Below are 115,343 nucleotides of genomic sequence, written 5' to 3'. Positions count from 1 at the left end.
AGCGTAGATTCGGGGACGAAAAGTCTTAACGATGCTTCGGTTTCTTTAAAAGCTGAGTACGATATGGTAAGTTTTATGCTCACAGGCGATGCTGAAAAAGCTTCAGAAACTGCTATGGTTAACGGTAAAATAAACTTAGCAAGTACTATATACAAAGCAGGGCATCATGGTTCGAACACTAGCAGCACAGTTCCATTTCTGGATAAAGTGAAACCACAAGTGGCGATTTTGTCATACGGAAAGGATAATCAATATGGTCATCCACACTCAGAAATTGTGAAACGCTTCCAAGACAGGAATATTAAAATGTACTCAACCGAACAATCAGGAGATATAACAGTCACAACAAATGGCGCAAGGTATACAGTATCGGCTAAACCATATTTATCACCTGTAGTAACACCGACACCAGTGCCTAAACCAATACCTAAGCCAGACCCGACGCCAGTGCCAAAGCCGGTACCGAAGCCAGATTTAAGCACAGGATTACATGTTATTCCAGGCGCACCAACAACATTTCAAAACTGTACTGCAATGCGTGCATACTACCCCAAAGGTGTGAGAACTGGTCATCCTGCCTATGCATCTAAACATGATAGAGATAAGGATGGTTGGGCTTGTGAATAATGAGGGAAAAGGAAAATACACCTTAGATGAAATAGCTGATGGTCAGTATGTATTTTTGAAATATCCGGATGAGTTAGAGCAATTAATTATTCCAATGAACGAGATTAATGAAAAGTTTTTTGAGGGTAATATTGTAGAAATAAGTAAAGATGAAATAGGTTATGAAATTGTTGTCTTCCAAGAAGAAACCGCAGATATGTTAAATAAGGTCAACAGTTTACTTGAGAAGTTAAAAAACAAAAACTAATAAAGATGAATTACAAAAAAACTTCGGGATGATGCGTTATTATTCTAACTATTAGCTAACTACTTGCTAGAGTATTTTGCTGGTTTTTTTAGTGATTTAAAGCATATAAACTTACTATAGATGCGTATTTGGTGAAAAATCATCGTCACAAGAAAATATCAAGTGGTATATTAAAGAGTTTGGAGCAACCTCTTAACAAACATGCACAATGTGCTGAATCCTATCTATCCACATCATCTGACGGAGCTGTAGAATATCTTATAATGAACGTGTCAATTAATATCCGTCTCTATGAATTTGTTGTGGTTGTGCGAATATATGTGATTATTATGTTATTTTGGGAGGGTTTTGATGTCAATAAGAATTAGTTTTTTAATATTATAAATGTGTTTTATATCATTTCATTCGGTTTTCGCACATCCGGGAAATACAGATTCTAGCGGAGGTCATACTAGTAAGACGAATTGTGTGAAGTGGGGTCTTAATTAAGGGGAGTGTCACTATCATAATTTACCGCCAGCAACAGATGACTATAATGATGGATATTACAGAGGATATGAATATGCGTTTTCATATGCAGAGCAATGCCAAGAAGAGTATGACTGGTGGTGGGAAGGTCCTCAAAGGTTTGGAGATGGTTATGAGGATGGTATCCAAGACGTTTACCATAATGCAAGCGAGAACGAGTAACTCGTTATAATCGTTGTATGTAGAGTGTTTTCTAAATGATTAATTATCGTTTATTAAGGTTAAATCATAGTCTATGATGATATATATCAAGAAATTGAATAGGATTCATTATGATATCCGTCCAATGCTTAGAATTGACTATATTCTTAGCAAAGGGCGGATATTTATGTTGTTGGAAGATGTATTAAAAGAATTTCTTTTTCACCTTGAAACAAAGAACTATTCAGTGCGAACTACCAAAGGATACAGAAATAATATTAAAGCATTTATGAAATACGCAACAATAGGATATGAAATTGAAGAATTGGATGAAATAAAAAGTATTCACATCAAGGGTTACTTTCTTTATTTAAAATCAAAAGGTAGAAAAGAGACGTATATCAACAGTATATTTAAAGGAATTAGGTCTTTCTTTAATTATTGTGTCGAAGAAGAATATTTAGTATCTAGGAAAAATCCTTGTTTAAATGTCAGATGGATGAAGGAAGCGAGAGTAATAATTAAGACATTCATTGATGAAGAGGTTCAAAAAATGGTCAATTCATTTAAAATGACTGATTATTACGAAGCAAGAAACAAACTAATCATTATGGTTCTTGTTGATACTGGTATTAGAAACTTAGAATTATTTACATTAACCATGGAAAATATACTTGAAACGACAATGATAATTGAAGGTAAGGGCAATAAACAAAGATATTTGTATTTAAGTCCTATGCTAAAGAAATACATGATTAAGTATGAGAGAATCAGAAATCATTACTTCAAAGACAGTTTCATGAAGTACAGTAATTACTTTTTATCTGTCAGAGGAAAGCCATTGACAGTTGAAGCAGTTCAAAGAGTTGTTCGGTTAGCAGGTGGCAGGTCTAAGGTGCGTGAAGACATAAGGTGCAGCCCACATACATTAAGACACTACTTCGCTCAGAAACAACTCCAAAGCGGTTTAGATGTGTATAGTTTATCAAGATTGTTAGGGCACGAAGACATTTCAATTACTAAACGCTACTTACAATCAATTGAAGATTCAAGAATTGTAGATATTGCAGTAAAAACAAGTCCGTTAATGAAATTAAAATTTTAGTATTGTGCGACATAAAACAATCGATGTATCAAATGTAGCGATATGGTGGAATGAATTAAAAGAACAAAACCACATACACAATCCGTTGAATAATTTGGATATATAAAGTAGGGGGGGCAGATTGTGATATCAGCCCCTTCAATGCTACCTAACCTCTATGATATTTGCATACTAATTAGACAAGCTTTTAAACAATGCACTTTGAAGTCATAATGCAAGGTTCTATCTTTTATTGAATGTAGTATTAACTATTTGAAAGATTGTTGCTACAATTGAAATATTACTGTTTATTATAGGAGGAAAAAATGAATATATCGTTGGAGTTTCTTGAAAGTTCAAAAGATAAAATCAGGGCGACATTTGCCGATTACAATGAAGCGCTAAGGTTAGATGTTACATATGATTCAAATAAGCATTTATCAGATAAAGATTTTCAAAATGTTAGATTAATAATAATTAAGCTATCAGATAAGCAAGGTATAGAAGTACCATCAGAAATTGATGGTACAAGAACAGTAAGAGAATTTATTGATGAACTTACATTCGATACTAGATGGGAATATCAGTATGTAGATAACTACTTAATTAGTCTATTTAATAAACACTGCAATTATCTTGAAAAAAATATGTATAAAGTAGAAATTGTGAAGTTGGATTGTGAGCTGCCAAAGGAATTGCATTACTTTAACATTGTTGACGACTTAAACAAATGTGACAAAAAGCTATTAGAACAAGACTACAGAGGTGCTATCACGTCAGCACGCACAGTTGTAGAAGGTGTGATGAAGGAAATACTAACAATTTTAGGTGAAGACGTTTCAGGGGGTAATCCTAAGTTTCCGAAGTTATTTAATGACCTTTCTAAGAAACTGAATATGGATGCAAGTAAAAAGGGATTAGATAATTCATTGAAGGAAATAATAACGGGTTTGAACAAGATTATTAATGGATTGAATGAACTTAGAAACATTAGTGGCGACAGTCATTCTAAACAATTACAACCCTTATTCCATCATGCAGTACTTGCAGTGAATTCAGCTAAAACTGTTACCAGTTTCTTATTTCACACATTTGAATATCAGAAAGAGAAAGGTTTAATAATTGAAAAGGATTTAAGGAAGGTAGGGGTGGCAAATGAATAATTAAGATATTTAACTTCCGACATGAAAAAAAGAAGCTGAGTTAATTAGCTTCTTTTGCTTTTGCATAGATAGTTGAACGGGGAACACCCGTCAATTTTACGATATCATTGACGCTTAATCCTTTTTCTTCCCTTTTAGCAAAGAGATTAAGTGCTTTCTTAACTTGTTTCTCATCTTGACCTTTCCTTCCCATATGCTTCCCTTGTGCTTTAGCACGCTCTCTTCCTTCTGCTGTCCTATCATTGATTAAGTCACGTTCAAATTCAGCGATAGCGCCTAACATGGTAAACATTAATTTCCCTGTCGCAGTAGTAAAGTCAATCTGTTCTTTTATGAAAACCAATCCAATTCCTTTTTCTATTAACTCGTTTGCGATTTTATGCAAATCAAATGTGGAACGGGCAAGTCTATCCAATTTATAAACAACAAGCTTATCCCCTTCACGCAAATAATTGAGTGCATTCTTTAATTCAGGTCTATCCGATTTACTTCCACTTTCTTTCTCCATAAAAACTTTATCACAACCGTATTTATTCAACTCGTCAATTTGTAAGGACAAGTCTTGACCTTTTGTTGAAACACGCGCATAACCAACGACAGACATTACAAAACCTTCTTCCATTTGTCTTAAAGTCTATATACTTCTGTACGTTTAATTCTAGACTAACTTCAAGACATTATCAAGGGGTATTTGCGTTTACTTTTGATGTGCTTTTCCGTTGTCTAGAAGTTGTGATTTCTAGACGTTAAACGTCGTTCAATAAGGATAATAGGTATTAAATACTCAGATGAAGTACTTGGCATCCACCAAAATTAGTCGGGGGGGGCTATTTTACAGTTAATGACGTTTTGCAATTCAATGAGTGTGGCGGAACTGTTCGAGTCACAAACCCTGTTGAAGATATTTTTACGATACGAAGGAAAAAAACTAAATTTAATGCAGAAGTGTGATTTAGCAATTTAAAAGTACCTTTATATATGAAGGTACAAACCATAAAGTGTTCTTGGGACTTGTATATTCATTGATGGTTTTGAAGATGAATAACTATTTAGCGGATAATTAATATTTAACTCATGTGATGCAATGGTAGAGAATTAAAAACTGGGTACAAAGAATATTCAGATAGTACTTTATCGACCATTTGTAATAATTTTACAATTAAAAAAAGGTGATGTATAATGTATAAAAAGTAGAACTTTTCCAATAAAAAATTGTCTATGCTATGAATGGTATAGTGGGCATTCTGAAGTGATAAATGGGAAAAGTATTGGATTGCGGAATGGAGAATAGTGGAAGTGTCTGATAAAGTAATGAAAGAACTTGAAGAGCTTTTCAGAGAAGATATTTATGCAGAATCGTACGGGGAAGAATTTACAGCTAAAATAGAGTATTTAGCAGATGTTATTATTAATCAAAATACTGATTCTGATAAATTTAATGTATTTGCATTGGAATCAGGTTTAGGCAAAAGTAAATATACTAACAAAATTATAGATGAGAGCCTTAATACTTGGGGTGATTCTAGGACTTACCTAGTTGTAAAACGGTTTAAAGAAGATGTAGAAGAAATGGAAACAGCTCTGCTTCACCATAATTCTTCTGAGCAGATAAGTGCCCCTGCTGTCTTAGGTATTACTGGTGACAACTGGTCAAAATGGAGGGAGCAACTTGAAACTTTACAGAAGATTAAAGTAATCATAATTACTCATAAAAGATATATTGATTTATGTTTGAATGATGAGTACCGCGAGGCGTTTACAATTGGTCGTGATGTTTTAATTATTGATGAAAAAATTAACTTTCCGACATATAGTTTTTCAGAAATGTACTATTCAAATGTAAGGTCGATATTACCGTCTAGGAGAATTGAAGTACAGTTTGATAAAGTATGTGAGAAACTTCGAAATGAACTGGAGAAAAGAGAAGTTTCTGGAGACTTAAATAAATGTGTTCGGGTAGAACCCAAAATACACCCAGCTACAATTAAAAACTTTCAAGAACTTATGGAATTGAATATCAAGGACTTTAAGGATATTAGAAAGCGAAATCTCATACAAGAGTTTATGGATGGATTAGAACACTGGTACAATGAAATGTGTATATATAACGGAGGTAACATAATTACATTTAACAGGAAGCATAGATTGTGGGGATTGAAAAACAATATTATATTAGATGCCAGCTCTAGAATTGATGGTGTTTATCAAATATCAGACCATTTTAAAGTTATTGGTGGAAAACGTATTATTGACCATAGCGAGTCTTTGTTTGGCATAGTGCTATTTAATACAAGTAAATCTAATTTAAACAATAATCAAGAACAATTTTTTAGAGAAATTGTCGAAAAAATTAAGGCGAATCATGAAGAAGGTGACAGTACATTAATTATTTGTCATAAGGGGAATTATACTAGGATTGAAAAACAACTGCTTCGTCACGGCATTACCGATATCCACATTGCCAATGAACCATCAAAAAATGATAAAGAGGTAAGTGGTAAAGAAAGAGTTGAACAGTCGTATGCTATCAACTGGTTCGGAAATATTATTGGGAAAAATGCTTACGCTGACTTTTCAAATTGCTGGATAATTGGTACACCTAATATTCCGTTAGGGCAATACCTAATGCATTATATGATGTATGCACGACAACAAAACTTGGCTAATAAGTCGCTAGATATTGAGCGTGGAATTTTTAAAAACAATGAATTTAGAAAGGTTCAAACAGGCTTTGTTGCTTCGGAAATTTATCAAAGTCTAAAAAGGATACAGCGTAATGTTAAACTTAAGGGGAAATTTTTTATTGTTAACAACAACCAAACTATTACTGACTTAGTACTAGGACAAATTAAAGGTACGCAAAATAGAAAAGAAATCCAACTAGATTTTGCGCTAAAGCAGAAACAAGACCGAGGAAGTAATAAGATAGATATGTTTATTGATTACCTGAGAGATGCGGTATCTATAGGTGAATATCGTAAAAAAGTCATTAGCGAAGTTTTAAATTTGACGCATCTATATAGGGTGCTGAAGGCGGACCGTGTAAAGGCTCTAGAGGAACACGGTTATATTAAAGTAAATAGAAATTCAATTGAAAAACTAAAAAATTGGACTAAGTAATCAACTCATCACTAATTAATATTATTATATAGAGTTAGTGATGACTTGTACTATAAAGCTATATTTAATAACACGTTACAGTTGATGTATTCTATTAAAGTGAGGTACTAGTTTTATAAAAAACTATGTTACTTATTGATTACATATAATATTGTAGTCATGCTTATACCATTTAGATTTTTGAAAGCAAAGCTTTCGAAAATATCCGAACAATAAGCGAAGCGATTGTGAGGAAGTAGGCAGCGACTTGTTCGTTGCTTAATTATAAAGTGCCTGCCGCCTACACGCTCCGCTTTGTAGTTGTCTATGAACATAAAGCAAAGCTTTATATTCATTTGTAATGTTTACTAATTGTTAATATTAATTTACTTTATTTGTAAATAGTGTTATTCTGTTTATATTATAATTTTAATCAATGAAGCGCTATAAAAAATGTTGAAGTTGGTGTGTGCATTTAAAGCAGAGAAATCAGATTTATGCATATAGAAAAACAACATACTTATAACCAACCAGAATGTCCTTAATAGGACATTCTGGTTTTTTATTTTATATATGTACTGTACTTTATTAATCATCTGAGTGAGCGAAAATTAATGGATGAATACCATAGAAAAATGACACAAAGAGGGTTAGAAGTGAAGATTATATACATGAGTTCTTAAGGGTTACTAAAGAAGGTGGGAAATACCTTACAAAAAAAGGTTTGATGAAAAGTCTAATTTAACTAGTATGAGTATAATTAAAGAATTGAATTTAAGGCGGAAGGAGTTATTGGAAAATGCAATAAACTTGAAAAGCTATTTGATTATGCTGTAATTGATTACAAAAACATGCATATCAGAACGAAAAGGAAAATTCCACTAAATTCACAAAAGAATATCCATTTTCAATTGTCATCGATAAAAAAAGTTAGACAAGCAGTGGATGCATTAATAATTGCTACAATGGTCAGTACAATGAATAACTTCTAATGGAAAATGAAAATGATAAATTAAGTAGAGAAATAAAAGAGAAGGTGTATACAAGCCACGAAAAAAAGGTGAAAATGATTTTTCTGACTTACTTGGAGAAGATAAATATAAATGATAAGGTTCTTCAATTGTGATAGAAATAACAAGAATGTACAGGCTGTTTGTGACTATTTATTATGTTTTGATGAAAGAGTAATTTATCTCTCCAAAATTGGAGAAGCATTTGGATTATCAAATAGCTTTTAGTAATACGTTAAAGAATCCATCTTTTATAGCATTTCTTAAAGCGAATAAGTTCATTAAGTAAAAGGATGTTAGAGGTAAGTTATATGTAAATGTTTGTTAAATAATAGTACAATAGTCTGCTCTGAATTATTTATAGAGAACTATGTACTATTTTTGCATATTTATTTAAAACATGAGTACTTTATTGACCATTTGGGTATACTAAATAATTTATTATTAAAATACTAGTATATTATTCATCATTTTGGAGAGTCTTTATAGTAAGAGGTGAATAACTATGGATAATATTTACAACCTACAAAGTATCTTTTTATTACCAAAGATACCAGCGATTTATCAGATAAAAAACACCAGTAGCAATAGAGTATATATTGGCTCAACAGTTAACTTACACAGAAGAACTTACCACCATCGTTGGGAATTAAGAAATAATAAGCACTCTAATAAATATTTACAAAACTCCTATAATAAAAACTACGAAGAAGATTTCGTAATACAAATATTAGAAGTAGTTAATGATATTATTGAATTGTTCGAAAGGGAACAATTTTGGTTGGATTATAGTAAATCTTTAAATAATGTTAATTTATATAATATCTGTGAAGTAGCTAGTTCAGTTATGGGAAGGAAAATGTCTCCAACTACTAAGTATAAAATATCAAAAGCAAATAAAGGAAGAGTAGTAACAGCTGAAACAAGGCTAGCTATTAGTAAGGCAAAAAAGGGTAAAAAGCATGGTCCAGTTTCAGATGAAACAAAAATGAAAATCAGCAAAAATAGAAGTGGAATAATGTCATTCAGTAAGTCTAATCACCCTATGGCAAAGTTAAGAGAAGAAGATATAATCAATATTTTTAAAATGGCTAATGCTGGTGAAACGGCAAAAAAAATTAGTATTCTTTTTAATCTCAATATGTATTATGTGTACCAAATTTTGGACAATAAGACGTGGTCTGATATGGGGCTTAAATGGACGAATAAACAGCATCATCGAAAATTAGATTGTGATGACGTTAAAGAAATTAAAATTCTTATAGCAAAAGGAGTGAAAGTAAATGATGTTGCAAAAAAGTATAAGTCTTCAGTCTCAAATATATCAAAAATAAAGAATGGGGTTTACTGGACTAGTTGTTAATCCCTCTCAAAATAGTTATGAGAATCTGAATGGAATAACGATTTTATTGACATGACAAGATAAAGTTAATAATTAAAGTAAAAGCCAGTTATTCAAGAATTATTCCTTCCAGAATTTCTTTAGCGACTTCACTTCTAAAAAGTTTGTCTGTCTCGAACATTCCGACAGCTTTATCACCGATAATGTGTTCAAGCATATCACCTGCCACTTGCTTGCCAATTCTAGTATTTTCTGATGCCCCATAAAGCCATGCACCAAGCAATCGAATGGTACCATCTATATAGTGGGTTCTTATTGTCCCAACATGAAAAATCCCATTCTTAATGAGAGCATCCATAACATTACTAGCTTCGTCGTAAGTCAAATATCGACGTTCAAAGGCACCAATACGTAGATTACTATTCAAACGTATTGCACCAATAAGTTCATGAAAAAGTTCCACTTCACTGTTTTCTTTAGGTTCCAACAGAAAAACCTGACTACTACGTTTTAATCTCACAGTCATAACTATAAACCTCCAATTAATTGCGATATTAGATAATATCTAGAAGTGTATGAATAATGACTTCTAGATATAACTGTCCGTTTAATAAAATTATGCTTAGTAGAGTCAGATATCAACACAGAAAGATGAACAGATAAATTAATGTCGTAGAGGCTCCACGTCAAGTCTAAAAACTATCCTCATTACGAAAAAATAATCATGAAAAAGCGGAATAACTAACGTGGTAAGATGTCCGATTTAATGGGTTTCTTTTTAATGCGATTTTTACAGGAATAAAGATTAACGTAGATTATTCTTTACTTAAGCAGTAACAAATGTATGTTTGTCTTCCCTAATAATAGTGAGGTATGTAGTGGACTTGTGACGTTACTGTAATTTAAGAAAATTGAAACGGAAAAAATTAACTAATATCGAGAAGTAAATTTATTTACTTCTCGATAGGTTAATTGTTTGTCGTTAATATCTAATTATATTTAAGGAAGTTGTTTAATACTAACTCTATTTAATAAACTTTTCATAAGCTGTTTTATTTTTAACAGGTATGGCATCAACATTTAGCAGCCCAAGTAACTTTTTAAATTGTTTAGCACATCTTCCCGCATTTTTTAATCGATAATTTAAGTAGTTATCTTCGCTAATAACTGAAAATAGTTGTTCTACTTCTCTTAATGAAAAGTTTTCTATCATTTGTTCATAAAAGGGAGTAGCTGAATCTGACGTCCCATAAGGACTTCCCACATAACATAGAGCTACTACATATACATATCTATTCAAGATTGGATTAGGAATCATATTGTCAAAAGAGACAGCTAATCTTTCAGCAAAAGGCTTTTCATTATAGAAATTATCAAACCCATGATGTGCTTCCTCTAAGTCTTTAATCGCTGTTAAGACAATTGAAGTAATCTTGTCTTTTGGAAGTATATCGAATGCTCCAACCTTTTCAAAAAATCTTTCCGAATAGCCTCTTTTGTCGGTAGAACCATTCATCAGATATGTGGAATATAGACCTAGGAGGTCTGCTATTGCACTGTCATTGTAGGTACTCCATGTATCTTGGGAGATTGAAAGACAATTGTGTCTAATATTCTCGTCATTTTTTTCATCAACATAATTTGCGAAAAGCATTTTAAGTAATGCGGATTTTTGTAAATCATTAGACTTTAAAATTTTATCTACAAAAGTTTCCTTAGTATGAGAATCTATTTTACCTCCTTTTATAACTGACATAAAGTTAGAAACAGGGAATCCTATATATTGAATGTCATTACCTAAAATATGTTTAGTACACTGATGCATAAAATAATTTAGTTCCGTACCGTCCAATACTGAATTAGAAGGATGTGCATTAGAGTAATTATTCCTTATCTCCCGACAGGTGTTAATAAAAAAATAGGAATCATCATTCAAAAAACCTAATTCAACGCAAATATCAATTAGGTCTTTATCACGTATTTCCGCTAACTTTTTCTCATTAATATCTCTTTCTAAAAATGAAGCAGCCTCTGAATAACCAAAGTTCTTTACTTTTAGACGTAAGGCTAGAATCGAAGTGTTCCACATATCGTTTACAGCTGCGCTAAAGAGACCCATTCGTATAGATACAACCATTCTAGCAAGTAGCTCATGTCTGTATTCAATGTTTACATCCTCTAAAATTTTTCTTAAATTCGACCAAACTATTTGAATTTCCTCTTGATTAGCTAAAACTGTTCTAGGAATTCCTAAAGAATTAGTTAAACTGGTGATAATTGGTTCTGTATCACAAGCGGTGAAATCTGGAAGAGATGCTTCGACTACTTTTAAATATGAAATATAAATCACTCCTTCATTACAGATTATACCACTTATTGCAAAATAAACCTGACCTTTAGTGAGAAATAATTTACTATTCTTGAATTATAGTAACTCATTAAAATTATTAACTTATATTTAACAATCTTTTTGCGCGTAAATTATTGTTAGCACTCGATTAAATTAGAAATTGTCCAATCTAGCTCTTTGTTTAGTTAAATTAAAAAATCTATTTGCGAATACTACTTCACAAAATGAAACAAGTACTTCATAAAGTATATATTTTTTTTGAGAAGTGGTTTTCCTATGAAAACTATGAATAAACGTCCCTATTACACGTTAAGTACTTCAAAACAGCAGCATCTGTTGTAGGAGTAAAATAATATAGAACTCTATTGTGTATATCTTGATTTATCACTTTATTTAGTTTGAAAATAAACTCTATCGATGTCTTTTACCAATTAAACTTTTCTGGTTTTCGACGAGTATACCTTGTCTTTTTTAAAAATCCTGTCCTAATCAATTTATGAAGTTCATTTGTGGGCTTACTTTTAATAATATTCGATATATCTTCTTTTTCAAAAGGTTGACCTTCATTGGAATAACCCATGTCATTTACTTTACTTGCAACCTTTTCCACACTACCTATGTATGCGTATTCCTTGATGATTTGCTCTTCTAATGTTTCTGGTTGGAATGATTCAACTAAATCAACATACTTTTGTAATTGCTCAATATCATTTTTTATTTTAGAAACAATTTGTAAGTTTTTCACTATATCCACCTCCCTGTGTCCAGAGTATTCTATAAGTAATATTGAAAGCCCTCTATATTAAATTTCTTTGGTGAGTTAAGGGAAACTAAGTTTTAGACTTTGCACAGTTCGTATGTAAATGATTAATGAAATCACAGATTGTATTTAAATGATGTTTTTCAACAGATTCCAGTGTGTTAAGATTCAAGCTTGTTCCATTATTACGGATTTACTGATAGTATTGGTTAATAATGGGCATTTTGGAGGAGAATGGTTGTGGACTTGATAAAGCACTTTGTTCAAGAAAATGAAGAGTTTTCTTTTTTTAGAATAAAAGATGAAGAGCTAGATGTATTATTAAGAAAATTACCAAATGAGTTTAGAAGATGTTACGTATCAGATACTGATTTGGACGAATTTGTTGCAATAACAAATCAACAAGCTGGAGAAGTTTTGAAAGATAATTATATACCTGAGAATCGGAGTGTAATGTCTGGAGAGTTTGGTGAGATATTCTCATACTTCTTTTTAAAGGATTATTATTTACCTAATGTAATAAATGGTCCTAAAAAATGGATTTGGAAAGATGATAAAGATGCAGCGGTACATAAAACGGATATAATGCTGTTTAAAAAAGGGGAAACAGCAAGTCCAACTGATGTAGTGGTATCCGCGGAGGTTAAAGCAAAGGCTACCGCAGCAAAGAGCAATCAAGTCGAGAATGCAATAAATGATATGCAAAAGGATTATGTTAGCCGGCTTGCTACATCACTAACGTGGTTACAATCAAAGTATCTTAAAGATAAAAATATCGATGAATATAAAAACTTAAAACGCTTTGTAAACCCTGCTGAATATGGTACTTATTTAAAAGATTTTAAAGCTATAGTTATTATTGACTCTGACCTAGTCGAAACAGAAATGGCTAAACCACGAAATGTTAATAATTTAGACTTTGACCATGAAGTAATGATAATTACATTTAATGGTTTAAAAGATGTGTACGAGCAAACATATGGTGATATTTTAAATGAAGGGGTGGAGAAATATGATTCAGGAAACTCTGAAAAGATGGATAGCGCAATCACAGTCTTGGAGGAGCTTTAATGAATTTGAACTTCCAGTAGAGAACGAAGCAAATTATCCTTTCTTACAGAGAAAAGATGATTTCTATATCTCTCTTTTTAGTAATATGATTAATCTTGTTGAAGAAGGGGACATCTCCGAAAAAACAAATGAGTTATTATCGATTGCAAAAGGATTGGAAATTTACTCTCACAAAGAAACTAGTGGAAGTTTTGTAGGGGTTAATAAAGAAGTTAATATGTTATATGCTAGCGCTCTGTATTATTTAGCAGGATACACCTCTTCAGCATATATATTAGCTAATTTAATAGAGCTAGAGGAATCACATACACAATTTGAATTGTTTTTATCACAGTTTCTAAAAAGGGAATTAAATAGTAATGAGTATTCCTCATTATTGAAAAAATATTTAGATACAGGGAATGTAGAGCATTTTAATATCTTGTTAGATTGCATAATCAGCGATAGAGATAAAGCGCTTGATGCTAGTCCAAGTGACTTCATATCTCTGACCATCATTCAAGCGTTGATTAAAAACTTTGCAGAAAATAACGTATGGAAGGATTTGATTGAAAATGCAAATGTAAGTGTAGACCAGACCGACTTTGTACGGAATGGTTTTATAAAGAAACCAGAGTTATGGAACTTCTTCCCTTCTCAAAGGAGTGCAATAAAAAAGGGTATTCTAACAAATCAAGAAGGAAGTTTTTCGTTACAAATGCCGACAAGTGCAGGGAAAACAGCAATATGTGAATTGGTTATATATAATTATATAAAAGAGAACCCAAATGCTAAAGTGCTGTTCTTGGCACCGTTTAGAGCATTGGCTTCTGAGTTGAAGAATACGTTAAGTAAAAGGTTAAAAGACTTAGGTATCAGTGTGAAATCAATATACGGGGGAAATATTTCAACGGGAAATGAGGAGACTGGCATTGAGGATGTGGATGTGCTTATCTCGACTCCTGAAAAGCTAATGGCATTAGAAGGGATTATACCAAACTTATATAATCAGTTTTCATTAATTATCTGTGATGAAGGACATCTAATTGATGATATAACTAGGGGGTTAGATTATGAGTTACTACTTACAAAATTGAAAGTGATAAAAAATGATTATTATTCTAGAAGATTTATATTTCTATCTGCAATTATTCCAAATATAGAAGAAATAAACACTTGGTTAGGAGGAAGTGAAGATACAGTCGTTACATCAAATTACAAACCTACTCAAGTTGATTATGGATTTCTTAAGGAAACGGCAAAGAATAAAGCTTTTCATTTAGATATTAATCCACATTTGAATCAACCTGAGTCTTACATATTGTATAAATTCCTTGTCCACTCAGATTATAAATATATCAAACAAGAAACAGGGAGAATGAATACATATAGTATGGATACTTTTAAAAGAAAGTCTGTTGCAACAGCACTTAAATCACAAGTTACAGGGACTGTTGCGTTATTTACAACTGCCAAAAATGGTCATAGCGGTGTTCATGGACTTTCTGAAGAAGTAATTAATCAAATAGAAATATTGGATTTACCGAATCCATTAACATATGCGGAAAAAAACACTCTTGATGAGTTGAATGAACATTTCCAACGAAGATTTGGAAGCGAATATCTATTAACAAGATTATGTGAAAAAGGAGTTCTTTTTCATCATGGAGATTTACCACAAGATATTCGAGAATTAATTGAATTTGTAATTAGAGAATCCAAGATTAGAATGATTATTTGTAATAATACACTTGCGGAAGGAGTTAATCTTCCAATAAAAACAATTGTGTTAAGTTCTACACAGAGATACACAAAAGAAAATGGGGAACATTCACAAAGAGATATTTTAGTTAGGGATTTAAAGAATTTAGTAGGTAGAGCAGGAAGAGCTGGTAAAGAAACTAAGGGAACGGTAATGTTTATTAATCCTAATTCCTATAATTTGTTCAATAAAGTTATTAATAATACAACTGAAAAAGCGACAGGTGCTCTTTTTCAATTTGTAGAGACGTTAGCAGCTGAAATTGAAAGTCAAAGTGTGAAAACAGGAAATAGGTTTATTCTAAGTAACAAAACTCTTGAAGAGTTTCCAGAAGAATATTTAAGAATTGTAGACTCTTTAGATTATTCATTGGTTAGCTTATTAACCGAAGAAGTAGTAGCCACTGATTTAGAAACTACAATAGAAAAATTTGTGAAGAGTTCTTTTGCATATCAACAAACGACAAGAGAGCAATCTGATTCTTTAGACACGTTATTCCAATTGAGAGGGAATAGATTAAAAGAACATCTAGAAAGAGGAGAATTTGTTTACTTAAAACGAAATAATCTTAGTGTAAGGGATTATAAATCAATTGTTAGTTTGGTTGATTTAAATGATGCAGTTTGGCAAGAATTAGAGCAGCCACTTGATGAGAAATGGATAACAAAGATAATTGAGATAATTTTTTCGTTTCCTCAAGTAGAGTATGGAATAGAGAAGTTTAATGAAAAGAATAAAGGCATACTTACCAAAGAAAAATTGATAGGTATAATCACTTATTGGATAGATGGTTCTTGGTATGAAGAAATTGCGGAGTATAATGATTTGACAGTAGTAGAGGTTTTAAACATAGAACGTGGAGTTATTGGCTCTTTTATAGAAACCAATTTAGCGAAAGTAGTAAATACAGTTTCTTTACTATTGGAAAACCAAGGGAAACAAATATCCGTAGAAGTGAGAAATTGGGTAAAGTACCTTTCTTATGGAATGAAGAAGCAGGCGCATCTTGACATAGTTAATATTGGTATTACAGATAGAGATGTTGTCATAGAGTTAGAAAAATTAATGCGTGAATCTAGATTTGAATATGATGATAGGTTTGAATTAATGATATATTTAGCTTCAGATAAAGAAGAGATTATTAAAAATCTTTCTTCTAAATTAACTGTAGTATCGTTAAGGGCATTGGAAAATGACTTTATTAATATGAGTTAAGTATTTTAGAGAGTTAATTTATGGACTAACTCATTACTTCAAAAAGCGACAACTGGTTTATAATAGGAAGAATAGAGAAATATCGGGAAGTGGTATAACCTATAAGAAATCATGAATGAACGACTCTACGACACGTTATGCACATCAAAACGCAGCTCCTGTTGGAGCCATGTACTTGACGACTGAAGCAATTATAGTCATTACTATAAATATATGTTTAATGGGAGTCCTTATTTTGAGGATTCTCTTTTCATTATGCAACCATTTGGTATATCGTATTGCTCAGGATTACTAGATATTTTAACACGTCTAATTTCATCATCAAATTCACTCCATTGGTATTCTTTAAACATTAAAAAAGCCATTAAAACATAATTTGCCTTTATATTATTTAATGCATACCAACAAACTTCTCTTTGAATTAAATCTACATCCTCTTTATCAATTTTATCTAAGGGAATAATAATTTCTTTTGCCGCTTTATACCCATCATAATTCACACTGAAAAAAATAGAAGCATTTTCTATTTCTTCCTTATCCTTTGCAAAGCTTTTTACTAGGTGTTCATCACTTTTTGTTAACCATTTAATTGAAGTCTTAATATCTTCATTTTCAAAAAGGTCTCTTGCTTTTTGATAATATTCACTACTTTTCTGCAAGTGAAATTCTTTATCATTCCTAATTGTAGTATCTTCTAAAGGTTCTAAATTTGATGATATTCTGGACTTGAAAATACTGTTTAAAATTTTTATGAACAAATCTATATCCTCCTATTCTGTATCGTACGTTTCTATTCTATATCAATCATTGTCGGTAAAACTTTTATTGAGCACGATATTGGATTTAAAGTGTTCTTTTGTATGGTGATTGGATTATCTATAGGGCGTATTATCTGATATTGAGTTAGGGTATCTTCTTGTTAATACGTTACCTCTAACACTCACACAAATTGAGGTTGCTAACGAAACGATAGTACATAGTAGAAGGTTGAAACTTGAATAACTTAATGCTAAATAGTAGACTAGAACTAATGAAGGCAAAACTTTGTTCTGATATAGTTCATTCCGATAAAGTACGTTCTTTTAACAGCGAAGCGGCATATATACTGTATTTATGTGTGGAAATGATAGAGGTACAGGATTCATTGTGATGCAGGTTCTATTCATATTTCTGCAAATGGTGTACCCGCACTGGCTGTCTGCATTGCTACTAGATATATTCATTCACATGCAGCGATGTTGCACCGTGATGATTTTGACAATACTGTAAAACTAATTGTCGAAGTGATTAAAAAGTTAGACCGTGATACAGTGAATAAAATTATATATGATTGATAAAATACTATCTAATCCAAGTGTTATAAGCGCTTAACTCATATTCAGCGGAAAAGTAGGAGGGATAACCCATGAAAAACATCGGTGTTACTAGAAAAGTGGATTCATTAGGTCGAATTGTTTTGCCTAAAGAATTACGTAGAACCCATAGTTTAGATGTTGGTACGCCTATTGAAATATCTTTAGATGAAAATCAAATCATATTAAAAAAACATGAAGTTGCAAATGAATGTGCTGTGACCGGTGAAATTCTACCTGAAAATAAAGAGTATTTAAAGGGTGTTTATTTAAGTCCAAAAGGTGCTAAAATCCTTTTGGATCAACTTTTGTAAGTGTTAATGAATCTGTAATAATTTAGAAGATTTACTATTAAAAGACCTATGAAACCTTGTTAATCCAATTTTGGGTGAACAAGGTTTTTTTTATTTTTTTATAAGTTTTCTTTGGAAATCTTTGTGAAATTTGGAGAGAGGTTTACTTCTATTAATTAATGTAATAATTTATAATAATTCACTTGACTTAATAATTATGCATGCCTATAATTATTTATAATAATAATTAAAGGGCGGGGATATATTTTGACGAATCAATTATTAGTAGATAATGAAATTTTAAAAGGTTTAAAAGGCCGTGATTTATTAACATTACTTGACTACACGAGTGAAGAAGTTATGTGTTTAATAGATAAAGCAGTAGAACTTAAAAAAGAGACAACTGCTGGAAATAAGCCACCTATTTTGGCAGGTAAAACGCTAGGCATGATTTTCGAGAAAAGTTCAACGCGAACACGAGTGTCATTTGAAGTAGGAATGATTCACCTCGGAGGGCACGGCATTTACTTGAATGCAAAAGATTTACAAATTGGACGTGGCGAGTCAATAGCGGATACCGCAAAAGTACTTTCTGAGTATTTGGACGGTATTATGATTCGTGCGAACTCTCATGAAATGGTGAAGGAGTTAGCAGAAAATGCTTCGATTCCAGTCATTAACGGCTTGACAGATATCTATCACCCTTGCCAAGCGTTAGCTGATTTACAGACGATTATTGAAGAAAAGGGATCGTTGAGCGGATTGAAAGTTGCTTATATTGGTGATGGTAATAACGTCGCACATTCATTGGTCATTGCTTGTGCACATGCGGGGATGCATGTTGCAGTTGCAACGCCTGTTGGTTACGAATGTGATAGTGAAATCATCGCAAAATCTAAAGAATTAGCTGCGAAAAAAGGCGGAAGCGTTGTAGAAACAACAAATCCAGTGGAAGCAGTAACAAATGCAGACGCAATTTATTCAGACGTCTGGACCAGTATGGGGCAAGAAGAAGAAACAGCTATTCGATTAGTTGCTTTTAAAGACTTCCAAATCAATGATGAACTAGTAGCTCATGCTAAAAAAGATTATATGTTCTTGCATTGTTTACCTGCGCATCGTGAAGAAGAAGTAACAGCTTCTGTTATTGATGGACCAAATTCACATGTCTTTGAACAAGCCGGTAATCGTCTTCATGCACAAAAAGCAGTTCTAGCTACTTTGTTATAAAATAATTCAATTGAATATAATAAAATTAAAAGACTAGGTCATAATCCTAGTCTTTTTTTGTTAATCAAACATAACTTAATGTACACAATACTTTACAAAAAGTTAAGTATTATGTACATTAGGAGTTAGGAGGTGTCGTGATGCTTAACAACCGATTGAAAGAACTGCGCGCGCGCCATAATTTCACGCAAATTGAATTAGCTAAACGGGTTGGTGTGACACGACAAACGATTGGTTTTATTGAAAAGGGAGAGTTTTCACCTTCAATCACATTGTCGTTGAAATTATCTAAGGCATTAAAATGTGATATTAACGAATTATTTTGGTTAGAAAGGGAGGAGGAAGAAAAGTGAAAAAAGATATGCGTGTATCTTATCCGTTATGGCAAATGGGATCTATTATTATTTTAATGGTATTAGTGTTAACGATTGGCTATTCATCGACGTTTACGATCTTTGATGAAGGTGGATTTGAATTTCAAGCTAATATTGAAAATAAGTTAGGTATTGTATTTAGTATTACATTGCTGTTATTAGTCGCATATATGTCTTTATTTTCATGGAAAGTCTTTAAACATAATCGACGATTACCGGAAAGTAAAATTAATATGTTGTCAATAAAACCGCAAGAATATATGGAAGATGATGAGTTGTTTGAAGAAATAACGAAACGCGCAACGAAAAAGGTTTATACTTATTATACTTGGGCGTTGCCAGTACTAGCTGGACTATATATTGGGGTACCCGTTGGTAAAACGTGGATGATTGCTGGTATTTTATTAGTTGCTATAGGTCAGTATTGGATTTATTATCGTACAATTAAAAAATATGTGTCAGGGGAATCGTAATGTTTCAATATTTGTTAGTGTTTTTAGGTGCGGCTGTACCTGGGTTAGAGATCATGCTGGCGATACCACTTGGGATAGTGAGTGGATTATCGCCATTAGTGGTTATTATTCTAGGATTTACAGGGAATTTAATAACAGTGTTAGTGGTCATAGTTGGCTATCAAAGAATTAAAAGGTGGATGGATAGTAGAAAGAAAGCTAATGATAAAAAGGAGTCAAAACGAACTGATCGTGGGAAACGAATTTGGGATAAGTATGGAATGCCCGGCGTGGCGTTACTTGGCCCGATATTAATCGGAACGCATATCGCTGCATTTCTGGGGCTTTTACTAGGTGGGAAGAAAAGTAATGTTGTCGTATGGATGGTTTTTAGTATTGCCTTATGGTCGGTTGTATTTGGTGTAGCTACAGCTGCTGGATTTGATTTATTTGTTAAGAATTAATGAATAGAAAAAGCCAACCAAGGAGACGGTTGGCCTTTATTATGTGGGGATTAACTTGCTTTAAACGCTTGTGCAAGTTCGTTCAGCATTTTAGACTTATCTTGTTCACCTGAGCCATTCCATAGTTTTTCGAAAAACACACCAAGGCCTGGAAGTAGATGTTCTTCGCCGCGTTGTATGGCATCATCTACTACATTTCGAATCTCTTCCGCACTATTATCCGTCATGTTTGCCGTAATTGCATCTCTAATTTGAAAGTCCATTTTATCATCCTCCTGCTCCCATAATGCACACAATTATCGCCAACTATACGGTCATTTGGTACACTAAAAAGAAAAAGGCGGTACTTACATAATGAAGCGGATTGAATCGATTCAAAATACACTCGTAAAGAAGTGGAAAAAGCTTGTTTTAACGCGAAAAGAGCGTGACAAATCAAAAGAATTTTTAGTAGAAGGTTTTCATCTTGTTGAGGAAGCACTGAAAAATAATGCAGTCATTACGCTAATTAAACGTGAAGATGTTGAGATTCCTGAAATATGGCAAGTTAAAATAAGTGAAATTGTTGAAGTGAATTTAGAGGTAGCAAAAGAGTTTTCTGAAACAGAGCGCTCTCAAGGCGTATATGCACATTGTCGTCAGCCTGAACATGCGGAAGGACAATATGAAAACTGGGAAAGATTATTGTTTGTCGATGCCGTCCAAGACCCGGGTAATTTAGGGACAATGATTCGAACAGCAGATGCAGCTGGGATTGATGCAGTCATTTTAGGTAAAGGAACTGCGGATTCTTATAATCCTAAAACTGTTCGATCTGCGCAAGGCTCACATTTTAATATACCAGTCATTAACGGAGATCTTACTAAATGGATTGAAAAATCAAAAGTTAAAGACATCCAGATTATTGGAACCGGCCTTACGAATTCAGTTGATTATAAAGAAGTGGAAGTAAGTAAGAAATTTGCCGTACTTGTTGGTAATGAAGGTAGTGGTGTACAACCAGATTTATTAGCCATGACGGACGCAAATGTAATTATCCCGTTGTATGGGAAAGCAGAATCATTGAATGTTGCGGTTGCAGCAGGTATTTTATTGTATGAATATGTACAGAATTGACTTCGTTGTTGAAGGACAATAGAGATTCATGTATACTATTGATTAATTGATGAAAATGCAGTGATTGGGAAGAGAAAGCAATTGATGAGCCACAAGGAAGTTCGTGCCTTGACTGAAAGCGCGGATAGGTTCTGTTTGTTATCGATTCACCCCATGAGCAGCCACCAGGACTAGAGCAATCTATAAAGGTGTGCCGGCACCGGGCCGTTATCCCGATTTGAGAGATTCCATCCTTGATGGAGTAATCAGGGTGGTACCGCGAAAAAACGTCCTCGTCCCTTTTATAGGGGCGGGGTTTTTATGTTGAAAGCTTTGTTATGCATAATTGTTGATTTATGTGAGTAAATTTCACATTTACTAATTTCAAACTCGATATCCGTTGATTGGAGTGGAAAGCGTCCGCCTACAGCGCAAATTAACGATGTTCGGATTTTGTGGTATTTTTTTTAATTATGAAATTGATTTATGTAGATATATTAATTGAAGAAGAATACGACAACTCCTAAGGGATAGTTGGAATCAACAGTATTGTTTAACAAAGCCAATTTGAAAGGGGAATGACTATGGAAGCGCAATTAAATGAATTAAAAGAACAAGTACTTGCGAAAATTAATGAAGCGACAAATTTAAAAGACTTAAATGATGTTCGCATCGCATATTTAGGTAAAAAGGGACCAATCACTGATTTATTAAAAGGTATGGGAAAACTACCTGCAGAGGAACGCCCTAAAATGGGTGCTCTTGTGAATGTTATTCGTGAATCGGTTACTGAAGTGCTAGAAGAACGTATGGCAAAACTTGAAGTTGAAGCGATTAATGCACAACTTGAAAAAGAGTCAATTGATGTAACATTACCAGGAAGGCCTGCGAAAACAGGAAATCATCATCCACTTACACGTGTTGTTGAGGAAATTGAAGATTTCTTTATTAGTATGGGTTATGAAGTTGCAGAAGGACCTGAAGTTGAGAAAGATTACTATAACTTTGAGGCACTTAATTTGCCTAAAGGGCATCCAGCACGTGATATGCAAGACACATTCTACATATCAGAAGAGACACTTCTTCGGACGCATACATCACCTGTACAAGCACGGACGATGGAAGCAAAGGGCGGGGCACCTATTAAAATTATTTGTCCTGGAAAAGTGTATCGTCGTGATAATGATGATGCGACGCATTCACATCAATTTACTCAAATTGAAGGTCTCGTCATTGGCGATGATATTCGTATGAGTGATTTAAAAGGAACATTATCATTATTTGCGAAAGAAATGTTCGGTGATGACCGTGAGATTCGTCTTCGTCCAAGTTTCTTCCCATTTACAGAACCGTCAGTTGAAATGGATATTTCTTGTTTCAAATGTGGTGGAGACGGCTGTAATGTATGTAAGAAAACGGGCTGGATTGAAATTTTAGGTGCCGGTATGGTGCATCCGAATGTACTAGAAATGGCTGGTTATGATCCAGCTGTCGTGACAGGTTTTGCTTTTGGTATGGGACCTGAACGGATTGCAATGTTGAAATACGGAGTGGAAGATATTCGTCATTTCTATACGAATGACGTGCGTTTCAATGCGCAATTCCACCGGACAGAGGCATAAGGAGGAAATTACATGTTAGTATCGACAAAATGGCTAAAAGAGTATGTCAATATAGAGGGTATTCCGACTGAAGAATTGGCGGAGAAGATTACACGTGCGGGAATTGAAGTAGATGGGATTATTAACCGTTCACAAGGAATGACACATGTTGTAGTTGGATATGTAGTTGAATGTGTACAACATCCAGATGCGGATAAATTACGTATTTGTCAAGTAGATGTAGGTGAAGAAACGACGCAAATTATTTGTGGTGCAGCGAATATTGCAAAAGGACAAAAAGTCATTGTTGCACGCCCAGGTGCAGTTCTTCCAGGCGGATTTAAAATTAAAAAAGCAAAACTCCGTGGTGAAGAATCGAACGGCATGATTTGCTCACTACAAGAGCTAGCAATTGAAGGTAGACTCGTGCCGAAAGCATATGCAGAAGGTATTTATGTTCTTCCGGAAGATTCGGTTGTTGGCAGTAATGCGCTAAATATCCTTGGATTAGACGATCAAGTACTTGAATTTGATTTAACGCCGAATCGCTCGGATGCACTAAGTATGTTAGGTGTTGCTTATGAAGTAGGGGCAATTTTATCGGAAGAACTTAAGCTTCCTGAAATTAATTTGAATGAGATTGATGAAAAAGCAGCTGACGTATTAAAACTACGCATTGAAAATAAAGAAGAAAATCCGATGTATGTTGCGAAAGTCGTGAAAAATGTCAAAGTGGCTGAATCACCTTTATGGCTTCAAAACCGTTTAATGGCATCAGGCATTCGTCCACATAATAACGTCGTTGATATTACGAATTTAGTTTTATTAGAATATGGTCAACCGCTTCACGCATTCGATTATGATCGTCTTGGTACGGGAGAAATCGTTGTTCGACTTGCTGAGGAAGGTGAGAAAATCACAACACTTGATGATGCAGAACGTGTGTTAAAAGCTCATCAATTGGTCATCACAAATGGCAAAGAGCCTGTCGCACTTGCTGGTGTTATGGGTGGCTTGAATTCAGAAGTTCATGATGGTACGACTACAGTTGTCATTGAATCTGCTTACTTTGCACCAGCATCAATTCGTCGTTCATCAAAAGAACACGGTCTTCATAGTGATGCAAGCACGCGCTTTGAAAAAGGGGTAGACCCAGAACGTGTACTTCCAGCAGCAGAACGTGCGGCACAGTTGATGGCCGAACTTGCAGGTGGGGATGTGCTTCAAGGTTACGTTGTAATTGACGAACTTGATAAGACACCGGTTCGCATTACGATGTCACCAGATTATATTAATAATCGTCTCGGTATGAAAATATCTTTAGAAGAAATGTTATCGATTTTAGAACGTTTGAAAATTAAAACTGAAGCGATTAACGGTCAACTAGTCATCGATGCACCAACACGTAGACAAGATATTCGCATTAAAGAGGACATCATAGAAGAGATTGCACGTTTATATGGTTATGATCATATTCCTATGACATTACCAGTAACAGCGTCAAATCCAGGTGGCTTGAATCCGTATCAAGAAAAGCGTCGTATCGTTAAAAGATTCTTAGAAGGTGCAGGCCTTTATGAGTCACTTACGTATTCACTAACAACTAAAAAAGATGCAACAACATATGCACTTGAAACAGCACCTGTTACACAACTTTTAATGCCTATTAGTGAAGACCGTAGTATACTTCGTCAAAGTATTATTCCACACCTACTTGAAGCGGCAACTTATAATGTTGCACGTCGAATGAGTTCGGTTGCTCTTTATGAAGTTAGTGCAGTATTCCTTGGCGAAGAAGAAGATGGTTTACCGAAAGAAGTTGCGCATGTTGCGGCAGTTATTACTGGTAAGTGGGTTGATCATGCTTGGCAAGCTGAATCTAAGGTGGTTGATTTCTACGTGCTAAAAGGCATCGTGGAAGGTATGATGAATAGCCTTGGATTAGCAGAGGGGCTTGTATTTGAAAAAGTTGTTCTAGACGGCATGCACCCTGGACGTACTTCAAATATTTATTACAATAATGAACGCATCGGTTTCATCGGACAAATTCATCCGACAGAACAGAAACTGCGTGACTTGAAAGAGACTTATGTGATGGAAATGAATTTGGATCAAATTCTTGCGATTGATGCTGGCGAGTTATTGTATACATCTGTTCCGCGTCATCCATCAATTTCAAGAGACATCGCACTCGTCGTCTCTAGTGATACATCTGCTGGCACATTGGAATCAGTTATTAAGCGTGCGGGCGGTAAGTTACTAACTAGCGTTAAATTATTCGATTTATACGAAGGCGACAATGTGGAAGATGGTAAGAAATCACTCGCGTTTTCATTGACATATCAAGATCCGGAAAGAACCTTGACGGATGAAGAAGTTGTCAAAGCACATGAAAAAGTATTAACAGCACTTACAACAGAAGCGGGCGCATCGCTTCGCGGATAAAATTAGGAAACCCTCCACGAGTATTTGAACTCGAGGAGGGTTTTTGTGTAGGCAGAAGGTATTGAAATGCCGATATGTTGTGAGAAGTGTCTGATATAAAGTAGCGAGTGTCCGATATAATTCTGATAGTGTCTGATATACAACTACAAGTGTCCGATATATTTATAAACGGATGAATTAATTGGGAAAAGCCTAGAAATTAATTACTATTAATGCGTATGACTAACTTGATTAAATTTAAGCAGCACATCCTAATCAAATTTTAAAAAGAATTATGCCAGTCAAATAAATTATTTGACTGGCATAAATATAGATTACGATTGAACTAATGTTGGAAACGTGATGACAAGTTGTTTATTCATATTCACTACTTCAATGATTTCTTCATCAAAAAGATAAGGTGTATCATTTTTGTCTTGTGGTTTAACATTTTCGTAACTATTTTTAACAGCTAATACTGGGAAAGTTACGGGAATAAAGCGGCCATTACTTAACGTCTTCATATTACCCATTAGGAAAACTTCTTTACTGGAAGCGGCGAAACTTAAGTGTCCGACTTCTTTATTTAAACTTCCGGATACCAACTTTACGCTTTGCAGTAAAGAAATAGTGCATAAAATAAAATCATTAATTACTTCAAGTGGTAACTTTTCAAATCCAAGACTGACAAATAAAGCATTAAAACCGTTACGAATTTCTTTGAATGAAAATAAATGTTCTATTTTTTTACGAGTCTTTGCTTTTCCTAAATTAGTAATAATTTGTTTGCATTCATCTAGGTACTCATTAACATAGCCAGAACATTTTTCTCTATGTACAATAAAATCTGCTAATTCTTTTACTACTTTATGATCCTCGATATTGTCTCTAATCAATAGTAAAAATGCAAAGAAATCTTTTTCATCAAATGTTCTTTCGGAAAACTGATTGTAATAGTATTCGACTAACTGAATTTGCTTTTTATCCACAACTTTTCGCCCCTTATTCTTAGATGCATATGCCGAAAATGGCAACTATCATTCTTTAATCATATCACGATTGGTGTTTATTATTATAGAAAAGATACCTCAAAGAAAGAAATCAATGCTGCATCTAATTTGCATGTAATCTAAAAAATATGTTTTTAAGTGTTATAACTCTATCATTCTATCCGGAAATTTAAATGAATAACATTTTTCTGGTCTAAATAGTCATCGTATAAATGCTTTTAAAATTTATCTCGCGTTATCGGGTAGTGAACCCCTACGGATTGAAAATTAAATTTATTAAAATCATTAGTCATGAAACTCAATTCGTGTGACGCCATAGTTTTGCCAATTGGGAGTATCACTTCAATTTTTTTATGCTCATAATAATTCCAAGTAATAAATAGTGATAAGCATATTAAATATACAATGAGATACCATCTAGGTTTATTGCTAGATTGAATGATGAAGTAAAGGACTGAGATGAAAAATGGGATAAGAATTATATTTATATACCATAAATCCCCGGCAAGAATAATTGGCAACATTACCCCAAGAAGTAGTTGTCCACTTTTATCGTCATCGACTAGGAATGTGTGCGTTTCGATATTTAGAAACCCTTTCTTTATTGTCATAACCATCAAATCATTATCTAATTCATAGGTATAACCAGACATATTAAAGTTGGTTAAGATTGTAAAGGTTAGCAAAAGGATAGATAAGATGGTAAATAAGATTGTAGCTTTTCTGTATTTATCTGATTTCTTTATAGGAATACTTTTTAATGTTTTCATTTTATTTTCCTCCTTACTATAATATTATCAAATTATTCAAACTAATCAATTTCCTGAATGGATGATTTTCCAACAGTAACAGTTGAATGAAACGATTAATAGAATATTAAATAGGCTGAAGATGTATTAACATTTTAGGAAAGTTAGGGGAATGTTTATGTCAACAAAGTCAGGTAAGGATTATATTAATAGAATAAATGCTATGAAAACAAATGTGTGGGTAGATGGACATCCTGTAACAGAAAATATATCAGAGCATTCCGCATTTAAAGGGGTTATGAAGAGCCAAGCGGCATTGTATGATATGCAACATCAAGCTGATTTGAAAGACGTCTTGACTTATCAATCCCCAACAACTGGGCAATACGTTGGCATATCGTATTTGCAACCGAAAACAATTGATGATTTAGTGAAAAGGCGCAAAATGATCCAACATTGGGCTAGGTCTTGTAATGGCATGCTGGGAAGAAGTCCAGACTATATGAATACAGTTTTAATGGCGCTTGCATCATCAGCGAATTTATTGCAAGGGAAAGAGAATTGTTTTCCAGAAAACATACAATCATTTTATGAATATGCACGTGAGAACGATTTATCAATGACGCATACATTTATAGAACCTCAAGTAAACCGCTCCCAATTCTATTTTGAAGATGCTTTGGAACCCATTGCTGCTAAAGTGATCGATCGAAATGGAAAAGGAATCACCATTAAGGGGGCTAGATTGCTAGCGACGCGGGGTGGAATTACGGATGAACTGGTCGCTATATCATCGGGAGGTGTATTCGATGAAGCGAATGGTTTTGCTTTTTCAATACCTAGTAACACAGAAGGATTAAAGTTTATATGCAGAGAATCCTTTGTAGGAGACGACTCAACATTTAATTATCCATTAAGTTCACGTTATGAAGAAATGGATTCTATCGTTGTTTTCGATAATGTATTGGTTCCATGGAATCGGGTATTTTATTTTGATAATATAAAAGTGTCAAATAGTTTTATGTCTAAGAGCTCATTTGCCTCATTCGCATTACATCAAGTCGTATCGAGACAAATTGTTAAAACAGAATTCATATTAGGAATTGTTCAGTCCATTATTGAGACAATTAATATCGGTGAATACCAACATGTTCAAGAGAAGGTTTCGGAAATCATTATCGCTTTAGAATCTATGAAAGGTTTGGTATTAAAATCAGAGGTGGAAGCCAAAATGGACGTGACGGGATATATGCGCCCCGACCTAAAGACGCTACAAGTCGCTAATATTCTCTTTTCTCGCGTCTATCCAAGGTTCACTGAAATTATTCAACTGTTAGGAGCAAGCGGTTTAATGTCCATACCAACTGAAAAGGCATTTCAATCGGTCATTAGAAAAGACTTAGATCAATTTTTGCAGTCCAAATGTCAAAGCGCAGAAGACCGCGTTAAAATATTTCGTCTTGCTTGGGATTTAACAATGAGTGCTTTTGGAACACGTGAAACCTTATACGAACGTTTTTTCTTTGGAGATCCAATTAGACTAGCAAGTGAATTATACTGCACTTATGATAAAGAGCCTTATGTGAAGCGTGTGGAGGATTTATTGAGTCGAGATGTGTGATTGGGAGGTAAAGATTGAGAAAAGAGGGTAATGATAAGATTATCATTTTGATCAAAATTAATACTATTACCAATTTGAAATATTTTAAGAGTTCTTTCGTTTAACTTGAAATAGTCTGCCGTCGCATTAATGTGGGCAGACATTTTTCATTTGAACGATATTTAGTATAGGTCAGTAGTAAAGAAACGCGGATATATGACTTGGACTGACGGATATAACCTAAACAGGTCGCCTACGTAAATTTCCGCAAGCGACCAGTTCTTTTATTCAACACTTTTCTTTACAGCAAACCCAATATTTCCTGTTAAAAAAACTTTTTGTTCATCTTTAACAACACTTGGATCTTCTAACGTAAAATCTGCAGCACCACGAATAATATAATAACCTTCAGGAAAATTGCCTTCCATAAGTGACTCGACAAATTCGGTATACTCTTTGTCATCTGTATCATCAAATCCGCCTGCAAAACTATATTTCTTACGGAATGGTTCATCTTTTTTTAAAGTCGTAATGATTAGTGGCCCATTCATTGCATACCCAATTTCAAATCCACGTGTTCTTTCTTCAATTGGAAACTGGAAAGGAGAGGCCGCGTGATAAATGTCGATTGATTCCTGTTCTCCGACGTACGTCAATTCTGCGAAAATTGCAAGGTCGTCAAATTCATTGTAAACATCCTTTTCGGTGTAAAGTCGATAAACGAAATCATTTTCCTCAACGGTCACTTCCTCCGGATAAAAGGATTTATCAACTTTCTCCTGACCAAAGTTTCCACAGGCACTTAATAGAAAAATAGCAGCTATTAATAAAGTTACTTTTCTCATAGTATTCACCTCAATGAATTAGACTCATAGACTTCAATAAAGTTACACAATTATTTCCTCTAAGAAGAGCAACCACTACATGAACTACAACTACTACCAGAATCGGAATCGCCTCCATCTGAAGAATTTGAAGCACCATTTGTTGCCGTTTCATATATATTTATATCGTTATCAATTTCGTTCCACTTCTCTTTTTGATTAGGGCTATCCGAGGAGCCTATAAAACCACCAGTACTATCTGTCGGCATGGTGGCTTTTTCTTTCTTCTTTTCAATACTTGCATTATAACCATATACCGAAAATAACGCTGGACCATACCAATAGCCATCATTACGTTTAACCCGTATTCCATCTGTTTCTATCATTTGTTTACTAGCAAAATTCAGCAAGGCTCTCAAAATATGAACAGATGTAAGCCTTCCGAAAGTCTCAATTATTTCATCCGGATCCTCTAAAATACGTTTAGCCCATAGTTTATGTTTTTTCTTACTTTGCATAAATTTACCCCAAAGGCGTGAGTGTGCCGTTATATCGAAAAAAGATAAATACAATAAGTCAAACCAAGCCCGTTCATTCGGAAGTTGTTTTGGCGTTTCATGAGGATGATGTTCAATCTCTTCGTCAATAAATGCAATACAAAATTCATTGTATAGTACCTTTTCTTCTAAGAAAAAGTGCCAAATCTCGTCTATCTCATCTGAAAACATCGGAAGCTCTTTAGAGATACCAGCTAAAAAGAGATATTTCTTAAGTTCATGCCAACGCCCTCGTAAATCACGAGTTGAATAGTTTGGGTGCATTTGTTTAATGCGCAAATTAACCCTTTTTTCAATTTCTTTTGACCACGAATCATTAAATTGCTTGAAAATTCGTTTTGTCTCTACATCAGACCATGGCGGCGCGACTAATTTCTTTGAATAAGGTGATCTACGATTCCCTTTGTTAAAAATTAAATTTGCCACTGTGCTAATGAGTAAAAGAATGACGATGACTGCAACAAAATATAGAATTGACTCCATCTAAAATCCCCCTTAATTGTCGTGATTTATTAATAGGTCCGACGTCACACAATGCGGGTCCTACTGCCTGTTAATGTGGGATGAAATAAAAAACGCTTAAGATCTCTTCATTCTAGCAATCTTCTTTGCCTTCTCTGCATTTGCAAAATGCCATTTCGTCATTGTTCTTAGTTTTTCTTCACCGTTTTTCAATAATATCTTCGCAGCTGCTTGGTCAACGTGAGGTCCTGCTCCTTTAGGTAAAATGACGCCAGCGGTTTTACTTAATTTATCCATTGCCTCGAGAAATGCAACGCGTGCAATAATGGAAGCAGCGGCAACTGCAACATGAAGTCCTTCTGCTTTCGTCGAAAACAAGACGTTCTCACGGATAATCTCAGGTTCATTTACCAGATAATTATAATACGTATTTCGTTGAGCAAATTGGTCAATTAAGATATGTGTTGGTTTTTCTCCATTCATCTTTCTCAAGACATGTTTAATTGCTTGATTATGAAGCATTGCTTTAATTTTCCCTTGGGAATTACCTTGTGCTTGGATTTCATTATATTTTATATTATCCAATGTCAAAACGCTATAAATTAACGTGGTTTGTAAGTCTGGTGCTATTTTCCTCATTAGATCGTCATTTAGTTGTTTCGAATCTTTTACGCCAAGCTCACGAACTAGTTCTATTTGATCCTCGCGAACGTAACAAGCTGCAACCGTAACAGGTCCGAAGAAATCTCCAGTTCCTGTTTCATCAGATCCAATGATTGAAAGCTTTGCCAGATTTTCAGGAAGTTTATCACCTGAAGTTTTAGGTTTATCCGCCGCTCCTTTTGTTGTTGTGGATTCGGAAGTGCTCCAACGTGCAGCTTCTCGGTCTGCGCCGGCACCTTGGAATAAAACTTTTCCTGATTTATAAGCAGTAATTGCAGTGTCTGTCATTTTTGCAGCAAAGATAACACCTGGTGCATTACGGACAACTTTAGACGTGCTATAATGGTTCATAATGTTTTTCATTTCTGTTTCAGTTACAATAGCGACATGATTACTCAATTTTTAACATCCTTTCGACGTCTAAGTTCACAAAAGAAACAATTTCGTGGTATGATTAAACACATAGTTTCACAGGGGGTGTCAAGTCCTTGGCAGATAAACAAAAAACGCGCATTTCCGTTGAAATATACGGACAAACGTATAAAATGGTAGGTACCGAATCAGTTAGTCATATGCGACAGGTTGCTTCATTTGTAGACGAAAAAATGAGGGAAGTTAGTTCGCACAATCTAAATCTCGATAGTACAAAAATCGCGGTACTTACTGCTGTTAATAGTGTACATGATTATCTTAAATTAAAAGAGCAAAATGAACAATTGGTAGAACAATTGAAAAAGTTGAAGGGTTGACTGACTTACATGTTAGATTTACTAATCGTATTTTTACTTTTAGGCGGGCTCATTACTGGGTTCAGACGAGGACTAATTGTACAACTTATACATATGACGGCGTTTATCATCTCAATAGTCGTGGCGTATACGTATTACAAACAACTAGCAGAAAAATTTGTTTTATGGATTCCATATCCGGGCGTTACAGCAGATTCTAAGTTAAAGATGATCGTCGGAGAACTAGATTTAGATGAAACATTTTACCGTTTACTTGCTTTCGTTTTAATTTTTATAATTGCTAAGTTTGCTTTACAACTAATCGCATCAATGTTTGATTTCTTGAAGTATTTACCTGTTTTGGGATTCATTGCGCGTATTACAGGTGCATTATTTGGCTTTATAGAGTTTTACATAATTATTTTCTTTATTATTTCATTGTTAGTGATGATTCCAATTGATTTTATTCAAGGACTTGTCGACAAATCCATACTTTCCGCAGCGATGTTTGATCATACACCGTTATTATCTGAATCGGTAAAAAAATGGTGGTATATTTATATTAATTAAAGACTTCCCCCTTCTTTAGAGGAGGGAAGTTTTTTAACTGAATTCAGTCCGATCTCACAGATTTTTAATAGTATCTTTCGTGCAAGCTCTAAAAAATATTGATGCAATTATGCCGTGGTGTAATTGATAGCTGTCTAGCATATAACTGGAGGGTTTAATGTGAATAAAAAAACGATTATTCGTACGTTTGAAAAAATTGCATTATATATGGAATTGCTTGGTGAAAATCATTTTAAAGTAGCTGCTTTTAGGAAAGCGGCTAATGTACTTGAACTTGATCCACGTAGTTTAACTGACATGGATGACATATTAAAATTAAAAGGAATCGGTAAAGGAACAGGTGCTGTTATTATTGATTTAATGGAAAAAGGTGAATCTGAACTTCTTCAAGAATTAGAAGACACAGTACCTAAAGGGCTTGTTCCTTTATTAAAAATACCTGGTCTCGGTGGAAAGAAAATTGCTAAGTTGCATGAAACACTTGGTATTGATTCGGTTGAAACACTTCAAACCGCTTGTCAAGAAGGTGCGGTCAGTAAGGTTCCGGGTTTTGGGAAGAAAACTGAACAAAATATACTAGATGCCATTGAAGTATATGCATCAAGAACTGGCAAATTTCCAATTTGGAAAATGGAAAAGGTTGTTGCGCTTGTAGAAGATCAACTGAGGTTAATTAAAGAAATAACAAAGTTTTCTGTTGCTGGAAGTTATCGCCGTACTGAAGAAGAGAGTAGCGACGTCGATTTCATACTTGTTACAACGGAACCAACAGTCGTTCGAGAAAAACTACTTGCAACGCTACCGATTATAGACACGATTGCAGCAGGGGATGCTAAATTATCAATTACGCTAGATTTAGAAGAACCGATTGATGCAGATTTTAGATTCGTCACTGCTGAACAATTTCCGACAGCAATTCATCATTTTACGGGATCTAAAGACCATAATGTGCGTATGCGTCAACTTGCTAAATCAACAGGACAAAAGATTAGTGAGTATGGTGTTGAACAAGAGGATGGTTCTGTCAAAACATTTGAATCTGAAACAGCCTTCTTTAACCACTTTGGCTTACCATTTATCCCACCGACATTGCGTCGTAATGGAACTGAACTCGATCGTGTGGCAGAAATACCTGGGTTAATTACACCTGAAGATATTCGTTCTGATTTGCATATGCATACTACCTGGTCTGATGGTGCCCACTCCATTCGAGAAATGATTGAAGGCGCACGTGAAAAGGGGTATTCGCATATTGTCATTACGGATCATTCCCATTATTTAAAAGTAGCGAATGGATTAACGCCTGAAAGACTTCGAGAACAAATTAAAGAAATTCGTGAGTTAAACCAAGAATATGATGATATAGAAATATTCTGTGGTACGGAAATGGATATTCTTCCGGATGCAACACTTGATTTTGATGATGAACTGCTTGCTGAACTTGATTATGTTATTGCGGCAATCCATTCTAGTTTTAATCAATCACAAGAAGAAATTATGGCACGACTTCATACAGCGATGAAAAATCCTTATGTTAATCAAATCGCACATCCTACTGGCCGAATTATTGGTCAGCGTGAAGGTTATAATCCTGATATTCCACAGCTCATAGAGTGGGCAAAAGAATACGGGAAAATACTAGAACTAAATGCCAATCCTTACCGTTTAGACTTAGCTACTGAACATCTAATTCAGGCTCAAGAGGCGGGTATTAACATTGCGATTAATACGGATGCACATGCTATAGAGCAGTTTGATTTTATGGGAATTGGCGTAAAATATGCTCAAAAGGCTTGGTTAAAAAAAGACATGGTTGTTAACACATGGCCAATTGAAAAATTTATGAACAAAATTGTAACTAGATGAAAGGGAGTGTTAGACATTGGAAACCCGTGTCTTAAAAACACTTGAATTCGATAAAGTTCGAGCGTTAGTAGCAGCACATTGTACCTCATCGGCAGGTCAGGATTTTATGGAGAAACTAACGCCTGTTAGTGATTATGACCAAGTTGTTCGCTTGTTAGAGGAAACGGATGAAGGATTATCCATTTTACGTGTTCGAGGAAATGTGCCAATGGGCGGCATTAAAGACATTAGACCGCATGCAAAACGCGCGCAAATGGATGGCATGCTTAGCGCCTTTGAATTAATGGAGATTGCAAGTACGATTCGCGCAAGCAGGATTTTTAGACAATTTATAGAGTCGATTGAAGCGGATGAAGATATTGTTATACAGCACTTTATTGCTAAAAAAGAAGCTTTACCAATCGTAACTGACTTAGAACACGCCATTAACCAAGCTATTGATGAAAACGGACGCGTGCTGGATAGTGCATCAACTAAACTTCGGACGATTCGACATGGTTTGAAATCACAAGAAAGTCGTGTTCGTGAACGTTTGGAAAGCTATACACGTGGGAAAAATGCCGCGAAAATGTTGTCTGATGCAATCGTGACAATACGTAATGATCGTTTTGTTATTCCTGTGAAATCTGAATACAGATCACATTACGGTGGGGTTATACATGATATGTCTTCATCTGGTCAAACACTATTTATTGAACCAGATGCGGTTGTGCAATTAAATAATGAAATTCGCAATTTGAAAATGCAAGAACAGGAAGAAGTAGAAAGAATCTTAAGTGAGCTTTCAATGCGTGTGCAAGAAGTTGCTCATGAATTATTCATACTCGTTTCAATCTTATCGGAAATCGATGTAATTTTTGCTAAAGCGAAATATGGTACGGTAAATAAGTATACGAAACCAGAAGTGAATAATGAAGGAATCATTCGTCTTTCTCAAGCAACACACCCACTCATTCCTATCGGAGAAGCGGTTGCAAATGATATTGAATTCGGTACCGATATTACGACAATTGTTATCACGGGACCTAATACAGGTGGTAAAACAGTTACATTGAAAACTGTTGGTCTTTGTACATTGATGGCTCAATCGGGTCTTCCAATCCCTGCTTTTGACGGTTCTGAATTGGCCGTTTTTGACTCTGTTTATGCAGATATTGGTGATGAACAGTCGATTGAACAAAGTCTCAGTACATTTTCATCTCGAATGGTGAATATTGTTGATATTTTAAAGAAATTCGATCATCGTTCCCTTGTTTTATTTGACGAACTTGGTTCAGGTACGGATCCTCAAGAAGGGGCTGCACTCGCAATCTCAATTTTGGATGAAGTACATGGCCACGGCGCACGCGTGATGGCAACGACTCATTATCCTGAGTTAAAAGCCTATGGATTTAATCGTCCTGGAATTGTGAATGCAAGTGTAGAATTTGATATTGATACTTTAAGTCCTACATATAGGCTGTTAATAGGCGTACCTGGACGCAGTAATGCATTTGAAATTTCTCAACGACTTGGTTTAGCTGATCATGTTATTGAGCGAGCTAAAACGTTTACAGGAACTGATCGTGGTGAAGTTGAATCTATGATTGCATCGCTTGAGGATAGCCGTGTACAATCTGAAAAAGATGCGGATAAAACACATATTGTATTGCTGGAAACTGAACGCTTGAAAAGTGAGTTAGCAGCAGAACTTGCCAACTTTGAGCAGATGAAGGGAAAGCTTGAGGAAAAAGCCAAGGAGAAAGCCAAAAAAATTATTGAAGATGCAAAACGTGAATCCGAAGCTGTTATATCAGAATTACGCGCACTTCGATTACATGCAGGAGCAAATGTTAAAGAACATGAATTAATTAATGCAAAAAAACGTCTTGAAAATGCTACTCCAGAAGAAAAGAAGCAGGAGTTGGCGAAGGCGAAAAATGGACCGCAACCACTGATGGTTGGTGATGAAGTACAAGTACTACAGTATGGCCAAAGAGGGAATTTGCTCGAAAAGATTTCAGATAACGAATGGATTGTTCAAATCGGTATATTGAAGATGAATATTAAAGAATCTGGGCTTGAATTCGTAAAACCCAAAAAAGAAAAAGAACCACGCGTGACAGCTTCTGTTAGGGGAAGGTCAACACATGTAAAGCTAGAGCTGGATTTACGTGGGGAGCGCTATGAGGACGCAATTCAATTAACGGAGAAGTATATTGATGATGCACTACTTTCCAATTATCACCAAGTTTCAATTATCCATGGGAAAGGTACTGGTGCACTTCGAGAAGGTGTCCAGCAATTTTTAAAAAGGCATTCCCGCGTAAAAGCATTTAGATTCGGTGAAGCGGGTGAAGGTGGATATGGCGTAACGGTTGTCGAGTTAAAATAAGTAAACCTATTTTGAAACCTTTTTGGACTCCTGTCCGTAAATATAGGCTGACCTTAGGTAAAAGGAGTCGTTTCTATGCAAAAATCTGCGTTTTGGAATAATCCGCTTGTTGAAACAGCAGGATATTTTAGCGTTGTCGTTCTTTGTCTAATTGTTTCTATGGTGTTATTTGAACTAGTGACGAAGTATAAAAACTGGGAACAAATAAAAAAAGGAAACGTAGCTGTTGCTATGGCAACTGGTGGGAAAATATTTGGTGTTGCGAATATATTTAGATACTCAATTGAAAGACATAATACTTTGCTAGAAATGATTGGGTGGGGACTATTTGGTTTCACTTTACTTGTCTTCGCGTATATTTTATTTGAGTATATGACACCCAAATTCAATGTAGACAAAGAAATTGAAGCTGATAATCGTTCCGTTGGTTTTATTTCTTTGTCGATTTCCGTTGGTTTGTCGTTTGTAATTGGTGCAAGTATTTCTTAGGAGTCGTGAAAGCATGGAGAAATTATCTAAAATATTACTCGTTATATGTGTATTATTTATTATTGTTGGTATTTACTGGCTAAGCCGCGCATAAAATAAAATCAAAAGATGCCATTCTAGGCATCTTTTTTATATTAGTATTATTTCTAATTGAAAGTAAGCTTATTAAGCACTATAATAAGTGTAGGAATATTCAAGTAATTAAATAGAGTTGAAAGGGGCGATAATATGACTGCGAAACCTTGGCTAGCGTACTATCCGAAGGAGATTCCAAAGACTTTAGATTATGAAAGGATACCTTTACAAGAATACCTAACAAGAGCAGCAAATAAGTATCCAGACAAAATAGCAATGCATTTTCTAGGGAAAAATGTTTCGTATCAAGAATTTTATGACTTATCTTTAAAATTTGCGAACTATTTACGTTCAATTGGTATCGAAAAGGGTGACCGAGTGGCTATTATGCTGCCAAACTGTCCGCAAAATGCAATTTCCTACTTTGGAATTCTACTATGTGGCGCAATCGTAGTACAAACGAATCCGCTTTATACAGAGCGAGAGTTAAAGTACCAAATGAACGATTCGGGGTCAAAAGCAATCATAACACTAGATTTATTGTATCCTAGAGTTACAAATATTATAAAAGAAACAGCGCTCGAAAATATCATCGTTACGGGAATTAAAGATTACTTACCCTTCCCGAAAAACTTAATCTATCCTTTTGTTCAAAAGAAAGAACATGGTATTTCGATAAAAGTTGAACATCGTGGTATTAATCATCTATTTATTGAAATAATGAAAACTGCTAAACCAAATCCCATTAGATATGACTTCGATTTTGATGAAGATATTGCGCTTCTTCAATATACGGGTGGTACAACAGGTCCACCAAAAGGCGTTATGTTAACTCATAAAAACTTGATTTCTAATGCAACGGCTTGTGACGCATGGCTTTATGAATGTAAAGAAGGGGAAGAAACTGTTCTAGCTATACTGCCATTTTTCCATGTATACGGTATGACGACAGTATTAATTTTGTCGGTTATGCTTTCAAATAAAATGGTTATATTGCCTAAGTTTGATGTGGAAACAGCACTTAAAACGATAGACAAACAAAAACCCACTTTATTTCCAGGTGCGCCAACGATTTATATCGGTTTACTCAACCATCCAAATGTTGCGAAATATGATTTGTCTTCAATCCGTGCTTGCATTAGTGGTTCTGCCGCATTACCTGTCGAAGTTCAAGATAAATTTGAAAAGATGTCAGGTGGAAGACTTGTTGAAGGATATGGACTTACAGAAACTTCACCAGTAACGCATGCAAACTTACTTTGGGAAGATAAAGCAGATCGTATTAAAGGTTCGATAGGTCTACCATGGCCAGATACAGATTCCTGTATTTTAGGACCCGAAACAATGGAACCGTTGAAACCGGGAGAAATCGGAGAAATCGCTATTAAAGGGCCGCAAGTTATGAAAGGCTATTGGAATAAGCCACAGGATACTGCAGAAACATTTAGAGATGGTTGGTTATTAACGGGTGATTTAGGTTATATGGACGAAAAGGGTTATTTCTATGTTGTTGACCGTAAAAAGGATATGATTATAGCTGGTGGATTTAATATTTATCCAAGAGAGATTGAAGAAGTGCTTTATGAACACGAAGCCGTCTTAGAATGTGTTGTCGCTGGTGTCCCGGATCCATATAGGGGTGAAACTGTCAAAGCCTATGTAGTGCTTAAAGATGGTATTTTAGTAACTGAAGAAGAACTAGATAAGTTTTGTCGAAAAGATCTAGCAGCATTTAAAGTTCCGAAACAGTATGAATTCCGAAAAGAACTTCCAAAAACAGCAGTTGGTAAAATATTACGTCGAACTCTTATAGAAGAAGAAAAAGTGAAAGCTAAGAAAAGTTTATTGAGTTCGTAACAAAACACTTGACTAATTGGTAGTTTAATCTTAATATAAGAATATGAATGAGTATTCATTCATATTCTTGTTTAGTGGTGGTGAGAAGGAAATTGAAACGTGATAGACCTAAATATAAACAAATTATTGACGCTGCAGTTATTGTTATTGCAGAAAATGGTTTCCATTCAGCTCAAGTTTCTAAAATTGCAAAAGAAGCCGGTGTAGCAGATGGTACTATCTATCTTTATTTTAAAAATAAAGAAGATATATTGATCTCTGTATTTAGAGAAAAAATGGGTATCTTTGTCAGCAATCTTGAGGGAATTATTAAAAAAGATGTTAGTGCACAAGAAATGTTATATAAAATGATTGATAATCACTTCCGGGTCCTCCATGATGACCGTCATCTGGCGATAGTTACTCAATTGGAACTTAGACAATCAGGCAAAGAATTACGACTACGTATTAATGAAGTGCTAAAAGAGTATCTCGAACTATTGGATTTTATCCTGAAAAAAGGGATTGAAAACGGTGAGTTAGATAGCGAGCTTGATATAAGACTTGGACGTCAAATGGTATTTGGTACAATTGATGAGACCATAACGTCATGGGTGATGAATGATCAAAAGTATGATTTAATGAAGTTAGCACCAAAAGTACATAGGCTCATAATAAATGGAATGAGCACTCAAGAAAGGAGTTTTTGACATGGATTTTATTAAAGTGGAAATTGAAGGCGGAGTAGCTGTGGCGACAATTAATCGACAACCTGCAAATGCATTATCTTATGCTTTAATTCAAGAAATTGATGCATTGCTCGACGAAGTAGAAAATGACAACTCAGTTCGTGTCATTGTTTTGCACGGTGAAGGGAGATTCTTTTCGGCCGGTGCTGATATAAAAGAATTTACTTCAATAACATCTGGCGAGGAATTTTCGAAATTGGCGGCGAATGGTCAAAAAGTATTTGAACGTCTCGAAAGTTTCCAAAAACCTGTAATCGCAGCGATTCACGGCGCTGCATTAGGCGGTGGTCTAGAGTTAGCAATGGGTTGTCATATTCGAATCGTTACTGAAAGCGCAAAACTTGGTCTTCCAGAGTTACAACTTGGTTTAGTTCCAGGATTTGCTGGATCACAAAGATTACCACGTTATGTAGGTATGCCTAAAGCTGCAGAAATGTTGTTGACAAGTGAACCGATAACTGGTTTGGAAGCGGTTCAATTTGGACTTGCAAACCATGCTTATACAGATGAAGAATTGTTGCCGAAAACGATGGAACTTGCGAATAAAATCGCTAAAAAGAGTCCAGTTGCAATGAAAGCAGCATTATCATTATTACAATATGCCAAGCCAGCATCTTTTTATGAAGGTGTAGAGGCTGAAGCGAATTCATTTGGTGAAGTTTTCGTTTCTGAGGATGCAAAAGAAGGTATTCAAGCATTTATAGAGAAGCGTGAGCCTAATTTTAAAGGTTAATTAAGAAATAACTGTTTTAAAAAGCTGAGGAGGTTTAATAGATGAATATATTTGTATTAGTTAAACGTACATTTGATACTGAGGAAAGAATTACAATAAAGGATGGAAAGATTTCGGAAGATGGTGCAGAATTTATCATTAATCCTTATGATGAATATGCCATCGAAGAAGCAATTACTCTACGCGATGCACATGATGGTGAAGTGACTGTAATTACTATTGGTGATGAGGATGCTGAGAAGCAACTTCGTACAGCACTTGCGATGGGTGCAGATAAAGCAGTATTGATTAATACTGAAGATGATTTAGATGAAATGGACGAATTTACTGCAGCGAAAATAATCGCGCAATATTTAAGCGATAAAGAAGTAGATTTAATATTAGCGGGTAACGTAGCAATTGATGGTGGTTCTGGGCAAGTTGGACCACGTGTCGCTGAACTTTTAGGCATTAACTATGTAACGACGATTACGAAACTTGAAATCGATGGTACAGCTGTTAAAATCATCCGCGACGTTGAAGGTGATTCAGAGATGATTGAAACGTCTCTTCCGCTATTAGTAACTGCACAGCAAGGACTTAACGAACCACGCTATCCATCACTCCCGGGCATCATGAAGGCACGTAAGAAGCCACTTGACGAGCTTGAGCTAGATGATTTAGATATCGAAGAAGACGAAGTTGCTGCTAAAACTGAAACAATTGAAATTTACTTACCGACAGCAAAATTAGCAGGACGTGTACTAGAAGGTGACATTGCTGATCAAGTAACAGAACTAGTAAGCCTTTTGAAAAATGAAGCAAAAGTAATCTAACTGAAAAACTTCTATATTAATAAACATTAATAGATTCGTAGATAAGCAAGACATTTAAGGATGTTTTGTCATTAACTTAAGCTTATGAAATTTTAATGATAAATCTCTACAGGAGGGTTTTTATATGACGAAAAAAGTATTAGTACTTGGGGAAGCGCGTGAAGGTGCTTTACGTAATGTTTCATTTGAAGCAGTTGCGGCTGCAAAAAAGATTTCAGACAACGGAGAAGTAGTTGCAGTATTATTAGGCGATTCAGTTCAGTCTTATTCAGAAGAAATGATCCAATACGGTGCAGATCGTGTTGTTACAGTTGAGCATGCTCATTTAAAGCAATATACATCTGATGGTTTTAGCCAAGGATTTATGGCTGTTTATGAACAAGAAAAACCTGATGCAATCGTTTTTGGACATACGGCATTAGGAAAAGATCTTTCGCCTAAAATTGCTAGTAAACTAGCAAGTGGTTTAATCTCAGATGTAACGGATATTGAAGGAGACGGGGACGATGCCGTTTTCATTCGTCCAATATACTCTGGTAAAGCATTTGAAAAAGTGAAAAATAAAGAAGGTTTATTATTCATTACAGTTCGTCCTAATAACATTGCACCTCTTGAACTAGATGCTAGTCGTTCTGGTGATGTCTCTTCGTTAGATGTTGATATTACAAATTTACGTTCTATTATTTCAGAAGTCGTGCGTAAATCAACAGAAGGTGTTGATATGTCTGAGGCGAAGGTAGTTGTTGCAGGCGGACGCGGCGTCAAGAGTGCGGAAGGATTTGCACCACTACAAGAACTCGCTACACTTTTGGGCGGCGCTATCGGTGCTTCTCGTGGAGCATGTGACGCGGATTATTGCGATTATTCATTGCAAATTGGACAAACAGGTAAAGTCATTACACCTGATTTGTATATTGGTGTAGGTATCTCAGGTGCTATTCAGCATATGGCCGGGATGTCTAATTCTAAAATTATCGTTGCAATCAATAAAGATCCTGAAGCAGAAATCTTCAAAGTAGCGGATTATGGAATTGTCGGCGATCTTTTTGAAGTCATTCCACTAATGATTGAAGAAGTAAAAAAACTTAAAGCAAATTAAAATAGTATGAGTAATTATGACATTACCTCCTTGTAATTTAAAGGAGGTTTTGTTTTTCTACTGTCAAGCATATTTTTCGCGGTGTGTTTTGCCTCGTGATATACTTAAAATTGTAGATGAGTAAAGAGGAGGAAATATTATTATGGCTATTATTAATGGTACAGATCAAAGCTTCGCTGAAAATATAGAAAAAGGTTTGGTTCTTGTTGATTTTTGGGCACCTTGGTGCGGACCATGTAAAATGATTGCTCCTGTACTTGAAGAACTTAGTGGAGAAATTGAAGGAAAAGCAAACATCGTTAAGGTAGATGTTGATAACAACCAAGAAACAGCTGGTAAATATGGCATTATGTCTATCCCGACGCTAATTCTTTTCAAAGATGGCGAAATTGTAGAAAAAGTTGCTGGTTTCCAACCTAAAGATGCATTAGCGCAACTTATTGAGAAACATGCTTAATTAAAGAGAAATAGAAATAGTGAAACCGGGGACCTTAATAATGGGGAACCCGGTTTTTTTAGTAGGTGAGAAAAAATGAATGAATTGGTTAAGCGGAAACTAGAGATACTACCCGAACACTCTGGCTGTTACTTGATGAAAGATCGCCAAGGGACAATTATATATGTAGGCAAGGCAAAAGTTTTAAAACAACGCGTTAGAAGCTATTTCACTGGTAGTCATGATAAGAAAACACAACGGCTAGTTAGTGAAATCGAGGACTTCGAAACAATCATTACGACATCTAATTTAGAAGCGCTAGTTTTAGAGTTGAATTTAATTAAACAGTATGATCCAAAATATAACATCATGTTAAAAGATGATAAAACCTATCCATATTTAAAAATTACAGCAGAGCGTCATCCTAAATTAATTATCACAAGAAAAGTGAAAAAAGATAAAGGGAAGTACTTTGGTCCATATCCAAACGCATTTGCCGCAACAGAAACGAAGAAATTATTAGATCGTATTTATCCTTACAGAAAATGTCAGACGTTACCGACCAGGGTTTGCTTGTATTATCATCTTGGCCAATGTCTTGGGCCTTGTGTAAATGAAATTAAGGAAGAAACGTATAAAGAAATGGTAGATAATATTTCTCGTTTTCTAAACGGCGGTTATAAAGAAGTAAAGGATCAATTGACAGTTAAAATGATTGCGTCTGCAGAGAAGCTTGAATTTGAACGAGCTCAAGAATATCGTGATCAAATTGCTAATATTGAAATGGTAATGGAAAAACAATCAATGACAATGAATGATTTTACTGACCGCGATATTTTTGGTTATTCGATTGACAAGGGGTGGATGTGCGTTCAAGTGTTTTTCGTGCGTCAAGGAAAGCTAATTGAACGCGATGTTTCATTGTTTCCACTTTATCAAGATCCTGAAGAAGAAATCCTAACTTTTATAGGCCAGTTTTATAGTGATTCACATCATTTAAAACCGAGTGAAATACTGTTACCTTCTGGCGTGGATGCGGAACTTGTCCATCAACTGCTTGATGTGAATGTATTTATTCCGCAGCGCGGTAAAAAGAAAAGTCTTGTCGATTTAGCGATTAAAAATGCAGGCATTTCTTTAAAAGAGAAGTTTCAATTAATAGAACGACAAGAAATTAGAACGATTGGTGCATGTGAGGAACTTGGGGAAGCGTTGAATATTACGGTTCCACTTCGGATCGAGGCTTTTGATAATTCACATACGTATGGTGCTGATCCAGTTTCAGCGATGGTTTCCTTCGTTGATGGCAAACCTAATCGCAAGGATTACCGCAAATATAATACAAAAACGGCTGCTCTACATGATGATTATGGTGCGATGAGAGAAGTTGTGCGCAGACGCTACGCGCGTGTGTTAAAAGAAGACTTGCCTTTACCTGATTTAATCGTTGCGGACGGCGGAAAGGGGCATATGGAGGTTGTGCGTGAAGTTGTTGAGGATGAACTTGGTTTGTCAATCCCAATTGCTGGACTAGCAAAGGATGATAAACACCAAACAGCTCAACTTCTATACGGCAATCCAGTAAATGCAATCCCGTTGAAAAGAACGAGTGAGGCGTTTTATTTACTTCAAAGAATACAAGATGAAGTACATCGCTTCGCAATTACTTTTCATCGACAAAAGAGAGGCGTAAATTCGCTTGCTTCTGCATTGGATGATATTCCCGGTGTTGGTTCAAAACGAAAAACGATGTTACTTAAGCATTTTGGTTCAATTAAGAAAATTCGTTCGGCGACTGTTGAAGAGTTTCAGCAAGCTGGCCTACCGGAAAAACTTGCAATAGCTGTAGAAGACTATTTTCGTAAAGAGTTAAAAAGTTAAGGTTTAGCAGAATAAAAGAGTCATCCTGTTTTAAGTGGATGACTCTTTAAGTTCTAGTTATACTTTCGATTTTAAATCCCATTTTACATGGAATTGAATGACTTCGCCTTTACGTTGTAACTGTGAAAAGCATTCTGTTAAGAGACCATTCACTTTTTGGTATTGTTCAGCAATAAAACCTGATTCTAAGTTAAATGTTCGGCTATCTGCTTTTATATACTGTGAATCACCACTTAGAATGTAAAATGCTTCGTTTTTTGTTGATTTATCAAGAGAGAGTGAACCCCATCCTGCTTCTGTAAAGAATTTAGGCAACTCTTCAATGTCAAAAACTGGGAATTCTCTAGCTAGACTTTTTCCAGCCCAATATAGTATATCCTCCTCGTGTGTTCCTAATATATTTGGAATCACGTGGTCTCGTAAAACTTCATAACCGAATTGGGTCGGCGCCCCGTATGTATTATTAGTCAATTTTGAATACAACCCTTCCAATTCTTGGTAGATGTCAAACCGTCCTTCAGGTCTTTTAATATATTTAAAATAACATAGGTATTTGAATACGACATCTTGACCTCCTCATAGGGGAGGAGTACAATGGACATGTATTAATATTGTAACATGAAGAGGTGAACGGTCAATGTTTTCAACATGTCAAAATGATGGCAATATTGAACTTGTAATCTCAGTAATAAGGGAGGGTTAAACAATTGTCGAGAGAAACTGATTTTTATGTACGCCGTCTTCATTCATTGCTAGGGATCATTCCAATAGGACTATTTGTAGTCCAGCATTTGGTGGTCAACTTCTTTGCTACACGCGGGGCAGATGCTTTTAACACTGCTTCTGATTTTATGGGTAATTTACCATTTGTATTCTTTTTGGAGTGGTTTGTTATCTATATTCCATTACTAATACATGCAGTGTTCGGAATCTACATAGCTTTCACAGCGAAGAATAACGTTAAGCGTTATGGTACATTCCGAAACTGGATGTTCATGCTGCAACGTATAACAGGGGTATTTCTAGTAATCTTCATCGCATGGCATATATGGCAAACACGTATTCAAAAAGCGTTAGGTGCAGATGTAAACTTTGATATGATGGCTGATATTCTTTCTAGTCCGTTCATGTTAGTATTTTATATCGCAGGCGTAATCGCGGCTACTTTCCATTTATCAAACGGATTATGGTCATTTTTGGTTACATGGGGTCTTACTCAATCACCACGTTCTCAAACAATCGTCTCATACGTTACAATTGGTATTTTCTTAATACTTTCTGTAATTGGCGTTCAAGCAATACTAGCATTTACGTAATTTAAAATTAGAGGAGTGAAACATTCATGGCAAAAGGCAGATTGATTGTTGTCGGCGGCGGTCTCGCAGGCTTGATGGCAGCCATAAAAGCAGCGGAAACAGGTACATCAGTAGACCTGTTTTCAATTGTCCCAGTTAAACGTTCCCACTCCGTATGTGCTCAAGGCGGCATTAACGGTGCGGTTAATACGAAAGGTGAAGGCGATTCAACTGCAATTCACTTTGATGACTCTGTTTACGGAGGCGATTTCTTAGCGAATCAGCCACCAGTTAAAGCAATGACGGATGCAGCGCCAGGAATCATTAGTTTATTAGACAGAATGGGTGTTATGTTCAACCGTACGCCTGAAGGTCTTCTTGACTTCCGTCGTTTCGGTGGAACACTTCATCACCGCACAGCTTATGCAGGTGCAACAACAGGACAACAGTTACTTTATGCACTAGATGAGCAAGTTCGTAGATTCGAAGTTGAAGGTCTTGTGAAAAAGTATGAACACTGGGAATTCTTAGGTGTCGTTCTAGATGAAGAAGGTACTTGTCGCGGTATTAAAGCGCAAGATATGCAATCAATGGAAATTCACGCATTCAGAGGCGATGCTGTTATTATGGCAACGGGTGGACCAGGAATTATCTTTGGTAAATCAACAAACTCAGTGATTAATACAGGATCAGCTGCGTCTATTGTTTATCAACAAGGTGCTTACTATGCTAACGGCGAATTCATTCAAATTCATCCGACTGCAATTCCAGGAGATGATAAGCTTCGTCTCATGAGTGAATCCGCACGTGGTGAAGGTGGACGAGTTTGGACATACAAAGACGGGAAGCCGTGGTACTTCTTGGAAGAAAAGTATCCAGATTACGGTAACCTAGTACCTCGTGATATCGCAACACGTGAAATTTTCGACGTTTGTGTTAATCAAAAACTTGGAATCAATGGAGAAAATATGGTTTATCTTGACCTTTCTCATAAAGATCCTAAAGAACTTGATATTAAACTAGGTGGTATCATTGAAATCTATGAGAAATTCACGGGTGATGATCCACATAAAGTTCCGATGAAAATATTCCCAGCTGTTCACTATTCAATGGGTGGACTATGGGTAGATTATGATCAAAAAACAAGTATTCCAGGATTATTTGCAGCTGGTGAGTGTGATTATTCTCAGCATGGTGCAAACAGACTTGGTGCAAACTCACTTCTTTCAGCAATTTACGGTGGTATGGTTGCAGGACCAAATGCTGTTGATTATATGAAGCATCTAAAGAAATCTGCTGAAGAACTACCAGCAACTATCTTCGAAGCTGCAGTAAAAGAAGAGCAGCAGAAGTGGGATGATACGCTGAAAATGAACGGTACTGAAAATGCATATCTTATTCATAAAGAACTAGGAGAATTAATGACGAATAATGTTACTGTTGTTCGTTTCAACGATAAATTGATTGAAACAGATGCTAAAATTGTTGAACTCCTTGAAAGATATGAGAATATTAATATGACGGATACACAACAATGGTCAAACCAAGGTGCGTCGTTTACACGTCAATTAAAGAACATGTTATACTTAGCAAGGGTTATCACAATTGGAGCGCTTAAGCGTGATGAGAGTCGTGGAGCGCATTATAAACCTGACTTCCCGAACCGTGATGATGAAAACTTCATGAAAACAACGATGGCTAAATTTGATGGACCAGATAATGCACCGATTTTCCATTACGAGGAAATTGATGTGTCGTTAATTCCACCACGTAAACGTGATTACTCTGCAACGAAAGGAGATTGACATAAATGAGCGAGCAAAATACTGCTGTACAAGAACGTACTGATCAGACTGCGCCAAAAACTGTCCGATTCGAAATTCTTCGTCAAGATACTGCGGATTCTGCATCTTATTGGGAAAGCTTTGACATTGAACTTAGACCGAATATGAACGTTATTTCTGGTCTAATGGAAATTCAAAGAAATCCTATAAATGCAGATGGAAAAAAGACGACACCTGTTACTTGGGAAATGAGTTGTCTTGAGGAAGTTTGTGGTGCATGTTCAATGGTGATTAACGGTCGTCCGCGTCAATCATGTACTGCACTAGTTGAAAAGTTTGAGCATCCAATCAGACTTGAACCTATGAAAACTTTTCCGGTTGTGCGCGATCTTATTGTAAATAGAAGCGTTATGTTTGATTCTTTGAAAAAAATTAAAGCATGGGTTCCGATTGATGGTACGTATGATCTTGGTGAAGGTCCTCGTATGCCAGAACGCAAACGTCAATGGGCTTACGAACTTTCAAAATGTATGACTTGTGGTGTTTGTTTAGAAGCATGTCCAAACGTGAACGATAAAACAGATTTCATGGGACCAGCACTTATTTCACAAGTTCGCTTGTTCAATACGCATCCAACAGGTGCAATGAATAAAGATGAACGACTTGCTGCATTAATGGAAGAAGGCGGGATTGCTGATTGTGGTAACTCACAAAACTGTGTAGTTGCATGTCCAAAAGGGATTCCACTTACGACTTCAATTGCTGCAATGAACCGTGCAACTTCTGCACAAATGTTTAAAAACTTCTTCGGAAGCGATCATATGGTAGACTAATATTAGTAGGAAATCCTGTCGGCGCATTTTGCGTTGGGCAGGATTTTTTGTATTTGACCATTACTTTGTTAATATAGTGTTATAATAAAATATATTAAGTACTTGGGGGAGTTTTGAAATGAAAGCAAACTACATAAATAACTTTGAAGAATGGGCTTCAGAGTTTAAATTTTCGGTCACATTAAAAGTACGATTCGCAGAAATCGATATGTTCGGTATTATGAATAATGCTGTAACGTTTTCTTATTTTGAATATGCACGGATTGAGTTTATGAAGCATATTGGTGTTATGGCGGATTTATTCAACACTTCAAGTACTGTGGTTCCTGTCATTGCGGATGCACAATGCGATTATATTAAACCTTCCTATTATGACGATGAGATTGAGTTGTATGTAAAAGCGTATAAAGTTGGGAATTCATCTGTAGATATTCATTACATGGCAAAAGGTAAAAATGATGCTTTATTATTTACAGGAAGAGGAACTATGGTTCAAATGGATAAAATGACAGGTAAGGGTTTTCCGTGGACTGAAAAAGAAAAATCTCTTTTTATTGGTTGATTAGGTAAGTAGCCGTCACAGGCTGCGCAACTCTCACATATTTTAAGGTGAAAGTGGATTGGAGGGGCGCGTCTTGATAGATGGTTCTAAACACCGTTCCTTACTTACGGTAAGGGAGCGAGAAATATTTAATTTACTCATTCTGGATCAAACGACTAAGGATATCGCGGGACGGCTCGGTATTAGCGAGAAAACTGTGCGAAATCATATCTCTAACACAATTCAAAAACTTGGTGTTTCAGGTAGGGCACAAGCGATTGTCGAGTTATTACGGCTAGGAGAATTACATTTGCGTTAAAACTGTTGCCTTAAGCGATAGAAAAAGGGACAATAGCTGTAGGAATCGTTTTTAAGGAGCTGTTTATAATGGAGAAAAGTGCATCAAAATGCCATAAAGTTGAAGAAATCGCTAGTTTAGAAAAAGAATTTAGATATATTTCTAGCATTATTAAACACAATGGTCGTAAAATCCTAAAAAACTATACAGTTACACCTCCTCAATTCATCGCTTTACAATGGTTATTCGAACATGGAGACATGACGATTGGTGATTTATCCAACAAGATGTTCCTTGCCTTCAGTACAACGACAGACCTAGTCGATCGGATGGAAAAGAATACCCTTGTGAAAAGAGTTAAGGATGAAAAAGATCGTCGTGTCGTTAGAATTCACCTCCTAAGTGAAGGTGAACGTATTATAGAAGAGGTAATTGAAAAACGCCGTCAGTATTTAGATTCAGTATTAGAAAATTTTGATCAAAATGAAGTAAAACAGCTAGCAAGTTTACTATTAAAATTGCACAAAGAGATGCATTAGGATTGAGGGATTCAAGTGGAAAGACCAATCGGGTTAATAGATTCAGGTGTTGGTGGACTAACCGTAGTAAAGGAAGCCTTAAAAAGGTTGCCAAATGAAAAAATTGTCTATTTAGGAGATGGGTTACGATGTCCATATGGCCCGCGTTCTGCTGAGGAAGTAGAGAAATTCACGATAGAAATGGCGAGAGCCCTCGCTGTATTGAATATAAAAATGCTCGTAATTGCCTGCAACACTGCTTCAGCTGTTGCACTTACTAGTATTCGTGAACAATTTAACTTTCCGGTTTTGGGCGTCATCGTACCCGGAGTGCGTGCTGCATTAAACGTATCTACTACTAAAAGAATTGCTGTTTTAGGAACAGAAGGTACAATAAAGAGTGGCGCGTATGATACTGAATTTGAACAGCAATGCCCAGGTACAACGGTTTTCCCACTTGCTTGTCCTGATTTTGTTAAGATTGTTGAAAGTTGTCAGTATAAATCGGAAGAGGCCGACTTGACAGTCAAAAGAACGCTTCATGAAGTTTCGGAAATTGAATTTGATACAGCTGTTTTAGGGTGTACACATTATCCGCTTTTAGAAAAAATAATTAAACGTAATTTACCGGATCATGTGAATATTATTTCTTCTGCAGTTGAAACAATCCTTGATGTAGAAAGAATTTTATTAGAAAAAAAGATTATGAACACAGTAGAATCATACAAATCACCAGTTTTTTTCACGACTGGAGAGTTTGGGCCATTTCAAGAAACTATATTGGATTGGCTAAAGATTGACAATGCCGACGTCAGGCATATATGTTTATAAACGAAATCCCGATTACCCACTTTAGGGTGATTCGGGTTTTTTGGTGAATGAAATAGGTTATAGTTAAGTATAAATAATGAATGGTGGAGATTTTGAGATGACAAGACATGATGGAAGAAAAAACAATATGTTAAGACCTGTAACGATAGAAACGAATTACTTGATTCATCCTGAAGGTTCAGTACTTATATCAGCTGGAAACACGAAAGTAATTTGTACAGCTACAATAGAAGGTCGTGTACCGCACTTCTTACGTGGAAGTGGTAAGGGATGGATAACTGCTGAGTATTCTATGTTGCCTCGTGCTACAGGTCAGCGAACGCAACGTGAAGCGTCAAAAGGTAAGGTCAGTGGTCGAACAATGGAAATTCAACGTCTAATAGGGCGTGCATTACGTGCTGTAACTGATTTAGAAGCTTTAGGTGAAAGAACGATTTGGATTGACTGTGATGTAATTCAAGCTGATGGTGGAACTCGAACTGCATCGATTACCGGGGCGTTTGTTGCGCTAGCGATTGCTGCTGAAAAGTTACATATTGAAAAGGGATTAAAAAAGTTTCCGATTACCGATTTCTTAGGTGCAATTAGCGTAGGAAAGATGACAGATGGTGAGCTTGTGCTCGATCTTGATTACATTGAAGACTCAAGCGCAGCAGTAGATATGAATGTTGTGATGACTGGTACAGGCGCATTTGTAGAACTTCAAGGTACTGGCGAAGAAGCAACGTTTACGAAGGATGAAATGAATGGTTTAGTTTCCCTTGCAGAAGGTGGAATTGAGCAGTTATTTGTTTTGCAAAGAGAAGCACTTGGTCCAATAATTGATTTAATTGGCAGTGAAAAGAGCGAAGAGTCATGAAGGAAGTTCTCATTGCAACCAATAATAAAGGGAAAGCAAAGGACTTTGAAATACTCTTTAAACCTTTAGGCATTAAAGTGCTCACGTTGAATGATCTAGAAGGAGAGATTGACGTTGAGGAGACGGGCAACACATTTGAAGAAAATGCGATTTTAAAAGCAGAGACTGTTTCTGCGTTGCTTAGTAAAATTGTCATTTCGGATGATAGCGGTCTTGAAATTGATGTGCTGGATGGTGCGCCTGGTGTATATTCAGCGCGTTATGCAGGACTTGGAAAGAATGATGAAGATAACATAGATAAAGTATTAACAGAGCTTGTGGACGTACCTGAAGAGTTGCGTACTGCTCGCTTTCGTTGTGTACTGGCTGTCGCGGTACCTGGAATGAAGACGAAAACATTTTCGGGTAGTTGCGAAGGTCGAATTGGATATGAACGCAAGGGAGATAATGGCTTTGGCTATGACCCGATATTTTATGTTCCTGAAAAAGAACGAACGATGGCCCAACTTACACCAGATGAAAAGAGTATTATTTCGCACCGTGGAGCAGCGCTTGCTAAATTGCAAACAGAGCTTATGAGTATAATTGAGACGGCAGGTGTAGATAAATGAAAATTATTGTGATGAGTGATTCTCACGGAGATGTAGAAACGGTGAAAGCTGTTTCTGCATTATCTGCTGATGCTTTTTTTCACTGCGGGGATAGTGAGTTATCCTTTAATGATCCTATTTTAAAAAAGATGCATAAAGTTCGTGGAAATTGTGACAATGACGTGACATTTCCACTGTCAGCTGTTGCTGTAGTTGGAGGGAAAAAGATCCTTGCAGTCCATGGACATGAGCATGATGTGAAAAATTCATTGATACGACTTTATTATAGTGCAAAGGAAAACAATGCAGATATTGTTGTTTTTGGACATTCTCATCTGTACGGAGCCGAAATGAAAGATGGCATTTTGTTCGTAAATCCAGGTAGCACACTGCTTCCTAGAAGCGGTAAACCTTGTACCTATGCGGTCGTTGAGTGGGGAGAAGATATACGAGTAAGCTTTAAAAACCATGCTCACCAAGAGGTAGAAAAACTTATTTTAAATAAATTATAAAATAGTGTTGACTTTAAATTATGTCATGCCTATAATAGAACTTGTCGCAGCAAACGTATTTGCTGTTTAAGACATTGTCTCAGTAGCTCAGTTGGATAGAGCAACAGCCTTCTAAGCTGTGGGTCGGGGGTTCGAATCCCTCCTGGGACGTTAGTAATATTTTGTTCGAGAAGTAAAGATATTTAAAAAGCGCCTCAATCGTTGTAATAAAAACGATTGAGGCGCTTTTTTTGTAGTATACGTTAGAAAATGAAATCATTATACACTTATTACACAAACTTAGTCTGCACCCATCCAATCTGTGGATACCTTGCGAATTAGAAACGACAAAGAAATTACCGCAGAATTAGTGAAACGGGCATCACTTGCTTACGCAAGCAGGGGGTGGTTGTTGAACGGAGTACAGACCAACTACGTGTAAACATACGACATCTTCCGTTCCTGCTGTCTAGTAATGACATTATGATTGACCGTGAAAAATATAAGTGGGCCATGAAAGATAGCCGGCAGGTCAAAGTAGCGTATGAATTAAATCGAGGAGCCAACGTACAGGGGATGTTGACGAGTCCTAGAGAAGTCGGCTATTTATTTTATATGTTTATGCACTATAAATGATAGTATAGATTATAATGATGTTTTAAAAAGAGCAGATGATGTAATGTACAAATCAAAATTACAGGGAAAAAACAAAGTAAATATATTATTATAAAATAATATAAAAAATAATTATAATTCTGGCTAACTGATAATGAAGAACAGATTACAAAAATGTTTAAATTTATACACTTTCGATATCTTACTATATTCTGTTTAAGGCTTTTTGATTCTTTCAAATTAAACCTTTATAATAGAATTAACACGTTTTATCGAGAGAGGTGGCGTACATGACGATTATAATTCCTTTTAAAACTAGACAACAATTAGAGACAGAAAAAGCGGTTAAAGTTATGCGTGAGTGGGAAGCACATTTAAAATGGGAAGAAGCAAATTGGTAGTATGTAGAAGAAAGAGTGACAGAAGAACAAAGCTTATCAGAAGAGGAAATTGTATGGTTGAATGAATGGGCAAAGATAAATAATTAACATAGAAATTGATTGAGAAGCTAAAAGAGCTTTATCTTCAGAAAATAGATGAGCATTTACAAGAACTAGAATCAGAAGTGTTTTTCATGAATTCATAGCAACTAGTTACATATTTAAATATGTCTGGGAATACAATTGTGACAAACAATTTATTTAATGTTGAATTTCCGAAGATACGACTTGGAAGTAAATAGATTTTCCATAAAAAAGAAGTTGGTAAATATATGGAAAAACATTATAATGAGGTTTGTAAAAAGGACGGAAGTATCGTAAATTATAAACTTCAGACAAGAAAGAACTAACCCTTGTCAGTGCAAGGGTTAGGGGTTATTGTTATGTGCACGCCGAGAGCATATAATTCAATCGCACCAAAGTTTGTCGAAGTTAATAGGAAGTGTCTGACCACAAGATGTCCAGGATATGACCACAGGAGAAATTTATCGTTTTTTAGTTTTCATGGTTATCCTTACAGTCGGATAAAAGAAAACACGCTAAGCAACCGAAAGTCCGTTGCTTAGCGTGTTTTCTTTTTTAATAAGAACCGAAATACCCGTATGGTTGATACCCGTATGGTTGATACCCATATGGCGGATACCCGTAGGAAGGGTATCCATAAGATCCACCGTATCCGTATCCCGGGAACAATGCGTTCCCAAGTAGGCTACCTGCAACTCCCCCAATAAATGGTCCACCAAATCCACCAAATCTTCCAAAACCACGATCAAAGTCACGATGCCTAAAATCACGATCGAAATCGCGTCGCTCAAAGCCACGATTGAATCCGCCATGCCTTTGAAAATTACTAGTCATTTTTCAACCCCCTATTCCACTTAACTTATTCATAAGTGACTAAAGGGACATAGGCAATTGCCTATTACGCTTTCATGGATTTCGTCGGAACTGGCTTTATAATATGGAATAATTATAACAAAACGATATTTTAACTAATAATTTCAGGTACCTGTTCGAAAAACTATAGTGAAGGTTTGAACAATCATGACTTTTTGTCAAACAGGTGCTGTTCACTAATTTGTATGAATATCTTCAAACATATATAATTATTGATCCTTATAAACATTCACCATTTTATAAAAAGACGTTTTCTTCATATCTGCTTCTTCCATCGCTTTAACTGTAATTTCCACGTACTGCCATTTCACATAAGCCTGAATGAATTCATTCGTAATTTCGATTGGTGGTCGTCCAAATTTCACACCATTCGAGAGGGCTGAATCAATTCCTTCACGCCGACGAATTCGTATTCTATCTCGTTCATCTTCCGCAAGCCAAGAGAGAACTCGGAGGATAAGATTCGAGATGAAGTTACCAATACTGTCCTTAAATTTTGTAGTATCCAACAAAGGCATATCAAGTACCACTATATCAGCCCCGATTTCCTTCGTAAGTTCTTTTGGCACTCGTTTAAAATATCATCCTTGCTTCGATCAAGCCGATCCAGTGAATGAATATTAAGAATATCTCCTATCCTAATCATCCGTTTCATTAATTGATATTGTTCTCGGTGGAAGTTTTCCCCAGATTGTTTGTCGAGAAAAATATCACGATCACTAATCTCAATTTTTTTCATTACTTCTATTTGCCGGCTTTCATTTTGATCTTTTGAACTTACACTGATGTATCCGAATTTTCGAGATTCCAAAATTAAACACTCCTTTAAGAACGCTTGTTTCTTTAAGTATATATTTCTGTTCGAAAAATTGCTAAGGAATGGATAAACGTTCGGTAAGTGATTATTTAATTTTACGAACTATTATTAGTTCTGTTTTTGTTACTAGGAAGAGCGTTCGTTAAAGTGTACTTTTACGAACGCTTTAAAAAAGTAAAATCAAGCGAGTTCGTTAAACTTTTTAATGGAGTACTTAATAATTAACGTCTGGTGGTTTTTCAGCCAATGTCAATATCTTCGTTAATCTATTACGCTAAATTGTCCGATGGCTTAATTCTTTCTGAATCATTTCAAGTTGAGCGGTTCGGAGCTTGCGCTCGTATGGATCAGTTTCGGATTCCGGTTTGGCAAGATAGTCCTCGTTGTACTTGATTTCAAGATAGAGGATGTCGGTTGTCTCCATCACGGCATGACGTTTGGACAGCGCTACTTTTGCCTCGATTTTTCCCGATTCATATTCAGCTGGGTCTCGCTGGGCGATTTCTGAAAGGATCATCTTTACTGATTTTGAGTCGGGTGTTTTTTCATTATTCAGCCGTGTAAGTCGCTCATACAACTTCTTATTGGTAAGTTTTTTGACTCTAGCTTCACTGTATCTCGAAAATAATTTCATGATTTTTCTCCTTCAAGTAAAAGTAAACTTTTGTCACCAATTGATTAATCATTAGTAAACTGGATAGTATGTGTCTTTTGCAAAAAAAACAGGTAAAGCATCTTGTGTGATTTAGAAGAGAACGCTCATAAAAAATCTGTTAATATATGACACTTTATCATAAGTTATTCGTATATTACAGGGTTATGATGCCATCGTGTTCCAATTCGAGTGCTCTAGCCGTGTTACTTCCGTTGCTACATGCCTTTAAAAGACAGCGAAAATAGAAAGCGTTAAAGGGTACGACATGTTTAGTGGTTGTAAAAATTTTGTATAGAGCTTCTTCTCCTTTTTGTACATAGAAGAGCACGTTTTTAAAAACTATTTTCCATATCGCTACTTCAGCTATTTTAATTGATATACTAAATATTTAATGCCTATTAAGAAGCGATGCGAAATAATGGATGAAGCGAGGTTGCCGAAATGATTAGGAAATATTTAAAAAAACTGTTCTCTAGAGATTATGGTCCGTTTACAACTGAGTTTGCACTATCATTGGGCTATAAAACATGGAAGGAAGCTCAAGGAAATACCTATGCCACGTTCTTTACTCAAGCGGATGACTTTTGGTTTGCGATAGAACTTCCTGACGGTCAATGGGCAGTGTGGAAAGAAGAAGGAGAAATGCCGTATCCTATTACAGTGTTTTTTACTGTGAATGAGGCAATTGGACATCTTTGGGACTTGTTCGTCGAAAGCGCGTTACCAGAACACCACTGGATCAATGAAGTGCCAAAAAAGAAATTAGGAGCTTTAGTGGATAAAGAAACTCAAATACAAATTCTGCTTTATGGGAACGCCTTGACTTTTGCGTGTGAAACCTTGGGCGTGAAAGATATGAGAACCCGTAAATACGCCGAAGTCTTTACCGTAAACACAGATGAAGTCTATGAATACGTATTGAACCACGGACTCCCACAAAGCGAGTCGACAGGCAATGCTACGCTGGTTGAAGGCTTCCATTATTATCAGGAAGAAGGTAAATGGATCACCTTTTTCACAGAAAGAGGTATGACTTTTTACGAAAAGAATTTTGAGGACGAAGAGCTAGGCAAAAGATATATCGTTACCACCTTGCTGCAATTAAGTGGCACAGGACTGTATTAGCACTTCCAAGCACAAGAGGTAAATAGGCGTTGATTCCTTAAGCTTTGTAGTTAAACTTTTTATAAATTTACATATCTCAGCTTATCGGAAGAAGCTTAAGCTTCTTCTTTTTCTATCCGGTAAACTGTATTTTTACGAACGTGAATATTTCGCTTACGTTTTTATGTGAAATACAGTTATGGAAAATACTGGGATATACAATTACTTATGCTATAATTATCTATGTGAAGTAGTGAATATTCAGTAAGAACTATCTTCCGCAATCGGGCCAGCGCGACAAGTTCTGTGATAAATGCCTCCGGCATGAAAACACAGGGAATTTATGATATGAATTTCAACTTTACAACGGAGGATAGGAATGATGAAACCATGTTTTCAGAAACTATCCCATCAATACTCCTGCGTGCGCTATCAATGACAGCTCATGGGGTTCGAAGCACAGGTAAAGTCGGCAGAAGGAAGGCTAAAGCCACCCTTTCGGGGAAGGTATGCTAACTGATATGCCGGATGGCTGAAAAACTAAATATGGTGAGAATGGTTCCTCTAGGAAGGAACTGACAAACTTCCGAATGTACAGGTCTACAGTTTGAACATAGTGTAAAGCTATGTCCCATCCAACGATGGGGTGAGTGGTGTGGAGTAAAAATTGGCCCTCTGAAACACATTATACTGAACAATGGCAGTATCTAGCTCACAGGCTTAAAGGAAGCACCTAAGTTTAGAACGGATAGCTATGTTGTAAGGGACTTGGAAAGTAAAGAACGTTGAAACAAAGGCTGTTACCTGAAACGTTTGCTATAAGACAGTAGTCGAAATGCATTTATCTTTATGAGGGTAGGGGTACGACTGATGAAATCGCTGTAATGGAGATGGAGGAACAGCCCCAAGTCTAGCGATAGGTAATAATTATTTTTCAAATGTGCATTGCGCCGATCGGGTAAGAATGTGGGAACCTCACTTCATAGAGGAATGATGCCACAGTGCAAGCTCTACGATACTGGGATTATTATGGGATGACAGATACCTTTACTGACTTACATCAACGAGCTAAAAATAAAGAAACATTCCATTTACTATACGACATCATTACGTCGCGGAATAACATTTTATTAGCTATGTATATGGTAACTTAAAAGTGAGCCACCATAGCACTTGAAAACTGAGCCACTTTTGATAGAAAATAACCCTAGATCTATATTAGGGGGAATTATCAGGAGTGATTACATTGAATGATAAACAGAAAATTATTAAATTGTATTTGGAAGGTTTAAGTAAGAGAAAAATAGCAAAAGAATTGAAGAAATCCAGAAATACAGTTGATAAATATATTAAGCTTTTCGAACAAAGCAAACATAAAGATACTCGTAATCTTCCGATTACTGAAGACATCATGAAGCCTCCGACTTACAAAAAAAGAAAAGGTAGAAAACCAGTTTTAACGGAGGAAATCAAAAATATATTACGAGGTTATATAAAAGAGAACAAATGGAAAAGAAATCATTACATGACAAAGCAACAAATGAAAATAGTTGATATGCATGAAAAGCTCGAAGATGCGGATTTCGCTATTAGCTACACTACTGTACGAAACTTTGTGAATGAAGAGAATGAAAAATCAAAGGAAGTATATATCCGAAGACATTCTAAACCAGGGTACGAAGTAGAATTTGACTGGGGAGAGGTAAAGCTACAAATAGACGGTAAGATTAAAAGTTATTCCCTAGCAGTATTTACTTTAGCCCACAGTAATTATCGATTCGCTATGCTTTATGAATCTGAAACACGTGTCTGCGTTCTAGATGTTCATACAAACTTTATTGATCATGTAGGCTTCATACCGACGGTATTTACTTATGACAACATGAGAACAGTCGTTAAATCATTTGTTGGAAATGAAAAAGTTATAACAGATAGTATGGTGAATTTATCAAACTACTACAATTTTAAAATTAGGTTATGTCAAGCTAGAAGAGGAAATGAAAAAGGTCACGTAGAACGAAGTGTTGAATTTATTCGAAGGAAGACATTTTCTTCACAATTTACTTTTACTAGTTTGAAAGAAGCTGAAGAATACCTGTCAGTTGTTCTGGAGAAGCTAAATAACCGAAAACATCATGAACATAAAATTAGTCATAAGAAATTGATGGAGAATGAAAAAGCTGTATCAAGTCCTGCAATCGCACCTTTCGATGCCACAGACTTCATAGAGTGCCGGGTTGATAAATATAGTACTGTAACAATCAACCAAAATCGTTATTCTGTTCCAGAAGGTCACGTAGGTAAGCATATAAAGGCTAAAGTAGGAGCAAAGAGAATTAAATTATTTATAGACGGAGAATTAGCAACTGAGCATTTACGTAGCTGGGGTTTACATCAGTGGATTATGAATATTAATCACTTTCTAAAAACATTTGAAAAGAAAAAAGGTGCCATAGCTCAAAGTGAATGTTTGAGGCAGGCACCAACGCAAATAAAAAACTTATACAATGACCATTATATCGGAAAAGAGAAAGAATTCATAGAGTTACTTCTTTACATAAAGGAAAATAACAGACTAGAAGAAGTTTTAAGTGCAGTTAATAAACTAAATAATATTAGATTAGGCTATGTAAGTACTGAACGAATCCTTTTCATCTGTGAGCAATCGCCAACGGCGAATATTGATGATTTAAATCGTGATGAAACGACAAACCAATCAGAAAACAATATGCGAGCATATGCAAATATGTTTGAGCAAACAGAGAAAGAAGGCGTTTATTGTGGATAAAAAAGAGAAAGTAATTGAGATGTGTAGGGAGCTTCGTCTCCCTAGTATTAGGAGTATGGCTAAAGATGAAACATCGTTTGAGAATCCTACTTTAGCATATGATGTGTTATATCAAGTGCTTGTACAGGAACAAAAAGATCGTTTCTTACGTGCAAAACAAAATCGAATCCGTGCAGCTAATTTTCCTCAAAGAAGGTTACTAGAAGAAATTGTTCACGATGCTTTACCTGATCAAGCAAAGCAAAAGTTGCCTCATTTAAAATCATTAGATTTTATCAAAGAAGGACAAAATTTAATTTTAACAGGATCTCCAGGCACCGGAAAAACTCACATTGCCATAGGACTTGGAATGGAAGCATGTCTCGCGGGATACAGAGTGTTTTTTGCGACAGTGCCTTCACTAGTGAACCAACTAAAAGAACATCGTTCAGAACGAACGCTTCGATCTTTTGAGATGAAATTTGAAAAATATGATTTGGTTATCCTTGATGAGTTAGGATATATTTCTTTTGATAAAGAAGGAGCAGAATTATTATTCTCGCATCTTTCCTTACGAGCAGGAAGAAAATCAACAATTATAACAAGCAATTTATCTTTTTTAAAATGGCAAGAGGTTTTTCATGATCCAGTATTAACCGCTGCATTAACAGATCGCTTAACTCATAAATCTCATGTTTTAAATATGAATGGGCCCTCTTTTAGAATGAAAGAAACGGAAGAATGGATGAAATCTGGTGCTAATTAACGTGGCTCAAAATTGAATTGCGAAATGGCTCACTTTTCACTTGCGAAATACAAGCGTATCGAAAGATTAAGTCCAATAAAGGGTCGAAGACCCCTGGAACAGATGGGAAAACCATCTTAGATATAGAGAAACGAACTGAGGATGAATTAGTAGAAGAAATACAAAGACAGCTCAAAAATTATCGCCCAAAGAAAGTTAGGCGTAAACTTATTGAAAAAGATAATGGCAAAATGCGACCATTAGGTATTCCATGTATCCTCGACAGAATCATCCAACAATGCTTTAAACAAGTATTAGAGCCAATTGCAGAAGCCCACTTTTATAATCATAACTATGGATTCAGACCTTTGCGGTCTACGCATCATGCGATAGCGAGAGTTCAATATCTAGTTAATCAATCAAAACTTCATTATGTGGTAGATATTGATATTAAAGGATTTTTTGACAATATCAATCATACTTTGCTTATTAAACAGCTATGGAATCTAGGTATTCAAGATAAGAAAGTTTTAGCCTGTATATCAAAAATGCTGAAAGCTGAAGTGGACGGAGAAGGTATTCAGACAAAAGGCTCACCACAGGGTGGTCTACTTTCACCGTTACTGTCTAATGTTGTACTGAATGATTTGGACCAATGGGAGCTATTCCCCCTCACGAGGCCCATTAAATCTCAGCCTGGCAAACGAAGCGCAAAAATGAAGACTAATTTAAAAGAAGGTTATATTGTTCGCTATGCAGATGATTTTAAAGTTTTATGTCGGGACTGGAAAACTGCTGAAAAATGGTACCATGCTGTTAAACTTTATCTGAAGGAACGCTTAAAACTCGATATATCACCAGAAAAATCGAAGATTATTAATCTCCGTAAGTCTAAGTCCGATTTTCTTGGTTTTACAATACGTGCCAATCGTAAAAGAAAGACACGTGTTGCTCATACATTTGTTAAAGCTGAGAAAATGCGAAAAATCAAAGCGGAGGCAAAGAAACGGGTCCAAGAACTGCGAAAATCACCAACGGCTCAGAATGCTATGCGGTTTAATAGTTTTGTCTTAGGGTTACATAATTATTTTAACCGAGCTACTCACGTCAATTTAGCATTCTCACGTCTTGCCTATGAAATAGGTGCATTCATGTACAATCGTCTTAAACCTGTTGGGAAATATGAACATCCTAAAAAACCTCCACCTGTTTATAAAAAGTTTTATAGCTTAGGCACTAAAACATATAAAATTGCTGGTGTACATCTCTTCCCTCTTGGAATCATCAAAACCAAAAACACGATGTGCTTTACACAAAGTTTAACACCGTTTACTGAAGAAGGTCGAGTACAAATAACCACCAGGCTACGCACAGATATTAGACAGGAAATAGTGTTGTTACTGGACTCAAAAATCCCGACACGGAGTGTCGAATATATGGATAATCGGATTAGTAGATACAGCATGAAGTTAGGTAAATGTGAAATCACAGGTATGTTTTTAGAAGCACAAGACGTAAACTGTCATCACTACATTCCTATGCATCTTGGTGGAAGCGACAAATTCAATAATTTACGTATCCTCCAAAAAGAGGTACATAAATTAATCCATATGACGGACATAATTAAGATAGATACACTCATTAAAGTTTTGGGTATCACAGAACCGATGTTAAAAAAGATTAATAAATATCGGAAGAAATGTGAATTAGAATCCATCACATAACCCAAATCAAGAAGAGTAACTTGAAACTTATAATTAATAAAACCATCGGTAGATGGAACGCGGAATGCTTGGAAACTGGCACGTTCCGTGTGGAGTAGGGGAAAAGCTGGAGATAATTTCAAAGGTTTACCTATTGCAAACTTTCATGGAATAATATATTTAAAATTGATAGTGTAATCGTCCTTAATTCGGACGATTATTTTTTTGAAAAAAATATTATTTTCGAAAAGTTAGGCTAAATTACATTTTGGTTTGTCTAATAGATATAAGACAAAAAAAGAAAGGGTGAATTTCAATCATTAGATTAGTAAAAAAAGCTCAAAAAGGAAATGACAAAGCCTTTTTAGAGCTTTTCCAGCAATGTGAAGAAGATATTTATCGAATGGCTTATGTATATGTAAAAAACAAAGACGATGCTTTAGATGTTGTTCAGGAAGTAGCCTATCAATCCTTTAAGAAGATAAATACATTGAAAACGCCAGCGTATTTCAAAACGTGGTTAATAAAAATCACTATGAACTGTGCAACGAATGTAGTAAGGAAAAATAAAAAAGTTGTTCATTTAAAACCAGAATATGAGGAATTTATAGGAATAGAGAATGAAGATATTTCTCTTTCTATATCATTACGGGACTTAATAGAAGCATTAGAAGAGGATGAAAAAAGCATAGTTTTACTAAGGTTTTATCAAAACTATACATTTAAAGAAATATCCGAGGTATTGGAAATACCACTCGGAACGGCAAAATCAGTTCTTTATCGTGCCATAAATAAACTTCGTAAACAATTTAAGGAGGATGATATTTGTGAGCAATAAAATTAATCAAGAGTTACAAAAAATAGAAATTCCGAAAGAATTACATGAAAGGTCTAAGTTAGGTGTGAAAACAGCTAAAGCAGAGCAACAAAAAAGAAGATTAGAAAAATCTGTTCATTTAAATTACAAAAGATGGATTGCAGCAGCATGTGCATTTGGAATAGTATTGTCAATTACGTTAGGTATGCCATTTTTTAATAAGAATGGAGAACTCCAAGTTGCAAATTTTGCAATTACAGCATATGCATTGAGTGATGATGGTAATCAGCTTAATACAAATCTTTCATCAGAAAAAGCTATCTTTGAGTTATCAACTGAAGATAGAGTAGATGGTGGTTTAATTAGTATAAGTGGTGGTGGAGCTAATTTAATTTTTACAGATGTGCTGTTAAATATAACTGGAGAACATATCGACTCAATCACTTATACGATGAGCAAAGGCAAGTTTGTAGAGGATGTTACATTAACAGCTAATGAGAGAGTAAACAGAGACTGGCTATTATCGGAAAAGATAAATTATATTACTACTGTGCCTGGTTCAGATATATCTCAAGGTATAAAGGAAATAGGGAATACCTACACAGTTAACTATAATGAACAGGAAAAACATAAATATACTCTTGCAATTCCTCATGACGGCAATGAAGTAATAGAGGATGACATTATCATTAATGTAAATGTAAAATATACAGATGGAAGCACTGAACAACAAGATATCGTTGTAACTCAAGAATCAAATTCTATTTCATTAAAGCTTAATTAAAATAATCGGGGGCTTTAATCGTACAGCATTGTGCAAGAATAGGGTGCGATTGTTGCACAAATTTTATGCCATTAACGGGCCATTTTATTAGTATGCAAAATACATTAGACATCATAATTACTGAAAGAATAAGGTGTGTCACTTGAGGATGTCAAAAAGCAAAGTCTATTGGATTGCATTATCTCTTGTTATGCTTACTGGGATATTTCTAATATTAAAATTACCGCAGAACGGTTTCGTCTATGCTTTTATCATATTATTTTTGTTTTTGATAATCGACTATCTTGTTGTTGGCAAGAAAAAACGTGTAATAAATAGTAAGCAATCGGGTGTTGATTATGTAGATCTAACTTTGGGGAAACACGCGAACTATTGCAGATCTGGGATAGTGCAATAGTTTGTTTAAGTGAATCTAACACAATAGAAAAATCTTAAATTCATAAAATAGGCTCAACCTTTGTCCATACATAGTCAAGGGAGAAGTGAAAATTCTACAAAGGATTAGCTGCGGATAAATGACTTCTGGGAACTGATGTTATGTCTCCTAGATGTGGATATGAGATTCATACAATTATTTGAGCAATCAGGAAAACAATTCTCATTTCAGGCTTTAAATTAGGCTTTGTTAAAATTCATTGCAAATATTTAACTAAAAGAAAAAGACCACTCAAACGATTTTACTTTATTTACAGCACAGATAGCTGCGTGCTGTAAATAAAGCGACAACAACCCTATCCAAATGGAAAGAGGGGTTCATAAGATGATGCAACAACTTAATCTAATGAATCTAATTTCCCTCTTATATATTTTGCCCGTGCTTCAATAAAATCCAATATATACTTAGGTTCCATATCAAATAAATGGATATCGTCTTTTTTATAAGGATCTTTTTGAATATAAGGCCTCATCATATCATGCATAATTTGTATTTTAGGTTTCAAAAAGTCTATATTAAATTGATTTTTTAAAATAACTTCTAGCAAATTTTTGTATTGAAGTCGAAATGTTTTCACGTCGAGAATCCTTGCGGTAAGCGTATTAAAACCTTCGATTCGTAAATAATCTTCTTCCATGACTTTCCCATTTACATCCCTTCCCCATGTTGCATCGTAATCCCACGGGATAATTTCGAATAGCCCCGTTTCGCTATTCTGGTATAGTGCGTAATTATGAACAAAGCCATCAAAATTTTGGGTGAAAACAACGCCAGCCAACCAACGGAGATACTGATCAATATTGAGGTATTTAACAATTTCATTTTCAAATTCAGCTTTTGAAATGGTATTAATTTCAATAATCATTTTTTGTAAATGAAATTCATCTGATTCTGTCCCATATTTTAGTTCATAGCCAACCTTAAGTGATTTCTTTACATCTTTATTAAGATCACTCATTAACGAAAAGTTAGCATCGCCATCAATCGCATAGAATATTGGTCCCTGCGGTAGTTGTCGATTCGTAAGGAAATGCTCATCGACTGATTCTAATTCCAAATAAAGCCCCTCATTTTTTCCATTCAATTTCATAAATACAAATTGGGACTTTGGCGATAAGCACCCTATTTCATTGAAGAAATCGAGCGATAATTTATTTCTTAATAGAGAAGGATCTTTATATTCTGCGTTGATATGAACTTCTTTGGCATTTCTATACGTACTTGGCTTATAAAACGAAATGTGATACGACTTCTTTCGAAAATCTCGGATATGGGAGCCACGATAGGCGATATCAATATCATACTTTCTTTTGTTTATCGTTAGCTTGGCAGAGATAGGATCGTCACACCATATATCTTTCCGAAGTTCACTTAAATCTAAAGGATGAATAAAAAGCTGATATTCAGGTATTTTTATGCCTTTATCCATACGAATTCCCTCCATTTATTGTTACATTATTCGTATGAAACAAAAATGTAAGATGCCACTAAAAGGTACAGAATTATCTTTTACTTTCAAAAACTATGCGATTGTCTCTAACATTTTTAATACAACCTCATATATTGCGATAAGGGAAAGAAAAGTGCAGTAGCACAGGTTGATTTTTTGAAAAAGGAATAATCACCTACTTCTATCTCTAATGAAAATGAAAGGAGGTTTGAACATGTCACTTATACAGAATGCAGTAAATCAGGCTAACAATACAGGGTTAGGTCACTTCATGCATCAGGATCCTTTTAGTAACCAACGCTGCACGGGCAGGGTACGTCGAACTTCGCGAAACCAACGCTGCACGGGCAGGGTACGTCGAACTTCTCGAAACCAACGCTGCACGGGCAGGGTACGTCGAACTTCTCGAAACCAACGCTGCACGGGCAGGGTACGTCGAACTTCTCGAAACCAACGCTGCACGGGCAGGGTACGTCGAACTTCTCGAAACCAACGCTGCACGGGCAGGGTACGTCGAACTTCTCGAAACCAACGCTGCACGGGCAGGGTACGTCGAACTTCTCGAAACCAACGCTGCACGGGCAGGGTACGTCGAACTTCTCGAAACCAACGTTGCACGAGCAGAAAACGTCGAACTTCTCGAAACCAACGACACAAGAGAAGGAACTCCTTTTGGAATGACTTATTATTTTAAAAACTTTTAGGCGATTTTTCGCTATCTGAAGTATGTCACTTATTGTTCATCATTGGACTATTGAGTGTGTTCGTATTATAAAGTTAGCTAGTTCTTACTAGTTAACTTTTTTTGTGTTATTCCTATCGAAATGCTAGGTTGAAAGAAAAATGAAAGTTCTGCTAGGTTGATGGTTTCCTTCTGATCTTTTTTTGTATATTCTTCTTTATGAATTGTATTACATAGCATCTATTAGAATTGTCTTATTCACTGTAGACCATCCACTTTTCTCATTCAAACCGGAAATTCAAAAAAGATTGCTTTAACAGCGTGAACCGTCAGTGGATCCTTTTATTCCTATTTATCTAGGAAAACATTTCGTTTTCAAAAAGGAAAAAAAGGGTGTCTAAAAATAGGGGAAAATGGGTGTTCAAAGCCGGGAAACCTTTGGCGTCCTTCATTAAAACGTATTGGATTTACCACTTTTAAACTCCCTTCATAGGGGATAGTATAGGCTATGGATAATTAATGAAAAGACTTAGACTAAGGCCCATGTTTGGGATCTTTGCATGGAACTATTTTGGACTTTTCCAATAGTCTTTTAAATAATCTAAATGTATTACCTATACATCCCAGTTTTGGTGTTACGTCTATTAGGCGTGCATGCAGCATCTAAACTTGAATTAGAACAGTAGACTTATTAAAGTGTGCTAAAAAAACTTCGAATCTAACACATTACAAGGATGTTGCATTGGAGGCTTTCCTGCAGATGTAAGGCTTGCAAACGCTGATTACAGCTTAACGAATGTCTTTAAACCATAAAAATAGGCGTCCAGATGTGTATACTAGATTGTATGGAAGAAAACGATTCATTTGCGGGGAGTGGTCTTCCGCAAACTGTACCATTTAACGGAATCATTAATTAAACTAACAGTAGTAGAAGGTTAGTTTATAAATACGAATTTGTAGCTCATAGGCGTTTCTTAACATAAGGGGAAGATTTATTGGGGATTTTACTTGAACTTATAGGGTCAATTGGCACACTGATTTTTTCTTCTACGAAAGATGTAACAGAAAAGAAATAAAGAAGAATATTGAATTTCTCAAGAGTTATGAATGGTTCCAAGAATATCTTGAGAATAATAAAAATCTACAATTAATTTTGGGAAATAACGATGTTCGCTTTTGCATAGGCAAGTTAAATATTGATAAAATGCATAAAGTTTCTTACTCAGACAAATGGGAAGTCAGAATAAAAAAGTCATGTTAAAAAGCAAAAACAGTCATTTTTAAATTATAAATAATAAAAGAGTGCGTTAAATAATTCTTCCGTATTCGGGTTCGATTGTTGAACAAGTTTTATGCCATTAACGGGCCAAATCGTTCAATAGTTAAAGATAGGTTAGATTCTAATCATTTAGAGTCTAACCTAATTTATTCTTTACTTTGTATAAGTTTACTTTACATTTGTAGCAGTATAGTTTACTATGTAGAGGAAGTTAAAAAGGAAGGTGTTAACCTTGAAAAAAGAATTTGAGGATTGCATTGAAAATAAGGTGTATGAACATAGGGTTTTAAAAAGGATGACGCAAAAAGATTTGGCGGATGCTGTCGGTGTCTCTAAGCAAACTATATTTGTTATGGAGAAGAATAATTATTCACCTTCTCTCGTTTTAGCTTTTCGAATAGCTGATTTCTTTAACGTGAATGTTAACGATATTTTTACTTATGTGAAGGGAAGTGGAAAGAATGGGAACTAATTCTATAGAAATATCAAATAAGATATTTCATCCTTTAAAAACCTGGGCGGAAGAATCAACTGGTAATTGGAATATGCTTGTTGGTATTGGTTTTGTATTGGTTATAGTCGGGGCGATTCTGGTATTAGTATTGTGTAAGAAGATGGGTAAAGCTGACGAGAGAACAAATCAAATAAATTTAAAAAGTGCCCTCATTATCTTAGGTATAGTAATTTTGTGCGACATAGTCTTCCCAAAAGAATATATGTGGCAAATTTTCTTCTTATTTAAATATTCTATTGCATTCATCGCCTCAGGAATATATCTAGCTATTCGATATAAAAAGGATTTTTCTAATTAAAGAACTAAACAGGGAATCAGAAATTTGAAGTACAATCACCTCAACACAAAAACAAATAATTATTGTGCTAGCTAAGATGGCTCCACAATCGGGTGCGATTCTTGGTGCGAAACGTTCCTGATTCAAATGAAATGTGGTCACACAATTTCGGTAAAAATCAGGTAGTTTTAGATTTCTAAAATTAAAGGGTTATATCGAGAAGTCGAATGACGAGGTAACACTCTGAAAGGCTTCCCCTGCGTCGAGTAGCACGCGGATTAGTAAGGAAAAGCGTGTTATAAGCTCGGCTAATAGGCGTGAGAATCTACCGTAACAGTTTAGCTGACGAAAGCCTACCCGATGGGGTGGTGTAAATCATGATGCTTGGGTTGAACAAATATGGTGAGAATGCAATGTAAATACAATAAGATACTGTATTGCTGACGAACTTCTGAATGTACGGGTCTAGACGTACGTTATATAGAAATGTATTTACTACCAGATGTAGGGTTAGCTGTGGATGAGTAAGAATCGAGAATATGAAAGTCCATCTTGTGTTACAGGCACATGCAATGCTAACAGGCTCATAGGAAGCACCTAAGTTTGCTTTATAATAGATATAATTCAGCGTTGTAAGCTGATAACGTGGAGGGCTTACTCCCGGTGAAACGTTGAAAAGGAAAATAGTCGTGAGACTAGCGACTATATAACTTTTCTTCATATCAGTGAAAGTGGTGGCACAGTACCGTCGAAGCGTGTAATGAACGTGGAGGGATAGCCACTAGACTAGTAAAAGATTCATTCAACCATGTTAGACAAATCTTTATCGGTTAATAAGGTTCTTGTAAGACTAATAGAGGTTCACCTTCCACGGAAGGCACCGACTTATTGAAACGGAAGACTTGAGACACATAAAGTGTTGATGATTGAATTGATTTGGATTAGTTGGAACGCCGTATGAGGTGAAAGTCTCACGTACGGTGTGAAGTGGGGGAAAAGCTGGCGATAACTTCAAAGGCTTACCTATCACTATAAGAAGAATTTGCACCCTTTTCAGAAACGGGCCAGATTAGTGAATTAAAAATTAATAAGATTCACAAAATGTTACAATTGAATAAAGGAGTGGAGGATTTGAATAAAAAAATATTCAATCTCACACTTAGAATTGTTGGTATTATTGCTGTTTTATTATTTGCCTATTATAGTGTGTTGGAAGAAGATATAGTTCAATTCATTAAATTTGTTAGTACACTGACAGCAGTATTATTTCTAATTATTTATTCTAATAAAAGGTCCAAACAAAAAGATGAAAATCTATGAAAACTTTTCAACACTTGGGTGCAGTTATGTAACAACAGCTGTGCTGCAAAGAGGACTAAGAGGAGAATGTTATGGGTATAAAAAGCAGAAAAAAATCATTCGTACTAGTAGTAGTTGTATTTTTAATACTTTTCATGACGTGGTTATTTCCATTCTCCCCCATCAGTATTTATAAAAGTTATACCTACAAGCCAGTTAAAGTGTTATATATCGACGATAAAAGCTATGAAGATATTTTGAATGAATTTAAAGAATCATATGAAAAAGAATTGAGTAAAGAAGTTAAAAACACCAGTAACGATAGTCACAACAGCATAAACTTAACTATAGACCGGACCCAGTATATACTCCCTATATTTGAACAAGATTGGTTAGTTAGTACAGAACCATTACCGATAGATAAAAATAAATTAGACCAGATGCTTCATGATGTAACACAGAGCAGAAATACATTATTGATGCTTGTTGCTCAAGAAGATTATACGAGTGAAGAAAGAGGTTATTTGGTAGATATTATAAATAGCATCCTAAGATTGCAAGAAGAAATTAGGTATGTGAAAGATAGAAGTTATTTTTCAAGAATTGAACTAAATACTTTATTTGATAATTTACGCGATAGCTATAGATTTAATTTCGATATCTTTGTTACCACCTTTTATGAGAGAGTTAATAAGCAGTGAAATTGATCAACAATCGGGGGCGTTTGTTTAAGTATGGATAAAGTTTTCAAATAATTTTATTGTTGCTTTGAATGAAATAGCTGAACTAATGCACATCGGGATACTTTTATGATATCCTGATAGTAGAACAATGGTGTTGATTAGGCACTGTGAAAACTTGATAATCTAACTGGACTTCGGTTGCCAGTCGTTGGCAAGCAGCATAAAAACTTGATACTCATTCCAGACTACGGGTGCTGGACGTTGACAAGTAACATAAAAACCTAATCATTATTTTTAGAGAGAAGAGTGGGGTAATTATACTTAACACTCTTCTTTTTGGGTTAAAAAATAGTTAATTAATTATGATGAGTAAATCAGTATTATTTGAAGAACAATAAGAATTTCTGTAGTGTGCTTCGCATATTGTAAGCGTCAAATAGCGCCCACCTGTCTTTCAGGGGGCGCATATTATATGCTTTATTTAGTTTTATTGGGAACGTGGCAATCTGCTGGTAGGGTCTCCGACCATGGAAGCAGTTGATCTAGTGCCTTTGGCTCCTTCAAATCTATTAAAGGAAGCTGTTCAAATACGTAGGTTAAATAAATCAGTGGATTCAACTGATTTTCTTTAGCAGTTTCCACAATGCTATAGGCGATTGCGCTTGCTTTTGCACCTTTCATAGATTGAGAGAATAACCAGTTCTTGCGCCCAATCACGAAAGGTTTGATAGCACGTTCAGCTCGGTTATTATCTATTTCCAAACGCCCATCCTGTAAAAACATTGTAAGGCGTATCCATTGGTTTCTGCAATACTTGATGGCTTGTCCCAACGCACTTTTCGGTGCAACACGTGAGCTTTGCGTTTGTAGCCAGGTTGAAAAAGCATCCAGTACAGGCTGACTGCGTTCAAGTCGTTCTTTATAGCGTTCTTCAGGGGTGTGATCCTTTAGTGCGCGTTCAATCGCGAATAATTGGTTGCAGAAACGAAGCCCTTCTTCTGCCGCGCAAGGTGTTTCCTTGTTTTTTGCTTCTGCTGGCAAGGCCGTTAGGGCCTCATCGAATTTTCGACGCGAATGTGCCCAACACCCTACCAATTTCACCTTCGGTAAATCATTATACCCTTGGTATCCATCGACATGCAGAAATCCCTCAAAGCCTAAAAGGAAAGCTTTAGGATGTTTGGCTGCCCTTGTTTGTTGGTAATCATACAACACAGCGGCCGATGCATCATGCCCCGTCCGATACAACCACATATAGGACTTGGATGTCGCTGGACGTCCAGGTTCGGACAGGACTTGAAGTGTCGTTTCATCCGCATGAAGAACATCCTGCATTAATAAATAGGTGCGGATATGTTCATAAAGATGGATTAGCCAATGAGTTGCCCCGTACATCATCCAGTTCGCTAAAGTCTGACGCGATAAAGGAACACCTAAACGTTCCAATTGTTTTTCTTGTCGATAAAGAGGCATACCTTCGACGTATTTTTGATTCATAATATAAGCCATCGCCGATGGCGATGCTAAACTTCCCGGATACATAGGTGCTGGCATCTTCGCTGTGACAATCGGTGTTTCGGTGCCTTCCCGTTCACAATTCCGGCAACTGTAGACATGGCGTACATGTTTAACGACCTTCACTTGAGCTGGAATGACTTTCAACTCGCGACGTACTTCTGTACTCATTTCATGTATTTGTTCACCGCAACACAAACAAGCCTGTTCCTCATCTGGTAAACGATAGTGAATCGTTTCAGTTGGCAGATTTTCAAGCATTGCTTCGATTTGGCCAGTACGTTTTTTACGACGATAGGTAATCGATTCAAGCGTTGGTTCCTCCACCTTTTCATTCGCTGTGACTTCAGCTTCGTTGAAAAGAGAGAGTGCGAGTTGATCCGGATTGCTTTTTTCACTAGAAGCGCCAAATTTCCGTTGTTGGCTGAGGCGAAATTGTTCTTCTAACCAGTTGAGTTTAGCCTGTAGCGCTTCATTTTGCTTTTCTAGCTCCGCATTTTTCGCTGTAAGTTCTTCAATTGTAGATGAGGTGACCGATGTTGTTTTTTCCATAGTAAAAGAAATTCGACAAGACTCGCCGAATTCCTTTTTTAAATGATGACTTTTGCAGAAACTTTTTTGTGGGCTTGTTTTTGTTCATAAGGCAAGCCATCCAGTAGCCAATTTAATTGTCGATGGCTAATAGATAGTGGTTGTGTGGTTGAACCATTTGGCCACTGGAACAGACCGTTTTCCAACCTTCTGTAGTAAAGCCAAAAACCGTTATGATCCCAATGAAGAATTTTCAGTTTATCGCGGTTCCTATTACAAAAAACAAATAAACTAGGGGAAAACGGATCAAGCTGAAAGCTTTCCTGTACAATGACTGCTAAACCATCAATCGATTTGCGTAAATCAGTATGGCCACAGGCCAAATAAACATGGTTGATTTGCGTTTTACTTAACATTTGTTTGAAGCACCTGAAGAACTTCACCCAAAAGTATAGGATTGAAACCCTCTTCAATTTGAATGGAAATAGCGCCGATTGTAAGTAATAGTGATGTAGTGGAATTACTTTCCTGAATGACTTTATCGAAAGAGATCCATTGAGGAGCTGAATCTGCAGTATCCGTTTGGGGCCAATCCTTTTTGAGCCATGCATACATACTTTGGTAACTGATGTTGTTTTCAGCACACCAGGTCTTGACGCTAGATTCACCACTTGCTTTAAATACATTAATTCGTGCTTGCCACATTTCTCGGCGTGCGTCTCTTGTCATGTAAAAACCTCCTAACTTTTGATCGTAAGGTGATTATCACATATTACGAAAATGGTTAGAAGGTGGGGGGTATTTGACGCTTACCGCATATTGTTGCATGAGCTTCTCACGGACGAGGTTGAGTTTCGCACGAAAATCCTAAAGTAAGTGTAGGCAAACTGCGGTTTTAAGTCTGGGGCTTCGCATATTGGTACACGAGCTTCTCTCTGACGAGGTTGAGCTTTGCACGAAAATCCTAAAGAAAATGTAGGTACACCGCTGATTCGTGCACTGAGCCTCGTATATTATTGCTCGAGCCTCCTACGGATGAAGTTAAGCTTCACATTTTAGCAATCGAGCTTCGCGCTGAATTATTAAATTTGTTGAACTCCTATAATTTAAAGTAGCTGTAAACTAATACCTTCAGAATTGTAATAATGGTATAATTAACATATGAAAATAATGGGGGTGGTGTAAAATGAGTCACTTAATCGAAAAGATGACATATGAATATTTAGAAGATGTGTTGGTTCGTTTGGCACATCACTCGAGTGCAATTGAAGGTAATACCATCACGTTACCAGAAACAGTGACAATCATACTAAATGATACGCTTCCAAATAACGCAAACATAACTAGAAGAGAATTTTACGAAGTAGATAATCACCAACAAGCATTTGAGTATCTTGTGCATTCGATAGAAAACAACAAACATTTATCAGTATCTATCATAAAAGAGATACATGAAAAATTAACGGATCGGCTGCAACATGATAAAGGGCAATTTAAAACTGAGGATAATTATATAAAAGGTGTAGAATTCTCGACAGGATCACCTGAACAAGTACCACAATTAATGGATCAGTTAATTGGAAATTTGAATTATCGTCTGGGAGAAGCTAAGACAAAAGATGATTTATTAAAAATCATCTTAGAAACTCATATCCAGTTTGAAAAAATTCATCCCTTTTCTGATGGAAATGGAAGAACAGGTAGGATGATTATGAACTATTCATTACTGGAAAACAATTTACCACCTTTAATTATAAAGAAGGAAGTAAAAAACGAGTACATGCAGTTATTAGGTGAAGCACAAATAAAAGAGTTTCCTGATCCACAGGATATTGAAAACTTTGTTGCTTTTGCAAAACCGATTATGGAAGAAGAAGAAAAAAGAATGGTGTCATTTGCAAATAAAGAATCAAAGCAAATCAAAACAATTATCGAAACCAAAGATGAAGAAGAAAGAAGAACTAAGCTTATGAATAATAGTTTTAATAATAATCAGAAGCGATAAAAATATTTTATAGTACTGATAAACCTAATTTAAAGTACTCTTTTTCGATGTATTTGCGATTTATAGTGGGTTTTGATAAAGTGAAAGTATATTCTTTATGTTATTAAGTCACCTTACCTACTGGTGAAAGTCGTTACACTTTGTGCATACGCAGAAAGAGATTCGGCATAAATTTTAAGCCTTTGTATTCCTTTTTTATAGGAGAAGTTAGGCAGACGTTATACACGTCAAAAATTATCACATGCAATTCAAAGAGGATACTTACGCATTTTGCGTAAACTATATTAAAACCGATTTTTCCTATTTGAGGAGAGGTCGGTTTTTTGCATTCTAAATAAAAAAAGATAGGAGAGAAAAACATATTTATTAAATCAATTTGAATCTGGTTATTTTAAAACGCATTTACTTAGCAATCGCTAGGTATTAATGCGTTTTTTTATTTTAAATACAAAATAGAGAGGGTAGATAGGTATGTCAATTAATCTTGATCAAATGACAGCTGTTCAAAACGAGCAACAAGGCAGTATTTTAGGACACTTAATGTGGTTCTCTGTAGGCAAGCAATTAGTCAAAATGGATGATTTAGAGCGGGGACTTTTTCAATCAGGATTACCTGCTGAATGGATGCCAAATGCGATACGTCCAGCTGATGCTTTTAGAAGAAGTACAAAAGAGATAGAGACTAGAAAATCCACCGGACACGCTGGCGTATTCGAGAATTATCTTATACGTGAAGTGTTCTCAGACAAGAACCATGTGCAAAGAAACATTGTAGTGGAAAAAGTGAATCAGGCTGGTAAACGTCTTGATTACAACAGTCAAGCGGGCGTAATTACATTGGATAAGCAAAATAGTTCTCTAACGTTTGTTGCTGAGGATGAAATGACAAAAGAGCTGTGCTTTGAAGCAGAGCGGAATTTTAATATTTATAAAGACTATTATTCAGCCCAGCAAGTAAGAGTAATGGTGAGTAAAATCCTTCAATCGCTAGCACCCACACCTGTACGCCCTAATGGCGGTGTTTATTTTGTTCCGGATTCGCATACGGAAGGGTTGAATCAACTTGTAAACTTTACGTCCTCTCTTGTGAACAGTGAAGGGTTCAAGATACCCGTCGTTAATACATTCGACAACCGACAAATGGTAAACACGAAGCTAAATGATCATTTGGAATCCATTTTACATGATTGTAAGTCGAGTGCTGGGCTGAAAAAGGGACAAGTGAAAGAGATTATTGAAAATGCGAAGTCTGTAATTGCAAACTATCGTAATTACAAAGGTATTGTCACCAATGAAGCAGACACGCTAGAAAATAAAATCATGACGATTCGTGCAGCGATCGCCAAAATGGTCGCGGATTTTTAAAAAATAAAGAAATGGAGCGATTAGAATGCCAGATTTTTTTCAAACAATAATGGGAAGAAAATTTTACGAGCGTGATGTTGTCGAGTGTGTGCAATCTATAAAGAAAATTGCACAAGAACTTGAGCGTTCAAATGAATTGAAAGAACAGGAATTGCAGATGAAGATACGTGAGCTATCGATAAAAGAACAAGAATTATTTATTCTTTCAGCGAAAAACTAAAATGAATCTTAAAAAGGGAAGTAGGGTTTCATTAGAAGCCTGCTTCCTTTTTCTATCTAAACTAAAAAAGGGGATAATCAAAATGACTAACACTAATTTTGCAAAGTTAGAGGAAATTAAAAATGCACTCAATGCAAAGTTTTTTGAACGTGAGGAAGAAGTTGAGGGGATTCTTGTAGCTCTTCTTTCTAGGCAGCATATGCTCATGATTGGACCTGCGGGAACTGCGAAATCCGCATTATCGGTTGAATTATCTAAAATTGTTCAGGGAACCGAATATTTTCAGTGGTTGTTAACAAGGTTTAGTACACCTGAAGAAGTCTTTGGGCCATTGTCGTTAAAGGATCTTGAACAGGGTGTGTATAGACGGAATACAGAAACTAAAATGCCGGAAGCTAATCTGGTGTTTTTAGATGAAATATTTAAAGCGAACTCAGCAATCTTGAATAGTTTGTTAACACTTATAAACGAAAGGCTTTTCTATAATAACGGGACACCTCTAAAGGTTCCTTTGATGTCAGTCATTGGAGCCTCAAATGAGTATCCCGAAGAAGGAGAAGGACTTGAAGCTCTTTTCGACAGGTTCTTACTTCGATTCGAGCTAGATTATATTGCAGATGAAACGAATTTTGTTTCTATGATGAAGGGCAACGGTCAAAGTCTTGTTATGCCTTCCGTGACAATGGAGGAGTTGATTCAACTTCAGTTTTTTACTGACATGGTAGAAATACCGGATGAAGTGTATGAGACTCTTTCGAAAATCCGAAATGAATTACGGGATGAAGGAATTCGACCTTCTGATAGGCGATTTAAAAAGTCACTTTCTGTGCTTCAAGCGAAGGCGTTGATAAACCAAAGGCAAGTTGTAAAAGTTGATGATAATGTCATCCTTGAAAATGCACTATGGGAAACAATTGATCAAAAAGATAACGTTTCTTTGATTGTTCGTAGACACTCACTTGATGTGATTACTCGAAAACTAGATACGATTCAGGAAGAGGCGAATGAAATATTTTCTTCTATACAAACGGATGCTTCTACTGATGCTGGTATGGAAGCTACCCAGAAATTTAAATCGTTGGTGGCAGATCTGAATAAGTTGAAAAAGCATAATGAAAGTAGAGATAAGGATATCGAACCTTTACTTGATAAAGTAAAAACGATGCAGCAAGAAATTCTTGATAGTATTTTGGAGCCGATGGATTTTGATACTTCAAGTGCAAAATCAGCTGTTGAAATACCGTTTTAAAAATCAGAATAGGAAGTTGAATGCCGGGGAATGATTCCTTGGCATTTCTATTATTTAAATGAAGGGAAGAGTTTCTATTGGAAGCAATAATAGTGAAAAAGGGAAATCAATCTGTGTTGAATGTAGATGCATTTGATAAACGACGTTTCAACGAAATTTATTCCATGTCGCAAGGTCTTCAAAAGCTAAGTGGTGATGGAGAATTAGCTACGTTTGAGCCATTACTCGCTGACATTTGGGCTTCTTTATACAAGATGAAACCTGAATTGTCTATAGAAGAAATTCCTAAAGACTTGAAAGTAAACCAATCTCTGATGGAGAAAATTATGAGTGATGATTCGTTTGAAAACTACCGAAAGTTTACCCGACTGGATGATTTATCGTCAGCCATTGGAACTGTGAAATTCGGGGAGAAAACAAACGAATGGTTGACTGAACAAAAAGAACAGGATGAAGATTTACAAAAGCTAATGCAAGAAATACAGGCGATGCAAAAGCAGCTTCAAATGCAGGGGGAACAAAATAGAACTGGAAATGGTAATGAGAAACTTCGGGAAGACTTAAAAGAAGCGATGTCGGGCTTAGATAGCCAACTCCAACAGACGTTGCAAAATAACAGCTACAGCTTTTCCCAAGCAATGGCACAAGCTATGCAGGAAACAAAACAAACGAAAGATAGCTTGAAATCATTACTTGGAGGCACAAGTGCTGGTAGTGGCGATGCAGAGTTGAAAAAAGTTCCTTTGCGGGACCAGATTTTATTGGCTGAGAAAATTGCATCTAATAAACAGATGAAAGAAATTGCAGATTGGGCTGGACGATTTAAACAGATAGCCCGTAAGAAGCAAAAATCTAAGCATAGTGAATCAATGGAAAGAAGCGGGGTTACGTTAGGTAATGATATTGAACGATTATTGCCAATGGAACTAGGATTGTACACACATCCAATAACGAAGAAAGACTTCTTACGTCGCTTTGTGGAAGGTCAAACGATGCAATATGAACAGAAAGGGCATGAGGTGTTAGGAAAAGGTCCAATTGTACTTTGTCTGGATCAGTCAGGCAGCATGCACAAACTGGATACTCAATCCAAAGGTTTTACGTTAGCACTTATGTCGATTGCAAGAAAACAGAGAAGGGATTTTTGTTTAATCCTTTTTTCTACTCGTACAAAGATTTTTAAATATGAAAAAGGGAAAATAAAGAGTTCAGATATGATCAATTTAGCTCAATCATTTTTAGGCGGTGGTACGGACTTTGTACTTCCACTTGATAGAGTGATGAATGTAATAAACGAAAGTCGTTTCAAGCAGGCGGATGTTGTGTTTGTTACGGATGGAGATGACCGTGTAAAGGATTCATTCCTAGAAGTGTTCAATAAAAAGAAAAGAGAAAAAGAATTTAATGTACTATCCCTTACGATAGGAAGCAACACAAAAACGGTCAAGCGCTTTTCGGACAAGATAGTACAAGTTAAAGATTTTGATGATACTGGAAGTTTTACTGCTTTTGAAATATAAAGTAAAAGGTTTGAGAATATGAATTAGCACTGTCTTTGGGCAATGCTTTTCCTTATTTATAGCCTTAATAATTAGTTAATTAGGTTATAGTGATAGGGTGCATTACTTATTAAGGATATGCGTTTATTTTGATTAAAACCTTCTATCACATAGTGAATGTAAAGTTTTGAAAGGTGGGCTGTCTCATTGGTCGGTTACGACTGTGGAATAGTCTTTTTTATGTTGTGAAATTTTTTTACGCTATGAAAGTTAAATGACGTAACATTTATTAACGTTCTTTAGCAGTTACAATAACCACATAGTGGATTGCACATATCATTGGAATAAGTATATAACGTAACATGTAACGTGTCATTTGACGTCATATTTGGGTGTACATTACCTTTGCAATATCGTATAATTTTAAGTAGCAGAAGCATACTATGGAGGAGATGATAAAAATGGGGATGAATGTTATAGATAAACCACAATTTAGTGTTGACCAAGTTATTTCTGCTTCAAATGCGGCTAAAAGATTTGCAGAAGTACGTAGGAATGCAAAAACTAGACCACAATTTATTTCACAAAACAACAGCATTGATTCAGTTGTACAAAGCTATGAGGATTATGAAAAAATGTATATGGAATTAGAAAGTTTACGAGAGTTATTTTTAGATTTAAATCTTTCTGATCGTATTGAAAAGGCAGATTCGAAACCTGAACTTAGATTCAATATTAAAGATGTAATGGGTGAAGAAGGATATACTGATTTTCAAAATGTTGATCCGAATTCTATTTCAGATGAAGAGTTATTTGAGTAATATATGGAAAAGAAATTTGACATTGTATTCATAGAAGACGCAAAATATGATTATCAAAAATTAGATGGATCTGAGAAAAAGTACGTTGATATCGCACTTGCGAAGATTAGATTTCGAGCAGATGAGCTTGGTGAAGAACTAACAAAAAAAGGTGACTCTAATTTAATTGGATGTAAAAAGATTAAGTTCAAAAAAATCGGGATTCGAATAGTCTTTAGGGGTATTGGTGGTCTAGTTGAAATAGCGGAGATTATTTCAATTGGAAAACGTAGGAACGATGAAGTTTATAAAAATGCTGCCAAACGGCTTAGAAATATAAAGAAAAAGCATCAATGAAATCAATTATGATTTCATTGATGCTTTTTCAAAAATGAAGCCTAGCTTACTTCACAATCGCACCCATGTGTAGAATATCTAACACGTTGATTTCCGTTCCATACGGACGCGTTCTGGAGGGCGGGCGGTGGACCAACCCGTTCGCTTCGCTCCCGTTGGTTGTTTCACCTGTCCCGCTGATCCTCTCAGAGTCGCCGTCTTGCACTCCAATCAACTAAGTGCGTATAAATATAGTAATTTAAATCCTACAATCGCACTCGATAATCCAATACATATTTCTGAGTTCCCAACATATTATATCCGTTTTAACGATAAGTTCTAAAATGAACCATTATAATCTCCATGTACAATTGCATCTAATTTATACGTTCCAGACTTTTTCCTTAAATCATATCTAATAGTATAGTTCCGGTTTGCTTCTATTAATGCCCATATACTAAAATCTTCTATATAGATTTTCTTATCATTTGAAAGTACTATCCATTGTTCCCCAGTTGTTATATTTTGTTCTTTATTAATCACATCAATATTTTAGGACAGTATTTTCAAGAAAAGGATTATAGATTATCAAACGATATAAAAAAAACACCGCAATCAAAAGTAACAATGATAGCACTATGGTTTTCTTCTTCATACTTTTCTCCTTTGAAAGATAATTTGTCTCTAAAACTAAAAAAATACTTTACTAAATAATAAGTCCACTTTGTGAAAAAAGGGCACGATTCTGGAACAAACAAATTAAAATTTCATATTCAATTTACGCTTGCAGTTGATTTAAAATCAGTTTCAACACATCGTCTTGTGACATATCATTGGTTAATATCATTTCTCCATCCACATCAAGATAATCATTTGGATTCCACCAGGCACGTAAAGAATCCTCTCCAAATTCCATCTTTTTTTCTCTCGAGTTATGACGTGCGACTGTTTCCTCAAAAGATAAATCAAAGTAATATGAATATGCCTTATAATCATAGAACTGTATTAAATTATTCAGCATTTCGCCATAACGTTTTTTATATAAAATTCCTTCCACGATAATAAATTCACATTTGTCTTTACCGTATGCTGCGATTTGACGAATCAAATCAATTGAAAGATTCCCTTCTCTATCTTGAACTCTCAACATTTCACGCCGAACAACATCTTGAGAAACCAATAATGTTCCACGCCCCAAATAATTCTGAAGCCTTTTTGCAGTCGTTGTTTTTCCACTCCCAGAGTTTCCTCGTATGATAATTAGCTTGGATTCCATAGTTCCCCCCCACATTCAAAATTTATGAAAGTTAAATATTTAATCTTTATTAAAATGGCCCGTTAATGGCATAAAATTTATGCAACAATCGCACCCGATTGAAGCATAGCCTTTATACAACAACTGCCCTGTTAAATAACTAATCTTCCGCATAAATCCCTCATAAAAGCAGATAATATGCTGAGGTGATCAGAACATGTTAAAAACAAGGATTGGTTATATTATTTGTTTTTTAATTATTTTAAGCTTATTTGTTTATAGCAAGTCCTTAAATACAAAACTAACGGAGTTATCCATCTCGCAACCGAATAATATTAAAAGTGAACACAAACGGATTGAGGAATTGGAACAACGTTTAGACAGCCTTGAACCACCTGAACCTATCACCATTCTTGATTCACCTTTCCCTTTTGAAGAGGGAACCGATGTTAATTATCCTACCGATGTCATCCCTATTTCAGAAGTGTTAAAAGAAGGAACAAAAATCCCTTTCAAAGTAATAAAAAGCGAACCAAACTATATTAGACCAATTTACGAAGAACACTGGCATAGCACGACTGGAAGATGGAGCTATATTCCTTCTCGAATACACTATTCTCTCCACCGAATGTTCCCTTATTATTCCATTGGGATTTCAGAAGAATTACATTTTACACAGAATGTAGGTATTGCTGCTAATACTGCAATGAATGAAACTGACCTTGACCTGTATATAGTTGTGTTTCAAACAAATATCACAGATGTTTATACAAAAGGAAATCAAGTTGTTGTTGTTGGAACACCTAAACGAACAGGAGTAGAGGTTATAAACATTAAAACAGCAGATATACACCCGAGTAATAAAGAGAAGCTTTTGTTAGTTCAGGTAGCAACTAATGGAGAAGAACTTGATTATTCTTTAATTCGTTATGAATCACCCGATTTTTGGTTGCAGACAAAACAAAGAAATGAACGTGAAAAGTCTGAAAAAGAGTGAACCTTTGCCTTATCAAGTAAGTTGATAAGGTCATTATTTTATATAATCATTCTTCTTCAACTCTTGTGGCCCGATTGCGGCATAATGTTCTTACTGAATATTCACTTTTACATAAAACTATTATAGCATTCGTTATTTAAAACTCCATGATTTCCCATTTTATTCATTCTGTAGATTTTTGCTATTACGCTAAAAACAATTGGTATTTCCTGGATGTGTTCCTTGATTTCTGCCTCAGAGGCTTGTAAAATTTCTTTTGAAATTAAACCATTTTGTAAGTACTACAAGTGTAAGGATACGTTTGGTGTGTTTGATTCCTGAATGATGATTTCATTACCATATAACATTTCAATTTTATAGTGAAAGCTTTTTGCTACTTTCACTCTGAACCTTTATTATAGAAGGAACAGATCTAATCGGAAGAGGTGGCCAAATGGCGATTATAATACCATTCAAAACTAGACAACAACTAGAAACAGAAAATGCGGTTAATGTTATGCATAAGTGGGAAGCGCATTTAAAATGGGAAGAATTGAATTGGCAGAGGGTAGTAGATAGGGAAGTAAAAGAAGAAAGTTTGTCACAGGAAGAAATTCAATGGTTGAATGAATGGGTGAGCGAAAAAAATGAGTAGCATATAAGTTGATCAAGAGAAGCTAAACGAGCTTTATCTTCAGAAATAGATGAGTATTTAAAAGGATTTTAGTTAGAAGTGTTTTTCATGAATTCAAAGTAACTATGTGCGGATTTAAATATGTTCTGGTATACAATTTTCATCTACCTATTATATGATGAAGAATTCCCGAAGATACGCATTGGAAGTGGCTGTTTTATAAAAGAAAGGCTGGAAAATATATGAAGAAGTAATATAATGAGATTAGTAAAAATGGTGGGTGTAAGTCTCTTTAACAATTATTGTCAGTAAAGTTCTATACACATATTATACACATAAAATAGTGAAAGCGTTGATATATAAGGGTTTTAATGCTTTCGAAAATGTCCTCCTGGGACGTTAGCAATAACCCGAACAACTCAATAGTTCCAATGGTTTGACGTAGTAAGGTATTTATAAAGGTATTCTAACTTTTAAAAAATGACCTGAAAAATCGTCTAACGAAATCAACTTCCTAAATTATATTTGGGAGGTTTTTTTATTGACTAAAAGAAGTGGCATATTTGATGTATCAATCAAAACTGAATTGATGCAACCGAAAGAATCGGCACCAAAAGGTATGACGAATGAAAAAGCATTATTCACAACAAATCAACAAATGAAATTAAACGGTTATCGTGAACGAACTTTAAATGATTACAATTTAATTTTTAACAAATTCGCTGAGATAGCAGGAGTTAAACATATTGAAGAAATCACTGTTGAAACTATTTACAAATGGTTAGATTCAATGGAAGTTTCTCAATCGACTAAGAGTACACGTTTAAAGTGCCTTAAAGCCGTCTTAGGCAAGTGTTTAATGGTTGGTATCAATCAAAGTTTTGGTTAACCATTCAAATAAAACTTGATAAGAAGGTTAAGATCCAGAACCTTTTAGTTGTGCAATTGAGTTTAAAAGAAAGCCGATTTAGGTATATGTAGTGAGGGGAGATGTGAGTGATTTACTTATGTATTTAAAATGGGGCGGTAAACACTTCAATGAGCGCATTATCATTATTACGGAGTCACTTCTACACTTGCAAACGCTAAAAGTGACAGCTGAAACGCTTAAAGTAACGGGACAGAATACTTAAATAAGTTATATTTGGCATAATAAGCTTTAAATGATTTTTTCTGATTGGAAGTATTGATTAATGATTACAATTGCAGATGCTGAAAATCACCTTAAAAATTGAACTGGTGAAATCACAAGCGATGATTTTTTTATTATCGATACTAGGTCCTTACATAAATAAAGGAGTAGGCTATAGCGTATATGGGAGAATGATTGGAGATGAAAATTTGAACGTAGGAAAAGAGACGTGAGCGATATATCCCACGTCTCTACATTTCACTTCTTAAATTACCCTGATGCATTAATACGGAAGAGTTGACCCTAATTTTAGCCTAAACGTCAAGCACTATTATTACGGCATCGTTACAGCTAAGTTTTTGTTCAGTGGCTCGCTAGACATAAATCGCTTTAAGACGTTCTCGGTAATTTGCGAAATATTGTTATCGTAATTGTTGTGCGATAGGCTGCCGCAATAAGAAATCGAACTTACAGAGAAGACAGCACCATCATTCAGTGTCGGGAAATAGACCATATCTGCACGTACCCGTGGGTGTTCATCGCCTGATAATCCCGGTACATTGAAGAAAAGTTCTTCTGTGACGGGTACATATACACTGGAATGATCTTCGGAAGATGCGATGATCGTTGCGTGTGGTGGTGTACCATGTTCAGTATCGTAAATATCGAGCTCCATACCTGCAGCGCCACCACCAACGAGGCCGAAATCACCAATCTTTTCATCGGTTACACTGTCGAAAATCCAAGCGACATCTGGATTATAACTATCATCTGTTCGAGTGTAATAAGAAGAGATTTCAAACCCTTGCGCAACATAACCTGTACCGCCAATTTTTTGTGGTGCGCGGTTTCGGTGCTTCCATAGGCTTCCCATTTCACCAGTGAAGCTCAAATGTACTTCGCCTGGACGAGCTTTCCAAGAAGTATTTCCCCAGTTTTTTCTAACTTCCATAATGCTAGGATTGTCAGGATGGAATTGAACAATCCAAATGAAAGCATTGCCGCCCATATACATAAAACGTCCGCCGTTGTCTTGGAAATTTTCCACAGCATCCATCATTTGTCCTGAATAATATTCCGGATGTGTTCCTGTTAAAGCAACCTTATATTGACTGAGAAGTTCTTCCCCGTCAAAATGAAGATCTTGGTCTGTGATGACATCGAAGTCAAACCCTTTTTCCGTCAGCCAGTCCACTAGGTGAAGATCTGCGTTAAACTGCCATAAAGACGGGGATAGGTTGTGACGGTATTTCGGTCTCATATTTAATATTGGACGTAGTGAGGAAGAGTAGGCTACTCCACTTCCGTCATTATGGTGATCATACATCGACAGACCGTATTCAGAGTGTTTACCTAAAAATCTGTCTTCTGCCTGAACGACTGGTGCACGTCCGAACATGAGCTGTGCACTTGGAACGTCTTGAAAGCGGTTATTTGCATACGCTAAATAACTTGCTGTTGGAACGATGAAAACTGCTTTTGCTGTTGGTTTGACGCCCCTTTTAGGCCGCACAAAAAAGACGATATAATCCTGTTCATCTTCATCATCGGCAGAAACGTGTGCAGCATAGATTCCACTTTTTAAATCATTTGGAACTTTCCACTCGAAATCAACATCCCAGCCAGCATCTGTTAAATCATCATCGTGGAAATGAATCGCACCATATTGTTCTGGGGCATGAATGAAGCCATGCTCATCAGATGTCCAGTTATACCCTGTTGCGGCGCGTAACGGTGTATTTAAAACGGTTCCGTGTAATTTGTTAGGCGACATATCATAAATATGCCTAATGTTTTTGATACCTTTTCTCGTAATTTCTTCGGAAAAATCCCATGCTGCAACGAGTTTGACGCCGGCAGGATTCTCAATCCAGTCTTCCATATTTTCTCTTGTTAAAGCACAGCACGCAATTCGTGGACGGTCAATTTTACCATTGTATTTATACATTGGTGCGTCTTTGCCATTTGCAAGTTGTTTCAGGATACTTGCCATCACAAATGGAGCATCGTTATTTGTATGTGGATTAATACTGAGCGATTCTTCAACAGAAGTTGTCACGCTTTCCGCTTGAAAACGGTTTGAAAATCTTCCGTTCGTTTTTGTAATTCTAGCCTCTTGGAAAACAGTTACTTTCCCGCTGTCCGCATCAAAAGTTGCCCCGACAAAAAACCAGCAACCAGCTAGAAGTGGAACGCCGGTACTTACTTTTTCAACTTTTCCGTTGCCGTCACCAACCCAAATAGCTACACTGCCATCTTCATCAATAAAAAGTCCGTATCCAGAATTACTAGAATCAGACCATTTTGTCAGCAAGCCTTGAACCCCTTTTTCAGGTGTTGTCGGATAAATCATCGCCTGCAAACTGAAACTACTAATATCTTGGAATTTAGGGTTGTCTTCCACTTTAACATAAGAACCCATATGAATTTCTTGTTTACGGCCTTTGTAAACTTTGTTTACATCAGCATCGATTTTTTTTACTTTAAAACCCGGTCCACCTGGATCCGTATCGCCGCAAATGATTCTAGTGATTTCTGTTTTATATTCAGGATTTTCGCTGTTTACCATGAATTTGATTGTTTCGCCGGGTTGAACGCTTAAACGATCCGTGTATCCGTTAATAGCCATTAGTTAATCTCTCCTTCAACTGAAAAATTCATATTAATTAGTCCGTGTTTTTTAAGTCTTTTTATAAAAAGACCATGTTCTGCTGCTTCTCTAGATTTAAATTTTTCATCGTGATACACAATATATTCTTTGTTTCGTTCACCTGGATGTTCTCCTAGACACCACTCTTTATGTGGAATCGTACAGATGATTAAATCTTTCCCGTTTGAATGGTCATGATGCCGGCGAAAATAGTTGAGTACTTTAAATAAATGGGGACTATGCTTGCCAATCGGATTTCTGCTGTGTTCCTCAATAATTTCTTTCGTTACAAGTGGCTTAATATTATTCTCCAATATGAATTTATCTAGCCTCATGTAAGCTTTTTCTTCTACTGCATTCATAATAAATACCTCCTTGTGATAACGTTCCAATTTTTGTTCACATCTTTTGCACCTACTGATCCGCTCACTGCAACCATTTTTGTGTATACATTCTAGTCGTTTGAGATTAGTGCGTATACGAGCTCTAGGAGTTGTCCAAAGGTTGTAATAAAATTTCCTCGGTGTATGTCATGATGTTGGCAAGGACTGGATCCACAGTTAATACTAGGTAACTATTAATTAGTTGTAAATGTATTTTAAATATTAAGAGTAATCAAGACACAACAAAAACAGAGTAAATATCATGCTTTAAAAGTATAGTAAAATACAAATTTAGTGTTTTATTTTGTACCATTGCAGTTCTTGCAATATCGAGTAGTACCTTGCATGAAACAAACATAAAAGTTATGTTTGTTGAAACCACCGTTAATGTTTAAACAAACACAATAGTTCGGTGCACAGGTAATCCAGACACTATTTTTTTAATCTAGCTGCAATGAAATGACATGAGAACAATCAACTTTCGTTTTCAGATTCTGTGGGTTATTTAAAAGTCGATTGATCCCTTATGGGTGAAGTCGATTTTTTTATTTATAAAAAATACAAAAGGAGATGGTTTAAGTGGAAAAAGTATTTACGTTTACTAACGAACAGAAGTCGTTGATTTGGAATCGGTTTGTGCAGCCAACAAAAGGAACACAAGAAGAGGCGAACCACTTCATAGAGGTTTGTGAAACCTTTGGATTGAATCCTTTGCTTGGTGACATTGTTTTTCAACGTTATGAAACGAAGAATGGACCAAATACATCTTTCATTACGACGCGTGATGGGTTGCTTCGTGTAGCGACTACACAAGACGGCTATGTGGGACCTCCCAATGCGAACGTAGTGAGAGAGGGAGATACATTCGAGTTCATTCCTTCAGAGGGAAGTGTACGGCATGAGTTTGGTCAGAAGCGTAGTCCTATTCTTGGTGCATATGCAGTCATGCTTCATAAGCGTTTTAGACCGGTAGCCGTATTCGTAGATTTTATGGAGTACTTTCAAGCCAATTCGGGTGAACTTAATTCGAAGTATGGGATAAAATGCCGTTCGCAATTATTCAAGACAATTAATACTGATAATGGAAGTGAGTTCTCCAATTTGGCTGCAATTTTGGAGGGAGTAACGAAAGTCTATTTCGCTAGACCTTATGCGCCTTATGAAAGAAGTTCTAACGAGTGACACAACTGACTTCTTAGACGCTTTATCCCGAAATGGAAAGCAGTTTCAGACTACTCAAGAAGTTCAATTCAACGTATTTATCAAACCATCATTAATCTACCAAGAAAGATTCTAGACTATCAAAAACCAGCTGTGACTTTTGAACAATAATTAGCCAAATTAGCCTGAAGTTACAAAATCAAATTCAAGGTCAAAACCGGCTTTCTAAGGTTGGTAGTAAACATGCACATTTCATAAATACACTGGATTTTATCGGAATGCCTAACTTAATATTATAATTTAGCATTTTATTATATTACTAATATTCGTGAAAAATTGCTGTGCAGTGTCAAGTCTATTTGAACAAAAAAGTTGCGAAATATTTTATTACTTTTTAGAAAGCAATTGATAAACCTAAATACTTCTGTAAATGGTTGAAGAGAATGAAGAAGCCGAAGAGCAGATATTGTCGGGCTAGGAAATTGACTGGCTAATAAAACTAATTCGCAAGATAATATAAGCTAAATATGTTTAAAATGAAACTTTTCAATAAAGGTTCTTGACATACATAGTCATATAATTCATAATAACAATTGAGATTGATATTCATTCTCAATTGTCGAGTCATGAATTTCTATTAAGAGATTTATTTTGTAAAACAATTGAGAATGATAATTAATGACAAAATACATACATAATAGGGGGGAAACATGGGTACATCTCTTCGGAAAAATATTTTTGCAATGCTTACATTAGTCATTCTTAGTGCGATGCTATTTGCTTGTGGTAATGGCAATACAACAAAGGAACCAGCAGAAGAAAATAAGAACGGAAATAGTGCAGAAGAAAACACGAAGTCTGCTGATACAAATGTACGTGTTATTGAGCATGCAATGGGGAAAACAGAAATTACGGGCACGCCTAAAAGGATTGTTACCTTATATCAAGGGGCAACTGATGTAGCCCTTGCTCTAGGTGTGAAACCAGTTGGGATTGTAGAATCTTGGGTACAGCAACCCGTATATGAATACTTAAGAAATGATTTAGGAGATGTTCAACAGGTTGGCGTTGAAACACAGCCAAACTTAGAGGAAATTGCTAAGCTGAAACCAGACTTAATCATCGCTTCTGAATTACGTAACGAAAAAATTTACGATCAACTTTCCGAAATCGCACCAACTGTAACACACGAGACGGTCTTTAAATTTAAAGAAACGGTCGATTTGATGGGGAAAGCAATGAACATGGAAACAGAAGCAGATCAACTCCTAGCTGATTGGGATAATCGGGTAGAAGATTTTAAAATGAAAGTTTCGGACAAGTTAGGGAATCAATGGCCAGTTGAGGCATCTGTTCTTAACTTTAGAACGGATCATGCACGTATTTATGTTACAGGATTCGCTGGTGATATCTTACATGAACTCGGATTTGTACGACCTGAAACTCAGCAAAAAGCTGCTGATGAAGGAAATGTTGTTCTAAAATTAACAACCATGGAAAGTATTCCTTCGATGAACGCAGATGTGTTCTTCATCTTTAATGCGGATGGTCATAATGCCGATACAGAGGCAATCCAAAAAACTTACGATGAATGGACAAATCATCCGTTATGGAAAAGCCTAGATGCTGTAAAAAATGATCAAACGTACATGATTGATGAAGTTGCTTGGAATATGGGTGGTGGGTATACTTCAGCCAACAATATGTTGGACCAAATTTATGATCACTTTGCATTGGAAAAATAATAGACTGTCAATAGGAGGGATTCCCTCCTATTTTTTTATAAAAAATAAGTTGAAAAGAGTGAGATTGTGAACCCATTATTTCCTCGAACCTCACTAAAGTTTCTTGGACTTGCGATTGGTCTTTGTATATTGTTAATTTCTTTTGCGTTCAGTATTATTTTTGGTCAAATACATACTCCCGTCAAAACTGCTATTGATGCTTTTGTAAACTTTGATGAAACGTCTACAGAACATATTATTATTACAACAACGCGACTATCAAGGGCTGTAATTGCTACTGTCATTGGCGGAAGTCTTGCGATAGCAGGAGCACTCATGCAGGCGTTAACTCGAAATCCCCTTGCTTCACCAAGTATTTTTGGGTTAAATGCAGGGGCATTATTATTTGTAGTGACAGCTACTGTTTTTTTCTCCATTCATTCGCTTGTTAATTTAATGTGGGTTGCATTTTTAGGAGCGGGTCTTGCCGCAATCATGGTATTTTTACTTGGTTCTCTTGGGAGGGATGGCTTATCTCCTCTGAAAATTGTATTGGCGGGCGCTGCATTAACTGCTTTTTTTAGTTCTTTTACACAAGGGTTGCTTGTAATCGATGAGCAAAGCCTGGAAGGTGTATTATTTTGGATGGGTGGAACGGTTGCAGGTAGAACATTGGATATGCTACTACCCGTCTTGCCTTTCATGTTAGGGGCAGGTGTTTTTGCCTTCCTTTTAGGTAATTCAATCAATATTCTCTCCACAGGTGAAGAGATTGCAAAAGGATTAGGGCAACGAACGATGCTAGTTAAATTTCTAATGGGAATTATTATAGTTGTATTGGCAGGAGCATCCGTTGCAATAGGTGGTTCAATTGGTTTTATCGGATTAATTGTGCCACATATCGTTCGTGGGTTAGTTGGTATAGATTATCGATGGATAATTCCTTACTGCGCAATTTATGGTGCAAGTTTGTTATTGTTAGCGGATGTCATCGCTCGGTTTGTCATTAGGCCTGAAGAGATGCCGATAGGTGTGATGACAGCAATCATTGGTGCACCATTCTTTATTTATATTGCACGAAGGGGGTTTAGTAAAGATTGAGTACACATTTTAAGATACGGAATAAGTCGGATACAATTTCACTCTTACTTGAAAAAAAAGCTGTTTTTGTATGCGTGATCCTATTTTTAATTTCGTTGTTGTTATTTGTTTTTGGACTAGCGGTTGGTAGTACATTAATCAATCCAATCTTGGTTATCCAACACTTACTCGGCTTTGGAAATGGAGAGCTTTCATTTGTAATTGAAACGTTAAGACTTCCAAGAATAATACTTTCATTTTTTGTAGGTATTTGTCTTGGAGTATCTGGATTAATATTGCAAGGTGTGGTTCGAAATCCATTAGCTTCTCCTGATATTATTGGAATAACGGGTGGCGGTTCTGTTGCAGCAGTTTTGTACATTACCTACTTTTCGGCGTACAGTATCAAGTTGCTTCCATTTGTAGCCATCATAGGAGCGGGCGTTATTTCTCTTTTAATATATGTGTTAGCGTGGAAAAAGGGTGTTACCCCCATCAGGCTTGTACTTATAGGCATAGGAATTCAAGCTGCAACGGGTGCTATTGTAACGATGTTAATGGTTATTGGTCCTACGTATTCTACGAGTGAAGCCTATATTTGGTTAACAGGAAGTGTTTATGGAGCAAGTTGGGCGAATGCTTATGCGATGATGCCGTGGGTGATTATTTTTGTTCCATTGGCATTGCTGTTGTCACGGAAACTTAGTTTGCAGGAGTTGGGGGATGATTTGGCTCTTGGTTTAGGATCCAAAGTTCAATTGACCCGATTCGGATTAATAGGTATCAGTGTGGCTTTGGCAGGTGCTGCGGTGGCTTTTGCAGGAGGAATCGGTTTTGTAGGCTTAATCGCCCCTCATATTGCACGAAAACTTGTGGGTAGGTCATTTGGAAGTTTAGTTCCAGTTTCAGCGTTAATAGGCGGAATAATTGTGGTTTTGGCAGACACGATTGCACGGACGGTCTTTTTGCCGTTAGACTTACCTGCAGGCGTTTTTGTGTCAGGAATAGGAGCTCCATTTTTCATATATCTTTTATATAGAAATCGAAATATGTGAATAAGTGTACTATTAAAAAGGAGTTGGCGATAGTTATGGGGTCATTAGAAGCAAAATCCCTAACATTGGGTTACAATGACACGATTATTATAAAAGAGCTTGATCTTGAGATACCTAAGGGAGAAATAACTGTTTTTGTCGGTTCGAATGGATGTGGAAAGTCAACCTTATTGCGGTCTCTTGCCCGCCTTTTAAAGCCCCAGTCGGGTGAAGTTTTATTGGAAGGAGATGTCGTACGGCATTTATCAACAAAGGAAATCGCAAAGCGTCTTGCAATATTACCTCAAGGTCCCATTGCTCCGGAAGGCCTCACCGTTTTACAGTTGGTGAAACAAGGAAGATACCCCCATCAAAGTTGGTTGAAACAATGGTCAAAGGAAGATGAAAAAATTGTTAACCAATCACTTGAAGTAACACAAATGAAGATGTTTTCTGACAGAACTATAGATTCATTATCTGGTGGACAACGACAACGAGCTTGGATTGCAATGACCTTGGCTCAAGATACAGATATCATCTTATTGGACGAACCAACAACTTACTTAGATATGGCACATCAAATTGAAGTGCTAGACCTTTTATTTGAGCTGAATGAGGAAGAAGGTCGTACAGTTGTAATGGTTTTACATGACTTGAACCTTGCTTGTCGTTATGCCCATAATATTGTAGCGGTTAGTAACCAAGGGATATACTCTCAAGGACGAGCAGAAGATGTAATGACTGCTGAAACAGTAAAACATGTTTTTAATATGAATTGTGAAATAATAAAAGACCCATTATTCGGGACTCCTCTATGTATTCCTTATGGGAAGGGGAGAAGAATAACTGGAAATAAGAAGTAACAAGAAACTTCCAGTCTGAATTACTAATAAATAGATGAAACCAATCATTTTATTTGAAGTGTGAGAATAATTCATTAGTAAGGATGATAAAATGAGCAATATTCTTTTAAATGAACTCAAGGATTTCGATTTATATATAAATGATGGGTCGACAAACGAATTTAGAATGTCGGATTTGTTAGATGAAGAATACTGTCTATCGTTTTTACATATGCAAAGGAAAGAGATGAAAGCACCAAATTTACGTGTTACGGCTTCTATGCTTTCTAAAAGATATGCATATCTTGTCGTGTCGTCTACTTTATATAGTATGGTTGAATTCAACTGTGCGCTCAATTTACCTCTAAAAGCATGCTCCTTAAGTAGGGAACGTAAATTATGTATTCAACAACATATGTGTAAATAGCAGGAAATGGAAGGTGTCGGAAGAGAGGAATGGCGTGAGAGGATCCTGCGGGAACTCTTCTCTTGTCACATTACGCCCGTTTTATCGATATTAAAAAAGGCGTCAAAAGTTTCTTCATCAATTCTGTGGGAAAACGTAGCGATTCGTATTAATTCAATTTACATGAAAATATTGGAGCAGGAATCGGATCAGGGTAAAATTGAAAGGTTAATCAACGATTTCAATTTCTTGAAAAACGTCAGTGGCGATCTATTTAATTTAGACGGAAATCCAATTAAAAAGTACTTGAAAATAGGTGATGAACTTAGGATAAACCCCATACGTAAAACCTGTTGTATGTACTATGAATTAGGAATAAATGTTGAAGAGATATCTTATTGTAGTAGCTGTCCGATTAAAAACAATAAGAAGAAAAGTTCTGCAAAGGATTTTAAAAAGTGTTGATGTTAATGAACCGAATAGACATAAATGCATATTACGCATAGACAATGAAAATAAGTCATTATCAAATGGTTTCGCATAGTTCATTATGTAATTAATACCAATTCGTAAAAATACTCATCTCAAGTCGCTTATAATCCATATGAGAGAGAACTGCACGGCGAGCAAATGAAATCGTCTTTTTAACTCCGCAAATTCATGATTTTAACTGATGAGGATTATAGATTTCGGCAAACATACCAAATAGCTCTTTTCCATTGAAGGTTAGTCTTTTATGAAGTTAAATACTTAAAACGTTAATATGGAACGGGCGGCATGATGTGATTTTTCACATCTCCTAACAGATTAATACGTCTACTTTCAAGTCTTGAAATAGACTTGGGAGGGGATAATTGAGTTTCAAAGTTGTAGTATTAAAATCGCTTTGGCAGCCGGGCGATGCCCCACACCATCAGCCTGGTACTACATAGTTCGGGTGACTGGGACCGTAACCGTATAAAAAGATTCAATTAGACAAGTGTTGAGTACTAGGCTCTAAAGGGATTCAGTATTGTACTGGAACCTGGAAACCAACACTTTGAATGTAAATGATAGCTTTACTAATAAGGTGCATATATTTTTTAATAACAAAAAACAGCAATAATGCATAAATTAATAGAGACATTAGTTTTATTAGGAGTGGGAAGATGCTAATTGGAAAAAGGTTGAAGAGAATGAAGAAGCCGTAGTGCAGATATTATCGAACAAGGAAATTGATTGGCTGAGCAAGTGGGCAAATGTTAAACTTCTAATTAGAAACAATTAGTTATTTGGTTATTATTTTTTAAAAGCTTTTGAATATATATAAAGGAGTCTTTTATTTTAATGATGAATAGTTATTTTAGGGAGTTTACACATTTAAATTATTATATATAAATTATACACCAATCTTATCCCAATTCTTCATTCCTTCATTTCCGTAAACGTGTCGCGAATTATTGAAATGTTATTGAGTAGCATAGATGGCTCCATTTTTAATTTGGAAAAGGGGGCAGATTTGATAGAAGTAACGGCCACATCATTGGCAACCCACTCATAACTATCTGCATTCTGACATGATTTCTTTATGATAATTGACATCTAAGCTGTTTATACTTACAATAAACTTACAAAATAATATATTCAACTTCCATTAAGGGGAGTAGCTAATACAGTAAATGTCGTCAACATAGGATTTAAATCCTCGGATTTATTGGCAACAATCGTTGTTTGCGAGACCTTACCAATTATTTGGTGAGGTCTTTTGTTTTATTTGAGACATTATGACCAAGAATTGGTTATAACGTCTCTTTTTTATTTTATGAAAGTTAATGGAGGTTAACCTTTGAGCAATTATCTTGAACTTGTAAATTCAGTCATCATTAACAAGAAGAATCGTCTGATTAGCTACGACAAATCTTTAAAACTTATCGGAACAGGGAGAAGTGCATTTGTTTTCAGAATGAAGTTATCAAATAAAGCAGTTAAAGTGTTCTTTCCTGATTTTACGTCCATTGCTAAAGAGGAAGCTGAAATTTATAAATTACTTCAAGATATTCATTACTTTCCATCTATTTATGAGACTGGATTAAATTACATTGTCATTGATTGCATCGACGGTTATACACTTTTTGAATGTATGACACACGGGAAAATTATTACATCGGATCATATTATAGAAATCGATTACGCACTATCCTTGGCTGCAAATTTGGGGTTAAATCCTTCTGACATTCACTTACGTAATATTTTTATCACTTCTACTGATGAGATAAAGCTCATTGATGTTGCACGTTATAGACAAATCAAAGAATGCGAGCAATGGAGTAATCTTAAAAAAGCCCATCGTCAATTTTACTGCAAACGCTACATTTTGAAGAAAGTTCCTACCCCTTTCTTGAATATCGTGGCTTTCCTTTATAAAAAGGGACTTATACCTTACTATCGATTATGAAGAATTAATCATGGACTCGTGCAATTAATATACTGCCCTAAAATATTGCACACTGTAAAATAAGAAGTGCTCATTGAGGATTCAGTGACTCTGAAAAGAGCATAAGTATTATATCTTTTTTCACAGGAGAAGTTAATACTTTTATAATGGTTGGTTTTTTATTAATAGCTTTAATTAACATCAACACAACGCTGAAAATGGTATACAAAAAAGACAATGAACAGAAGAATCAAGGTGAATAAATCGTTCCCAGATAGCCACGTTTATCATTGTAATAAACGGTTAATCATCAAATTTTGAACGTTAGCTTCAATGAAGTTAACGTCATCCTCTTCAATTTTGGTATAAGGTTGCGGCTGAAACCATTGAATTTCCTTGTCATGAAAAACACCTCGATAGTCGTTTCCTTCAATGTTCAGTTTAAACTGGAAACGTTCGTTAACTTGACCTTCAAATAATGGTGTAACTATCTCGAAATTTTGTAACATAATTAAAATCTCCTTTCTTATATTGTTCTTTAAAGTATTCCCTGAAATGTGGGAGTGTCAATATTTATGTGTAAATGACAATCCAACCTTTTCATAGTTACTGTCACTTTTATTTTTTTACAACTTCTAAACCATACGATTTTCTCTTGATGAACAGGATATACTTTCTTGGAAATCACCTTTTATTCTGAAATAAACTATCTATTATTCTTTTGTTTCAAACATATTAGCCAGCTCAGCGCGCGCTTGATCGAAACCGATATGGCATCGTGTGAGGAAGCGTTGGTTGTAATCTTCGAACTGGGAAACGAGGAAACGTTCAAGTGATTCTTCGTTGGGAAACTGTTCTTTTCGCTTTGTATATTTCTTAATTTGCTTGTTAAATGACTCGATTAAATTCGTTGAGTATATGCTGCGCCAAATGGGTTTCGGAAAGCTGTAGAAGGTAAGTAAATGGTCATTTGCAGCGAGTGATTTCGTCACCTTGGGGTACGATTTTTTCCATTTTGAACAGAACTTGTCTAATGCAACTTGACCGGCTTCTTTATTATCAGCCCGATAAACCATTTTGAAATCCTCACAAATTTCAGCTCGATCTTCAACCCGCACTTTATGTGAAATCGTACGTGCTACATGCACTAAACATGTTTGGAATTCAGCTTTAGGAAATGCAGTCGCAATTGTGTCCACCATGCCTGTTAAGCCGTCTGAAAGAAAGAGCAGAACTTCTTCTACGCCACGCTCCTTTATTTCTAGTAGGAGCTCTTTCCAATTGAAAGCTGATTCTGTCGGCGCGATTGTGTAGGCAATCACTTCTTTTGAGCCGTCTTCACGAATGCCCACAGCTATATAAACAGCTTCTTTAGAAACAGTTTCACGTCGAACAGAAATATAAGTTGCATCTAAATAAACACAGGCATAGCGCGCACTTAGCTTCCTTCTATTAAAGGCTTCTACTTGTTCACCTACTACTTGTGTCATATTCGATATTGTTTGACGTGTGTAATGATGACCGTACATTTTCTCAATTAAATCTGCGATTTCTGACATAGTCACGCCTTTTTGAAACATGTGAATGACAAAAGATTCAAGTGTATCGTTTGAGCGTTTATAAGGCGCGACTGTCTGTTGTTTGAACTCGCCGTTACGATCACGAGGAATCTTGACCTGAAGGTCACCATATTCAGTATGGAGCGTTCGGTCATATGATCCATTGCGGGAATTTCCTGAATTGAAGCCGATACGGTCATATTTTTCATAATCTAAAAATGCCGTCAGCTCAGTTGTGAGTAAAGTATTTATCGCTGTTTCTAGATGTGAACGAAAAACCTCGGTAATATCTTGTTTTTGTACTAGTGCTTGAACAATATCTGTTGTAAACTGAGTCATAGGGAAGGCCTCTTTTCTAGGATTGGTTGTGGTGACTTAATTCTACCAAGAAAAGGTCTTCCTTTTTGCATTTATTCATTTACACAAGATATTTTACACTCTCTGAAATGTTTTGATTATGTATTACTTCTATTTTACTTATGGTTATTATGTATACATAAGTTGCAAATACTACTTGGACTACAATCGGGACGTAATTGCACAAAGGCTAGCTTATATCTTGAATAAAAGAGGAATTATACTCTGTTTGAATGATTTTTTAATTTCCAAAGGAACGCTTTTTTTCTATTTATAGAAATTTTATGTTTAGGAATACAAGCTAAACTATTAAAGGGAAAGGTAGATGATGAGTAAAAATAAGGAAATAACGAAAGGCACTTATTTGCGTTCCCGAAGCAAGCAAGGATTATCGGGAGTCCGATTATTAGTTAAACAAGACCGATGCACCCATGGCGGGTAATCGGCCTTGTAAGTTCTGGGTAACGCCAGTATTACTGATATTTTTGGTAATTAATATCCCGAAAACAGTTATTTACCACCAGAAAAGGTCATCTGCGGATACTTAGTCTATTGCCACTACAATGAACTATTATAGATTTGTTAGTCATGTTTAAACTGGAAGGTCGGAAAGGCTTAAACAGGACCATATGGCATGTTTGGGTATACCCCTCCAAAGTTGGTTTCACCTGATGTGGGGTTGGGAAGTAATACACCATAATTTTGATATGACGTGCAAATTGGATCCCATCTTTTCCTTATTATAGCCAAACCTGATCCATGATTTCCTTGCGGATGAACATTACTCGGATTTATTGTAACCACACCTGATACTAGCACTGCAAAGATATTCAATGACTCTTCTGCTTCCCAAACAACTAAATTAAAACGTATGAATACTAGCAAACTAATAGGGGCTAAGTTTTAGTAAAATATTTAATCCTTCTTTTAATTCTTCCAGTGAAGCGTACGCATAAGAAAGACGAATATGGTGTAGATCATTTGGCATATAAATATAGCCTGGATTAATCAAAACATTTTGTGTTAGTAAATTTAGAAATAACGCCTTGTTTACGATAGGTTCATGAAACCTTATCCATATATAGAAACCACCCTCGGACTTTTTCCAAGTGGCTATTTGTTGAAAATGCTGTGCTAATAGTCCTTCTACAAATGTAGCCCTGCTTTTCAGTTGTTTACGAAGTTTATTCAGATGCTTTTCGTATAAACCTGTCGATATCCAGTATGCGACAATTTCTTGAGAAAAGGCACTTGAACCATAATCAGTTTGCATTTTAACGTCAGCTAATCGCTTAATAACAGGTGTAGGCGCAACAATCCAACCAATTCGTAATCCAGGGCTAAGCGTTTTAGAAACACTGCCAATATAAAGTACTTGTCCTGATGTATCAAATGACTTTATGGCATCAAAAGATGATTCAAATAACAGTTCGTGATACACATCATCTTCAATGATCGGAATTTGTAGCTCTTTGCACGCATTGTATAAGCTTTTCTTTTCTTTCAACGACCAATTATGTCCTGTTGGATTATGTAATGTTGGCACACAGTAAAATAGAGATTGGCTTCTTTTTTTAAGTGACTTTAAACTTTCTGTTAACTGTGCATCCCGTAAAACTGAAATCATACGCATTCCAGCAGATTGAAAGGGATGTACTGAGTTTAAATACGAAGGTTGTTCGTGGAAGACAATGGATCGTTCCTCTAATAAGCCGATGGCAATTAATTGAAGTGCTTGAAGTGCACCTGAAACAATTAATATATTTTCTGGTGTTGTTTGAATATCCCGTTTTTTTAAATACTCACATAAAACACCTCGAAGTTTTTCACTTCCTTGTGGTGAGGAATAACCAATTGCCTTTGAATCGAGTGTAATCTCTTTTAGCGAATCCTCAATTTGTTTCGTCGGAAGTAAATCAGGTGATAATTCCCCTGTTCCAAGACGGATGATATGATCTATTTGCTCATATTCATTGATGAGTTGAATTGTATGGTAGTTCGGTTTATGAATGCTTGATTCAATGTGATGCTGCCAATTCGGTTGAGCACGATTTAAAAGCACATTCCAGGAATTATTCGCCACAAATACCCCGGAACCCATTTTTGATTCGAGTAAACCCTCTGCTTTTAATTCATCAAGCGCAAGTTGCACGGTACTTCGATTTACATTAAATTCCGTTGCGAGTTGGCGCTGTGTTGGAATCTTTGAGCCAATAGTCCAATCCCCTCGTTCAATACGAGATTTTATCCAATCTACAATTTGGTCTTGAAAAGTCAAGTGAGAGTGTCGATTTGGTTGCCATTTCATAAGATTCCTCCTGAATTGGGTGGATAAAAAGCCACCCAATTGGTTGTTTTCTTTTAGTATTATCATAGTACGATAGTAATTGAAAGGGGGTTGATTATATGGAAGCCATTATTCATGGAATCATCTTAGCATTCGGCTTAATTTTGCCTTTAGGAGTCCAGAATGTATTTGTGTTTTCGCAAGGAGCCACACAGCCGAAAGTACTTCAAGCCCTTCCGGCGATTATTACAGCTGCACTATGTGATACTTTTTTAATCCTATTAGCTGTCTTTGGGCTATCTGTTATTGTGTTGCGATTTGAATGGCTACGACTTAGCCTAGTGTTAGCTGGTATTTTGTTTTTACTTTATATGGGGTATGCTATTTGGAAATCTGAACCAAGAGCGAATGAAACGAATAACGCATTACCAATCCGTCAACAAATTATTTTTGCTTTATCCGTTTCTTTATTAAATCCCCATGCTATTTTAGATACTGTGGGTGTGATTGGGACAAGTGCATTAAAATATGTCGGAAAGGAACAAGTTTATTTTACAATCGCTTGTATTACAGTAGCCTGGATTTGGTTCTTTGGATTAACGATAGCAGGTTCAGTAATGAAAAGGCTGGATACTAAAGGAAGTATGATGAACATATTCAACAAATGCTCCGCCTTGTTTATATGGGGAACTGCATTTTATCTTTTGATTGGATTAACGTAAAGTATTATTATAGTCTCAAAATAGAAATATAGTTATATTAAATTAACTTTATATGTCTTGATAAAAGAGTAAATAGAAAAATTGTGTTTTGAAAAATACTAAACCGTTCAGTTGAGTGGTACAAAAGCTGAAATAACAAGAAAATTAACAACGAATTAGAACATCAAATTGCATTTAAATTAACGGTGCCATTTGATTTTAAAAACAGACCTATGGAAAAATTCTGCTATACTGATTGTAAAGTAAGTTGAGGTTCATAGTTCAACAATCCGGCATTTCAAAGAATAATGTTTATCGATCTTAGGTGCAAAATGTATAATTAAAACTAATAGGGGGATTTCAAATGGAAACATTTCAAGCTACGATTGAGGATTTAGAAGGTATATCAAATTTATTTAATTCATACCGCATGTTCTATGAACAACCATCAGATTTAGAGGGTGCTAAGAAATACATAAAAGAACGACTGAAAAATGAAGAATCCGTAATAATTGTTGTTAAGAACAATCAAAAATATGTGGGATTCACTCAACTGTATCCTATTTTTTCATCAATCTCGATGAAAAAAGCATGGATACTGAATGATATGTTTGTTGATCTAGAAGCACGAAAATTAGGAATAGGACAAATGCTTTTACACAAGGCGAAAGATTATGCTCTTAAAACAGGTGCAAAAAGTGTTGTTTTGGAGACAGCACCAGATAACTATGCTGCTCAAAAATTATATGAAAAAAACGGATATGTACGAGATACACTATTTTATCATTATGAATTAAGTTTAACTTAATAAATATCTAAAGGGTTCTCTCGTTAACGGGCCATATTGTAAATATTAAATTGAGGTGTTATCAATGATATTGGTTAGTTCTTGTTTAGCAGGGTTACAGGTAAGATATAACGGTACACATTGTTTAGATCACAGGATAAGTAAACTAATAGAAGAGGGCCAAGCAATACCGGTATGTCCAGAATTGCTTGGTGGTTTTTCAACTCCCAGAGAACCTGCTGAAATAATAGGTGGTAACGGGGAAGATGTATTGGATGGGAAAGCCAAAGTAGTCGAGAAATCAGGTAAAGACGTTACGGAACTATACATAAAAGGGGCTTATACTACTTTAAAAAAAGCTAACGATGTTAATGCAACAGTAGTTGTTCTTAAGGAGTATAGTCCATCCTGTGGAAGTTCAATGATTTATAATGGTAAATTTATGGGGGAGAAAGTTGCTGGGAATGGAGTCACAACTGCTTTATTAAGAAGAAATGGTTTACAAGTAATTTCAGAAGAACAGTTTGCCGATAATTTTGATGAAATAATATAATCTATCTTGAATTAACGGGGACTTGTTTGCTTTATAAGTGATTTCGTCTATATCGCTATCTGGCCAACTCAATGTAGATAAACTGTTGCTTTCCGTTCCGGTGCGCGCTTTCCGGAGGGCGTGGCTTGAGCCAAGTGAACAGCGAAGGGTTCGCTTTGCCGTATTTCTGTGGTTTTGCAGAAATTAAGGCAGCTCTAACCTTCCTTCGCTACGCTTCGTCCAGGGTCTCAAGGCTCACGCTGATCCTCCCGGAGTCGGCACCTGCACTCCAAGCAACGGAAAGTATTAAATTGCTTATTCATTAAACGGGCCATTAACTTGAATACAGTTGTGCAAGAATTGGCGGTTTTTATTGAAAAGGAAGAAATTTTAAATGAAAAGGTGGGCGTAAAAATGACTTTTACTACAGAAGAAAAACAATTTGCAGACGCATTGAAATCCATTGCACGAAATTTGGAGATAAATGAATACATTCAACAATCAAACGAACTTTATCCATTGTTTCAGAAGTCAGCTAAAAGATTTGTAACAGGTGAAACAAAAGAAGATGGATTGGCTATCGCTAAACAGCTTATACATAGAGGGTATCGTGTTTCTTTAGAATTTATTGGGGAAAACACGGCTGACAAGGAAAAATGTATCCAAGCTAAAGACGAATTTTTATCCTTAATAAAAGAATGTGGAAATCAAGGTTTAAACTCTCGTATTTCCTTTGACTTATCGCATATAGGTTTGTCTGTTAATCCCGAACTTGCCTATCAAAACCTTTTGGAAATGGCTGAAGAAGCAAAAAGTTATAATTTGTCGCTGATGATTAGTATGGAAGAGTCGGGTAAAACTGATCAAATACTTTCAATTTATAAAAGAATTGGAGCCGAATATTCGAACGTTGGGATTACACTTCAGGCCCAATTATATAGAACACTTAACGACCTTAAGGAACTACTTGAATATCCTGGGGCAATCCGTATTGTTAAAGGAGCATTTCAAGAGCCTTCGGATATTTGTATCCCTCGTTCCAAAGAGTTAAATGAACGTTATCTTGAATTAGTGGATTTGTGCGTGGAGGCAGAACATCCGGTTTCAATTGCTTCGCATGATGAAGCTATATATAAGCAAGTTACTGAACATGGTTATTTAAAAAATCCATATGTAGAAGCAGAAATGTTATACGGAATTCGTCCCGATCTTTGTAAAAAACTTAAAGATGACGGACTTCCTGTTAGTGTTTATCTAACATATGGAAGTGAGTGGTATTTATATCTCACCCATAGAATAGCTGAATACCCACCGAATATTTATGCTGCCATTACAGATATGATCAAGGGTGCAGAATCCCCTATCCAACTGTATTAAACAATCGGGTGCGATTGTTGCACAAATTGTATGCCATTAAAGGGCCAGATTATGATAAAGGTATCGAGCATAAAGTTTGGGATTGTTAGCGGGTGAAGAATAAAGTATACATTATCTTTTGTTTATTATTTATTCCACTGGAAATCTATTTAATAATTACAAATTACTCGAAGGGGTATCCATTTGCCGTAAATGTGATTTTATTGGTAGGTTTTCTAGCAGTAATATATTTATTAACTGGAAAAGAGAATAGAGATACAAAATAGAAGTTTCAGAAACGAAAAACCGATAGATATAAACAATCGGGTGCTTTAACGGCAGAAGGTTAGTGCCTCAAACGGGCCAAATTGATTAAGAGCATAAAACTAAAAAAATATGAGGTGATGGTATTGGCTTCAATTGAGGACTTTTTAAAATTAGATATTCGTGTGGGCACTGAGTTGAAAGCAGAACCATTCCCAGAAGCACGAAAGCCTGCAATTAAGTTGGTAATTGATTTTGGAGAACTAGGCATTAAACATTCTTCAGCCCAAATTACGCAGAGGTATGGGACCCAACAGCTGGTAGGAAATCAAGTAGTAGCCATAGTCAACTTTCCCCCGAGACGTATCGCAGGATTTAAGTCCGAAGTCTTGGTAATCGGTGGAGTTCCAGGTGAAGATGACGTGGTACTTTTACAACCTGAACAACCCGTTAAGAACGGTAAGCCTGTTGCCTAAAGTTTTCTGCAAAAGGGGCGTTAATAGATATGGTCAACGCTACAGGACATGATTGAGGAATAATACCATTTAGTTAACAGTTAGAAGTTTTTGAGAGAATAGTCGAAATGTTTTTGAAAGTTAAATTGTCTATAGAAAGTTAAGCCGTTTTACGGGGCTGTTCTAAAAGTCGATAATTATTCGATTTTTAGAACGGCCCCTATTTATGGTTTGAAATAACTCTATCTTTTAATACTAATATGAGGTTGGTCTATTTAAACTAAAGCTGGAGTTAGTACAAATAAAATATGATTGGGTTCATCCCTTTTGTTTGAAAATCGATGTTTAACATTTGGTGGAATGCGTACAACATCTCCTTCGTTTAATAAGTATTCTGTACCTTCAAGTTCAACATAAGCTTGTCCTTTCATGACGACAGCAATTTCTTCTTTGTCCTCGTGTGAAAAGTGGCTTTCCGTAGTGGAAGCGTGTGCATTTAACTCCATTATTAAGAGTTCAATACGTGCCTTCATGAAATCTGGCGTTAAAACATCATAGACAATATGGTCGTTATTTTCACGATACACCTTCTTTCGATCTTTCTTTCTAGAAATGAGTGAATCGATATCAATGTCGTTAATGAAAAGCGTATACAATGGCACATTTAATGCTTGTGCAATCAGCTCTAGTACACTTAACGAGGGATTTGCTTTTCCTCTTTCTATTTGGCTAATAAGTGAGGTGCTGATTCCTGCATAATCGGCGAACTCACGAATTGTCATTCCAGTCTTTCTACGATAATGTAAGACCGTTTGTCCGAGTCGATGGTTGTTCATAATGAAAATCCTTTCTAAAATAATGTTTGTTTAACTCTTTTTGTGCTTACATACTAAACATGGAGAATTAACACTTTTATCGATGATATATTTGTTTTATACTTACGTCTGTACCTGTGCATTATAACGCATTATTTTTATTATTGTAAACACATATCAAGGGGGTAATAGATTTGAAATCACCAATTATTTCTTACATAGCTTTATTTTTAGGCGTATTTGCTTTATCTACTTCAGCTATCTTTGTGAAATTAGCAGATGCACCTGCGACAATTACGGCATTCTATAGGATGTTTTTTGCAACAATAATGCTTTTACCATTTTTACTAATCAATAAAAAGAACCGAAAAGAATTATTTTCAATATCAAAAAAACAATGGGGAATCGGGTTATTATCAGGTGTATTTCTAGCAATTCATTATGTATTATGGTTTGAATCATTAAACTACACTTCTGTTGCAAGTTCGACGGTTATAGTTACATTGCAGCCACTATTCTCGATAATTGGAGGCTATTTCATTTTTAATGAGCGCTTCCGTAAAGGGGCTGTAATAGGCTGCCTCGTAGCAATTTCAGGAAGTATTATCATTGGATGGCAAGACTTTCAAATTAGTGGACAAGCCTTATTTGGCGATATACTTGCTTTTATTGCGGCGGGGGTCATAACAGGATACTTCTTCATTGGCCAGCATGTTCGTAAAGAGCTATCTCTTGTTCTATATTCAGTTATTGGGTATGGGAGCAGTACGATATTTTTAGGTATTTTTGCTTTCAGTCAGCAAATACACTTCTTCGATTATTCCGTAGATACATGGTGGTCCTTTATTGGATTAGCGTTTGTTGCAACGATATTAGGGCAAACAATTTTTAATTGGTTATTGAAATGGATAAGTACCTCCGTTATTTCAATGAGTATATTAGGAGAAACAATCGGAACTTGTATACTCGCTTATTTCATTTTGGATGAGGTGATTTCTTTACAACAAGGAATGGGAATAGCAATCATTTTGATCGGTCTAGCATTATTTTTACTACAGCAAAAAAAAATAATAAAAAGCGAGATCAATTGGCGTTAGAAGAATAGATTTTATTAAAGTTCATCGATTAGATGAATACCACTTAAAATAACCCCTTTTTTCAATGAGAGGGTGCGATTGTGTCTATATCACAATCGATTATGGCGTAATAAATTTGAAGGGACCTAATTCATATGCAATTCATATGCAAATTAGGTCACTTTTTGGTTGTTTACTTGCGTTTTTATACCAGTTAACAGAACGGGTTAGAAAAAGACAGAACTCACTTTTATTTATTCAATTAATTTGTTCTGGCTCATCAACTTAACATGTTGTACTTAAAATTGGCTCTTTAAAGGAATCAGGGTACAATTCTTACTTTAATTATAGATAAGCCTTTGAAGTTATCGCTAGCTTTTCACCTACTTCAAATCTTACATGCGACTCTATTCGTCTTATGCCAAGATAGGAGATATAACAATGCGAAACATGAAAAATAGCAAAGACGGTTTGATTTCTAATATAACCCCTTTTTTGACACGGGAGCATTTTTGCCTAATATCACTGATAAGACAACAATCACTGCTATTACAATAGTGAAAAGAGTAATCGATTCATCTAGAAATACTGTTGCAAATAGAATCATCAAAAATGGTTGTAAGTATTGAAGCTGACTTACTCTTGCTATTCCACCCATTACCATTCCACTATACCAAGCAACATATGCTAGAAATTGACTAACCACCGCGAGATAAATAAAACTAACCCAAGCTTGTATAGGTGCATGGAGCATTTCAGTTGTAAGGTTTAGTCCAACTGGAATAATGAAAAATGGAGCACCGATCATAATTGCCCAAGCAATCACTTGCCAGCTGCCTAATTCTTTCGCTAACTTCCCACCTTCTGCGTAACTAAGTCCAAGTATAATAACAGCTGCTAGTAAAGCTAAATCAGCAAATTGTAATTGACCAAATCCGAGATGAAGTGCATATATAATAACTGACAGTGAGCCGATTATACTTGAAATCCAGTATTTAAGAGAAGGAATTTCACCTGCTCTAAATATAGCAAATCCTGCTGTAGCTAATGGTAATAAGGCTAAGACCACAGCCCCATGAGAAACAGGCAAAGATTCCATTGCCCAAGAAGTAAGGAGAGGGAATCCTAAAACTGCACCAACAGCTACAATAAGTAGACTTTTGAATTGGCGAGGAGAAGGTAGTTTTTCTTTTCGAACAATCAATACCACAACTATTAAAATAGCGGCTACAACTGTTCTTCCTAATCCGACGACTGTAGTCCCGAAATACCCTACCGCAATACTTGTAGCAGGGAGCGTTAAGCTAAAACAAATGATGCCTACTAATCCTATTAATAATCCAAATTTCTCTCTATTTTCTCTCCACATCATTATCCTGCCCCTATCTTTTTAATTTCGCAAAACATCTGTACCATTTTCTGACTTTTTTAAAAACAGTTCTGCTATAATTAGAATACTATTAGGTACAACGATAAAGATAAACAGTTTTTTAAGCTGTCTGTCCTGGTTCAGTTAAAGGAGGATTAATATATGAACTCAAAATATATTAAAATAATGGAAGAAATTAAGCTCCGGCTAGCAGATGGATCGCTCATTGCAAGCAGTAAACTCCCTTCTATTCGTCAGTTAGCTGAGTATTTTTCATGTAGCAAAAATACGGTCATTAAAGCATACGCTGAACTAGAAAAAGAACATTTAATTTATTCCGTTTCTAAAAGTGGCTACTATGTTGTGAATGAATTTCAAATTACAAAAAATGAAGATGAGGTAATTGATTTCTTGTCTGCTGGTCCAGATAAAAATGTTATGCCTTATCTTGAATTCCAACATTGTATGAATCAAGCAATTCAACTCTATAAAGAAGAGCTGTTTACATACTCTGATCAACAAGGACTTTATTCATTACGAGTACAGTTAGTGAAATATTTGCAGAACTTACAGGTGTTCACTCAACCTGAAAGAGTAATCGTTGTATCTGGTTCGCAGCAAGCTCTTAATTTATTAGTTTCTATGCCATTTCCAAATGGAAAAAATAATATTCTAATCGAGCAGCCTACGTATTTCGGATTCATTGAGTCCATCAATCTGCACAAAGCTACCACTTTTGGAATTGAGTTATCGATGGAAGGGATTGATCTTGATCGTTTGGAATACATTTTTCGAAATAACGATATAAAGTTTTTCTATATCGTACCGAGATTTCACAATCCCCTTGGTCATTGTTACACGAACAGCGAAAAGAAAAAAATCGTTGAGTTAGCTGAAAAACACGATGTATATATAGTAGAAGATGATTTTTTAGGGGACCTTGATCCAGATACAAAATCAGATCCTTTATTTTCTTTTGATTCTTCTGGGAGAGTAATATATATTAAAAGTTTTTCTAAAATTTTCCTCCCAGGGTTAAGAATAGGCTTTGTCGTTTCTCCAACGTTGATGATTAACAACTTTTTAAGATATAAATTTTGTTCGGATTTTAATAGTTCAGCACTTTCTCAAGGTGCGCTAGAAATCTATTTAAAAAGTGGTATGTTTACTAGGCATCTCAAAAAAATAAAAGAAGTATACCGGACTAAAATGAAAACCCTTCAAGAAGCATGTGAATTATTGCTGCCGGCTAATACGCATTTTTCTAAACCGACTTCAGGATTCTATTTATCAATCTATTTGCCCGAGACTGTGACAGCGAAACAGGTAGTTCATATGCTAAAGGAGCAGAATGTATATGTTGATGATGCCTCTAGAATGTTTTTACTAGAATATAAAAATGAAAATCTCCTTCGATTAAGCATCTCTCAAGTAAATGAGAGTCAAATTAAACTAGGGATAGGGCGATTGGCTCACTGTATAACTTTAATTGACAGTAGAAAAAATCATAATACTCCAAATAATTTTTTACACTTATAGTATAAAGAAGTCTATAAAAGGTTGGCTACAAGAATAGCCAGATGTAACCGTGCCGTAAAAAGGTTGCAAAGATTGAATGATAGATTGAACAGAGAGGGAGCAACCAAAGCAATGGGTCACTGTTTTAACGCACGGGAACCTGAAAAACACAATAATAAGCTACTCTTTTTCAATTGAAAAAGAGTAGCTTATTATCTTATTTTTTTATCCATTTTAATCAGATTTGTTCAATAGTTATTCAAAAATAAAAAACGCCAGTGTTAAGGCGTTTTAAGTAATAAAGATAATTATTTGGCATCCTTTTTCGGGGATGATTGTTGATCAACAAATTGATCGACTTGTAAAGTTAGTTCCTCTACAAGCTCTTTAAGCAACTGTTTTTGCTCGTCCGATAATTTCCCTTTAACATCAACTAGATCTACCCCGTTTTTACTTAGCGTATTACTTACTATTAAATCAATAACTTTGTTGGGAATTGCATTTGTTTTTTTAGGTGAATCGCTCACGCCATCGCTCCTTCTTGTGATATCGCTCGTTTTTATAGTATGCAACAAACAATTAAAAGGAGACAAGGAATATTTTTCGTATTCCTAACCTACTAATTTACAGTAAGATTACAAAATAAAATAATGTTCAACGATACAAAGGAATCTATTTGTTGCATTGATAAGAAATTCACCCTAAATGATAAGTCAACTGTATTCTAGAGGGTAAAACGCCCTTTTTCTTTTTGATTAACTGTATATTATAGAATATCTAACTTAGCTACTAAAGTAACCAGTACTTGTAGCATTGCTTGGATGTTTACTGCCAAGTCGGTATCTGTTGTTGTAACTGTTACATTTCTTGATCCCTCAACAATTGTTTTCTGAACGTTTCGTTGTTTTGTATTAATAAATTGTCGCATATCTTGTGCGACTGCTCTGCCTTGATCCGTATCTCCGATAGTAACGCTAATGATTGCAGCAATTGCTGCTTGAATTCCTAGTTGTAATGACAGTGCTGCTTGTGTATCCGTTGTTTGTATATCAACACCTTCGGAATCCTTTACGATGATCCATTCATAAGATTGCTGCTTATTGGACACTGATTGTACGCCATTTTGTTGAACACCTTCGTTGTTGTTTCCATTGTCATTGCAATGGTCTAATGCTCTCCACTTTTTTTTGCCCATTTTTTCACCTCTTTTCTTTATTAATTAAAGGACATCTAATTTAACTACTAATGAAACCAAGACTTGTAGCAGTGCCTGAATATTCACAGCCAAGTCTGTATCAGTAGTCACGATATTAACGTCATTAGAGTTATCAATATAGATATTTTGTAGATTCGTTTGTTCGTTATTAAATTGTTGAAAGATGTCTTGTGCCACAGCTTGGCCCTGATCAGAATCACCAATTACGATACTTACAACTAAAGCAATTGCAAGTTGTAAGCCCACTTGAAGAGAAACCGATGCTTGCGTATCCGTCGTCTGAACGCTAATGTTGCAAGAATCTTTAATCCATATTACTTCATCGGAATTTTGGTCTACGGATGAGAGCTGATCGCCGTCCTCTATAACCGCTTCATCATTAAAGTGATTGTAATGCCAATGTTTATCTCCGATTAGACTTTCCTCAGAATTATAGTTGTTACAACGTTTGCAGTTCTTTACTGCATTTCTATTTTCATAACTACATCGTCTACATTTCCAGTTACTCATTTCTTAATCTCCTTTCCTAATTATTGGCCAAGTTGAAAAAATACTTTACAACCTTGCTTCTGTAGCATATGAACAAATTAATTATTGAGATAGTCGTTTGACTATCTTATAAAGTGTTTAAGATAAACAATGAACGCAACAAACTTGCCTGGTTGTAGGGGAACGTTATTAATTAAATTGAAGGATTATGTTAAAAGAAATTATAAGAATTGTATAATCTTGTTAATTATTTACAGCTGAAGAATTGAATGCTTGAATAAAATATGGAACCAGCGTCTAAGCAATCCGAAATTTTCCGAGTGGCCGTTATATTTATGAAGTAGTCACTGAATGGTCTAACGGTGAAATATCTTACACATTAGTTGTATACATGAACTAATGACTAAATTGGACTGATCCTAGGTATTGATAAGAAAATTATACTCATTAGATTTTCTAATTAATCGGGTAAATTTACAATATGGGGAGTAAATTTGATGATTATTTAAATATCCTAAATCGTTGGTCAAATAATGATTTTTCACAAGTAGACCAAGACCACAACACTATATGGAGTTTGCAAAACGGTTCAGTAGGACTGGGAACAGGAATTTTTATTTCGAGGAAGAAAAAGAGTTCAGTCAAAAGCATTATAAAATCGAGGGTGTAGATGTAACGTCAGATAATTGACGTTACTTTTTTATTTTCTAATTCAAGTGATTAATTGGAACTATGCACAAAAATCATTGAGAATATTGATTTAATGATTATAAAGAGATTGAGCTAGTCTTTTTTATTTAAGTTAGTTTTCATGCAAGTTAGTATAAATGGATTGTTTCTAAAACTATAAGTGTGTTTTAAAGTTTGTTAAGTTGTTCAGCAAAGAAGTGTTAAATAACGAGATTATATATAATTTAATAGGGTATATCCAATAAAAACGGGATTTTATCAGTTGCGAGTAAATTTACTACTCCTGAAACCACAGTTGAAGGTCAATTTATTCCCTAAAATTGATAGTTGTAATTCAAAAAAAACAGTAGTATAATTTTGGGGTTATCAATTACTACAATAATTTTATATTTATGTACTAATAGTTTTGCATGCGTAATCACAATCATGAAATATTAGTTCTAGCTTCTTGCATACGCATGCAATTTTTCATGGGTAAATATTTTTACATTCACTACATATAGAAGGAGGAAAAGCTGATGACCGATAAAAAAACGAAAAAGCCAGAAAATAACGGAGAAGCAACAAATCCAAGCCGTCGTCTCTTTATGAAGAATTCCGGAATTGCTATTGGAGGAGTAGCTGGAGGCGCAATACTTGGTGGTCTTTTTACAAACAAATTTGGTGAAAAAGACAATAATAAATCATCGATTGGAGATGAAAAAAAGTCAGAGAAGCGATATGAAGAAGCACGTATGTTCTTTACGCGGTTTCCCGATTTTGCTATTCTCGAACAGGCAGTTGAGCGTATCTATCCAGAAGATAAAAATGGCCCAGGAGCAATTGGACTTGGAGTTGCTTATTTCATAGATAAACAGTTGGCGGGTCCCTATGGTAATAATGTGAAAGATTATCGACAAGGTCCATTCACGAATGGCAATGGAACTGCAGCAGATTCTAGTCTAAATCGTGGAGAAATTATCATTAATGGTTTGCGCAAGATGAGTGAAGAAAGCTTGAAGCGTTTTAATGTTACGTTTGATAAAGCATCTGAAGAACAGCAAACTGAGATATTGAAAGACGTTGAAGCAGATAAAGTTTCGATGAAAGGGATTAGTTCAAAGTCTTTCTTTAAATTGCTTCGGACATTGACTTTAGAAGGCGCTTATTGCGATCCATTGTATGGCGGTAACCGTGACATGGAAGGCTGGAAAATGAAAGAGTATCCGGGCTCTATTGCTTCTTATGCAAATATGATTGAAGAAAAGGAATTCATTAAGATGGACCAGGTCAGTTTAACAGACTACCAACCAAAATAAAAAACGAGTGAGGAGTGAATATCATGGCAAAAACGTTACCTAAAACAGATGTAGTCATCGTTGGTTCCGGTTGGGCGGGCGGCATTGCAGCAGCGGAATTAGCGAAAAAAGGGTATAAAGTAGTCGGTTTAGAAAGAGGTAAATCTCAAGTACGAGAAGATTTTATCGGATCAAAAGATGAGCTCAAATATGATAGCCGTAAAGCCATGTTCCAGGATTTGAGTAAAGAGACGTTAACGATTCGAAATACTACGGACGAAGTTGCGTCGCCGAACCGAAGTAATGATACAAATGCGATAAACGGAACTGATACGGGTGGATCAGGCGTCCACTGGAATGGAATGGTGTACCGATGGCTTCCGACTGATTTTGAAATTCATAGTAAAACAGTGGAGAAGTATGGGGAAGATATTATTCCTAAAGATATGAGACTGCAAGACTGGGGAATTACATATGACGAGCTAGAAACTTATTACGATAAGTATGAAAAGACAGCCGGCATCTCAGGTGAGCCAGATCCATTGCGTCCAGGCCAGCGTTCAAGCGATTACCCAACACCTCCACAAAAAGAGACTGAAATCATCCGCACATTCACGAAAGCGGCTAAAGATCTTGGTTATCATCCTTATCGCATTGCTTCTGCAAACCTTTCTGAAGGCTATACAAATCCTGATGGAGAAACGATTAATGGATGTGTTTACTGTGCATTTTGTGAAGCATTCGGATGTGATTTTGGTGCGAAAGCGGATCCGATTGTTACAGTATTAGCAACTGCTGCGAAAACAGGAAACTTTGAATTGCGTAATAACGCATATGTGGTCCGTGTATTACATGAGAACGGTAAAGCAACAGCTGTTAAATATGTGGATACAGAAACAGGTGAAGAATTCATTCAGCAAGCAGATTTGGTTGTAGTAAGCGGTTTTGTATTCACGAATACGCGCTTGATGCTTTTATCTGGAATTGGAAAACCGTATAATCCTAAAGATGAGACAGGTGTTATCGGGAAAAGTTTAACTGCTCACCAACGTAACTTGACGCATACACGCGTTCGTGGTTTCTTTGATGAAAAGAAGTTTAATCGTTACGCTGGAACAGGTGCACTTGGTGTGACTATGGATGACTTCAACGTAGAGCAACTCGACCATAACAAATTGGACTTCTTACACGGTTTCTGTCTAAGAACTTCCCAAAGAGGAGATCGCCCAATTTCTAATAACCATGTTCCTGATGGTACGCCTTCTTGGGGTCCAGAATTCAAAGAGAAATCGCTCTTTTATGCCAATCGACGCATAGATGTACAACAGCAAAACGGGGCACTTCCTTACCGAGAAAACTACATGGATTTAGACCCTACATATAGTGATGTATTTGGCGATCCACTTCTACGGGTTACAAGCAAATTCCATGACCAAGACCGTAATATCGTTAGATATGCTCACCAAAAGGCAAAAGGTTTGCTTGAGCAAATGGGGGCGGACTATATCACCGTTCCTGAAATAACAGATGAAACTGAATTTGATAAAACATCTTTATCAGACCATACGGGTGGCGGAGTGATCATGGGTGAAAACCCAGAAACATCTGCAGTGAATAACTATTCACAAGTATGGGATATGGATAACTTATTCGTAGTCGGAGCTTCATCATTCCCTCATCTAGGCAGCTCCAATCCAACCGCTACTGTCGGAGCATTAGCATACCGGGCAGCAGAAGGTATGATTAAGTTCTTGGAAAACGGTGGCGGCCAGCTGATTCAAGATGGAAAAGAAGCAGCTCCAGCAACTAAATAACTATTAATGAATATTAAGGTTTGAAAATCGAAGGGTGGTGAAGTGCTACCCTTTCTTCATACATAAAAATTGCGAGAAGGTGTTCCTTTGCAGGTTAAAACAGCGGTAATTCTATTTGCAGCAATCCTATTGCTTAGTGCATGCAGCAAAAAACAAATCGAACCGAATATGTCGGAAAAGATTCCGAATTTTGAATATACGACTCAAAATGATGAACCGCTGGGCTTGAATGACCTTAAAGGGGACTGGTGGATAGCTTACTTCTCTTACACACACTGCACAACGGTTTGCCCGAGAACAACTGCGAACATGATCGATGTCCAAGAAAATTTGAAGAAGGAAGGCTTAACACCTCAAATCATCTCTTTCGGCATAGATCCGGAAAATG

Annotated in this window: 111 protein-coding genes, 1 tRNA gene and 2 pseudogenes (2 of these 114 running past the window's edge); 84 read left to right on the top strand and 30 right to left on the bottom strand. The window is 35.8% G+C overall.

All coding sequences use genetic code 11. The features are described from left to right. The 5 genes from AC3RV6_RS11240 to AC3RV6_RS11220 all read left to right on the top strand — a co-directional run. Window positions 1-627: the final stretch of an S-layer homology domain-containing protein gene (locus tag AC3RV6_RS11240; protein ID WP_489746131.1), read on the top strand. The gene continues 1,002 nt to the left of window position 1, outside the view; only the last 627 of its 1,629 coding nucleotides appear in the window; its start codon lies off the left edge, out of view; its stop codon occupies window positions 625-627. After that, the gene (locus tag AC3RV6_RS11235) at window positions 620-874 is read left to right on the top strand and encodes a DUF3006 family protein (RefSeq protein WP_489746130.1); all 255 of its coding nucleotides are present in this window, start codon (window positions 620-622) and stop codon (window positions 872-874) included. The genes AC3RV6_RS11240 and AC3RV6_RS11235 overlap by 8 nt, the downstream gene beginning before the upstream one ends. Window positions 875-1,258: 384 nt before the next feature. Further along, the gene (locus tag AC3RV6_RS11230) at window positions 1,259-1,363 is read left to right on the top strand and encodes a YHYH domain-containing protein (RefSeq protein WP_489746129.1); all 105 of its coding nucleotides are present in this window, start codon (window positions 1,259-1,261) and stop codon (window positions 1,361-1,363) included. A 367-nt stretch (window positions 1,364-1,730) separates the two neighbouring features. Continuing rightward, a complete protein-coding gene (locus AC3RV6_RS11225; RefSeq protein ID WP_489746128.1) occupies window positions 1,731-2,648 on the top strand; it encodes a tyrosine-type recombinase/integrase in 918 nt (305 codons plus the stop codon). A 305-nt stretch (window positions 2,649-2,953) separates the two neighbouring features. Next, window positions 2,954-3,790 (top strand): abortive infection family protein, encoded by an 837-nt coding sequence (locus tag AC3RV6_RS11220; protein WP_489746127.1) that lies wholly within the window; start codon window positions 2,954-2,956, stop codon window positions 3,788-3,790. Between the two features lie 40 nt (window positions 3,791-3,830). On the opposite strand, the gene AC3RV6_RS11215 is transcribed toward AC3RV6_RS11220, so the two are convergent. Further along, entirely contained in the window at window positions 3,831-4,394 is a 564-nt protein-coding gene (locus AC3RV6_RS11215; RefSeq protein ID WP_489746126.1) for a recombinase family protein, read from the bottom strand. Window positions 4,395-5,086: 692 nt separating this feature from the next. Here AC3RV6_RS11215 and AC3RV6_RS11210 point away from each other — a divergent pair. Beyond that, window positions 5,087-6,910 carry a hypothetical protein gene (locus AC3RV6_RS11210; RefSeq protein WP_489746125.1) on the top strand — a complete coding sequence of 608 codons (1,824 nt, stop codon included), beginning with the start codon at window positions 5,087-5,089 and terminating at the stop codon, window positions 6,908-6,910. Window positions 6,911-8,404: 1,494 nt separating this feature from the next. Beyond that, window positions 8,405-9,262 (top strand): NUMOD3 domain-containing DNA-binding protein, encoded by an 858-nt coding sequence (locus tag AC3RV6_RS11205; RefSeq protein ID WP_489746124.1) that lies wholly within the window; start codon window positions 8,405-8,407, stop codon window positions 9,260-9,262. Between the two features lie 88 nt (window positions 9,263-9,350). Here AC3RV6_RS11205 and AC3RV6_RS11200 read toward each other — a convergent pair whose 3' ends face one another. From AC3RV6_RS11200 to AC3RV6_RS11190, 3 genes are all read right to left on the bottom strand, one after another. Then, window positions 9,351-9,767 (bottom strand): hypothetical protein, encoded by a 417-nt coding sequence (locus tag AC3RV6_RS11200; protein WP_489746123.1) that lies wholly within the window; start codon window positions 9,765-9,767, stop codon window positions 9,351-9,353. A gap of 498 nt (window positions 9,768-10,265) precedes the next feature. Then, the gene (locus AC3RV6_RS11195) at window positions 10,266-11,591 is read right to left on the bottom strand and encodes a hypothetical protein (RefSeq protein WP_489746122.1); all 1,326 of its coding nucleotides are present in this window, start codon (window positions 11,589-11,591) and stop codon (window positions 10,266-10,268) included. Window positions 11,592-12,015: 424 nt separating this feature from the next. Next, window positions 12,016-12,336, bottom strand: coding sequence for a hypothetical protein (locus AC3RV6_RS11190; RefSeq protein ID WP_489746121.1), 321 nt, complete (start codon window positions 12,334-12,336; stop codon window positions 12,016-12,018). Between the two features lie 255 nt (window positions 12,337-12,591). Between AC3RV6_RS11190 and AC3RV6_RS11185 the strand changes: the two genes are divergently transcribed. Both AC3RV6_RS11185 and AC3RV6_RS11180 read left to right on the top strand, forming a co-directional pair. Beyond that, the gene (locus AC3RV6_RS11185; protein WP_489746120.1) at window positions 12,592-13,422 is read left to right on the top strand and encodes a Hachiman antiphage defense system protein HamA; all 831 of its coding nucleotides are present in this window, start codon (window positions 12,592-12,594) and stop codon (window positions 13,420-13,422) included. Further along, window positions 13,364-16,378 (top strand): DEAD/DEAH box helicase, encoded by a 3,015-nt coding sequence (locus AC3RV6_RS11180; RefSeq protein ID WP_489746119.1) that lies wholly within the window; start codon window positions 13,364-13,366, stop codon window positions 16,376-16,378. The genes AC3RV6_RS11185 and AC3RV6_RS11180 overlap by 59 nt, the downstream gene beginning before the upstream one ends. A gap of 230 nt (window positions 16,379-16,608) precedes the next feature. On the opposite strand, the gene AC3RV6_RS11175 is transcribed toward AC3RV6_RS11180, so the two are convergent. Next, window positions 16,609-17,136: a hypothetical protein gene (locus AC3RV6_RS11175; RefSeq protein ID WP_489746118.1), complete on the bottom strand. Its 528-nt coding sequence runs from the start codon at window positions 17,134-17,136 to the stop codon at window positions 16,609-16,611. Between the two features lie 390 nt (window positions 17,137-17,526). Here AC3RV6_RS11175 and AC3RV6_RS11170 point away from each other — a divergent pair. The 6 genes and pseudogenes from AC3RV6_RS11170 to AC3RV6_RS11145 all read left to right on the top strand — a co-directional run. Then, window positions 17,527-17,712 (top strand): annotated as a pseudogene (locus tag AC3RV6_RS11170) (peptidase M28); the annotation flags it as partial. A gap of 71 nt (window positions 17,713-17,783) precedes the next feature. Next, window positions 17,784-18,044 (top strand): AbrB/MazE/SpoVT family DNA-binding domain-containing protein, encoded by a 261-nt coding sequence (locus AC3RV6_RS11165; RefSeq protein ID WP_489746117.1) that lies wholly within the window; start codon window positions 17,784-17,786, stop codon window positions 18,042-18,044. 246 nt (window positions 18,045-18,290) lie between these two features. Then, the gene (gene argF, locus AC3RV6_RS11160; RefSeq protein ID WP_489746116.1) at window positions 18,291-19,253 is read left to right on the top strand and encodes an ornithine carbamoyltransferase; all 963 of its coding nucleotides are present in this window, start codon (window positions 18,291-18,293) and stop codon (window positions 19,251-19,253) included. A 140-nt stretch (window positions 19,254-19,393) separates the two neighbouring features. Beyond that, on the top strand, window positions 19,394-19,606 hold the full coding sequence (locus AC3RV6_RS11155; protein WP_489746115.1) for a helix-turn-helix transcriptional regulator: 213 nt from the start codon (window positions 19,394-19,396) through the stop codon (window positions 19,604-19,606). Then, window positions 19,603-20,100: a hypothetical protein gene (locus AC3RV6_RS11150; protein WP_489746114.1), complete on the top strand. Its 498-nt coding sequence runs from the start codon at window positions 19,603-19,605 to the stop codon at window positions 20,098-20,100. The genes AC3RV6_RS11155 and AC3RV6_RS11150 overlap by 4 nt, the downstream gene beginning before the upstream one ends. Continuing rightward, window positions 20,100-20,543 (top strand): small multi-drug export protein, encoded by a 444-nt coding sequence (locus tag AC3RV6_RS11145; RefSeq protein ID WP_489746113.1) that lies wholly within the window; start codon window positions 20,100-20,102, stop codon window positions 20,541-20,543. The genes AC3RV6_RS11150 and AC3RV6_RS11145 overlap by 1 nt, the downstream gene beginning before the upstream one ends. Window positions 20,544-20,593: 50 nt before the next feature. On the opposite strand, the gene sspI is transcribed toward AC3RV6_RS11145, so the two are convergent. Continuing rightward, window positions 20,594-20,806, bottom strand: coding sequence for a small acid-soluble spore protein SspI (sspI, locus tag AC3RV6_RS11140; protein WP_489746112.1), 213 nt, complete (start codon window positions 20,804-20,806; stop codon window positions 20,594-20,596). 91 nt (window positions 20,807-20,897) lie between these two features. Here sspI and AC3RV6_RS11135 point away from each other — a divergent pair, with 91 nt between their 5' ends. The 3 genes from AC3RV6_RS11135 (at window position 20,898) to pheT (ending at window position 25,684) form a co-directional block, all read left to right on the top strand. Further along, window positions 20,898-21,659: a TrmH family RNA methyltransferase gene (locus tag AC3RV6_RS11135; protein ID WP_489746111.1), complete on the top strand. Its 762-nt coding sequence runs from the start codon at window positions 20,898-20,900 to the stop codon at window positions 21,657-21,659. A 563-nt stretch (window positions 21,660-22,222) separates the two neighbouring features. Beyond that, window positions 22,223-23,260, top strand: a complete 1,038-nt coding sequence (pheS, locus tag AC3RV6_RS11130) for a phenylalanine--tRNA ligase subunit alpha (protein WP_489746110.1) — start codon at window positions 22,223-22,225, stop codon at window positions 23,258-23,260. 12 nt (window positions 23,261-23,272) lie between these two features. Beyond that, complete coding sequence (gene pheT / locus AC3RV6_RS11125; protein ID WP_489746109.1) at window positions 23,273-25,684, top strand: phenylalanine--tRNA ligase subunit beta; 2,412 nt, start codon at window positions 23,273-23,275, stop codon at window positions 25,682-25,684. A gap of 314 nt (window positions 25,685-25,998) precedes the next feature. Here the strand turns inward: pheT and AC3RV6_RS11120 are convergent, their stop codons facing one another. Both AC3RV6_RS11120 and AC3RV6_RS11115 read right to left on the bottom strand, forming a co-directional pair. Further along, complete coding sequence (locus AC3RV6_RS11120; RefSeq protein ID WP_489746108.1) at window positions 25,999-26,652, bottom strand: hypothetical protein; 654 nt, start codon at window positions 26,650-26,652, stop codon at window positions 25,999-26,001. Between the two features lie 239 nt (window positions 26,653-26,891). Further along, the gene (locus tag AC3RV6_RS11115) at window positions 26,892-27,443 is read right to left on the bottom strand and encodes a hypothetical protein (RefSeq protein WP_489746107.1); all 552 of its coding nucleotides are present in this window, start codon (window positions 27,441-27,443) and stop codon (window positions 26,892-26,894) included. A 157-nt stretch (window positions 27,444-27,600) separates the two neighbouring features. Between AC3RV6_RS11115 and hpaB the strand changes: the two genes are divergently transcribed. After that, the gene (hpaB, locus tag AC3RV6_RS11110) at window positions 27,601-29,043 is read left to right on the top strand and encodes a 4-hydroxyphenylacetate 3-monooxygenase, oxygenase component (protein ID WP_489746106.1); all 1,443 of its coding nucleotides are present in this window, start codon (window positions 27,601-27,603) and stop codon (window positions 29,041-29,043) included. A 263-nt stretch (window positions 29,044-29,306) separates the two neighbouring features. Here hpaB and AC3RV6_RS11105 read toward each other — a convergent pair whose 3' ends face one another. The 3 genes from AC3RV6_RS11105 to rnhC form a co-directional block, all read right to left on the bottom strand. Continuing rightward, window positions 29,307-29,867, bottom strand: a complete 561-nt coding sequence (locus AC3RV6_RS11105) for a hypothetical protein (protein ID WP_489746105.1) — start codon at window positions 29,865-29,867, stop codon at window positions 29,307-29,309. A 59-nt stretch (window positions 29,868-29,926) separates the two neighbouring features. Continuing rightward, on the bottom strand, window positions 29,927-30,886 hold the full coding sequence (locus AC3RV6_RS11100; RefSeq protein ID WP_489746104.1) for a glycine-rich domain-containing protein: 960 nt from the start codon (window positions 30,884-30,886) through the stop codon (window positions 29,927-29,929). Between the two features lie 96 nt (window positions 30,887-30,982). Then, complete coding sequence (gene rnhC / locus AC3RV6_RS11095; RefSeq protein WP_489746103.1) at window positions 30,983-31,927, bottom strand: ribonuclease HIII; 945 nt, start codon at window positions 31,925-31,927, stop codon at window positions 30,983-30,985. A gap of 89 nt (window positions 31,928-32,016) precedes the next feature. On the opposite strand from rnhC, the gene zapA reads away from it, so the two are divergent. From zapA to uvrC, 12 genes are all read left to right on the top strand, one after another. Further along, window positions 32,017-32,277, top strand: a complete 261-nt coding sequence (gene zapA, locus AC3RV6_RS11090) for a cell division protein ZapA (RefSeq protein ID WP_489746102.1) — start codon at window positions 32,017-32,019, stop codon at window positions 32,275-32,277. A gap of 9 nt (window positions 32,278-32,286) precedes the next feature. Continuing rightward, on the top strand, window positions 32,287-32,826 hold the full coding sequence (locus AC3RV6_RS11085) for a CvpA family protein (RefSeq protein ID WP_489746101.1): 540 nt from the start codon (window positions 32,287-32,289) through the stop codon (window positions 32,824-32,826). Between the two features lie 159 nt (window positions 32,827-32,985). After that, window positions 32,986-34,692 (top strand): DNA polymerase/3'-5' exonuclease PolX, encoded by a 1,707-nt coding sequence (gene polX, locus AC3RV6_RS11080; protein ID WP_489746100.1) that lies wholly within the window; start codon window positions 32,986-32,988, stop codon window positions 34,690-34,692. A 16-nt stretch (window positions 34,693-34,708) separates the two neighbouring features. Further along, entirely contained in the window at window positions 34,709-37,066 is a 2,358-nt protein-coding gene (locus tag AC3RV6_RS11075) for an endonuclease MutS2 (protein ID WP_489746099.1), read from the top strand. Between the two features lie 75 nt (window positions 37,067-37,141). Then, on the top strand, window positions 37,142-37,555 hold the full coding sequence (locus AC3RV6_RS11070; protein WP_489746098.1) for a DUF350 domain-containing protein: 414 nt from the start codon (window positions 37,142-37,144) through the stop codon (window positions 37,553-37,555). Window positions 37,556-37,783: 228 nt separating this feature from the next. Next, window positions 37,784-39,487 carry a long-chain-fatty-acid--CoA ligase gene (locus AC3RV6_RS11065; RefSeq protein WP_489746097.1) on the top strand — a complete coding sequence of 568 codons (1,704 nt, stop codon included), beginning with the start codon at window positions 37,784-37,786 and terminating at the stop codon, window positions 39,485-39,487. A 92-nt stretch (window positions 39,488-39,579) separates the two neighbouring features. Beyond that, window positions 39,580-40,176: a fatty acid metabolism transcriptional regulator FadR gene (gene fadR, locus AC3RV6_RS11060; protein ID WP_489746096.1), complete on the top strand. Its 597-nt coding sequence runs from the start codon at window positions 39,580-39,582 to the stop codon at window positions 40,174-40,176. Between the two features lies 1 nt (window position 40,177). Beyond that, window positions 40,178-40,948, top strand: a complete 771-nt coding sequence (locus AC3RV6_RS11055) for an enoyl-CoA hydratase (protein WP_489746095.1) — start codon at window positions 40,178-40,180, stop codon at window positions 40,946-40,948. A gap of 41 nt (window positions 40,949-40,989) precedes the next feature. Continuing rightward, entirely contained in the window at window positions 40,990-41,763 is a 774-nt protein-coding gene (locus tag AC3RV6_RS11050; protein WP_489746094.1) for an electron transfer flavoprotein subunit beta/FixA family protein, read from the top strand. Window positions 41,764-41,887: 124 nt separating this feature from the next. Next, a complete protein-coding gene (locus AC3RV6_RS11045; RefSeq protein WP_489746093.1) occupies window positions 41,888-42,862 on the top strand; it encodes an electron transfer flavoprotein subunit alpha/FixB family protein in 975 nt (324 codons plus the stop codon). 142 nt (window positions 42,863-43,004) lie between these two features. Continuing rightward, window positions 43,005-43,319, top strand: a complete 315-nt coding sequence (gene trxA / locus AC3RV6_RS11040; RefSeq protein ID WP_489746092.1) for a thioredoxin — start codon at window positions 43,005-43,007, stop codon at window positions 43,317-43,319. A gap of 75 nt (window positions 43,320-43,394) precedes the next feature. Continuing rightward, the gene (gene uvrC, locus AC3RV6_RS11035) at window positions 43,395-45,179 is read left to right on the top strand and encodes an excinuclease ABC subunit UvrC (protein ID WP_489746091.1); all 1,785 of its coding nucleotides are present in this window, start codon (window positions 43,395-43,397) and stop codon (window positions 45,177-45,179) included. 57 nt (window positions 45,180-45,236) lie between these two features. On the opposite strand, the gene AC3RV6_RS11030 is transcribed toward uvrC, so the two are convergent. Then, window positions 45,237-45,650, bottom strand: coding sequence for a YslB family protein (locus tag AC3RV6_RS11030; RefSeq protein WP_489746090.1), 414 nt, complete (start codon window positions 45,648-45,650; stop codon window positions 45,237-45,239). A 236-nt stretch (window positions 45,651-45,886) separates the two neighbouring features. On the opposite strand from AC3RV6_RS11030, the gene AC3RV6_RS11025 reads away from it, so the two are divergent. The 11 genes from AC3RV6_RS11025 (at window position 45,887) to AC3RV6_RS10975 (ending at window position 53,390) form a co-directional block, all read left to right on the top strand. Next, entirely contained in the window at window positions 45,887-46,495 is a 609-nt protein-coding gene (locus AC3RV6_RS11025) for a succinate dehydrogenase cytochrome b558 subunit (RefSeq protein ID WP_489746089.1), read from the top strand. 26 nt (window positions 46,496-46,521) lie between these two features. After that, complete coding sequence (gene sdhA / locus AC3RV6_RS11020) at window positions 46,522-48,279, top strand: succinate dehydrogenase flavoprotein subunit (protein ID WP_489746088.1); 1,758 nt, start codon at window positions 46,522-46,524, stop codon at window positions 48,277-48,279. A gap of 5 nt (window positions 48,280-48,284) precedes the next feature. Then, complete coding sequence (gene sdhB, locus AC3RV6_RS11015) at window positions 48,285-49,091, top strand: succinate dehydrogenase iron-sulfur subunit (RefSeq protein ID WP_489746087.1); 807 nt, start codon at window positions 48,285-48,287, stop codon at window positions 49,089-49,091. A 118-nt stretch (window positions 49,092-49,209) separates the two neighbouring features. Continuing rightward, window positions 49,210-49,653: an acyl-CoA thioesterase gene (locus tag AC3RV6_RS11010; RefSeq protein WP_489746086.1), complete on the top strand. Its 444-nt coding sequence runs from the start codon at window positions 49,210-49,212 to the stop codon at window positions 49,651-49,653. Window positions 49,654-49,729: 76 nt separating this feature from the next. Further along, the gene (locus AC3RV6_RS11005; RefSeq protein ID WP_489749236.1) at window positions 49,730-49,951 is read left to right on the top strand and encodes a helix-turn-helix domain-containing protein; all 222 of its coding nucleotides are present in this window, start codon (window positions 49,730-49,732) and stop codon (window positions 49,949-49,951) included. Window positions 49,952-50,019: 68 nt separating this feature from the next. Then, window positions 50,020-50,469, top strand: coding sequence for a MarR family winged helix-turn-helix transcriptional regulator (locus tag AC3RV6_RS11000; protein WP_489746085.1), 450 nt, complete (start codon window positions 50,020-50,022; stop codon window positions 50,467-50,469). Window positions 50,470-50,484: 15 nt separating this feature from the next. Continuing rightward, complete coding sequence (gene murI, locus AC3RV6_RS10995) at window positions 50,485-51,279, top strand: glutamate racemase (protein ID WP_489746084.1); 795 nt, start codon at window positions 50,485-50,487, stop codon at window positions 51,277-51,279. Between the two features lie 97 nt (window positions 51,280-51,376). Continuing rightward, window positions 51,377-52,138 carry a ribonuclease PH gene (gene rph / locus AC3RV6_RS10990; RefSeq protein WP_489746083.1) on the top strand — a complete coding sequence of 254 codons (762 nt, stop codon included), beginning with the start codon at window positions 51,377-51,379 and terminating at the stop codon, window positions 52,136-52,138. After that, window positions 52,135-52,749: an XTP/dITP diphosphatase gene (locus tag AC3RV6_RS10985; protein WP_489746082.1), complete on the top strand. Its 615-nt coding sequence runs from the start codon at window positions 52,135-52,137 to the stop codon at window positions 52,747-52,749. The genes rph and AC3RV6_RS10985 overlap by 4 nt, the downstream gene beginning before the upstream one ends. Next, window positions 52,746-53,240, top strand: coding sequence for a metallophosphoesterase (locus AC3RV6_RS10980; RefSeq protein ID WP_489746081.1), 495 nt, complete (start codon window positions 52,746-52,748; stop codon window positions 53,238-53,240). Before AC3RV6_RS10985 ends, AC3RV6_RS10980 begins: the two co-directional genes overlap by 4 nt. 76 nt (window positions 53,241-53,316) lie before the next feature. Continuing rightward, window positions 53,317-53,390: transfer RNA gene (locus AC3RV6_RS10975), tRNA-Arg, on the top strand. 1,463 nt (window positions 53,391-54,853) lie between these two features. Here AC3RV6_RS10975 and AC3RV6_RS10970 read toward each other — a convergent pair. The 3 genes and pseudogenes from AC3RV6_RS10970 to AC3RV6_RS10960 all read right to left on the bottom strand — a co-directional run bounded on the left by AC3RV6_RS10970 (window position 54,854) and on the right by AC3RV6_RS10960 (window position 56,622). Beyond that, window positions 54,854-55,132: a hypothetical protein gene (locus AC3RV6_RS10970; protein ID WP_489746080.1), complete on the bottom strand. Its 279-nt coding sequence runs from the start codon at window positions 55,130-55,132 to the stop codon at window positions 54,854-54,856. A 248-nt stretch (window positions 55,133-55,380) separates the two neighbouring features. Then, window positions 55,381-55,982, bottom strand: a pseudogene (locus AC3RV6_RS10965) (recombinase family protein). A gap of 280 nt (window positions 55,983-56,262) precedes the next feature. Beyond that, a complete protein-coding gene (locus tag AC3RV6_RS10960) occupies window positions 56,263-56,622 on the bottom strand; it encodes a hypothetical protein (RefSeq protein WP_489746079.1) in 360 nt (119 codons plus the stop codon). Between the two features lie 462 nt (window positions 56,623-57,084). On the opposite strand from AC3RV6_RS10960, the gene AC3RV6_RS10955 reads away from it, so the two are divergent. The 7 genes from AC3RV6_RS10955 to AC3RV6_RS10925 all read left to right on the top strand — a co-directional run bounded on the left by AC3RV6_RS10955 (window position 57,085) and on the right by AC3RV6_RS10925 (window position 64,960). Continuing rightward, window positions 57,085-57,768, top strand: a complete 684-nt coding sequence (locus AC3RV6_RS10955; RefSeq protein WP_489746078.1) for a hypothetical protein — start codon at window positions 57,085-57,087, stop codon at window positions 57,766-57,768. A 1,225-nt stretch (window positions 57,769-58,993) separates the two neighbouring features. Further along, on the top strand, window positions 58,994-60,535 hold the full coding sequence (gene istA / locus AC3RV6_RS10950) for an IS21 family transposase (RefSeq protein WP_489746077.1): 1,542 nt from the start codon (window positions 58,994-58,996) through the stop codon (window positions 60,533-60,535). Continuing rightward, window positions 60,528-61,280 (top strand): IS21-like element helper ATPase IstB, encoded by a 753-nt coding sequence (istB, locus tag AC3RV6_RS10945; RefSeq protein ID WP_489745758.1) that lies wholly within the window; start codon window positions 60,528-60,530, stop codon window positions 61,278-61,280. Before istA ends, istB begins: the two co-directional genes overlap by 8 nt. A gap of 17 nt (window positions 61,281-61,297) precedes the next feature. Beyond that, on the top strand, window positions 61,298-62,983 hold the full coding sequence (gene ltrA / locus AC3RV6_RS10940; RefSeq protein WP_489746076.1) for a group II intron reverse transcriptase/maturase: 1,686 nt from the start codon (window positions 61,298-61,300) through the stop codon (window positions 62,981-62,983). A gap of 289 nt (window positions 62,984-63,272) precedes the next feature. After that, window positions 63,273-63,800, top strand: coding sequence for a sigma-70 family RNA polymerase sigma factor (locus AC3RV6_RS10935; RefSeq protein WP_489749235.1), 528 nt, complete (start codon window positions 63,273-63,275; stop codon window positions 63,798-63,800). Further along, on the top strand, window positions 63,790-64,563 hold the full coding sequence (locus tag AC3RV6_RS10930) for a hypothetical protein (RefSeq protein ID WP_489746075.1): 774 nt from the start codon (window positions 63,790-63,792) through the stop codon (window positions 64,561-64,563). Before AC3RV6_RS10935 ends, AC3RV6_RS10930 begins: the two co-directional genes overlap by 11 nt. A gap of 148 nt (window positions 64,564-64,711) precedes the next feature. Beyond that, a complete protein-coding gene (locus tag AC3RV6_RS10925; RefSeq protein WP_489746074.1) occupies window positions 64,712-64,960 on the top strand; it encodes a hypothetical protein in 249 nt (82 codons plus the stop codon). 376 nt (window positions 64,961-65,336) lie between these two features. On the opposite strand, the gene AC3RV6_RS10920 is transcribed toward AC3RV6_RS10925, so the two are convergent. Further along, a complete protein-coding gene (locus AC3RV6_RS10920) occupies window positions 65,337-66,428 on the bottom strand; it encodes a CotH kinase family protein (RefSeq protein ID WP_489746073.1) in 1,092 nt (363 codons plus the stop codon). A gap of 211 nt (window positions 66,429-66,639) precedes the next feature. Between AC3RV6_RS10920 and AC3RV6_RS10915 the strand changes: the two genes are divergently transcribed. The 5 genes from AC3RV6_RS10915 (at window position 66,640) to AC3RV6_RS10895 (ending at window position 71,201) form a co-directional block, all read left to right on the top strand. Continuing rightward, on the top strand, window positions 66,640-67,143 hold the full coding sequence (locus AC3RV6_RS10915) for a CotG/ExsB N-terminal domain-containing protein (protein WP_489746072.1): 504 nt from the start codon (window positions 66,640-66,642) through the stop codon (window positions 67,141-67,143). Between the two features lie 1,499 nt (window positions 67,144-68,642). Next, window positions 68,643-68,882 (top strand): helix-turn-helix transcriptional regulator, encoded by a 240-nt coding sequence (locus AC3RV6_RS10910; RefSeq protein ID WP_489746071.1) that lies wholly within the window; start codon window positions 68,643-68,645, stop codon window positions 68,880-68,882. Next, the gene (locus tag AC3RV6_RS10905) at window positions 68,872-69,222 is read left to right on the top strand and encodes a DUF2178 domain-containing protein (protein ID WP_489746070.1); all 351 of its coding nucleotides are present in this window, start codon (window positions 68,872-68,874) and stop codon (window positions 69,220-69,222) included. Before AC3RV6_RS10910 ends, AC3RV6_RS10905 begins: the two co-directional genes overlap by 11 nt. A 1,110-nt stretch (window positions 69,223-70,332) precedes the next feature. After that, the gene (locus AC3RV6_RS10900) at window positions 70,333-70,521 is read left to right on the top strand and encodes a hypothetical protein (RefSeq protein ID WP_489746069.1); all 189 of its coding nucleotides are present in this window, start codon (window positions 70,333-70,335) and stop codon (window positions 70,519-70,521) included. Between the two features lie 71 nt (window positions 70,522-70,592). Beyond that, window positions 70,593-71,201, top strand: coding sequence for a hypothetical protein (locus AC3RV6_RS10895; RefSeq protein WP_489746068.1), 609 nt, complete (start codon window positions 70,593-70,595; stop codon window positions 71,199-71,201). 459 nt (window positions 71,202-71,660) lie between these two features. Here AC3RV6_RS10895 and tnpC read toward each other — a convergent pair whose 3' ends face one another. Genes tnpC through tnpA form a run of 3 tightly spaced genes read right to left on the bottom strand, consistent with a single transcriptional unit; the run spans window position 71,661 to window position 73,958 of the window. Next, complete coding sequence (tnpC, locus tag AC3RV6_RS10890; protein WP_489746067.1) at window positions 71,661-73,250, bottom strand: IS66 family transposase; 1,590 nt, start codon at window positions 73,248-73,250, stop codon at window positions 71,661-71,663. Window positions 73,251-73,288: 38 nt separating this feature from the next. Next, the gene (gene tnpB, locus AC3RV6_RS10885) at window positions 73,289-73,645 is read right to left on the bottom strand and encodes an IS66 family insertion sequence element accessory protein TnpB (RefSeq protein WP_489746066.1); all 357 of its coding nucleotides are present in this window, start codon (window positions 73,643-73,645) and stop codon (window positions 73,289-73,291) included. Further along, a complete protein-coding gene (tnpA, locus tag AC3RV6_RS10880; protein WP_489746065.1) occupies window positions 73,635-73,958 on the bottom strand; it encodes an IS66 family insertion sequence element accessory protein TnpA in 324 nt (107 codons plus the stop codon). Before tnpA ends, tnpB begins: the two co-directional genes overlap by 11 nt. Window positions 73,959-74,415: 457 nt before the next feature. Between tnpA and AC3RV6_RS10875 the strand changes: the two genes are divergently transcribed. The 7 genes from AC3RV6_RS10875 (at window position 74,416) to AC3RV6_RS10845 (ending at window position 80,724) form a co-directional block, all read left to right on the top strand. Then, window positions 74,416-75,234, top strand: a complete 819-nt coding sequence (locus AC3RV6_RS10875; RefSeq protein ID WP_489746064.1) for a Fic family protein — start codon at window positions 74,416-74,418, stop codon at window positions 75,232-75,234. A 471-nt stretch (window positions 75,235-75,705) separates the two neighbouring features. Further along, on the top strand, window positions 75,706-76,599 hold the full coding sequence (locus AC3RV6_RS10870) for a DUF6744 family protein (RefSeq protein ID WP_489746063.1): 894 nt from the start codon (window positions 75,706-75,708) through the stop codon (window positions 76,597-76,599). Window positions 76,600-76,624: 25 nt separating this feature from the next. After that, the gene (locus tag AC3RV6_RS10865) at window positions 76,625-76,819 is read left to right on the top strand and encodes a hypothetical protein (protein ID WP_489746062.1); all 195 of its coding nucleotides are present in this window, start codon (window positions 76,625-76,627) and stop codon (window positions 76,817-76,819) included. 82 nt (window positions 76,820-76,901) lie between these two features. Then, complete coding sequence (locus AC3RV6_RS10860) at window positions 76,902-78,068, top strand: AAA family ATPase (RefSeq protein WP_489746061.1); 1,167 nt, start codon at window positions 76,902-76,904, stop codon at window positions 78,066-78,068. Between the two features lie 77 nt (window positions 78,069-78,145). Beyond that, the gene (locus tag AC3RV6_RS10855; protein ID WP_489746060.1) at window positions 78,146-79,588 is read left to right on the top strand and encodes a VWA domain-containing protein; all 1,443 of its coding nucleotides are present in this window, start codon (window positions 78,146-78,148) and stop codon (window positions 79,586-79,588) included. Window positions 79,589-80,028: 440 nt separating this feature from the next. Continuing rightward, complete coding sequence (locus tag AC3RV6_RS10850; protein ID WP_489746059.1) at window positions 80,029-80,388, top strand: type II toxin-antitoxin system Phd/YefM family antitoxin; 360 nt, start codon at window positions 80,029-80,031, stop codon at window positions 80,386-80,388. A 3-nt stretch (window positions 80,389-80,391) separates the two neighbouring features. Next, window positions 80,392-80,724, top strand: coding sequence for an addiction module toxin RelE (locus tag AC3RV6_RS10845; RefSeq protein WP_489746058.1), 333 nt, complete (start codon window positions 80,392-80,394; stop codon window positions 80,722-80,724). A gap of 757 nt (window positions 80,725-81,481) precedes the next feature. Here the strand turns inward: AC3RV6_RS10845 and AC3RV6_RS10840 are convergent. Next, window positions 81,482-81,979, bottom strand: coding sequence for a kinase (locus tag AC3RV6_RS10840; RefSeq protein ID WP_489746057.1), 498 nt, complete (start codon window positions 81,977-81,979; stop codon window positions 81,482-81,484). Window positions 81,980-82,175: 196 nt separating this feature from the next. Here AC3RV6_RS10840 and AC3RV6_RS10835 point away from each other — a divergent pair, with 196 nt between their 5' ends. From AC3RV6_RS10835 to AC3RV6_RS10820, 4 genes are all read left to right on the top strand, one after another. Next, the gene (locus AC3RV6_RS10835) at window positions 82,176-82,955 is read left to right on the top strand and encodes a hypothetical protein (protein ID WP_489746056.1); all 780 of its coding nucleotides are present in this window, start codon (window positions 82,176-82,178) and stop codon (window positions 82,953-82,955) included. A 433-nt stretch (window positions 82,956-83,388) separates the two neighbouring features. Next, entirely contained in the window at window positions 83,389-83,589 is a 201-nt protein-coding gene (locus tag AC3RV6_RS10830) for a hypothetical protein (protein WP_489746055.1), read from the top strand. Window positions 83,590-84,109: 520 nt separating this feature from the next. After that, window positions 84,110-84,457, top strand: coding sequence for a hypothetical protein (locus tag AC3RV6_RS10825; protein ID WP_489746054.1), 348 nt, complete (start codon window positions 84,110-84,112; stop codon window positions 84,455-84,457). A gap of 103 nt (window positions 84,458-84,560) precedes the next feature. After that, a complete protein-coding gene (locus AC3RV6_RS10820) occupies window positions 84,561-84,701 on the top strand; it encodes a hypothetical protein (RefSeq protein ID WP_489746053.1) in 141 nt (46 codons plus the stop codon). Window positions 84,702-85,034: 333 nt separating this feature from the next. Here AC3RV6_RS10820 and AC3RV6_RS10815 read toward each other — a convergent pair whose 3' ends face one another. Both AC3RV6_RS10815 and AC3RV6_RS10810 read right to left on the bottom strand, forming a co-directional pair. Continuing rightward, window positions 85,035-87,329: a N,N-dimethylformamidase beta subunit family domain-containing protein gene (locus tag AC3RV6_RS10815; RefSeq protein WP_489746052.1), complete on the bottom strand. Its 2,295-nt coding sequence runs from the start codon at window positions 87,327-87,329 to the stop codon at window positions 85,035-85,037. Next, complete coding sequence (locus AC3RV6_RS10810) at window positions 87,329-87,712, bottom strand: N,N-dimethylformamidase alpha subunit family protein (RefSeq protein WP_489746051.1); 384 nt, start codon at window positions 87,710-87,712, stop codon at window positions 87,329-87,331. The genes AC3RV6_RS10815 and AC3RV6_RS10810 overlap by 1 nt, the downstream gene beginning before the upstream one ends. 600 nt (window positions 87,713-88,312) lie before the next feature. On the opposite strand from AC3RV6_RS10810, the gene AC3RV6_RS10805 reads away from it, so the two are divergent. From AC3RV6_RS10805 to AC3RV6_RS10770, 8 genes are all read left to right on the top strand, one after another. Continuing rightward, the gene (locus AC3RV6_RS10805) at window positions 88,313-88,915 is read left to right on the top strand and encodes a recombinase RecT (RefSeq protein WP_489746050.1); all 603 of its coding nucleotides are present in this window, start codon (window positions 88,313-88,315) and stop codon (window positions 88,913-88,915) included. A 689-nt stretch (window positions 88,916-89,604) separates the two neighbouring features. Then, window positions 89,605-90,639: an ABC transporter substrate-binding protein gene (locus AC3RV6_RS10800; protein WP_489746049.1), complete on the top strand. Its 1,035-nt coding sequence runs from the start codon at window positions 89,605-89,607 to the stop codon at window positions 90,637-90,639. 66 nt (window positions 90,640-90,705) lie between these two features. Next, window positions 90,706-91,719, top strand: coding sequence for a FecCD family ABC transporter permease (locus tag AC3RV6_RS10795; RefSeq protein WP_489746048.1), 1,014 nt, complete (start codon window positions 90,706-90,708; stop codon window positions 91,717-91,719). Next, a complete protein-coding gene (locus AC3RV6_RS10790; protein WP_489746047.1) occupies window positions 91,716-92,753 on the top strand; it encodes a FecCD family ABC transporter permease in 1,038 nt (345 codons plus the stop codon). Before AC3RV6_RS10795 ends, AC3RV6_RS10790 begins: the two co-directional genes overlap by 4 nt. Window positions 92,754-92,788: 35 nt before the next feature. Continuing rightward, window positions 92,789-93,595 (top strand): ABC transporter ATP-binding protein, encoded by an 807-nt coding sequence (locus AC3RV6_RS10785; RefSeq protein ID WP_489746046.1) that lies wholly within the window; start codon window positions 92,789-92,791, stop codon window positions 93,593-93,595. Window positions 93,596-93,686: 91 nt separating this feature from the next. Further along, window positions 93,687-94,001 carry a hypothetical protein gene (locus AC3RV6_RS10780; RefSeq protein ID WP_489746045.1) on the top strand — a complete coding sequence of 105 codons (315 nt, stop codon included), beginning with the start codon at window positions 93,687-93,689 and terminating at the stop codon, window positions 93,999-94,001. A gap of 6 nt (window positions 94,002-94,007) precedes the next feature. Then, window positions 94,008-94,445: an IucA/IucC family C-terminal-domain containing protein gene (locus tag AC3RV6_RS10775; protein WP_489746044.1), complete on the top strand. Its 438-nt coding sequence runs from the start codon at window positions 94,008-94,010 to the stop codon at window positions 94,443-94,445. 1,360 nt (window positions 94,446-95,805) lie between these two features. Beyond that, on the top strand, window positions 95,806-96,414 hold the full coding sequence (locus AC3RV6_RS10770) for a protein kinase family protein (protein WP_489746043.1): 609 nt from the start codon (window positions 95,806-95,808) through the stop codon (window positions 96,412-96,414). Window positions 96,415-96,680: 266 nt separating this feature from the next. On the opposite strand, the gene AC3RV6_RS10765 is transcribed toward AC3RV6_RS10770, so the two are convergent. From AC3RV6_RS10765 to AC3RV6_RS10755, 3 genes are all read right to left on the bottom strand, one after another. Further along, window positions 96,681-96,902, bottom strand: coding sequence for a hypothetical protein (locus tag AC3RV6_RS10765; RefSeq protein WP_489746042.1), 222 nt, complete (start codon window positions 96,900-96,902; stop codon window positions 96,681-96,683). 204 nt (window positions 96,903-97,106) lie between these two features. Further along, window positions 97,107-98,291: an IS256 family transposase gene (locus AC3RV6_RS10760; RefSeq protein ID WP_489746041.1), complete on the bottom strand. Its 1,185-nt coding sequence runs from the start codon at window positions 98,289-98,291 to the stop codon at window positions 97,107-97,109. Between the two features lie 904 nt (window positions 98,292-99,195). Further along, entirely contained in the window at window positions 99,196-100,617 is a 1,422-nt protein-coding gene (locus AC3RV6_RS10755) for an aminotransferase-like domain-containing protein (RefSeq protein ID WP_489746040.1), read from the bottom strand. A gap of 98 nt (window positions 100,618-100,715) precedes the next feature. On the opposite strand from AC3RV6_RS10755, the gene AC3RV6_RS10750 reads away from it, so the two are divergent. From AC3RV6_RS10750 to csaA, 5 genes are all read left to right on the top strand, one after another. Then, window positions 100,716-101,318: a LysE/ArgO family amino acid transporter gene (locus AC3RV6_RS10750; protein WP_489746039.1), complete on the top strand. Its 603-nt coding sequence runs from the start codon at window positions 100,716-100,718 to the stop codon at window positions 101,316-101,318. Between the two features lie 343 nt (window positions 101,319-101,661). Further along, entirely contained in the window at window positions 101,662-102,105 is a 444-nt protein-coding gene (locus AC3RV6_RS10745) for a GNAT family N-acetyltransferase (RefSeq protein ID WP_489746038.1), read from the top strand. A gap of 64 nt (window positions 102,106-102,169) precedes the next feature. After that, window positions 102,170-102,637 carry a 2-thiouracil desulfurase family protein gene (locus AC3RV6_RS10740; RefSeq protein ID WP_489746037.1) on the top strand — a complete coding sequence of 156 codons (468 nt, stop codon included), beginning with the start codon at window positions 102,170-102,172 and terminating at the stop codon, window positions 102,635-102,637. Window positions 102,638-103,030: 393 nt separating this feature from the next. After that, on the top strand, window positions 103,031-103,993 hold the full coding sequence (locus AC3RV6_RS10735) for a proline dehydrogenase family protein (RefSeq protein WP_489746036.1): 963 nt from the start codon (window positions 103,031-103,033) through the stop codon (window positions 103,991-103,993). Between the two features lie 389 nt (window positions 103,994-104,382). Then, window positions 104,383-104,712 (top strand): chaperone CsaA, encoded by a 330-nt coding sequence (gene csaA / locus AC3RV6_RS10730; RefSeq protein ID WP_489746035.1) that lies wholly within the window; start codon window positions 104,383-104,385, stop codon window positions 104,710-104,712. Between the two features lie 254 nt (window positions 104,713-104,966). On the opposite strand, the gene AC3RV6_RS10725 is transcribed toward csaA, so the two are convergent. Then, complete coding sequence (locus tag AC3RV6_RS10725; protein WP_489746034.1) at window positions 104,967-105,527, bottom strand: helix-turn-helix domain-containing protein; 561 nt, start codon at window positions 105,525-105,527, stop codon at window positions 104,967-104,969. A gap of 173 nt (window positions 105,528-105,700) precedes the next feature. Between AC3RV6_RS10725 and AC3RV6_RS10720 the strand changes: the two genes are divergently transcribed. After that, window positions 105,701-106,603 (top strand): DMT family transporter, encoded by a 903-nt coding sequence (locus AC3RV6_RS10720; protein WP_489746033.1) that lies wholly within the window; start codon window positions 105,701-105,703, stop codon window positions 106,601-106,603. A gap of 457 nt (window positions 106,604-107,060) precedes the next feature. On the opposite strand, the gene AC3RV6_RS10715 is transcribed toward AC3RV6_RS10720, so the two are convergent. After that, entirely contained in the window at window positions 107,061-107,951 is an 891-nt protein-coding gene (locus AC3RV6_RS10715) for a DMT family transporter (protein ID WP_489749234.1), read from the bottom strand. Between the two features lie 162 nt (window positions 107,952-108,113). On the opposite strand from AC3RV6_RS10715, the gene AC3RV6_RS10710 reads away from it, so the two are divergent. Then, a complete protein-coding gene (locus tag AC3RV6_RS10710; protein ID WP_489746032.1) occupies window positions 108,114-109,490 on the top strand; it encodes an aminotransferase-like domain-containing protein in 1,377 nt (458 codons plus the stop codon). A 287-nt stretch (window positions 109,491-109,777) separates the two neighbouring features. Here AC3RV6_RS10710 and AC3RV6_RS10705 read toward each other — a convergent pair whose 3' ends face one another. From AC3RV6_RS10705 to AC3RV6_RS10695, 3 genes are all read right to left on the bottom strand, one after another. After that, window positions 109,778-109,996, bottom strand: a complete 219-nt coding sequence (locus AC3RV6_RS10705) for a spore coat protein (protein WP_489746031.1) — start codon at window positions 109,994-109,996, stop codon at window positions 109,778-109,780. A gap of 239 nt (window positions 109,997-110,235) precedes the next feature. Continuing rightward, window positions 110,236-110,664 (bottom strand): spore coat protein, encoded by a 429-nt coding sequence (locus tag AC3RV6_RS10700; protein WP_489746030.1) that lies wholly within the window; start codon window positions 110,662-110,664, stop codon window positions 110,236-110,238. A 24-nt stretch (window positions 110,665-110,688) separates the two neighbouring features. Continuing rightward, window positions 110,689-111,195, bottom strand: coding sequence for a spore coat protein (locus AC3RV6_RS10695; protein WP_489746029.1), 507 nt, complete (start codon window positions 111,193-111,195; stop codon window positions 110,689-110,691). A 460-nt stretch (window positions 111,196-111,655) separates the two neighbouring features. Between AC3RV6_RS10695 and AC3RV6_RS10690 the strand changes: the two genes are divergently transcribed. The 4 genes from AC3RV6_RS10690 to AC3RV6_RS10675 all read left to right on the top strand — a co-directional run. Continuing rightward, window positions 111,656-111,844, top strand: coding sequence for a DUF6241 domain-containing protein (locus AC3RV6_RS10690; RefSeq protein ID WP_489746028.1), 189 nt, complete (start codon window positions 111,656-111,658; stop codon window positions 111,842-111,844). Between the two features lie 538 nt (window positions 111,845-112,382). After that, the gene (locus AC3RV6_RS10685; RefSeq protein ID WP_489746027.1) at window positions 112,383-113,162 is read left to right on the top strand and encodes a gluconate 2-dehydrogenase subunit 3 family protein; all 780 of its coding nucleotides are present in this window, start codon (window positions 112,383-112,385) and stop codon (window positions 113,160-113,162) included. A 23-nt stretch (window positions 113,163-113,185) separates the two neighbouring features. After that, window positions 113,186-114,955, top strand: a complete 1,770-nt coding sequence (locus AC3RV6_RS10680) for a GMC family oxidoreductase (RefSeq protein ID WP_489746026.1) — start codon at window positions 113,186-113,188, stop codon at window positions 114,953-114,955. Between the two features lie 87 nt (window positions 114,956-115,042). Further along, on the top strand, window positions 115,043-115,343 hold the 5' portion of the coding sequence (locus tag AC3RV6_RS10675) for an SCO family protein (protein ID WP_489746025.1). The gene runs 275 nt beyond the window's last position; only the first 301 of its 576 coding nucleotides appear in the window; the start codon lies at window positions 115,043-115,045; the stop codon falls past the right edge of the window.

It is taken from the genome of Sporosarcina sp. So3-204 (genome assembly GCF_058068165.1).
The sequence above is the reverse complement of the archived record's forward strand: the minus strand, read 5'-3'. Positions and strand labels throughout refer to the sequence as shown.

Coding starts and splice junctions, on each gene's coding strand:
- AC3RV6_RS10955 (WP_489746078.1), top strand. CDS start 57,085: ATGATTAGGAAATATTTAAAAAAACTGTTCTCTAGAGATTATGGTCCG.
- AC3RV6_RS10915 (WP_489746072.1), top strand. CDS start 66,640: ATGAAAATGAAAGGAGGTTTGAACATGTCACTTATACAGAATGCAGTA.
- AC3RV6_RS10905 (WP_489746070.1), top strand. CDS start 68,872: ATGGGAACTAATTCTATAGAAATATCAAATAAGATATTTCATCCTTTA.
- AC3RV6_RS11105 (WP_489746105.1), bottom strand. CDS start 29,867: ATGAGAAAAGTAACTTTATTAATAGCTGCTATTTTTCTATTAAGTGCC.
- AC3RV6_RS10700 (WP_489746030.1), bottom strand. CDS start 110,664: ATGGGCAAAAAAAAGTGGAGAGCATTAGACCATTGCAATGACAATGGA.
- AC3RV6_RS10680 (WP_489746026.1), top strand. CDS start 113,186: ATGGCAAAAACGTTACCTAAAACAGATGTAGTCATCGTTGGTTCCGGT.
- AC3RV6_RS10715 (WP_489749234.1), bottom strand. CDS start 107,951: ATGTGGAGAGAAAATAGAGAGAAATTTGGATTATTAATAGGATTAGTA.
- AC3RV6_RS11135 (WP_489746111.1), top strand. CDS start 20,898: ATGAAGCGGATTGAATCGATTCAAAATACACTCGTAAAGAAGTGGAAA.
- AC3RV6_RS11215 (WP_489746126.1), bottom strand. CDS start 4,394: ATGTCTGTCGTTGGTTATGCGCGTGTTTCAACAAAAGGTCAAGACTTG.
- hpaB (WP_489746106.1), top strand. CDS start 27,601: ATGTCAACAAAGTCAGGTAAGGATTATATTAATAGAATAAATGCTATG.
- AC3RV6_RS11100 (WP_489746104.1), bottom strand. CDS start 30,886: ATGGAGTCAATTCTATATTTTGTTGCAGTCATCGTCATTCTTTTACTC.
- AC3RV6_RS10785 (WP_489746046.1), top strand. CDS start 92,789: ATGGGGTCATTAGAAGCAAAATCCCTAACATTGGGTTACAATGACACG.
- AC3RV6_RS11045 (WP_489746093.1), top strand. CDS start 41,888: ATGACGAAAAAAGTATTAGTACTTGGGGAAGCGCGTGAAGGTGCTTTA.
- AC3RV6_RS10690 (WP_489746028.1), top strand. CDS start 111,656: ATGGGGAGTAAATTTGATGATTATTTAAATATCCTAAATCGTTGGTCA.
- uvrC (WP_489746091.1), top strand. CDS start 43,395: ATGAATGAATTGGTTAAGCGGAAACTAGAGATACTACCCGAACACTCT.
- trxA (WP_489746092.1), top strand. CDS start 43,005: ATGGCTATTATTAATGGTACAGATCAAAGCTTCGCTGAAAATATAGAA.
- AC3RV6_RS10765 (WP_489746042.1), bottom strand. CDS start 96,902: ATGTTACAAAATTTCGAGATAGTTACACCATTATTTGAAGGTCAAGTT.
- AC3RV6_RS10735 (WP_489746036.1), top strand. CDS start 103,031: ATGACTTTTACTACAGAAGAAAAACAATTTGCAGACGCATTGAAATCC.
- AC3RV6_RS10920 (WP_489746073.1), bottom strand. CDS start 66,428: ATGGATAAAGGCATAAAAATACCTGAATATCAGCTTTTTATTCATCCT.
- AC3RV6_RS11065 (WP_489746097.1), top strand. CDS start 37,784: ATGACTGCGAAACCTTGGCTAGCGTACTATCCGAAGGAGATTCCAAAG.
- AC3RV6_RS11085 (WP_489746101.1), top strand. CDS start 32,287: ATGTTAGATTTACTAATCGTATTTTTACTTTTAGGCGGGCTCATTACT.
- AC3RV6_RS10810 (WP_489746051.1), bottom strand. CDS start 87,712: ATGAATGCAGTAGAAGAAAAAGCTTACATGAGGCTAGATAAATTCATA.
- AC3RV6_RS11050 (WP_489746094.1), top strand. CDS start 40,990: ATGAATATATTTGTATTAGTTAAACGTACATTTGATACTGAGGAAAGA.
- AC3RV6_RS11180 (WP_489746119.1), top strand. CDS start 13,364: ATGATTCAGGAAACTCTGAAAAGATGGATAGCGCAATCACAGTCTTGG.
- tnpB (WP_489746066.1), bottom strand. CDS start 73,645: ATGTTAAGTAAAACGCAAATCAACCATGTTTATTTGGCCTGTGGCCAT.
- AC3RV6_RS10860 (WP_489746061.1), top strand. CDS start 76,902: ATGACTAACACTAATTTTGCAAAGTTAGAGGAAATTAAAAATGCACTC.
- AC3RV6_RS11230 (WP_489746129.1), top strand. CDS start 1,259: ATGTGTTTTATATCATTTCATTCGGTTTTCGCACATCCGGGAAATACA.
- pheT (WP_489746109.1), top strand. CDS start 23,273: ATGTTAGTATCGACAAAATGGCTAAAAGAGTATGTCAATATAGAGGGT.
- AC3RV6_RS11055 (WP_489746095.1), top strand. CDS start 40,178: ATGGATTTTATTAAAGTGGAAATTGAAGGCGGAGTAGCTGTGGCGACA.
- AC3RV6_RS11145 (WP_489746113.1), top strand. CDS start 20,100: ATGTTTCAATATTTGTTAGTGTTTTTAGGTGCGGCTGTACCTGGGTTA.
- AC3RV6_RS11070 (WP_489746098.1), top strand. CDS start 37,142: ATGCAAAAATCTGCGTTTTGGAATAATCCGCTTGTTGAAACAGCAGGA.
- AC3RV6_RS10850 (WP_489746059.1), top strand. CDS start 80,029: ATGGGGATGAATGTTATAGATAAACCACAATTTAGTGTTGACCAAGTT.
- AC3RV6_RS10760 (WP_489746041.1), bottom strand. CDS start 98,291: ATGACTCAGTTTACAACAGATATTGTTCAAGCACTAGTACAAAAACAA.
- AC3RV6_RS10755 (WP_489746040.1), bottom strand. CDS start 100,617: ATGAAATGGCAACCAAATCGACACTCTCACTTGACTTTTCAAGACCAA.
- rph (WP_489746083.1), top strand. CDS start 51,377: ATGACAAGACATGATGGAAGAAAAAACAATATGTTAAGACCTGTAACG.
- AC3RV6_RS10895 (WP_489746068.1), top strand. CDS start 70,593: ATGGGTATAAAAAGCAGAAAAAAATCATTCGTACTAGTAGTAGTTGTA.
- AC3RV6_RS10725 (WP_489746034.1), bottom strand. CDS start 105,527: ATGAACAACCATCGACTCGGACAAACGGTCTTACATTATCGTAGAAAG.
- AC3RV6_RS10800 (WP_489746049.1), top strand. CDS start 89,605: ATGGGTACATCTCTTCGGAAAAATATTTTTGCAATGCTTACATTAGTC.
- AC3RV6_RS11220 (WP_489746127.1), top strand. CDS start 2,954: ATGAATATATCGTTGGAGTTTCTTGAAAGTTCAAAAGATAAAATCAGG.
- AC3RV6_RS10745 (WP_489746038.1), top strand. CDS start 101,662: ATGGAAACATTTCAAGCTACGATTGAGGATTTAGAAGGTATATCAAAT.
- AC3RV6_RS11010 (WP_489746086.1), top strand. CDS start 49,210: ATGAAAGCAAACTACATAAATAACTTTGAAGAATGGGCTTCAGAGTTT.
- AC3RV6_RS10870 (WP_489746063.1), top strand. CDS start 75,706: ATGTCAATTAATCTTGATCAAATGACAGCTGTTCAAAACGAGCAACAA.
- AC3RV6_RS10865 (WP_489746062.1), top strand. CDS start 76,625: ATGCCAGATTTTTTTCAAACAATAATGGGAAGAAAATTTTACGAGCGT.
- pheS (WP_489746110.1), top strand. CDS start 22,223: ATGGAAGCGCAATTAAATGAATTAAAAGAACAAGTACTTGCGAAAATT.
- AC3RV6_RS10875 (WP_489746064.1), top strand. CDS start 74,416: ATGAGTCACTTAATCGAAAAGATGACATATGAATATTTAGAAGATGTG.
- AC3RV6_RS10750 (WP_489746039.1), top strand. CDS start 100,716: ATGGAAGCCATTATTCATGGAATCATCTTAGCATTCGGCTTAATTTTG.
- AC3RV6_RS10970 (WP_489746080.1), bottom strand. CDS start 55,132: ATGACTAGTAATTTTCAAAGGCATGGCGGATTCAATCGTGGCTTTGAG.
- AC3RV6_RS11205 (WP_489746124.1), top strand. CDS start 8,405: ATGGATAATATTTACAACCTACAAAGTATCTTTTTATTACCAAAGATA.
- AC3RV6_RS10830 (WP_489746055.1), top strand. CDS start 83,389: ATGGCGATTATAATACCATTCAAAACTAGACAACAACTAGAAACAGAA.
- AC3RV6_RS11155 (WP_489746115.1), top strand. CDS start 19,394: ATGCTTAACAACCGATTGAAAGAACTGCGCGCGCGCCATAATTTCACG.
- sspI (WP_489746112.1), bottom strand. CDS start 20,806: ATGGACTTTCAAATTAGAGATGCAATTACGGCAAACATGACGGATAAT.
- AC3RV6_RS10710 (WP_489746032.1), top strand. CDS start 108,114: ATGAACTCAAAATATATTAAAATAATGGAAGAAATTAAGCTCCGGCTA.
- AC3RV6_RS11115 (WP_489746107.1), bottom strand. CDS start 27,443: ATGAAAACATTAAAAAGTATTCCTATAAAGAAATCAGATAAATACAGA.
- AC3RV6_RS10960 (WP_489746079.1), bottom strand. CDS start 56,622: ATGAAATTATTTTCGAGATACAGTGAAGCTAGAGTCAAAAAACTTACC.
- AC3RV6_RS10685 (WP_489746027.1), top strand. CDS start 112,383: ATGACCGATAAAAAAACGAAAAAGCCAGAAAATAACGGAGAAGCAACA.
- AC3RV6_RS10980 (WP_489746081.1), top strand. CDS start 52,746: ATGAAAATTATTGTGATGAGTGATTCTCACGGAGATGTAGAAACGGTG.
- sdhA (WP_489746088.1), top strand. CDS start 46,522: ATGGCAAAAGGCAGATTGATTGTTGTCGGCGGCGGTCTCGCAGGCTTG.
- sdhB (WP_489746087.1), top strand. CDS start 48,285: ATGAGCGAGCAAAATACTGCTGTACAAGAACGTACTGATCAGACTGCG.
- AC3RV6_RS11200 (WP_489746123.1), bottom strand. CDS start 9,767: ATGACTGTGAGATTAAAACGTAGTAGTCAGGTTTTTCTGTTGGAACCT.
- AC3RV6_RS10740 (WP_489746037.1), top strand. CDS start 102,170: ATGATATTGGTTAGTTCTTGTTTAGCAGGGTTACAGGTAAGATATAAC.
- AC3RV6_RS10780 (WP_489746045.1), top strand. CDS start 93,687: ATGAGCAATATTCTTTTAAATGAACTCAAGGATTTCGATTTATATATA.
- AC3RV6_RS10845 (WP_489746058.1), top strand. CDS start 80,392: ATGGAAAAGAAATTTGACATTGTATTCATAGAAGACGCAAAATATGAT.
- AC3RV6_RS10985 (WP_489746082.1), top strand. CDS start 52,135: ATGAAGGAAGTTCTCATTGCAACCAATAATAAAGGGAAAGCAAAGGAC.
- tnpC (WP_489746067.1), bottom strand. CDS start 73,250: ATGGAAAAAACAACATCGGTCACCTCATCTACAATTGAAGAACTTACA.
- tnpA (WP_489746065.1), bottom strand. CDS start 73,958: ATGACAAGAGACGCACGCCGAGAAATGTGGCAAGCACGAATTAATGTA.
- AC3RV6_RS10815 (WP_489746052.1), bottom strand. CDS start 87,329: ATGGCTATTAACGGATACACGGATCGTTTAAGCGTTCAACCCGGCGAA.
- AC3RV6_RS11000 (WP_489746085.1), top strand. CDS start 50,020: ATGGAGAAAAGTGCATCAAAATGCCATAAAGTTGAAGAAATCGCTAGT.
- AC3RV6_RS10695 (WP_489746029.1), bottom strand. CDS start 111,195: ATGAGTAACTGGAAATGTAGACGATGTAGTTATGAAAATAGAAATGCA.
- AC3RV6_RS11165 (WP_489746117.1), top strand. CDS start 17,784: ATGAAAAACATCGGTGTTACTAGAAAAGTGGATTCATTAGGTCGAATT.
- AC3RV6_RS11225 (WP_489746128.1), top strand. CDS start 1,731: ATGTTGTTGGAAGATGTATTAAAAGAATTTCTTTTTCACCTTGAAACA.
- AC3RV6_RS10925 (WP_489746074.1), top strand. CDS start 64,712: ATGTCAAAAAGCAAAGTCTATTGGATTGCATTATCTCTTGTTATGCTT.
- AC3RV6_RS10835 (WP_489746056.1), top strand. CDS start 82,176: ATGTTAAAAACAAGGATTGGTTATATTATTTGTTTTTTAATTATTTTA.
- AC3RV6_RS10775 (WP_489746044.1), top strand. CDS start 94,008: ATGGAAGGTGTCGGAAGAGAGGAATGGCGTGAGAGGATCCTGCGGGAA.
- AC3RV6_RS10840 (WP_489746057.1), bottom strand. CDS start 81,979: ATGGAATCCAAGCTAATTATCATACGAGGAAACTCTGGGAGTGGAAAA.